Genomic DNA, 114,303 nt, shown 5'->3' with positions numbered 1-114,303 from the left:
CCAACCACAACGAGCCAGCCACAAGATCCTTTCCCCGCCCTGCACTGGCGCCGAAGGCGCCCCCTCCGCTCGATACGCCCGCTCCGCGGCCTACTCGATCAGCATGGCTGAGCCGGTCCGGCGGTCCGCCCTCAGGCGAGCGCGCTCTCGATGGAGGGCCGCAGGTCGGCGGCACGGCGCGCTCCGGGCGCGAGAGCAGCTCGATCGCGTCGCCGACCTCGACGCGCTGATCGCGCCCTCATCGCGATCCTCCAGCGCCTCTCCAGCCGAGGGTCCACCCCGCGGCCTACAGTGACCGAGTGGAATCCGTGCTGCTCTTCGTCCTCGGCGTCGTCATCATCGCCGTGGGCGTCGCCCTGTCGATCGCGCTGCACGAGGTCGGGCACCTCGTTCCGGCGAAGCTCTTCGGGGTCAAGGTCACGCAGTACATGATCGGCTTCGGCCGGACGGTCTTCTCCGTCCGCCGCGGCGAGACGGAGTACGGCGTCAAGGCGCTGCCGCTCGGCGGCTACATCGCGATGATCGGGATGTACCCGCCCAAGCACCCGGGCGACCGCGTCGGCGAGTCGAGCACGGGCTTCTTCAACGGACTGAACGGCAACGAGTCGGCGCCCGACCCCGAGCCCCGCCGCGGCGGCTACGCGACCATGATCGACGAGGCCCGCGCCGCCAGCGCCGAGACCATCGGCGAGGGCGAGGACCATCGCGCCTTCTACCGGCTCGCGGTCTGGAAGCGCGTCATCGTGATGTTCGGCGGCCCGTTCATGAACCTCGTGATCGCCACCGTCCTCTTCGCGGTGCTGCTCTGCGGCATCGGCGTCGCCCAGAACACCTCGACCATCTCCACGGTCTCGCAGTGCGTGGTCCCGGCGAGCGACACCACCACCGAGAGCTGCTCAGCCGACGACCCGCTCGCGCCCGGCGCCGCCGCCGGCATCCTGCCCGGAGACACCATCACGGCGATCGACGGCACGTCGGTCTCCTCCTGGAACGACCTCACCCCGATCATCCGCGCGTCCGCCGGCGTGCCGCTCAGCGTCGCCGTCGAGCGCAACGGGCAGCCCCTCACCCTGACGATCACCCCGGCCGAGAACGAGGTGGCCGTCACCGACGCCGCGGGCAACGCGGTGCTCGACTCCTCCGGCGCGGTCGAGACGCAGACCGTCGGCTTCATCGGCATCTCGCCGACCCAGGCCCTCGTGCAGCAGCCGATCACCGCGGTCCCCGGCACCGTCGGCGAGAACATCAGGAGCGTCGCGGGGGTCATCCTCAACCTGCCGCAGCGCCTCATCGACGTCGCGCAGGCCGCCTTCGGGACCGAGGCCCGTGACGCGAACGGCCCGATCAGCGTCGTCGGCGTCGGCCGCATCGCCGGCGAGATCGCCGCCTCCGACCAGCTGCCCGTCGTCTCCAAGGTGCAGACGATGGTCGGCGTCCTCGCCTCCCTCAACGTCGCGCTCTTCGTCTTCAACCTCGTCCCCCTCCTCCCGATGGACGGCGGCCACATCGCCGGCGCCCTCTGGGAGGGCCTGCGCCGCCGCATCGCCAAGCTCTTCGGCCGCCGCGACCCCGGCCCCGTCGACATCGCCAAGCTCCTCCCGCTCACCTACGCCGTCGTCCTGCTGCTCGGCGGAATGAGCGCGCTGCTGATCTACGCCGACATCGTGAAGCCGATCACGCTGTTCTGAGCTGTCTTGCGAGCCGGTCCCTGCCCGGCTCGTCGCAGTCGGCTTTGCGACGGGTGGTGTTGAGAGGAGCGGGTTGCGGTCGGCTAGCGCGAATCGCTGGCACGCGATTCGCGCGTTCGCCTTGGAGGTGGCGCCGGTCCCTGCCCGGCTCGCCGCGGTCGGCTTTGCGACGGGTGGGGTTGGGAGGAGCGGGTTGCGGTCGGCTAGCGCGAATCGCTGGCACGCGATTCGCGCGTTCGCCTTGGAGGTGGCGCGCCGGTCCCTGCACGGCTCGCCGCGAGAGGTCGGTCTGATCTGCAGGCGAGGGGGCCGGGGGGAGTCGAGGGGACAGGTGTGGACGCGTGGCGGGCGGGGGATCGCCTGCGGATCGGACGTCGGCGGGTCGCTCGCTCGGGGAGGCAGGGCCGGCGCGGGCGGTGGAGATCGGCGGGACCTGGGAACCGGGGGAGCGGCGGCGTCCGGCCGTGCGGCGCGCGTACGATGGGGCTCGTGCCTGCTGTGAATCTGGGTTTGCCCAAGGTCCCCGTGACCCTCGCCCCCCGCCGGAAGACCCGTCAGATCAAGGTCGGGAAGGTGCTGGTCGGCGGCGACGCCCCGGTCAGCGTGCAGTCGATGTGCACGACGCCGACCACGAACATCAACGCGACGCTCCAGCAGATCGCCGAGCTCACCGCCTCCGGCTGCGACATCGTGCGCGTCGCCGTGCCGAGCCGCGACGACGCGGAGGCGCTGCCGATCATCGCGAAGAAGAGCCAGATCCCCGTCATCGCGGACATCCACTTCCAGCCGAACTACGTCTACGCCGCGATCGACGCGGGCTGCGCGGCCGTCCGGGTGAACCCGGGCAACATCCGCAAGTTCGACGACCAGGTCGGCAAGATCGCCGCCGCCGCCAAGGCCGCGGGCGTCTCCATCCGCATCGGCGTCAACGCGGGCTCGCTCGAGCCCAGCCTGCTGCAGAAGTACGGCAAGGCCACCCCCGAGGCGCTCGTCGAGAGCGCCGTCTGGGAGGCGAGCCTCTTCGAGGAGCACGACTTCCACGACTTCAAGATCTCGGTCAAGCACAACGACCCGGTGATCATGGTCCAGGCCTACCGCCAGCTCGCCGAGCGCGGCGACTGGCCGCTGCACCTCGGCGTCACCGAGGCCGGCCCCGAGTTCCAGGGCACGATCAAGTCGGCGACGGCGTTCGGCATCCTGCTCGGCGAGGGCATCGGCGACACCATCCGCGTCTCGCTCTCCGCGCCGCCCGCGCAGGAGGTCAAGGTCGGCCTGCAGATCCTGCAGTCGCTCAACCTCCGCGAGCGGAAGCTCGAGATCGTCTCCTGCCCGAGCTGCGGCCGTGCGCAGGTCGACGTCTACACGCTCGCGAACGACGTGACCGCCGGCCTCGAGGGCATGAGCGTCCCGCTCCGCGTGGCCGTCATGGGCTGCGTCGTCAACGGACCGGGCGAGGCCCGGGAGGCCGACCTCGGCGTCGCCTCCGGCAACGGCAAGGGCCAGATCTTCGTCAAGGGCGAGGTCATCAAGACCGTCCCCGAGTCCGAGATCGTCAAGACGCTCATCGAGGAGGCCAACCGCCTGGCCGCCGAGATGCCCGCCGACGACACCTCGACCGGCTCCCCGGTGGTCGTCGTCTCGAAGTGACCGCGGGCGGTGGACCGGCACCCGCCCGGTCCGCCGCCACCCCGGACCGCGCGGGACACCCCGCCGCGGACTCCGGATAGGATCGTCCCTCGTGGTTACCCGTCTCTCGCACCTGTTCGTCCGCACCCTCCGAGAGGATCCGGCCGACGCCGAGGTCGCGAGCCACCGCCTCCTGGTCCGGGCCGGCTACATCCGCCGTCAGGCCCCCGGCGTCTTCGCCTGGCTGCCCCTCGGTCTCAAGGTCAAGCGCCGCATCGAGGCGATCATCCACGCCGAGATGGCGGCCGCCGGCGCGCAGGAGGTCCACTTCCCCGGGCTGCTGCCCCGCGAGCCCTACGAGCTCTCCGGCCGCTGGACCGAGTACGGCGACGGCGTCTTCCGCCTGAAGGACCGCAAGGACGCGGACTACATGCTGGCGCCGACCCACGAGGAGTTCTTCACCCTCCTGGTGAAGGACCTCTACTCGTCCTACAAGGACCTGCCGCTCTCGCTCTACCAGATCCAGGACAAGTACCGCGATGAGGCGCGCCCCCGCGCCGGCCTCCTGCGCGGTCGCGAGTTCACCATGAAGGACGCCTACTCCTTCGACTACACCGACGCCGGTCTCGACGCGAGCTACCAGGTGCAGCGCGACGCGTACGAGCGGATCTTCGCGCGGCTCGGCCTCGAGTACGTGATCGTGCAGGCGGACGCCGGCGCGATGGGCGGATCGCGCAGCGAGGAGTTCCTGCACCCGACTCCGGTCGGCGAGGACACCTTCGTGCGCTCGGCCGGCGGCTACGCGGCCAACGTCGAGGCGTACCGGACCCCCGTGCCCGAGGCGCTGCCCGTGGACGGGCTCGCCGAGGCGCGCGTCTTCGACTCGCCCGGCACCCCGACCATCCAGTCGCTCGTCGACCTCGCCAACGCCCAGGAGCCGCGCGCCGACGGCCGCGCCTGGACCGCCGGCGACACGCTCAAGAACGTCGTCCTCGCGCTCACCGCGCTCGACGGGACCCGCGAGCTCGTCGTCGTCGGGCTGCCCGGCGACCGGGACGTCGACCTCAAGCGTGCCGAGGTCGCCTTCGCCCCCGCCGAGGTCGAGGCCGCGACCGAGGAGGACTTCGCGAAGCACCCCGCGCTGGTCAAGGGCTACATCGGCCCGTGGTCGGCCGAGGGCGCCGTCCTGGGGGAGGAGTCCGCGAGCGGCATCCGCTTCCTGCTCGACCCCCGCGTCGTCGAGGGCACCTCCTGGATCACCGGAGCGAACACCGCCGGGAAGCACGTGCTCGACCTCGTCGCCGGCCGCGACTTCTCCGGCGACGGCGTCGTCGAGGTGGCCGACGTCCGCAGCGGCGACCCCGCTCCCGACGGCTCCGGCCCGATCGAGACCGCCCGCGGCATGGAGATCGGCCACGTCTTCCAGCTCGGCCGCAAGTACGCGGACGTGCTCGGCCTCAAGGTCCTCGACGAGAACGGCAAGCTCGTCACCGTCACCATGGGCTCCTACGGCATCGGCGTGACCCGGATCCTCGCGATCATCGCCGAGAGCAACCACGACGACCGCGGGCTGATCTGGCCCGAGAACGTCGCACCGTTCGACGTGCACGTGATCGCGACCGGCAAGGACCCGGCGGCGCTCGCGCTCGCGGAGTCGGTCGGCGCCTCGCTCGAGGCCGCGGGCCGCGACGTGCTGATCGACGACCGGCCCAAGGTCTCGCCGGGCGTCAAATTCGGCGACGCCGAGCTGATCGGCGTGCCGCTGATCGTCATCGCCGGCCGCAGCGCCGCCGACGGCATCGTCGAGCTCTGGGATCGGCGCACCGGCGAGCGCGAGCAGCTGCCCGCCGCCGAGGCGCTCGCCCGCCTCGGAGCCTGAGCGCCTCCGGTCCCTCCGTCCCGTCCGCCCTCAGCGCGGTCGGTTATGCTCAATGGTCCCGACGCGCGGGCCCGGCTCCTGCCGTGGCGCCGCCGGCGCCGGACCGGTTTTCGACGTGGTCGCGCTGCGCCGCCACGCCCCAAGTGAATAGAGAGAAAGGCCCGCCCATGGACATCGACCTGAGCGTTCTGCGCCTGCTGGAGCGCGAGCGCGAGATCCCCTTCGAGGAGCTCGTGCAGATCATCGAGCAGGCGATCCTCACCGCCTACCTCAAGCACATCGGCCAGGCGGACGACGCCGACAAGGCCACCGCCGTGGACGCCCGCGTGCATCTCGACCGCAAGACCGGGCACGTCAGCGTGTTCGTGCCCGAGATCGACGAGGAGGGCGCCGTCGTCGGCGAGTCCGAGGACTCGCCGCGCGACTTCGGCCGCATCGCGGCCTTCGCCGCCAAGCAGGTCATCAACCAGCGGCTGCGCGACATCGGCGACGAGAAGGTCCTCGGCGAGTTCAAGGGCCGCGAGGGCGACATCGTCGCCGGCGTCATCCAGCAGGGCCCCAACCCGAAGATGATCCACGTCGACCTCGGCTCGATCGAGGCGATCCTCTCGCCCGAGGAGCAGGTGCCCGGCGAGGACTACAGTCACGGCCGCCGCATCCGCGTCTACGTGACGAGCGTCAGCCGCGGCCCGAAGGGCCCGTCGGTCCAGGTCTCGCGGACGCACCCGTCGCTCGTCCGCAAGCTCTTCGCCCTCGAGGTCCCGGAGATCGCCTCCGGCGTCGTCGAGATCGTCTCGCTGGCCCGCGAGGCCGGCCACCGCACCAAGATCGCCGTGCGGGCGACCGAGCCGGGCGTCAACGCCAAGGGCGCCTGCATCGGCGAGCTCGGCCAGCGCGTCCGCGCGGTGACCGCGGAGCTCAACAACGAGAAGATCGACATCGTCGACTACTCCTCCGACCTGCCGACCTTCGTCGCCAGCGCGCTCTCGCCCGCCAAGGTGACCAGCGCCTTCGTGATCGACCAGAGCCTCAAGGCCGTCCGCGCCCTCGTGCCGGACTACCAGCTCTCGCTCGCGATCGGCAAGGAGGGCCAGAACGCCCGACTCGCCGCCAAGCTCACCGGCGCCAAGATCGACATCCAGCCCGATTCGGTGATGGACGGGGAGTGATCCCCGCTGTCGGCGGTGCGGGGAGGCGCTCCCGGGAACGAGGGAGTACAGTGGAACCCGTCAGAACGTGCGTCGGCTGCCGTCTGCGCGCCCCAAGGGCCTCACTTCTGAGGCTCGTCCTCCCCTCGAACGTCCTCGTGGTAGATCCGCGGGGTGTCCGTGCTGGGCGGGGAGCGTGGCTGCACGACGCGTACGACTGCTACGAGCTCGCGGTGAAGCGCCGCGCGTTCAGCAGGGCGTTCCGGACGCGCGAGAGCGTGGACGCGAGCGCCGTGGAGCAGTACGTCACCCGTGACCTGACCGGCTCGGCTCCTCACCCTGAGGAACCGGCCAGGCGAACGATCACACCGCAGAGAGAACAGGCAGAACGGCCCGTGAACTGATCATGAGCAACGACTGATGAGCGGCTCGAAATGAGATCCGTCCGTTTGTGATGGCCTGCCCCGTCTTGGGCGCAGGTCCGAGACAGGAGAGAAGTGGCTAAACCACGCGTGCACGAGATCGCCGCCGAACTCGGCGTCGACAGCAAGGTCGCACTTGCGAAGTTGAAAGAACTGGGCGAGTTCGTCAAGGGACCGTCCTCCAGCATCGAACCCCCCGTCGCCCGCAAGCTCCGCCAGGCCCTCCAGGGCAGCGCGAGCACGGGTGCATCGTCGACCCCGTCGGCGCCCACCGCCGGCACCGCCCGTCCTGGGGCTCCCCGCCCCTCGGGTGCCCGCCCCTCCGCGCCGATGCCCGGCCCGGCCAAGCCGCCCGCTCCGGCGCCGGCTCCGCCGATGTCGGTCGCCGAGCGTCAGGCTGCCGCTCAGGCCGCCCAGGAGGCCGCGGCCGCGGCTCGCGCCCAGGCCGCTGCGAACGCCCCCGCCGCTCCGGCTCCGACCGAGGCCGCCGCTCCGGCGCCCGCGGCCGAGAAGCCCGCCGCAGCGACCCCCGCCGCCTCGCCCGCCACCCCCGGCGGGCCGAAGCCGGCGACCCCGCGTCCGGCCCCGGCGGCAGCCCCGCCGAAGTCCGGCGGCAGCAGCTCCGCTCCCGGCGGCTCCAGCCGTCCCGGTGGCGCCCCGCGTCCGGGGAACAACCCCTTCGCGAGCAACCAGGGCATGGGCCAGCGTCCCGCGACGCCCCCGCGCCCGGGCAACAACCCGTTCGCCAGCTCGCAGGGCATGGGCTCGCGCCCGACGCCCAGCAACATCCCCCGTCCCGCGGCCCCCCGCCCCGGTGCGCCCCGACCCGGCGGACCCGGCATGGGCCAGCGCCCCGCCGGCTTCGGCCAGCGTCCCGGCGGTCCCGGTGGCGGAGCCGGTCGTCCCGGCGGCCCCGGCCGTCCGGCCGGCGGCGGCTTCCAGCGCCCCGGCGGCGCTCCCGGAGCGGGCGGCGGCTTCGCCCCTCGTCCCGGTGGCGGCGGCGGTCGCGGTCGCGGCCCCGGCGGTGGTACCGCTGGTGCCTTCGGTCGCGGTGGCGGCAAGAGCAAGGCCCGCAAGTCGAAGCGCACGAAGCGTCAGGAGTTCGAGCTCAGGGAGGCCCCGTCGCTCGGCGGCGTCAGCGTCCCCCGCGGCGACGGCAAGACGGTCATCCGTCTGCGCCGTGGCGCGTCGATCTCGGACTTCGCCGACAAGATCGAGGCCATGACCGGCGTGCCGGTGCCCCCCGGCAACCTGGTCACCGTCCTCTTCGCCCTCGGCGAGATGGCGACGGCGACCGAGTCGCTCGACGAGGCCACCTTCGAGGTGCTCGGCGGTGAGCTCGGCTTCAAGATCCAGGTCGTCTCGCCCGAGGACGAGGACAAGGAGCTCCTCGAGGGCTTCGGCCTCGACCTCGAGCAGGAGCTCGAGGACGAGACGGACGAGGACCTCCAGATCCGTCCCCCCGTCGTCACCGTCATGGGTCACGTCGACCACGGAAAGACGCGCCTGCTCGACGCGATCCGCAACGCCAACGTCGTCGCCGGCGAGGCGGGCGGCATCACGCAGCACATCGGTGCGTACCAGGTCGTCGCGGAGCACGAGGGCATCGAGCGCCCGATCACCTTCATCGACACCCCGGGTCACGAGGCGTTCACCGCCATGCGAGCCCGCGGTGCCCAGGTCACGGACATCGCGATCCTCGTGGTCGCGGCGGACGACGGCATCATGCCGCAGACCATCGAGGCTCTGAACCACGCCCAGGCGGCCAACGTGCCGATCGTGGTCGCGGTCAACAAGGTGGACAAGCCCGACGCCAACCCGGCCAAGGTGCGCCAGCAGCTGACCGAGTTCGGCCTCGTCGCCGAGGAGTACGGCGGAGACGTCATGTTCGTCGACGTGTCGGCCCGCGCGAACACCGGCATCCAGGACCTCCTGGACGCCGTGCTGCTCACCGCGGACGCCGGTCTCGACCTGCGCGCCAATCCCGACAAGGAGGCCCGCGGAGTCGCGATCGAGGCCAAGCTCGACAAGGGACGCGGTGCCGTCGCGACGGTCCTCATCCAGTCGGGAACGCTGCGCGTCGGCGACGCGATCGTCGCGGGAACGGCCTACGGCCGCGTCCGTGCGATGGCCGACGAGAACGGCGTCGCCGTGCTCGAGGCAGTGCCGTCGCGACCGGTGCAGGTGCAGGGACTCTCGTCCGTGCCCCGCGCCGGCGACACCTTCCTCGTCACCGAGGAGGACCGCACCGCCCGCCAGATCGCCGAGAAGCGCGAAGCCGCTCAGCGCAACGCCCTGCTGGCCAAGGCCCGCAAGCGCATCTCGCTCGAGGACTTCACCCGTGCTCTCGAGGAGGGCAAGGTCGAGTCGCTCAACCTCATCATCAAGGGCGACGTGTCCGGTGCCGTCGAGGCGCTGGAGGAGTCGCTCGTCAAGATCGAGGTCGACGACTCGGTGCAGCTGCGCATCATCCACCGCGGCGTCGGTGCGATCACGGAGTCCGACGTCAACCTCGCGACGATCGACAACGCGATCATCGTGGGCTTCAACGTCCGCCCCGACCCGAAGGCCCGCGAGCGCGCTGCTCGAGAGGGAGTGGACATCCGCTTCTACTCGGTCATCTACAACGCGATCGAAGAGGTCGAGAACTCGCTCACGGGCATGCTCAAGCCCGAGTACGAGGAGGTCCAGTCCGGTGTCGCCGAGATCCGCGAGGTGTTCCGCTCCTCCAAGGTCGGCAACATCGCGGGTGTCATCGTCCGCTCCGGCACGATCACCCGCAACTCGAAGGCGCGCGTCATCCGCGACGGCGTCGTCGTCGGGGACAACCTCGCCATCGAGTCGCTGCGTCGCTTCAAGGACGACGTCACGGAGGTCCGTACGGACTACGAGGCCGGTATCGGTCTCGGCAAGTACAACGACATCCAGATCGGCGACGAGATCGAGACGATCGAGATGAAGGAGAAGCCGCGAGGCTGACCCTGATGCTCACTGGAAGGCCCGGGTCCGCCCGGGCCTTCCGGCGTTCCTGGGGTCCTGGGCTTCCGGCTTTCGGCCGCTGGTCCGACGAGGGATCGGGAGGCCACTCCTGCCCTCGCGCGACTTCCCGCGGGCCTGCGGCCCGCCCGCCAGACCCGAGCCTGTCGCGCGAGGGCAGGAGTGGCCTCCCTCCCTGCGGGAGGATCGACTCGACAGAAGTCGCGGGAGCGGTCCGGTCCTTCGGGGCACGTCGCGTCGGGTACCTGCACCAGCACGTCGGGTGGGGCGCCTGCGCGGGAGGGGGACCGGGAGTACGGACTTCCGCCTGTACGGACGGGAGGTGCGGGTGGGGTGTCTCGTCGCGGCTCCTGGCTCGGGTCTGGCGGGCGCGGCGCAGCCGCGCGGGAAGGAGCCGCGGCGAGGCACCCCACCCGCGCCGGCGCAGCCGCGCTGCAGCCAGCACGAAGACCTGGGGTGAGCTCGCGAGGGCAAGCCCCCAGCAAGACGACCGGCAGGACTGCCGGGGAGTGGTTAGATGGCGAGCCGAACGGTTCGTCGAGAGAGATGAGGACCAGCCATGGCAGATCCGGCACGGGCGAGGAAGCTCGCCGAACGGATTCAGGTGATCGTCGCCAAGCGGCTCGAGCGCGGACTCCGCGACCCCCGACTCGGCTTCGTCACCATCACCGACGTGCAGGTGACCGGTGACCTGCAGCACGCCTCCGTGTTCTACACGGTCTACGGCACCGACGAGGAGCGCGCCGACTCGGCGCTCGCCCTTAAGGCGGCGACCGGCATGCTCCGCACGGAGGTCGGCAAGAACATCACGGCGCGGCTGACGCCGTCGCTCGAGTTCATCCTCGACGCGATCCCGGAGAACGCGAAGCACATCGAGGACCTCCTCGCGACGGCGCGCAACCAGGACACCCAGGTGCAGTCGCTCGCCGCGAAGGCGGACTACGCCGGCGACGCGGACCCCTACGTGAAGCCGCGCGAGGACGAGGACGAGGACTAGGCAGCAGGCCTGAACACCGCGGAGCCCGTGGCGACGTCGACCGATTCCAGGACGACGACGACACGGGCTCCCGGCGTCTGCGGCACCGGGACGTCGACGGTCATCTCCGGGTCGAGCAGCTGGACCTGCGAGCGGGTCCTCGCGGAGGAGACGACGACGCCCTCGAAGGAGGTGCCCTCGCGGCCGCGGAGGATCGCGGCCTCGACGACGGCGGTGGCGGCGCGGGAGGCGGCTCCGGAGCGGCGGTCGCTCGCGGTCATCAGCGCGGGCAGCTCGGGCAGGGCCGTGCGGAGCCAGGCCGGGAGCTCCGCTCCGGTCGAGATCGCGAGGCAGGTGGCCAGGCCGAAGCGGTCGACCAGGCGGCGGAGCGGGGCCGTGACGTGCGCGTACGAGGCGGCGAGGGCGGACTGCTCGGGCTGCTCCGGGGCGGCGCCGTCGAAGGCGGTGTAGCCGGCTCCGCGGAAGAGCGTCGCCGCGGCCGACATGATCGCGAGCTGGGCGGGGTCGGCGGTGTCGAGGCGGCGGAGGTAGGCGCCGTAGAGCTCGTCGGCGCCCCAGGGGACGCCGAGGGCCTCGGTGCGGGCGCGGAAGGCGGCGACGGTGTCCTCATCGGCCGCGGGCATGGTGCGGAGGATGCCGACCCCCGCGTCGAGCATCATCGTCGCGGCCGCCATGCCGGTGAGCAGCGAGACCTGGGCGTTCCAGCCCTCCGAGGGGAGGGGTGCCCGGCGCTCGATCCGGTAGCCGCCGTCGACGGCGACGATCTCCTCCTCGGGGAGGGCGAGGCTCGCTCCGCCGCGCTCGGCCTCGCGGGCGAGGCGCTCGGCGCCGAACCAGGGGAGGAGCGCGATCGAGGGGTGCGGGTCGCCCGCGTCGACGGTGCGCTGGACGCCGGCGTAGTCGAGGCGGGCCGTGCTGCGGACCAGGGCTCGTTCGAGGCGGACCGCCCGCGGCTCGGCGGCGTCGTCGAGCTCGAGGGTCCAGACCAGGGCGCGGCGCTCGAGGTCGGGGAGCAGCGAGGCGGTGCCCTCGGAGAGGACCGGCGGGTGCAGCGGGACGCGGCCGTCGGGGAGGTAGTAGGTCTGGCCGCGGCGGCGGGTCTCTGCGTCGAGGGCGCCGCCGGGGCGGACGACGGCGGGCACGTCGGCGATGGCGTAGCGGAGCACGACTCCGGAGGACCGCCGCTCGAGGTGCACCGCCTGGTCGAGGTCGAGGGAGCCGGGCGGGTCGATCGTGACGAAAGGGACGCCCGTGAGGTCGATCCGGCCTGCGTCGTCGGCCGTGCGGTCGGCCTGCTCGGCCTCGGCGAGGGCGTCGGGCGGGTAGGCGCCCGGCAGGTCGTTCGCGGTGCGGACGGCGGCGAGCGCGCTGTCGAGCTCGGCGTCGGGGCGGGGGAGTCGGAGTCGGCGACCGGTCACGGCGCCACGCTACCCGCCCCGTCCGACACCGGAGCGCCGCTCAGGAGTGGGGGAGCAGGTAGCCGTCCTCCGGCGCGCCTGTGGCCAGGCCGTCGGCGAGGAGGCCGGCGAGGGCGCGGTCGCGCTGCTCGGCGTCCGGCCAGAGGGAGGCGATCTCGGCGGCGGTCACCGGGCCGTGCGCGGCGCGGAGCTCGGCGAGGATCAGGCCGCGCACCTGCCGGTCGGAGCCCTCGTACTTCTTCTGTCGCGCCTTGACCGGGCCGTCGTAGGCCGGGTAGCCGGCGGCCCGCCAGGCGCAGGCGTCCCGGATCGGGCAGGCGTCGCAGCGGGGAGCGCGGGCGGTGCAGACGATCGCGCCGAGCTCCATCGCGCCCGCGTTGAAGGCGGCGGCGTCGGCGAGGTCGTCGGGGAGGAGCGCCTCCATCGCGGCGAGGTCGGCCTTCGCGCGCGGCGGGCCGGGCTCGGCCGCGCCGTCGATCGCGCGGGCGATCACCCGCCGGATGTTGGTGTCGACGACGGGGTGACGGTGGCCGAAGGAGAAGACGGCGATCGCGCGCGCGGTGTAGTCGCCGATGCCGGGGAGGGCGAGGAGCGTGTCGACGTCGTGCGGGACGACGCCGCCGTGCTGCTCGGTGATCGCGACGGCGCAGGCGTGCAGGCGCAGCGCCCGGCGCGGGTAGCCGAGCGACTGCCAGGCGCGCACCGCCTCACCCGGAGGGACGGCCGCCAGATCGGCCGGGGTCGGCCAGCGCTCGAGCCACTCGGCGAGTCGCGGGATCACCCGGACGACCGGCGTCTGCTGGAGCATGAACTCGCTGACGAGGGTGCCCCAGGCGGGGAAGCCCTCGCGGCGCCAGGGCAGGTCGCGGGCGTTCTCGCGGAACCAGTCGACGATCGCGGCGGAGAGTGCGGGCATCGATGCGGCGGGCGTCGATCCGGTGGGCATCAGGTCACCCTAGGCCGTCCCGCGTATCGTGGGCGAATGACCAAGTGGGCTCCGCAGAAGGCCGATGTGCTCGACGCTCTCGCGGCGGAGGTGCTGCACAACTACGGGCACGGCCGCGTGGCGGTCGGGATCGACGGCGACGACCCGGAGGTGTCCGGCGCGTTCGCGCTCGCGCTGGCCGAGGCGATGCGCCGGGCGGGCCGGGACACGGTGGTCGCCCACCTCGCCGACTTCCGCCGTCCCCGGGCCGAGCGGGAGGATCCGTCGATCCCGGAGGCGCAGCGCGCCTACCTCGCGGGCTACGACTACGAGCTGCTGCGCCGGGTGCTGCTCGATCCGTTCAAGCTGGGCGGCAGCACCGGCTTCGTCCTGGCCGGCTACGACGGCGTGCGCGACGAGGCGCGGCAGGCGCGCTGGCGCACCGCCGGCCGCGACGCCGTGCTGCTCGTCGACGGGCCGTTCGCCCTGCGTCCCGAGCTCCGCGGAGCGTGGAGCACGTCGATCCGGCTCGACACCCAGGAACCGCCCGTCGACGAGGCCTACCGGGCGAGCACGGATCCGAAGCGGATCGCGGGGATCCTGGTGGACGTCCGCGACCCGGAGCACCCGCGCCGGCTCTTCGCCGACTCCTGCTGAGTCGTCCCGGTCTCCTCCGCTAGACGGAGGACGCCCGCCGGACCACGTCGTCCGCGGGCAGGAACGTGCCCGAGCGCTCGACCTCGTGCACGAGCTCGACGAGCAGCTGGTTGACCGGCGCCTCGCGCCCGAGGCGGTGCGCCGTGCGGACGACGGCGCCGGCCAGATGGTCGATCTCGCTCGGGACTCCGCGCCGCACGCTCTGCAGCGTGGACCCGGGGTTCGGCACGTCGCCCATCCGGGTCGCCATCCGCCGCGGCAGCAGCTCGACGACCGGCAGCGGCGCGGCCGCGAGCGCGCGGATCCGGGCGGCGGTGAGCCCCTGCAGCGCACCGAAGCGGACGCCGGCGGCCAGGCCGGTCCGCGCCGCCTCCCGCATGGCCCGCGCGAGCAGCCGGCGCAGGCCCGGGTGCGCGATCGTCTCCTGCACGGAGAGCCCGGTGATCGCGGGCAGCGCGTTGACCTCGTTGATCAGCAGCTTCGTCCACTGCGCCCCGAGGAAGTCGTCGGTGGTGGCCGTGGGCACCGCCTCGCCGAGGATCGCGGCGGCCCGGCGGACGTCGTCGTCGGCGGGGCGTCCGGGGACGCCGAGGGTCGTCGTCGCCGGGGCGGTCACCGTGACGCGGCCGGGCTCGAGGTGGCTGGCCGCGAAGAGGGCGAGCGCGCCGACGAGGCGGGCGTCGCGGACCTGGCGGGCGGCGGCGTCGAGGCCGTCGAGCCCGTTCTGGACCACGACGAGGAGCGTGCCGTCGACCGTGCGGCGGTTGGCGCGGAGCGCGTCCTCGGCGTCCTGCGCCTTCGTGCAGAGCACGGCCAGATCGGGAACGAGGTCGAGCGTCTCGCCGCAGCGCACCCAGGCGGTGTGCTCGCCCCAGGCGCCGTCGAGGCGGAGGCCCTGCCGCCGGATCGCCGTGAGGTTCTCGCCCCGGGCGGTCACCTCGACGTCGTGTCCTGCGCGGTCCAGGAGAGCGGCGACGGTGCCGCCGACGGCGCCCGCTCCGAGTACGGCGATCCTCATCCGGACAGCCTAGAACCGCGGCGGGCGGCGGCCGTGCCGGGCGCGGGCTCCGCGGGGCCGACTCCCGAACTGCGCGTGTATCCTCGCACCCGTGCTCGAGACTCCCAGCCCTTCTGCGGCGGCTCCGAACGGGATCCTCCTGCTGGACAAGCCGGGCGGGATCACCAGCCACGACCTCGTCTCGCGGACCCGCCGCCGCGCCGGGACGCGCAAGGTCGGGCACGCCGGGACGCTCGATCCGATGGCGACCGGGCTGATGATCCTGGGCCTGGGGCCCTCGACCCGGCTCCTCACCTACCTGGTCGGCCTCGACAAGGAGTACGAGGCGACGATCCGCCTCGGCGCCGCGACGAGCACCGACGACCGCGAGGGCGAGACGCTCACGACCGCCGAGCCCGGCGCGGTGGCGGCGCTCACCGCCGAGGCGGTCGACGCCGTCGTGGCGACCCTCACCGGCGCGATCGAGCAGATCCCGAGCGCCGTCAGCGCCATCAAGGTGGACGGCCGGCGCGCCTACGCCCGGGTGCGCGACGGCGAGGAGGTCGTGCTTCCGGCGCGTCCCGTCACCGTGAGCGCCTTCGACGTCCTCGAGCGCCGGGAGGCCGACGGCTTCCTCGACCTCGACGTCCGCGTCACCTGCTCCTCCGGCACCTACATCCGCGCGCTCGCGCGCGACCTCGGCGCCGCGCTCGGCGTCGGCGGGCACCTCACCGTGCTCCGCCGCACGGCCGTCGGCCCGTTCCGGGTCGCCGGGGCCGGCGTCATCGACGAGCTCGACGTCCCCGCCGCCCTGCTCACGCCGACCGCTGTCGCGGGCGAGCTGTTCCCACTGCTGCACCTGGACGCAGGCGAGGCGGTCGACCTCGCGAACGGCAAGCGGATCCCGGTGCCCGAGGCGTTCGCGGGGGCCAAGGGCCTGCTCGCCGCCGTCGGTCCGGGGGAGCGCCTGGTCGGCCTCGCCGAGCGCCGCGGCGCCGCGCTGAAGAGCGTCGTCAACTTCCCCACCGAGGAGCTCCGGGTGGCGACGTCGTGATCGATTGGTTCACCACCCTCCAGGTCGGCATCGCTGTCGCGGCGGGCTTGCTCTGCCTGGTGCTCGGGATGATCGGCCGGCGCCCCTCCGACGTCACGGTCGGGGCCACCGCGATCGTCGAGCTGCTGCTGATCGTCCAGCTCGCCGTCGCGATCGTCTCGCCCCTGGTCGGCAACCGGCCCTCGGGCAGCCTGCCCGAGTTCTACATCTACCTGGTCTCGGCGCTGATCCTGCCGCTCGCCGCCGGCTTCTGGGCGCTGATCGAGCGCAGCCGGTGGAGCACGGTCATCCTCGGCGTCGTCTGCCTCGCGATCGCCGTGATGGTCTACCGGATGCACCAGATCTGGTTCTTCCAGGCCGCCTGACGCTCCCGATCCCCGGCCGAGGGGGAGAGGGCGCAGCGAGCGCCTACCATTGACCCTGCGATGTCGAACCAACCCAGCGATGCGCCCGGACGGGCGGCCCAGGACCCAGCTCTGCCACACCCCGATCAGCGACCCGCCCGCTCGGCGCGATCCCGGGGGATCGGCAGCCTCCTCGTCGTCGTCTACGGCATCCTCGCGCTCGCCGCGACGGGCCGCTCGGTCTTCCAGATCATCGACCGCTTCGACGAGGCGCCGCTCGCGTTCTCGCTCTCGGCGCTCTCGGCCGTCGTCTACATCCTCGCGACCATCGCCCTCGTGGCGCCCGGCCGGGTCTGGCAGCGCATCGCCTTCGTGACCATCACCTTCGAGCTGGTCGGCGTGCTCGTCGTCGGCGCGATCAGCGTGCTGGCCCCGCAGCTGCTCGGGCTCTCGAGCGCGGATCCGTTCGGCCGGCAGTCGACGGTCTGGGCGGCGTTCGGCGCGGGCTACCTGCTCATCCCGCTGGTACTTCCGGTGCTCGGGCTCTGGTGGCTGCGGGTGCAGGGCCGGCGCTCCTCCGCGGGAACGGCGGCCTGATGCGCGTCGAGCAGCGCCCCGCCGACCTCACCGGCATCGGCCCGTCCGCCGTCACCATCGGCAAGTTCGACGGCGTGCACACCGGCCACCGGGCCGTGATCGACACCCTGCACGCGCGGGCCCGCGAGCGTGGTCTGGCCGCGGTCGTCGTCACCTTCGACCGGAATCCGCTCAGCGTGATCGCCCCGGAGAAGTGCCCGCCGGCCCTGGTCGGCAACGAGCAGAAGCTCGAGCTGCTGGCCGGGACGGGGATCGACGCGACGCTGCTCCTGGCGTTCGACGAGCGGTTCCGCTCGCTCACGGCCGAGGAGTTCGTGCAGCAGGTGCTCGTCGACGCCCTGGAGGCGCGCGTGGTGCTGGTCGGCTCGGACTTCCGCTTCGGTGCCCACGGCGCCGGCGACGTCGCGATGCTGCGGGCGCTCGGCGAGACCCACGGCTTCGAGGTCGAGCTGATCGACGACGTGCGGCCGGAGCACGGCCGCCGCGTCTCCTCCACCTGGATCCGCGAGCTGCTCGCCGAGGGCGACGTCGAGCACGCGACCTGGCTGCTCGGCCACGAGCCGGTAGTGCGCGGCGTCGTCGTGCACGGCGCCAAGCGCGGCCGCGAGCTCGGCTTCCCGACCGCGAACCTCTCGCCCGAGTCGCAGGGGCTGATCCCCGCCGACGGCGTCTACGCCGGCCGCTTCGTCACCGAGGGCCGCAGCTACCCGGCCGCGATCTCGGTCGGCAGCAACCCGACCTTCGTCGGCGTGCCGCCCAAGCAGGTCGAGGCCTACCTGCTGGACGAGACGATCGACCTCTACGACCGCGTCGTCGACGTGGCCTTCGTCTCGCGCATCCGCGGCCAGGTGGCGTACGAGGGCGTCGAGCCGCTGATCCGGCAGATGAACGACGACGTCGAGAAGGTCCGCACGATCCTCGGCGCGGAGCGACCGGCCGGCTGACGCCTCCGGAGTCCGCGGGGGCGGCTCCGGCGGTCCTAGCAGTGGCCGGAGCGGCGCACCAGCGGGAGAGCGCCCAGGGGCGGCGGCGTACCGTGGCTCGCATGAGCGAATCCTCACCCGCCCCGTCGCGCCCCTCGGACCCGTCGCGCCCGCTGGCGCTCGTCACCGGAGCGACCGGCTACATCGGCGGCCGCCTCACCCCGCGCCTGCTCGAGGCCGGCTACCGGGTCCGCGTGCTGGTCCGCGACCCGCGGAAGCTCGCCGAGGTCCCGTGGGCCGAGGAGGTCGAGGTGGCGCAGGGCGATCTCAGCGACCCGGAGTCGCTGGCGGCCGCGTTCGAGGGCGTCGACGTCCTCTACTACCTCGTGCACTCGATGGGCTCGGGCGCCGACCACGCGCGCTTCGAGCAGGTCGAGAGCCGCGCCGCCATGAACGTCGCCGAGGCCGCGCTCGCGGCCGGCGTCGACCGGATCGTCTACCTCGGCGGCCTGCACCCGGACGTCGAGAAGCTCTCGCCGCACCTGCGCTCGCGGGCCGAGGTGGGCCGCATCCTGATGGCCTCGGGCGTGCCGACGATCGCGCTGCAGGCCGGCGTCATCATCGGCTCCGGCTCCACCTCGTTCGAGATGGTGCGCCACCTCACCGACGTCCTGCCGTACATGCCCGCGCCGCAGTGGGTGCGCAACTTCATCCAGCCGATCGCCGTCCGCGACGTGCTGCACTACCTGCTCGGCGCCGCCGCGCTCGAGGACGCGACGCTGAACCGCACCTTCGACATCGGCGGGCCGGACGTCCTCCGCTACGGCCAGATGATGAACGGCTACGCGGTCGAGGCGGGGCTCGCGCAGCGGCCGATCGCCTCGCTGCCGGTGTTCACGCCGTGGCTCGCCTCGCAGTGGGTCAACCTGGTGACGCCGATCCCGCGCTCGCTCGCGGTGCCGATCATCGCCTCGCTGCAGTACGACTGCGTGGTGCGCGAGGACGACATCCGCGGGCTGATCCCGGACCCCGAGGGCGGGCTGACGCCGTACCGCCGCTCGGTCCGGCTCGCACTGGGCAAGATGCAGGCGGGCGAGATCGAGACCAGCTGGCAGAACGCCGAGGTCGTCGGCGCCCCCAGCGACCCGCTGCCGAGCGACCCGGAGTGGGCCGGCCACACGGTCTACGTCGACCTCAAGGTGCGCCGGACGGACGCCGACCCGGCGAAGCTCTGGCGGGTCATCGAGGGCATCGGCGGCACCAACGGCTGGTACTCGTTCCCGCTGGCCTGGGCGATCCGCGGCTGGATGGACAAGCTCGTCGGGGGAGTGGGCCTGCAGCGCGGGCGCCGCGACTCCGAGCGGCTGCACGCGGGCGACGCCCTGGACTTCTGGCGCGTCGAGGCGATCGAGCGGCCGACGCTGCTCCGCCTGCGCGCGGAGATGAAGGTGCCCGGCGGTGCCTGGCTGGAGATGCGCGCGGAGCCCGGCGAGGACGGCGGATCCGTGTACACCCAGCGCGCCGTCTTCTTCCCGCAGGGTCTCGGCGGGCGGCTCTACTGGTTCGCCGTGCTGCCCTTCCACGGCGTGATCTTCAACGGGATGGCCAACCGCATCACGGCCACCGCGACCGACCTCGCCGACGCCGGCGAGGAGCGCTCCCCTGGTGGGCGCGGGGCGCAGCGGTGACAATGGAGGGGTCCGCGGGCGGCGACGCCGCCTCGGACGCGAACGAGAGGAGCACGATGAGCGAACGATCGGACACGGACGCGGGGCGCGATCTCCAGCTGGGAAAGGTCGCCTTCATCGGCGACAGCATCATCCAGGGCGGGTCCTGGGACGAGTGGTTGACCGCGTCGACGGTCGTCGACGAGGGCATCGGCGGAGCGACCAGCGACGACGTCGTGGAGCGGCTGCCCGGGCTCGTCGAGGGGGCGCCCGACACGGTGGTCCTGCTGGTCGGGACGAACGACCTGGCCTACCACCGCACGACCGAGCACATCGTGCGCAACATCGAGACCATCGTCGCGACCTTCCGCCGCGACCTCCCCGACGTGCGGATCCTGGTGACCTCGATCCTGCCGCGCGCCCGCGAGTTCGGCGCGCAGATCCGCGAGGTCAACCGCCACCTGTGGCAGTTCGCGCCCACGGCGCACGCCGGCTACCTCGACCTGTTTCCGGTGCTCGCCGGCGAGGACGGCGCCCTGCTCGAGCAGTACTCGCCCGACGGCCTGCACCTCAACGAGGCCGGCTACGGCGCCTGGCGCGAGGCCCTCGGCCCGGCCCTCGACTCCGTGCTGCGGATGCCGCCGCGCACCCGGCCGATCACGCTGCCGTACGACGAGTTCGCGCGGCCGAAGACGGCGTAGCGCCTCACCGCCGAGCAGCTCTGCGGAGCCGGAGGGAGCCGTGACCGAGGGGTCCGGCTCCCTTCGTCGTTCCACGGCGCTCGGGAGAGTGCGCGGCGGGGCACGGCTCTTCGGGGATCGATCAGCGGTTCTTGCCCGGGGCATAGGCGGCGACGGCACTGTCGATCGTGCACCCGGCCGGGTGCGCACGAGAGCCGGAGGCGCAGCATGAGCAGCACGATCGAGAACCAGGCACCGGGGACGGCGGAGTGGCCGCCGCCGACGGCGGGGACTGCGGCACCGAGCGCGTCGGAGCCCGCGCAGCCGCGTCAGCCGCTCTGGCGACGGCGCCGCGTCCGCTGGATCGCGCTCGCCGTCCTCGCCGGTCTGCTGCTGCTGGGCGGCGGCTTCGGGATCGGCTACGCCGTCGGGAACTCGGTCGGGTCGTCCGCCGTTGGCGGATTCGACCCGTCGCAGCGGGGCGGGATGCCGGACGGCGGCTTCCCCGGCGGTGGTGGTCCCGGGTCGTTCGGCGGCCAGGGGAGCGGCACCGGGACGGACTCCGGGACCGGGTCGGACACCGGCACCGGTGCCGCGAGCGGGACGGCGAGCTAGGCGAGCACCCGAAGGAAGACCGGACATCTACTCGGGGTGTGCGGGGGCGCGGATGGCGGTATTCCCATTGCATCCCCTCGTTTTATTCACTGCTCGGCCCTCCTGGCCGATGGAGTACGACCTGCGACCCGACGTGATCGAGGTCGAAGGCGTCGCCTACATCGCTGAGGGCAGCCAGCTCGGTTACTTGCGCGAGGGCGTCTCGACCGCGATCGGCTGGCGCGAGTGAGGGTCGTCGGCTACCTGCGGGTCTCGACTGTCGGGCAGGAGTACGGCATCGAGGCTCAGCGCGCAGCGATCGCCGCCACAGCCGAGCAGCGCTGGTGGGACGTCGAATGGATCGAGGACGCTGGCCGGTCCGGGAAGGACATCAACCGGCCTGGCATCACCCGTGCCCTGTCGATCCTCCGAGCCGGCGAGGCCGAGGCTCTCGTCGTGTCGAAGCTCGACCGGCTCAGCCGAAGCCTTGCCGACTTCGCTCGGCTACTCGAGACGGCAGGGAAGCAGGGGTGGGGAGTGGTGGCGATCGACCTCGGCATCGACACCACCACCCCGACCGGCGAGCTGGTCGCGAACATCATGGCCGCTGTCTCCCGCTGGGAACGGCAGATGATCGGCGTCCGCACGAGGGAAGGGCTGGCCGTCGCGAAGGCGAAGGGCAAGCGCCTCGGCTCACCTGTCCTGACGAGCCCTGAGACCGCCGCTCGGATCATCGAGGAGCGCCGAGGCGGCGCAACCCTGGCAGCGATCGCCGAGGGCTTGAACAGGGACTCAGTGCCGCGCGCCGGGGGAGGGGCGAAGTGGTATCCGAGTAGCGTGAGCAAGGTGGCGCGGCGAACAGTGGGTTAGACCATGCACTTAGCTACGGCTTCGTGAAAAAGCTGCCCTGTTGAGGTCGACCCTTCTCGTCGAACCACGTCAGCTCGAAATGGATCCCTCCTTCGATGCCACCAGCTGTGAGGGAGCCGGAGAAGTATCCATCGCTCTCCCCAGATAAGTCGACGAAGTGCGCTCCGTCTTCATGGATGAAGTCGGAGTCGCCGGTGACGTGCACCTCTCGAGCGACGCTTCGCGCGACCATGTTTCGTATCTTGAAGGTTCCGGTCCAATCCTCCGAGATAGTCCATCTGGGCCTCGGAAGGGGAAGTGCCCGCACTTCTCTCTCGAGGTCAGCTCTGGCGCTCGCGAGTTGCTCTTCCAATTCCGCCCGGCCGACCGCGGCTTCCTCTTTGCCCTGTTCATAACCTGCCTTCTGGGCAAGGTCACGCACGTCTTCGATGGCGGCGACGCGCTCCTGAGCCTCGGCCAGCCGCTGTCTGACTGCCGACAGCTCATCGAGGATCTGCTTCCGCTTGGCAGCGCCTTCCGCGACGCCCTGGTCGTAGCCAGCCCGCCCAGCTAGGTCTGAGACTTCCGCTTGTGCTCGGCGGTAAGCGTCATCGATAGCAGCCTGCGCATTGGCCTCTGCAGCTTCGACGTTCCGCCTCCCGGTCTCCAGTGCTTCCTCATACTGCCTCGTCCATGCCCTATCTGCGGCTTCGAGACGGGCGGTCGCTACCTTTTCTGCTCCGGTTCGACCAGCTGTGTGTGCACGTCTGAAGCGTTCAGCATCTCGGACACGTACGCGGGCCCACGTGGTCAAGTACGGAACCGGTATCTTTCGCCACAATTTCGCCACACCAGCCGATACCGGTGCGCGCCAGCGCGGCACCCTCGAGACGACGAACGTGATCAGCGCAAGAGCGGCCGCGACGATGAGGCCACCGACGACGTTCGAGCCGAGCTGCGTCTCGGACCATCGCCAGAAGTCGTCCCAAGTCACGGGCTGAGTGTACCGGCATGGCACACGCACAGACCGGTGGCGCTGTTGCTCGTGTTCCGCCATGCTCGGAAGATGCCTGACCTTCGATTCCGTATCGCGTCCATCACAGCGGCTGCTGGTCAAGAGGCGATCCTGCCGCAAACGGGTGTCACCTGCATCGTCGGAGGCAATAACGCGGGCAAGTCGCGATTGCTTCGCGATATCGTGACGTCAATAAGTGGATCTAGTTCAAACTTTGAAGACGTGGTGACCCTCTCAAATCTTGAGCTCAGCAAGGACACTTTTTCGGAGAGTGAGCTCCGGGCGTGGCTCGAAGGGCGCTTCGGACCCGCTGACGCGAGGGGCGAAATTCCCTCGTGGGGTCCTAGCACGACTAGTCTCAATATCGTTCTGGCGATGGCGGCGATGGGGAATATCACCAATCTCGCAAACTACTTCCTGAGATACGTTGCGGCCTCAGAATCTGTGAGTTTTGCCAGCGGTGAGTATATGCCAATGGGAGGGGATTGGGGGCCCTTCTCTATGATGTATAAAGACGGCTCCATTGTCGAGCAACTATCCGAACTGAGTCAAACATATTTCGGTGATGGTCTGACTTACGACCGAGTGAATCTGAATCCTCGTCTGCGATTTGGTCTTATCGATCACAGTATCGAAGTCCCCCGTATCGATAACCCGACTCGGGAATATAGCGAGGCTGTGCTAGCGCTTCCGCCCCTTGGATCCCAAGGTGACGGAATCAAGGCCTTTGCGGGTATTGCTCTCCGCCTGATAACCGATCCTGCACAGGTGTTTCTTTTTGATGAGCCTGAGACATTTCTTCATCCTGCGCAGGCGCGCGCGCTTGGTGCCTGGATTGCTCGGATCGCACGTGAGCGAGATTTGCAAATCATCCTGTCGACGCACGATAAGGATCTCGTCCTAGGAATCATGGAGGAATCACGCGCGACGGCCGCGTCGTTCGTTCGTATCTCGCGCCCTACTGATGTATCGAGCTTCGCGACGCTTGACGCTACCGAAGTGGAGGAGGCGTGGAGCGATCCGACTCTTCGCTACTCGAACGTGCTTGACGGTTTGTTCCACCAGACGGTGGTGGTCTGCGAGGGGGACGCAGATTGCCGTTTCTTCTCCGCGGCTCTTGACGAGCACGCGGCACGACTTGGACGACGGTACGGAGCTTCCGAGGTGATGTTTATTCCAACAGGGGGGAAGCAGAATCTCCAAAAGCCCGTCAAGGCTCTTCGTAGTCTAGATGTTCAGGTGAAAGTGATTGCGGATTTTGATCTAATACAGGAGCGATCAGAAGTTCGCGCGCTGGTTGAGGCAGTCGGAGCGAACTGGACCGAATCACTGCAGACGAACTTCGGCGTATTTCGTGGCTGGCTCCGACGCAACATCAGCGATTGGGAAATCGTGAAACATGGAGGGGTGTCTACCATCCGCGACGCAGTGGCGACCCGCGCAGCCAACGAGTTCCTCAGTGAGCTAGAGGCGCTTGGGATCCACGTCCTTCGTATCGGAGAGATGGAGGACTTCGACCACACGCTCGATGTGCCAAAGGCGGCACCTTGGGTCTCGGCCGCGATCGAGAATGACGTCCATGCCACGAACCGAGACGTGCAAGATCTCATGACGCGGATGTTCCCCTGGGTTGCGAAGGCGCAGGTCAGCTGACGATTACGACGCGCTGGCCCATCAGCGCATCTCGGTGATCGAGCTTTCGCTCCGCGAACGACTCCACCGTCTCGCCTGAGCGCTGGCGCACGTAGCTGCCCATGCCCTTCGGGAACTCGTGCACCTCGACGCGCTGAATCAGCACGCGTAGGAAGTTCCGGCGGCGCTCCGGGGACCAACTGCGCCAGTCGAGGCCGTCCGCGAGTGCGTCCGTCATGATCGAGGTTCCGAGGAGCGCGTCGATCTGCCTCGTCGTCTCGTCCGTCTCCACGCGCACACGTTCGACATGCTGCGCGTGCTCACGCTCGGACAGCGCGCCGCGGATGAAGAGGTCGTCCGCTCGGCTCTTCTGATCGCGCAGGTCGTCGCGGTGCGCTTCGAGCTGGGCGATCTTCGCGTCGTCGGCAGGGTCCTGCTCTGCGAGTCGCGTGCGCAGGCGCGGGTTCTTCTCGTCGAGCGACTTCATCACCACGTCGAAGACGTACGTCTCCAGATCGTCGTGGCCGATCACCATGCTTCCGCAGGCGCCGTCACCGTTGACGATCTTCGTGCACTTCAGCGCTGGGCGTCCGTGCTGCATCGTCGTGATCAGGCGCTTCCCGCACCGACCGCACACGCTCAGCCCACCTGCCATCGAGTACTTGCTTCCCTTCACGCCGGGGGAGTTGGTGTTCTTTCGCGAAGGGCCGCCGAACAGGGAGGCGAGACGCGCGGAGTTCGTGCAATCGAGGATCGGCTCGCGATGTCTTGGACCTCCCGCTCGTGGAGGAAGAGTGACTGCCCGTCGAACCGTGGCTCGGCTTCGCGCCGCGGCCGGGACGGCGAGCTAGCCGAGCGCCTCGCGGAAGGCGGCGAGGGCGTCGTCCGAGAAGAGCACGAAGCGGACCTCGTCGAGGGTGCCCAGGCCGTCCTCGGCGGCGGCGAGCCGGACGGAGTCGACGGCGATGCGCGCCGCGCTCGCCATCGGCCAGCCGTAGACGCCGGCGGAGATGGCGGGGAACGCGACGGTGCGGGCGCCGAGGGAGCGGGCGACGCGGATCGACTCGGTGTAGGCGGAGGCGAGGACGGCCGAGCGGTCGTCGCTCCGCGAGTAGACGGGGCCGACGGTGTGCACGACCCAGCGGGCGGGCAGGCGGCCGGCGGTGGTCGCGACCGCGGAGCCGGCGGGGAGTCCGTCGCGCAGGTCGCCCGCCCGGAGGCGCCGGCACTCCTCGAGGATCTCGGGGCCGCCCGCGCGGTGGATCGCTCCGTCGACCCCGCCGCCGCCGAGCAGCGACGAATTGGCGGCGTTGACGATCACGTCGACCTGCTCGCGGGTGATGTCGCCGCGGACGGCGGTGAGCGCGGTCACGAGCGGTTGTTCGAGAGTTCGAAGATCTTCACGAGCTCGGTGATAGCGGCCTCGCGCGCGTCGCCGCCCTCGTCGAACATCGCGGTGACGTGGGTGCGCAGGTGGTTCTCGACGATCAGCTTGTTCAGCGAGCCGAGCGACTTCTGGATGGCGAGTGACTGCGTGACGATGTCGACGCAGTAGTCCTCGTTCTCGATGGCCTTCTCGAGGCCGCGCATCTGGCCCGCCAGGATGCGGGCGCGGTGCAGGGAGCGCTTCTTCAGATCCTCGATCACCCGCACAGTTTACGCCGGAGCGCCGATACCCGGCGGGGGTATCCGCCCGCGAGACGACGCACACTGTGATCCGTGAACGCGTCGGCACCCGTTTCGCGTCGTCTCGATCGGGGTGCGGAGGTCGAGTGGACCCGCGCTGGGCTGTGCCGGCCTGTCCGGACCCGATTCGCGTCCGTTCGCTCACGAGCGGGGCCGCGAGCCGTTGAGTCGACGCTCGATGGGGTCTGCGGGCGCACTCGCGCCCCGTACGGGTCGATTCGCACGGAGCGAGGAGGCCGAACGGACAGCTGCTGGGGCCCGAGGGTGGGTCGGGACCCGATCCGGGTCTGTTGGTGACGGCGCGGGGGCGTGGCTCCGCGAGTGGACGCGGACTGGTGCCCGTGCGCGGGCGTGCGCCCGGTCCGGGTCGGTTCGCGCGAGGGGCGGGAGCCGAACGGGCCCGTGCAGGCTTCCACAGCGGAGCGGTCGGGACCGCCCCGTACGATCGACGGGTGAACGCCAAGAAGTCCGGCCCCCCGCGCGGCGGCACGACCGCCCGCTACCCGTCCCGCTCGAGCGCGCGGATGGCGCTGGCGCCGGGGATCCTCGAGGCGATCATCCTGCTCGCGGGGCTCGCGCTGGTCGGCGGCGACGCCTACGACTTCGTGCGCTACCCGGTGGCGATCCTCGCGGCCGTCATCGGCTGGTTCGCCATCCAGGCGAAGGCCTACTACTGGCTGATCGGGCTCGCGCCGATCGTCGTGCTCTGGAACCCGGTCTTCCCGTTCTCGTTCCCGGACGCCGTCTGGTCCTCGCTGCACCTCGCCGCGGTCGGCTTGGTCGTCGCCGCGGGCCTGATCATCCGGGTGCGCGTCGCCGAGTGATCCCGGGACTGCTGAACGCGCCCGGAGGCGCGGGGGTGCGGCCGATCCGGCGCTGAGGAGTAGACTCGACGCGCGCCCGCACGCCGGGGATGCTGCGACCGGGTCTCAGACCCGTTGCTCGGAGCTCCCGACGGCCACCGAGTGCATCGGTGCCCGTCTCGTCCCAGGCGTGACGCGGCCAGTGCAACACACGCAGTGCGGGCAAGACCCGCACAGCACGCAAGACACGCACAGTGCAATGCGACGGTAGAGCGCGGGAACCCCTCCTCCGCCCCCGTCCACGTCGAGGAGGAGCATGGCTCGCAGCGGCCAGCGTCAGTCCGGTCAGTCGCGTCGTACGACGAACGCGAGCCCGGGCACCCGCCCGCGTTCGCGCCCGCGCGGCGTCGACAACTCCGGGATCATCCCGATCCTCGCCCGTCGCGTGCGCGAGGTCGAGGCGAAGGCCCAGACCGGCAAGGTCGGGCCGACCAATCGCACGAAGTTCCTCGTCATCGCCCTGCTGATGCGCGAGGAGCGCAAGCGGGTGAAGAGCGACACCGAGCTGAGCGACTCGCAGCGCGCGGAGGAGATGAAGCGCCTCGACGGCATCGCGACCATCCTCGCGAAGACCGCCGCACGCGACACCAGCCTGATCGCCCTGCTCGAGTCGGAGGCCGGCATCACCGCGGCCGCGCAGAAGCTGCGCCGCGACTGGCTGCTGGAGGCCGGCGCCGAGCTGAGCCCCGACGAGCTGCTGATCGTGACCGAGCCGGAGCCCAAGCCGGAGGTGCCGGTCAACCAGGTCGTGCCGCCGTCGGTGCGCGCCCGCCAGCTCGCCAACCCCTTCCTCCCGCCGGACTTCTCGATCGCCAGCGCGCCCACCCCCGCCCGCCGCCGCCTCGACGACTGGGAGCTGCTCGGTCCGCTCTTCAAGGCGTTCGAGTACGGCGCCGGCGGCCGCGCCGCCAGCATGGAGCTGCCCGAGCCGCCGAAGATCGACCGGGTGACGCCGCGCGGTCGCGACCTGATGCCGCACCAGGCGCGCTTCATCGAGGGCGCGCGCGAGGGGCACCGCAGCTTCCTGCTCGCCGACGAGCCGGGCCTGGGCAAGACGGCGCAGAGCCTCCTCGCCGCGTCCGTCACCGGCTCCTACCCGCTGCTGGCCGTGGTGCCCAACGTCGTGAAGATGAACTGGGCGCGCGAGGTCGAGCGCTGGACGCCGCAGCGCCGCGCCACCGTCATCCACGGCGACGGCGGCACGCTCGACGCGTTCGCCGACGTCGTGATCGTCAACTACGACATCCTCGACCGGCACATCGGCTGGCTCGGCAGCCTCGGCTTCCGCGGCATGGTCGTCGACGAGGCGCACTTCATCAAGAACCTCCGCTCGCAGCGCTCGCAGAGCGTCCTGGCGCTGGCCGCGAAGATCCGCGAGACGACGCCGGGCCACGACCCGCTGATGATCGCCCTCACGGGAACGCCGCTGATCAACGACGTGGACGACTTCCGCGCGATCTGGCGCTTCCTGGGCTGGATCGACGAGACCAAGCCCGGGCCCGAGCTGATGGGCCGGCTCGAGGACACGGGGCTCACCCCCGCCGACACGGCCTTCTACCCGGAGGCGCGCGAGGCGGTCATCGACCTCGGCATCGTCCGGCGGAAGAAGATCGACGTCGCCGCGGACCTGCCCTCGAAGCGGATCGTCGACCTGCCGGTCGAGCTGGACGACGACCTCGGCCGCTCGATCCAGAAGGCGGAGCGCGAGCTCGGCGCCCGGATGCTGCAGCGCTACAAGGCCGTCACCGCGTCGATCACGCACGAGCTCGACGACGACGAGCGCGAGCGCTTCGTCCGCATCGTCGCGCAGAGCGAGCTCGAGGAGTCGAAGTCGGCCAAGACCGGCGAGAACGTCTTCACGATGGTGCGCCGGATCGGCCAGGCCAAGGCGGCGCTCGCCGCCGACTACGCCTCGCAGCTGGCCCGCTCGGTCGGCAAGGTGGTCTTCTTCGCCAAGCACATCGACGTGATGGACCAGGCGGAGGAGACCTTCGAGAAGCGCGATCTCACCTCGGTCTCGATCCGCGGGGACCAGTCGGCGACGTTCCGCCAGTCGCAGATCGACGCCTTCAACGAGGACCCCGACGTCTCGGTCGCGGTCTGCTCGCTCACCGCGGCGGGCGTCGGCGTCAACCTGCAGGCGTCGTCCAACGTCGTCCTGGCCGAGCTGTCCTGGACCTCGGCCGAGCAGACGCAGGCGATCGACCGCGTGCACCGCATCGGCCAGGAGGAGCCGGTCACGGCCTGGCGCATCATCGCAGCGCACACGATCGACGCGAAGATCGCCGAGCTGATCGACGCGAAGGCCGGCCTCGCCGCCCGCGCGCTCGACGGCGCGGACGCCGAGGTCGCCTCGGCCGACACGGTTCAGCTGGACGCGCTCATGCACGTCCTCCGCGAGGCGATCGGCTGAGCGGAGCCGCGAAGAAGTCGCGCTCGAAGAGGCTCGAGCGCAGGAACGCGTCGCCCATGGCGGCGCGTTCCGTGTTCGTGCCGCGGGCGGCGGCCGCCTCGGTGATAGCGATCGCGCGCTCGGTCGCGACGGCGAAGGCAGGATCCGCGTAGGTGACGAGCCAGTCCGCGTAGGGGTGCCCGGGCCGGTTCGCCGCGGCGAGGCGCTCGCCGATGCCCGCGTAGAGCCAGAAGCAGGGCAGCAGCGCGGCGACGATCTCGCCGTAGCTCCCTCTCGTGCCGACCGCGAGCAGGTGGTCGACGTAGCCGCGGGTGACGGGGGACGCCGTCGCCGTCCGCTCGCCGAGGCGGTCGCGGTGCAGCTGCGCCTCCGCCGCCAGAGCCGAGGCCGAGGACTCCGCCCAGAAGACCTGCTCGGCGGTGCTCGGCGCGCGCTGCGCCGCGACCGCGAGGACCCGGGCGTACTCGGTGAGGTAGAGCGCGTCCTGCTCGAGGTACCACTCGAAGTCGTCGCGGGCGAGGGAGCCGTCGCCGAGCGCCGTGACGAACGGCAGCGCGTCGATCTCGGCGCGGAGCTGCTCCGTCGCGGTCCACATCCGCTCGCAGAACGCCGGGGCGCGCAGGCGGTGGAAGTGGTCGATCGGACCGTTGCCGCTGCCCACCCGGAGTGCGTCGGCCCCGCGGAGGGCCCCGTTCAGCCAGTCCTTGGCCTCGATCAGCGCCTGAGTGAGGGTGTCCGGAGTCGTCCCGCCACCGGCGAGGAGCGTCGCCATCGCGGAGGAGAGCGAGCAGCCGGTGCCGTGGGTGTTGCGGGTGGCGACGCGCTCGCCCGGCACCTCGCGCACGCCGCCGTCCGGAGTGACGATCGCGTCCGGCGTCGCCGGGCCGTCGAGGTGCCCGCCCTTCACCAGGACCGCGGTGCCGAGATCCCGGGCCACGGAGCGGGCCTGCTCGAGCGCGGCGGACCAGTCGACGGCCGGCTCCGCTCCGGCGAGCACGGCCAGCTCGGGGAGGTTGGGGGTGACCAGGCCGGCACGGCGGACGAGCGCGCGGACCGCCTCCTCCGCCTCGGGGTCGAGCAGGCGGTGGCCGCTGGTCGCGACCATCACCGGGTCGACGACGACGAGCGGCGGGCGGACGTCGTCCAGCCAGGCGGCGATGATCCCGCCCAGCTCGGCGTTCGCGATCATGCCGATCTTCACGGCGTCGATCTCGACGTCGTCGCTGACCGCGTCGAGCTGCTCGCGGAGGAAGGCGGCGGGCGGCAGGTGGATCGAGTGCACGCCGCGGGTGTTCTGCGCGACGAGCGCGGTGACCACGGCCATCCCGTAGCCGCCGAGCGCGCCGATCGACTTGAGGTCGGCCTGGATGCCGGCACCGCCGGTCGGGTCGGTGCCGGCGATGCTGAGGACCCGGGGGATCGGGCGGGGCTGCGGGAGCGCGGCGCTCATCGGTCCCACTCCGCCCGGAAGGCGCGGGCCGCGGACTCCGGATCGTCGGCCGCGCAGATCGCCGAGACGATCGCGAGACCGGCCGCGCCGGCGCGACGCAGGGCCGCGGCGTCGTCGGACGTGACGCCGCCGATGGCGACGCAGGGGAGCGGCGTCGCGGCGGCGAGGGCGGCGAAGCCGTCGATGCCGAGCGGGACCGGGTGGTCGGGCTTGGTCGCCGTCGCCCGGATCACTCCGACGCCGAGGTAGTCGACGGTGCCGGCGGGCAGGGCGTGCGCGGCGGCGAGGTGGGCCGGGGTGTTCGCCGTCAGCCCGATCACCGCGCCGACGCCGAGGATGCTGCGCGCGGCGAGGACCGGGAGATCGGACTGGCCGACGTGCACGCCGTCGACGCGGGCGCCGGCCAGGCGGGCGGCGAGGACGACGTCGACGCGGTCGTCGACCAGCAGGGTCGTGCGCTCGTCGAGGACGGCGGCGACGGCGCAGGTCAGGGCGACGAGCTCGGCGGCGGTCGCCTCGTGGTCGCGGACCTGGACGACGCGGACGCCGCCGGCGACGGCCGCGGCGACGACGGCCGGGACTCCGCGCGGACCGCAGAGGCGGGTGTCGGTGACGAGCTGGAGCGAGAGGTCGATCATGCGATCAGCGCTCCGCTCTCGACCTCGTCGGCAGTGAGTGCGGCGAGAGCGTCCAGGAGGCCGACCGCGAACGTGCCGGGGCCGGCGGCGGTCTCGGCGGCGCGCTCAGCGGCGAGCCCCCAGACCACGGAGGCGGCGACCGCAGCTCCGAGCGGGTCGGAGCCCGGCACGCCGAGGAAGGCGGCCATCACGGCGCCCAGCGCGCAGCCGCCGCCGGTGACGCGGGTGAGCAGCGGGTGCCCGCCGGTGACGCGGACGACGCGCTCGCCGTCGGTGACGACGTCGACGGCTCCCGAGACGGCGACGACGGCTCCTGAGCGGCGGGCGAGTGCGTTCGCGGCCTCCAGCGCCTCCTCCGGGCCGTCGACGGCGTCGACTCCGCGACCACCCGCGCCGAGGCCGGCGAGGGCGAGGATCTCGGAGGCGTTGCCGCGGATGATCGCGGGTCGCGCCTCGAGCAGCTCCGCCGCGAGCGCGGTGCGCACCGGCAGCGGGCCGACGGCGACCGGGTCGAGCACCCAGGGGGTGCCGGCCGCGCTCGCCGCCGCGACGGCCTCGCGGGCGCCGTCCCGCTGCTCCGCGTGCGGGGTGCCGAGGTTCACCAGCGTCGCGGAGGCGATGCCGGCGAAGACGCCGGCCTCGCCGGGCAGATCGCACATCGCGGGGCTCGCGCCGAGCGCCAGCAGGCTGTTGGCGGTGAAGCCGGTGACCACCGCGTTGGTGATGCACTGGACGAGCGGCGCGGTGCGGCGCAGCTCGCTGAGGTCTCGGGCGACGGCCGCGCCGTCGAGGAGGGTCGGGTGGGCAGGCGTGCGAATGCTCATTCGCGACATCCCTTCGCTAGTACGAACTAGATCAGGTTCGACGGGTCTCATCTCAGCCCTGGTGGGCACCCCGTGTCACTGCCGACGACCCTAGCGGGTCGCTCCGTCACGCCGTGAGGATCCTGCTGTCTCCGCGGTCGCTGACGACGACCTTCAGCCCGGTCGGCAGCCGCTCGCGCATCGCGTCGACGTGGCTGATCAGGCCGATGGTGCGCCCGCCCGAGCGGAGCGCGTCGAGGGTGCCGAGCGCGGTCTCGAGGGTCTCGGCGTCGAGCGAGCCGAAGCCCTCGTCGATGAACATCGTCTCGAGCGAGACGCCGCCGGACTGCATCGTGACCACGTCGGCCAGGCCGAGGGCGAGAGCGAGCGAGGCGAGGAACGTCTCGCCGCCGGAGAGCGACGCGGGCTGCCGGCGGGCGCCGGTGAAGGCGTCGAGCACGTCGATCCCGAGACCGGAGGCGGCGCCGCGGTAGGCGAGCGAGTCGTCGTGCACGAGGGCGTAGCGGCCGCTGGTCATCGCGTTCAGCCGCAGGTTCGCGGCGGCGACGATCTCCTCCAGCCGGCCGGCGAGGGCGAAGGCCTCGAGGTCCATCCGGCGGGTGTTCTGCCCACGGCCGTCGATCGTCTCGGCGAGGGCGCGCAGCTCCTCGTGCCGGCGCAGGCGCTCATCGAGAGTCGCCAGTCGCTCCTCGGCGCGGCCCGCCAGCTCGGCGAGCCGGGCGGCGCGGTGCTCGAGCACCGAGTGCCGCGAGCGGGCCTCGTCGCGGCGGGCGGAGGCGGCGCCAGCGTCCTCCTCCGCGGCGGCGAGATCGACGGGGGCGGTCGGCAGGCCGGCCAGCTCGGGGTCGGCCAGCACCGAGTCGACGGCGCTGCGGCGGCGCTCGTGCTCGGCGACCACGGCCTCGGCGCGGGCGCGCTCGCCCGAGGTGAGGGCGGCGGACTCGGCGTCGTCAGCGCTCGCGAAGCCGCGGTCGGCGATCACCTCGGCGAGCTGGACCTCGGCGGCCTCGGCCGCCTCGCGGCGGGTGGTCGCCACGTCCTCGGCCTCGACGAGCGCCTCGGCCAGGCGGCGCTGCGCGGTGAGGGCCGCGACGCGGTCGGCGATGCTGACGGCGCCGTCGCGGTGGGCGTCGATCCGCTCGCGCAGGAGGCGCAGCGCCTCGGCGGCGAGGGCGGCGTCGGAGCTGAGGCGCTGGTGCTCGGCGCGGGCGGTCTCGAGTGCGGCCGCGAGATCCTCGCTCCGGACACGGAGGTCCGACCGCTCGCGCCGCAGCTCCTCGAGCCGCGTCGCGGCGCTCCGGGACGCGGTGAGCCGCATCTCGGCCTCGGCGCGGGCGGACTGCAGCTCCTCGGCGGTCGTGGCGCCGGCCCGCTCCTCGAGGGCCGCCAGGGCGAGCGCGCCGGCGCTCTCGGCTTCGCGGGCGGCGTCCATCGCGGCGGCGGCGCGGTCGACGGCGGTGCGCGCCTTCTCGATCTCGCCGGTGCCGACGGGCGGCAGCTCGCCGTGCTCGGCGGGGCGCGGGTGCTCGCAGGAGCCGCAGACGGGGCAGGGGTCGCCGGGGACGAGCGCTCCGGCCAGTTCGCCGGCGAAGCCCGCGAAGCGGCGGGCGACCAGCTCGGTGTGCTCAGCGGCACGGACGCCGTGCGCCCGGGCCGCCTCGGCGTGGGCGGAGCGGAGGCGATCGAGCGCGGTCGCGGCGCTCGCGCGCTCGGCGGCGGCGCGGATCCGGCGCTCGAGCGCGGCCAGCTCCTCGGTGCGGGCCGGCAGCGCCGACGCGTCCGGCGCGAGGGCGTCCTCCTCCGCGGAGAGCGCGTCGAGCAGGGCGGGCAGCGCCCGCAGGTCGCGATCGAGCACCGCCAGTGCCGCGGTGGACCGCTCCCGCGCCGTCACGGTGCGCTCGGCGAGGCGGATCGCCTCGGGCAGCGTGCGCTCGTCGGCGAGAGCCTCGGTCAGCGCTCCCAGCGTCGCGGCCAGGCGCTCGGCGGCCCGGGCGGCGGCGGCCCGGTCCGCGGGCTCGTCGAAAGCGGTCGTGAAGGCCACGGCGGCGCTGTCGCGGCTCCGGTCGGCGGCGGTGGCCCTCTCGCCCGCCGAGCGCGCGCCCTTCAGCAGCGGCAGCACACCCTCGGCCCGTCGGGCCCGCTCGATCCGCTCGCGCTCCCGGACGACGAGCGACTCGGCGACCGCGAGCTCCTCGGCCTCGATCAGCGCGCTCCGGCGGCGGTCCTGCGCCCGCTTCACCAGCCGCGTCTCGTCCCGGGCGGTCTCGGCCGCGCGGAACGCGGCGTCGGCCTCCGCCACCTCGTCGCGGGCGAGCGCGAGGGGAGCGTCGAGCCGGGTCACCAGGGCGCGGAACCACTCCGCATCGGGCGGTGTCGGCGCCGGCTCCTCGTCACCGGTGAGCCGGACGGCCTCGTCGGCCAGCGCCGTCACGGCCGCGCGCTCCTCCTCGAGCGCCGTTCCGCTCTCCTGCCGCTGCTCGACGAGCCGCCGGCGCAGCAGGTCGTAGCGCTCCGTCGCGAAGAGGGTGCGCAGCAGCCGCTGGCGGTCGTCGTTCTTCGCGAGCAGGAACTCGTGGAAGCGGTTCTGCGCCAGCAGGATCACCTGGAGGAACTGGTCCTTGGTCAGGCCGACGATCCGGCCGATGTCGGCTCCCGTCTCCCGCGCGCTGGAGGACAGGCCCCGCCACTCGCCGCCGACGTGCTCGAGCAGCGCGACCTTCGCCGCCTGGCGCGTGGTGCCGCCGCCGCGCTTGGCCGGCCGCTCGTACTCCGGCGAGCGGCGCACCCGGTAGAGCCGGCCGGCCGCCTCGAAGTCGAGCTCGGCGAAGGTCTCGTCCTCGGGGGCGCTGTGATCGCTGCGCAGGCGGGAGGCCGTGCCGTCGAAGCGCGGCACCGAGCCGTAGAGGGCGAAGCTGATCGCGTCGAGGATCGTCGACTTGCCGGCGCCGGTGCGCCCGGCGATCAGGTAGATCCCGACGTCCTCCAGGCGGTCGAAGTCGATCTCCTGCTCCGCGCGGAAGGGGCCGAGCCCGGCGAAGGAGAGGCGGCGGATCCTCACCGCAGCGCCTCGGCGTCGACCTGCGCCAGCGCGTCGAGCGCGAGCGCGCGCTCGGTCTCGCTCGCGCCGTGCCCGCCGCGGACGTGCGCGAGGAAGTCGTCGATCACCTCGACGTCGCTGCGCCCGCGGATCCGCTCGGCGTAGCGCCGCTCGTCGACCGCCGCGTGCGGGGGCCGGTGCTCGAGCGTCGCGCAGCCGGGGAACCGGGACTGCAGCCGCGCCATCGCGTCGAGCGGGCGGACCTCGTCGGTCAGCACCGCCGAGACCCAGTCCGGCTCGTACTCGGCGAGCGACGGGTCGCTCAGCAGCTCGTCCAGCCGTCCCTCGATCACGCTGAGCCGCCGCGGCACGGGCAGCGCCGACCAGGACACCTCGCCGAGCCCGTCGGCGCCGAGCTCGACCAGCCAGCCGCCGCGCGGCTTCGAGGCCTCGCCGAAGGAGTAGTGCAGCGGAGCGCCGGAGTAGCGCACGTTCGGCAGCAGGGTCGCGCGCCCGTGGATGTGCCCGAGCGCCGCGTAGTCGGCCGCGGCGAAGTGGTCGACCGAGACGTAGTCGATCCCGCCGGCCGTGATGTCGCGCTCGACCGTGCCGGCCGGGGCGCCGACGGCGAAGCAGTGCGCGAGCACCACCCAGCGCCGCCCGGCCGCCTCGGCGTGCGCGCGGATGCGGCGCATCGCGAAGGCGAGGACGTCCTCGTGCCGGCGCAGCGACTCGTCCGGGTGCCGGTGCCGGTAGAGGGCCGGCTCGAGGTAGGGGATGCCGTAGACGCCGACCTCGAGCCCGCTCCCGTCGCGGAGGACGACCGGCTCGGCGTACGCCTCGGGATCGGTGAGCACGTGCACGCCGGAGCCGCGCAGCAGCCCGGCCTGGAAGCCCAGCCGGGCGGGGGAGTCGTGGTTGCCGCTGGTCAGCACGACCTCGGCGCCGGCCGCGCGGATCGCCTCGAGCGTGCGGGTGAGCAGGGTGTAGTGCTCGGCCGCCGGCACCGCGGAGTCGAAGACGTCGCCGGAGATCAGGACGACGTCGACCACATCGGAGCGCACCGTCTCGACGAGTGCGTCGAGCACGACGCCGAGCGCGGCGACGCTCGAGTGGCCGTGGAAGGTGCGGCCGATGTGCCAGTCGGAGGTGTGCAGGAGCTTCACGACCGTCCTTTCGCGGGGTCTGCGGGTGTGCGGTGGCGCTCCCTGTCGTGCCCCTCCAGGCTACTGAGCGGCTCCGACACCGGACGCCGCCCGAGCCGTCGGCGCCGGACACCTCCCGTTCACCCGCGGGTGCAGAATGGGTCGTCGGTCGATCGAAGGAGGCCCCGCGTGAAGCTGCCCCGAGTGCCCTCGACCCTCCTCGGTCTCGGCTCGCGCACCCGCGCCGCCGCCGAGGACACCAGCCCGATCGAGCGGATCCGCCCCGAGGAGGAGCCGGTCCGCCGGAGCACCGTCGACAACGCGATCTACCAGGACGGCCGGCGCGTCGTCTCGCCGCACAGCATCCCGGAGGCGCTCGCCGCCCTGCAGAAGCTGCCGGACGCGATGGCCTGGATCGGCCTCTACCGTCCGACCGAGGCCGAGCTGGCGGCCCTCGAGGACGAGTTCTCGATGCACCCGCTCGCGATCGAGGACGCGATCAGCGCGCACCAGCGGCCCAAGCTCGAGCGCTACGGCAGCGACATGTTCGTGGTGCTGCGGGCCGCGAGCTACGCGGATCAGCGCGAGGAGGTCGACTTCGGCGAGCTGCACCTCTTCGTGGGGCCGAACTTCGTCGTCACGGTCCGCCACTCCGAGAAGCCCGACCTCTCCCTGGTCCGGCGCCGGATGGAGGCCGACCCCGAGCTGCTGCGCAAGGGCCCGGTGGCGGTCCTCTACGCGATCCTCGACGCGGTCGTCGACCAGTACGCCCCGGTCGTCGCCGGCCTCGAGAACGACATCGACGAGATCGAGGCGCAGGTCTTCGAGGGGGACCCCGCGGTGTCCCGGCGCATCTACGAGCTCTCCCAGGAGGTGCTCGACTTCCAGCGGGCGACCCGTCCGCTGACCGGCATGCTCGGGCGGCTGGTCACCGACTTCGACGTCTTCCGCGAGGACGTCGAGTTGCGCCGCTACCTCCGCGACGTCGCCGACCACGTCGCCGTGGTCGACGAGCGCGTCGAGGGCTTCCGGACGACCCTCCGCGAGATCCTCGCGGTGAACGCCACGCTGGTCGCGCAGCGCCAGAACGAGGACATGAAGAAGCTCGCGGAGGCGGGCAACCAGCAGAACGACGAGGTCAAGCGGATCTCCGCCTGGGCCGCCATCTTCTTCGCGCCGACCATGATCTCCAGCGTCTACGGCATGAACTTCGATGCGATGCCCGAGCTGCACCTCGCCTGGGGCTACCCGGCGGCGCTCGGGCTGATGGTCGCCTCGAGCGTGGTCCTGCACCGGCTGTTCAAGCGCTGGGGCTGGCTCTGAGCCGCGGCCGACGGCCGCGCGCGCTGTCAACACCCTGACGGGTCCGGCCGCCGCGCGTAGCGTCGGTCCGAGCCGCCCTCCGCGGCCCGAGTGCAGGGAGACCCGATGAAGCGAATCGACGTGCCGGCGATCGAGCGGACCTCGCTCTGGCGGCAGGACGCCGCTCCGATCCCGGGCGACGCGTTCGTGCCGGGCGCGCACTACGACGACGTGATCGTGGGAGCCGGCCTCTCGGGGCTGGTGACGGCGCTCCTGCTCCAGCGCGGCGGCCGCCGCGTCCTCGTCCTCGAGGCCCGCGAGGTCGGCGCGGTCGCGACCGGCAGCAGCACGGCGAAGCTCAGCCTCCTGCAGGGGACGCACCTGTCGAAGATCGCGGCCCGCAGCACCCCCGCGGTCACCCGGGCCTACGTCGCCGCCAACCTCGCGGGCTTCACCTGGCTCGTCGACTACCTCCGCGAGGCCGGCGTCCCCGTGCAGCGCCGCACCGCCTACAGCTACGCCCAGACCCCCGACGGCGTGGACGCGGTGCTGCGCGAGCACGAGACGGCCCGCCGCTTCGGCCTGGCCACCCGCCTCGTCGGCTCGCTCGACACGCCCTTCCCGAGCACCGCCGCCGTGGCGCTCGACGACCAGGCCGAGTTCGATCCGATGGCGGTGCTGACGGCGCTCGCCGCCGACTTCCGGGCCGCGGGCGGCGTGCTTGTGCAGGGCGTCCGTGCGCTCGGGCTGCGCGCCTCCGCGCCCGTCCGCGTGCGGACCAGCGCCGGCGAGGTGACCGGCGAGCGGGCCTACCTGCTCACCGGCACCCCGATCCTGGACCGCGGGCTCTACTTCGCCAAGCAGGTCGCCCTGCGCCCCTACGCGGTGGCCTTCCGCGGTGCCGAGACGATCCCGGACGGCATGTACCTCTCCGTCGACGGGCCCTCGCGCTCGATCCGCGACGTGGAGCGGGACGGGGAGCGGCTGCTGCTGATCGGCGGCAACGGCCACGTGGTCGGCCGGAGGGCGCGGACGCAGGAGAGCGTCGACGACCTGATCGCCTGGACCCGCCGCTCCTTCCCCGGTGCCGAGCCGATCGCGCAGTGGAGCGCGCAGGACTACGAGGCGTTCCACCGGGTGCCGTTCGTCGGCTGGCTGCCGCGCGGCCGCGGGCGGATCTTCTTCGCCTCGGGCTACGACAAGTGGGGGATGACCAACGCGGTGCAGGCGGCGCTGACGCTCGTCGGCGACTCGAGGGGCGAGACGCCGCCGTGGGCGAAGGTCCTGCACCGCCGCCCGACGCTGCCCCGGGTGATGGCGGAGGGGGCCGGAGCGCTCGCCGCGGTCGGCGCCTGGTACGCCCGCGGCTACTGGTCGGCCCTGCGCGCGCCGCGCTCGGTGGACGTGGTGCCGGAGGAGGGGCACGGCGCGCTCGCCCGCGACGGCCTGCAGCCCGTGGCCGTCTCGACGGTCGAGGGCCGCCGCTGCGCGGTCTCGGCGGTCTGCCCGCACCTGGGCGGCGTCGTCACCTGGAACGACGCCGAGCGCAGCTGGGACTGCCCCCTGCACGGCTCGCGCTTCGCCGCCGACGGGTCGGTGCTGGAGGGACCCGCGGTCGCGCCGCTCGCGCCGGTGCGCTGACGACCTGCGGCGCTGACGACCTGCGGCGCCGGTCGCCCGGTAGGGTCGGCGCATGGGGGACACACTGCACATCCGACGACCGATCGCGTCTCGACTCGTGGCGACCGCTCTCGGCCTGGCCGTCGCTGCCGTCGCGCTGGCGGGCTGCACGAGCGGGGGCGGCGCTGAGGCGCAGACCCCGGCGCCGACCGTCACGGTGACGGTCGAGCCGACGGCCCGCGGCACCGTCCCGGGCGAGCAGGACACCAGCGTGTCCTACGTCTGCGGCCGCTACAGCTCGCTGCTCAGCATCGGCTGGACCATGCAGTGGTTCCACGACCGCGGCGACGTCTCGGACGAGGCGTACCAGGTGTTCCTCGAGCGGCAGGCCTTCCAGCTCCAGACGGTGCGGATGCAGAACCCGGAGCCGGACGAGACCGGCGTCTCCGCCGCGTCCTCCGGCATCCGGACCTACCTGCAGGACGCCCAGGCGGCCGCCGGCCGATGGACGTACGACCCGTCCTCACCGGAGTGGAGCACCCTGCAGTCCGACCTCGGGGTCGGCTGCGCCGCCGCCGGCTCGACCCTCGCCTCCTACGCCGAGCCCGAGATGGGCGGCTGAGCCGCCGGCCCGAGAGCACCTGCCGATCGAGCAGCCCGCGCTGCGCGCCACCCAAGTTAGTCGAGCAGCCCGCGTTGCGGGCCGCCCCTGTTGATCGAGGCGCCCGCGGAGCGGCCCCCTCATGCTGATCGAGTAGCCCGCGGAGCGGGCGTATCGAGATCCACCATCGCCGGGAGTGCGGGTGATGGTGGGTCTCGATACGCCCCTGCGGGGCTACTCGACCAACATGAGGCGTTTCTGCCAATGATTGGAGCTGCCCGCGGAGCGGGCCCGCATGTGATGGAGCAGTCCGCGGAGCGGGCCCGCATGTCATGGAGCAGTCCGCGGAGCGGCCCCTCATGCTGATCGAGTAGCCCGCGGAGCGGGCGTATCGAGATCCGCTGTCGCCGGGAGTGCGGGTGATGGTGGGTCTCGATACGCCCCTGCGGGGCTACTCGACCAGCATGGGGTGAGGGCGGGCCCCGATACGCCCCTTGCGGAGCTACTCGGCCGAGTCGTCCTCGGAGGGCTCCGCGACCTTCCGGCCGTCGGCGCCGTAGGCGTCGCCGTCCACGTGCAGGTCGGTGTCGCCGGGGATGCTGAAGTCGCTCAGCGGGTCGAGCGGCCCGTCCTCGTGGCTGGCGGAGTCGGGGGCGTCGCTGGTCTCGTCGCGTGCGGTCATACCTGCACCCTACGAGCGTCCGACGAGCCGCTGCACCGCGGTCACCGGGATCGACAGCCACTCGGGGCGGTTGCGCGCCTCGTAGATGGCCTCGTAGATGGCCTTGTCGAGCTCGAAGGCGTCCAGGACGGCGCGGTGCGCGGTGACCGCGTCGCCCGCCTCCTCGGTGTAGCCCTCGAGGAAGGCGCGGCGGCTGGCCAGCGCCCAGGTGGCCCGGGAGTCGCCCGGGGACGCCTGCTCGTGCGCGCCCGCCGCGTAGTCGAAGGAGCGGAGCATCCCGGCCACGTCGCGCAGTGCGATGTCCGGCAGCAGCCGCTCGTGCATCGGCCGCAGCGGCTCGCCCTCGAAGTCCAGCAGGACCCAGCCGCGGCCGGGCACGGCCAGAACCTGGCCGAGGTGGTAGTCGCCGTGGATGCGCTGCAGCCGCGGCCACGGGGCCTGCTCGGCCGCCTGGAAGACCGCGTCGATCGCGTCGGCGTCCTCGGCGATGACGGGCACCTCGGAGGAGGCGATCCGCAGCCGGCGGCGCATGGTCGCGATCATCCGCTGCACGACCTCGGGCGTCGCGTCCTCGGTCGGCATCACCTCGGCGAGGGTGGAGTGCACCTGCGCGGTCGCCAGGCCGAGCTCACGCGCCGGCCCGGTGAAATCGGTGTCGCCGGCGACGGCCTCGAGCGCGACGCGCCAGGCGTCCTCGACGCCCGGCAGGAACTCCTGCGCGAAGGCGAGGTGGCCGAAGGCGCGGCCGGTCGGCTCGCCGCGGTCGTCCCACTCGCCGGTGACGTTGCCGATCACCGGCGGGACGAGCGTGCTGCCCGCCGCGTTCAGCGCCGACTGCACGGTGACGTCCGGGTTCTCGCCGTGGTGCAGCGCACGGAAGACCTTGACGATCACGGGGGTGCCGGCCGAGCCGTCCTCCGCGGTGGTCTGCACGATGATCGAGGTGTTCGACTGCTCGCCGCTGAGGATCCGCGACGACGCGAACGCGCCGATCACGGCGCCGGGCTGGCGGTGTCCCTCGGCGCGGGCGCCGCCCTGGGCGCCCTCCGTGTCGGAGGAGCCGCCGTCGGCGATCAGCTCGAAGAGCGCCCGCGCGAACAGCGGGTCGCGGGGTCCGTCGTAGACGTAGCGGGTGCCGTCGCTCTCGATCAGCGCGTCCTCGAGGCCCGCGACGGGCGCCGAGCGCACCGTCACCGGCACCTGGTACAGCACCGGGCTCGAGCCGGCCCGGTCGATGACGAGGTGCACGACGACGTCGCCGTCACCGCGCTCCAGGCGCCACTCGCCCCGGATCTCCAGCTCGGGGCGGCGCCCCTTGCTCGCGTACCACCGCTGATCGGCGACCCAGGCCGCGGCCCGGTCGATCGACAGTCCTGCGCTCATCTCTGCACTTCCCCTCGGTCGGCACCCCGAACCTTACGCGGCGCGATCGACGCGCCGGTGGGGCTTGCGGCGCGCCCACCCGATCCGGATCCCCGGCTCAGGAGCGGGTCTCCTCCGCCAGCCCGAGCACGTCCAGGATCCAGGCGTACTCGAACGCCACCTCGCGCCAGCGCTCGTAGCGCCCGCTCACGCCGCCGTGCCCGGCCGTCATCTCGATCTTGAGCAGTGCCGGTGCGCCGACCTCGCGCAGCCGGGCGACCCACTTGGCCGGCTCCACGTAGAGCACGCGGGTGTCGTTGAGGCTCGTCGTCGCGAGGATCCGCGGATACCGGACGCCCTCGCGCACGTTCTCGTACGGCGAGTACGACTTCATGTAGGCGTAGACCTCGGGGTCGTGCAGCGGGTCGCCCCACTCGTCCCACTCGATCACGGTCAGCGGCAGCGACGGGTCGAGGATCGAGGTCAGCGCGTCCACGAACGGCACCTGCGCCAGGATCCCGGCGAAGGCCTCCGGGGCGAGGTTCGCGACCGCGCCCATCAGCAGGCCGCCGGCCGAGCCGCCCTGCGCGACGAGGCGCTCGGGCGTGGTGAAGCCGGCCTCGACGAGGTGCCGGGCGGAGTCGACGAAGTCGGTGAAGGTGGTGCGCTTGGCGAGGGTCTTGCCCTCCTCGTACCAGGAGCGCCCCATCTCGCCGCCGCCGCGGACGTGCGCGATGGCGAAGACCACGCCGCGGTCGAGCAGCGAGAGCCGCGCGATCGAGAAGCCCGGGTCGATGCTCGCCTCGTAGGACCCGTAGCCGTAGAGCAGGAGCGGCGCGGGGGCCTCGTCGGGCGCCGCCGCGTCCTTCCGCCAGACCAGCGACAGCGGGATGCGCGTGCCGTCCTCGGCGGTCGCCCACTCGCGGCGCTGCTCGTAGCGGGCGGGGTCGTAGTCGCCGAGCACCGGCTGCTGCTTGAGCACGGTCCGCTCGCCGGTCGCGACGTCGAGGGTGAGCACCGTGGAGGGGGTGACGAACGAGGTGTAGGCGAGCCGCAGCGCGGGCTGCTCCCACTCCGGGTTGCCGGCGAGGCCCGCGTCGTAGAGCGGCTCGTCGAAGACGATCTCGTCCAGGCGCGCGCCGCCGTCCCCGTCGATCAGGAGACCGAGGCGGGTCGCCCCCGCCTCGCGGTAGGAGACGACGACGTGCCGCGCGAAGGCGTCGACGCCCTCGATCCGCCGTCCCGGGGTGTGCGGGACGAGGACGCGGCGCTCGGCCGCCCGCTCCTCGGGGGAGAGCGCGAGGTCGGCCGGCTCCTCGACGATCTCGAAGTCGAGTGCGCCGTCGTTGTGCACGATCAGCAGGCGGTCGCGGCCGTCGACGACGGCGTGGTCCACCTCGTACTCGACGCCCTCGCGTCGCGGCCAGACCGAGCGGAACTCGCCGGTCGGGTCCTCCGCGTCGAGCAGCAGGCACTCGCTGGTGATCTTGCTGCCGATCTCGATGACGAGGAAGCGGCGGCTGCGGGTGAGCCCCACGCCGATCCAGTAGCGCTCGTCGGGCTCGGAGAAGACGACCTCGTCGGCGGTCGACTCGGTGCCGACGGTGTGCCGCCAGATCGTGTCCGGCCGCCAGGACTCGTCGACCGTGGGGTAGAAGACGAAGCGGGCGTCGGCGCCGAAGGTCGCGCCACCGCCGGTGCCCTCGACGACGTCGGGGAGGTCCTCGCCGGTGCTGAGATCGCGGATGCGCAGCGTGTAGCGCTCGTCGCCCTCGACGTCGGTGCCGAAGAGCAGGAAGCGCCCGTCGGCGGAGACGTCGAAGCTGCCGAGCGAGAAGAAGTCGTGGCCCTCGGCCTCGATGTTGCCGTCGAGCACGACCTGCTCGCCCTCGAGCGGCCCGCCCTCGGCGATGGAGGGCGGGGTCCAGTCGTCCGGGCCGGAGATCGGCGCGCGGCAGTGCACGCCGTACTGGCGGCCCTCGTAGGAGCGGGAGAAGTACCACCAGGCGCCCTCGCGGACGGGGACCGAGAGATCGGTCTCCTTCGTGCGCGAGCGGATCTCGTCGAAGAGCCGCTCGCGGAGCGGGGCGAGGGGAGCGAGGAGGGCGTCGGTGTAGGCGTTCTCGGCCTCAAGGTGGGCGATCACCTCGGGCTCCTCCTTCTGCCGCAGCCACTCGTACTGATCGACCACGAGATCGCCGTGGTGACGGCGTTCGAGCGGGACACGGCGGGCGACGGGAGGGACGGGCGCGGTCATCGCTCCAGCCTAGGCCGACCTCGCGCCCCGCCGCGGGCCTGCCGCCGGGACCGCCGTCCGCGTGCGCACAATGGACCATGGCTCAGCATGCGGACCGGACGAAGGCGGAGGCGCCGCGGCGCGTGCAGACCGAGGTGGAGCGGAAGTACGACGTCGATGCGGACACCGCCCTGCCGGAGCTGACCGGCGCGGGCACCGTCGTCACGGCGCTCGCCGAGGAGCCCGTCCGCCTGTCCGCCCAGTACTTCGACACCGCGGACCGCGCCCTCTCCCGCGGGCGGATCACGCTCCGTCGCCGCGAGGGCGGCGAGGACGAGGGCTGGCACGTCAAGCTGCCCGGCTCGGCCGGCCGCACCGAGATCCACGCCCCGCTGACCGCCTCCCGCACCGTGCCGGCCGAGGTCCGGGAGCCGGTGCTCGGCCACGTCGGCCGCGCGCGGCTCGAGCCGCTCGCCACCCTCGAGACCGTCCGCTCGATCACCCGTGTCGCCGACTCCGCCGCCCGCCGCCTCGCCGAGATCGCGGACGACCTGGTCATCGCGCACGACCAGCGCTCCGGCGTCGAGCGGCGCTGGCGGGAGTGGGAGGTCGAGCTCGTCGACGTCCACGGCCCCGAGGGCGAGGCGGTGCTCGACGCGATCGAGGAGCGACTGCTCGCCGCCGGCGCCCGCCCCGCCGAGAGCGCCTCGAAGCTCGCCCGCGCCACCGGCGGTCCGATCGAGGAGACGCACCCGGCACCCGAGGACGGCGGGGAGGCGGCGCTCGCCGCGATCCGCGAGCTCCTCACCGGTCTGCGCGCCGTCGATCCGCGGGTGCGCCTCGAGGCCGACGACGCGCTGCACCGGATGCGCCTGCACACCCGCCGCCTGCGCAGCGTCCTCGCCGCCTCCCGGTCCGTGCTGGAGCGCGAGGCCCTCGATCCGCTGCGCGACGAGCTGCGCTGGCTCGCCGGCGTCCTCGGCGCCGCCCGCGACGAGGAGGTCCTCGCGGCCCGGCTCCGCACCGCCGTCGACGAGGCGGGGGAGGGACTGCCCGCGAAGGCCGTCGCCGGCACCACCCTCTTCGACGCGATCGAGCGCCGGCACGCGATCGCCCTGCAGCGGGTCGCCAAGACCCTGCGCGGCGCCCGCTACCTCGCCCTGCTCGCCGCGCTCGACGCCCTTGTGGCCGACCCGCCGCGGACGGCGAAGGCCGGCGCGAGCGCGAAGAAGCTTGTCCGCCGCTCCCTCGCGAAGGAGGTCTCGCGCGTCGACGCGGCCCGCACGGGCGGAGACGACGTCGAGGCCCGGCACGAGCTGCGCAAGGCCGCGAAGCGCCTGCGCTACGTCGTCGAGGCCTGGAGCGCGGTCGTTCCGGACGCCGTCGGCCCGACACCGCACCGGATCGCCAAGGCGGCGAAGGCCGTCGCCGACGCGCTGGGCGAGGAGCGCGACGCCCTCGCCGCCCGCGACGTGCTCCGCGCGCACGCCCTCGTCGCGGCCCGTCGCGGCGAGCCGGCGTTCGCCCTCGGCGTCGCCTCCGCCCGCGAGGAGAGCCGGGCTCACGAGGCCGCGCGAGCCGGGGACGCGGCGCTGGAGCGGCTGCACTCCCTGTCAAGCTGAGCAGGACGGTCATCCGCACGAAACGGGCGGCGGATAATGTGAACCATGCCTTCCGTCCGTCCTCTGCCGTCAGCCCTCCTGCGTCCGCGCCATTTCGACCGTGACGACGTGGTCGTCCATGCCGGTCTGTTCTCGCTGGTCAACTCGAGTACGACTCCGCAGGCGGCCTGGACCGAGGACCTGATCGCGCTCGGCGAGGTGCTCGACGAGGCGGAGTTCCCCTACCGCCTCATCCGCGGCACGAAGGGCGCGCCCTTCCTCGCGATCGACCGCTCGCTCGGCGCCGAGCTGGCCACGCTGCTCGCCCGCGCCTTCGCCACCGAGCCGTTCTACGTGAAGACCCTCGACAAGCGCGGCACCCCGCCGCTGCTCCTGGCCGAGGGCGCGATCGCCCCCTACCCGCGCGCCGCGGTCTTCTCGCTCTTCCGCCCCCGGGTCTCCTCGAGCGGCTCGCTCCGCTACGGCGCCCGCAGCGGCGTCCGCCTCGAGTTCTGGAAGGTCGGCGAGGAGGAGATCACCACTCCCGCCGAGAACGCGCTGATGCGCAGCAGCCTCCCCGTCGCCGAGGCGATCGACGCGCACGTCGAGGCCTACGGCCGCACCTGGCCGACCTTCGAGGGCATGTTCGAGCCGCTGGTCAGCGACATCCGCTTCGACGTCGACATCGTCTTCTCCTGGGTCGACGGGACGGACCTGGAGTTCCAGCGCGCCCGCGCCGCCCGGATGGCCAGCTACGTCGTGGGCGAGGGCGACGACGCCCCCGCGCGCTTCCGCCAGATCGACGAGCTCAAGTACGCCCTGCGCAGCGTCTACATGTACGCGCCGTGGGTCCGGCACATCTACATCGTCACCGACTCGCCGCGCCCGCGCTGGCTCGACGAGCACCCCGACGTCACCCTGGTCCGCAGCGAGGACCACTTCCGCGACCTCTCGGTGCTGCCCACGCACAACTCGCACGCGGTCGAGAGCCAGCTGCACCGCATCCCTGGCCTGGCCGAGCACTTCCTCTACTCCAACGACGACATGTTCTTCGGCCGCCCCGTCGACCCGTCGATCTTCTTCTCGCCCGGCGGGATCACCAAGTTCATCGAGGCGACCACCCGCATCGGCATGGGCGACTCCAACGCCTCCCGCAGCGGGTTCGAGAACGCGGCGCGCGTCAACCGCCGGCTGCTCCGCGAGCGCTTCGGCGCGATGACGACCCGGCACCTCGAGCACGCCGCCACGCCGCTCCGCAAGAGCGTGATGGCCGAGCTGGAGACCGAGTTCGAGCCGGAGTTCACCGCGACCGCCGCGAGCCGCTTCCGCTCGGCGAGCGACGTCTCCGTCACGAACTCGCTCTACCACTACTACGCGCTGATGACCGGCCGCGCGGTGGTGCAGGAGAACGCCTCGGTGAAGTACGTCGACACGACGATGCACCAGGGTCTCAAGGACATGAAGAAGCTGCTGAAGAACCGCGGCGTCGACTTCTTCTGCCTCAACGACGGCAGCTTCCCCGAGATCTCGGCGGAGGTGCGCACCCGCGCCGTGATCGACTTCCTCGAGGAGTACTACCCGATCCCGGCGCCGTGGGAGCGGGTGGACTGAGCATGGCCTGGGCGATCGGCGGCGGAGTCCTCGGGCTGCTGCTCGGGCTCGCCAGCGCGCTCGTCTTCCCCGGCATCGGGGTCGGCGCGGGCATCGGCGTCGGGATCGCGCTCGGCGCGGCCCTCGCCTTCGCCGGGCACTTGTTCGCCCTCGACCGCAGTCGTCCCAAGCGCTGACGTCCGTTCTGCAGGCGATCCGCGGCTCCGGAGCCTCGGTCCCGCGGACGGGATCGTCTCTCGGCGCGGATCGCCTGCAGACCGGACGCAGTCCTTTAGGCGCTGACGCTCACGGGCTCCACGACGGGCGGGTAGAGCGCCTCGACCTGCTCGAGCGGAGCGGCGGTGGCCGGGGCGATCTCGACGCCGTGCGAGGCGAGGATCCGCTCGGTCTCGTTCGCCGAGACGTAGGACACCTCGGTCGAGGCGCCGATCGGCACCACCGAGTGCAGCACCGTGCCGTCGTAGACGTGGATGAGGTTGAAGGCCTGCGCGGAGTTGCGGGCGCGAGTGCCGCCGACGGGCACGTTGAGGTCCTGCGTGTAGCAGGTGGCCGACGCGACCGAGACGGGGATGCCGGCGAACGTCGCGGTCGAGGAGTAGTGCAGGTGGCCGGCGATGATGCTGCGGACGTCCGAGCCCTCGAGCACCTCCGCGAGCGCGGGCTGGTCGCGGAGCTCGACGAGCACCGAGAGGTCGAGGACGCTCGGCACCGGCGGGTGGTGCAGCGCCAGGATCGTGCCGTGCGGCGCGGGGCTGGAGAGCTCCTCCGCGAGCCAGTCCAGCTGGGCGTCCGAGATCTCGCCGTAGTGCGCGCCCGGGACGGTCGAGTCCAGCGCGATGATGCGCAGTCCGTTCACGTCGTGCACGCGGTCGATCGGCTGCGTGGTGGGCAGCTGGTCGAGCAGCCCGGAGCGGAAGGCACCGCGGTCGTCGTGGTTGCCCATCACCCAGATCACCTCGGCACCGAGTCGGGCGGCGGCCGGCTCGACGACGGCGCGGAGCTTGGCGTACGCCTGCGGCTCGCCCTTGTCCGCCAGATCGCCGGTGATGACCACGGCCTCCGGGCGACCGCCCGAGGCCTCCAGCTCGTCGAACAGGCGGCGGAGCTGGGCCTCGCTGTCGACGTCGGAGCCGTACAGCCCGCCGTCTCCGGCGATGAAGTGGGTGTCGCTGAGGTGAAGGATGAAGTGGTTCGGCCGGGGGTACTCGGCCTGGCGGACAGTCATGATCCTCGGGTTCCACGATCGGTGGGGCCGGCTCGATCGAGTCGGCGTCGGTACGGGATGTCGCATGGTGCTGTACTGCTGGTCCGCGGGCTGGGAACTGCTCCCGCGAGGCTCAGTCCATCATCGCGGGGTGAACGGACGGCCAACGAGGACCGGCGCGTCATCGAACGGTTTTCCCAGATTCGGCGCCGGACAGTGCCTCCGTCCTCAGGAACTGCTCACCGAGTGCGCACTCCCCGCACACCGTTCGCCCACGCCCCGCATCGAGGTCGCAGAGGGAGTCGTCAGAGCTCGAGCAGGAGCCGTGCGTAGAAGGCGATGGCGCGCTCGAACTGGTCGACCTCGACCGACTCGTCGGCACCGTGGATGCCGAGCTGCTGCTGTGGGCTGATCTCGAACGGGATGAAGCGGTAGACGCCGTCGCTGATCGCGTGGAAGTGGCGGGCGTCGCTGCCGCCGGTCTGCACGTAGGGCGCGACGATCGCCTCGGGGAAGACCTCCTGCACCACGCGGCGGAGCACGTCGTACGGGCCGCCGTCGCCGGGCTCGCCGGTGGGGGAGACGGGGGAGGGCTCGTGCGCGACGCGCACCTCGATCTCGACCTCCGGGTCGTCGATCACCGCGCGGATCCGCTCGACGACGTTGGCGACGGTGCCGCCCGGGTTGATCCGCACGTTGGCGACCGCGCTGGCGGTCGACGCGAGGACGTTCGCCCCGGTGCTGCCGCGCAGCTGCGTGATCGCCACGGTCGTCCGCAGCATCGCGGCGGAGCGGTTGGAGTGCGCGGCCAGGGCCGCGATGACGGCGTCCGGGTGCTCGTGCGGCTTCGCGTACCAGACCGCGTGCGCGGCGTCGGCTCGGGGTGCGGCGGCGCGCACCAGCTCGGCGATCGGCTCCGGAAGGGTCGAGGGGAACGGGTTCTCGGTGAGGCGGTGGATCGCCCGCGCGAGTCGCTGCGTGGCGAGCATGCCGGGCAGGGGCGGCGGGGCGGAGGCGTGCCCGCCCGCGTCGCGGCAGGTCAGCTCGAGGTTCATGATGCCGCGCTCGGTGACGCCGATGACGGCGATCGGCGTGGTCACTCCGGGCACGATGCCGCGGCGGACGTTGCCGCCCTCGTCGAGCACGAAGCGGGGGCGCACGCCGCGCGCCCCGAGCAGCGCGACGATCGACGGTGCGCCGTCCCCCGCCGTCTCCTCGTTGTGCGTGGAGACCAGGTAGACGTCGCGGCGAGGACGCTCTCCCCGCAGGACGGCCGCCTCGACGGCCTCGAGCAGGGCGACGAGGGAGCCCTTGTCGTCGAGCGCGCCGCGCCCCACGACCGCGGTGCGGCCGTCCGGGCGGAGGACCGTATCGGCCGCGAACGGCGCGATCGACCAGTCGTCGGGGGTGACGCTGACCACGTCGTAGTGCGCCATCAGGACCGACGGCTCGCCGTCCTCGGTGCCGCGCCAGCGCCAGACCAGGGAGTGACCGGCCACGGTCTCGCGCTCGAGGGCCGTGTGCAGCGCGGGGTAGAACTGCTCGAGCAGCTCCTGGAAGACGCGGAACCGGCTCCAGTCGGTGTCGGACTCGTCGGAGTGCGACACCGTGTCGACCCGCAGCAGGGCCTGGAAGCGCTCGAGCGCGGTCGTCGTCACCGGGCTAGCCTACGACGGCGGTCCCGACCCCCCGGACCCGGCGAGCGGAGGTGCGGCATGGGCGTGCGGCCGCCGACCGATCCGCTGCCCGAGGTCTGCGTGGTCTACGTCCTCCGCGAGTCGCCCCGCGGGACCGAGGTGCTGCTCGGGCGGAAGCTCCGCGGTCTCGGCGAAGGCCGGGTCGTCGCGCCCGGCGGCAAGCTCGAGTCGGGGGAGTCGCCCGCCGACGCGGCCGTCCGCGAGCTGGCGGAGGAGGTCGGCCTGCGCGCAGATCCTCGCGACCTCGAGCCCCGCGGCCCCCTCGACTACTTCTTCCCGCACCGCCCCGCGTGGAGCCAGCGCTCGCACGTCTTCGTCTGCCGCCGCTGGTCGGGCGAGGTGGTCGCCTCGGGCGAGCTCGCCGCAGCCTTCGTCCCACTCGACGAGGTCCCGTACGGCCGGATGTGGGACGACGCGCGCTTCTGGCTCCCCGCGGTGCTGCACTCCGGCGCCGTGGTCGACCGCACGTTCGAGTTCGGCGCCGACCTCGAGCACGTCGTCGATCGGTCCTGATCCCGCCGTCCGGTCGCTTCGGCGCCAGATCTTTGACGCGTTCCCGGTGATTCGTCGATCGTTCTCGGGCGGAGAGGGAGCCCGGCCCCGGGTGAGCCCCGCGCTGAGGAAGAGGTGACGGCGATGAGGACTCGCCTCCTGCGGGGGACGGCGGCTGCGCTGGTCGTGCTGACGACCGTGCTGGGCATCGGTGCGCTCACGACGGCGCCCGCGGCGGCGCTGACATCGGGGACGAAGTCGAACGAGCCCTGGGTGGTGCAGGTCTACGACAAGATCGTGGGAATCCAGACCAACACCTGCACCGGCACGGCGATCGCCGCCGACTGGGTGCTCACCGTGGACCACTGCCCCGTGAGTCACGTCTACTACCGCTACGCCCCGTCGCCGACGGAGGACGAGGTGACGGAAGCGGTTCCGGTGGCGGAGTCGATCTCGCTCGCTCCCGCGGACATGAAGCTCCTCCACCTCTCCCGCCCGCACGCGCTGCCGCACTACCCGCGACTGGTGCCGGGCGGCTACCGGGTCGGCTCGGTCGGCCACCTCTACGGGCTGGGTCCGGACATGTTCCCCACGCAGAGGACCGAGAAGGTCTGGATCAGAAGGGTGGGACGGATGCCGAACGGTCTCATCGGCTTCCACTCGACAGCGACGACGGGCAGCACCGAGCAGATCGGCGAGACCGGCGACTCGGGCGGGCCGCTGATCGTGAACGGGAACCTCGTCGGGGTGTTCTACGGCACGACCCTTCCCGATGAACGGGTGCCGATGATGGGGTACACCGACGTGCGGCCGGCGCTGGAGAAGCTGAAGGAGCTGCAGGGGCACGACCGATCCCCGCGGGAGGCGGCCTCGGACCAGACGGTGGGCATCACGGACGTCTCGGTCGTCCGCGGGTACGTGGAGGCGACGATGAGCGAGGCGCTGGTCCGCTCCGGGAAGCGGGTCGTGGTATGGCTGAACGGCCGCTACGCGGGGGACTACAACGAGGGCAGGGGCTGGTACGCGTGGAAGTACGACGTCCCGGGCGGCACGAAGATCGTCCCCACCACGCCCGTGAAGGACGGCGACCTCGTTCAGGTCGGCGAGCTGGCCTCCGGCGTGGACGTCGCCGCGGCCGACCTGCTCTTCCAGTCGACGCTCACCGGCGTCGACAGCGTCCAGCGGACCGGTGACCGGGTCGCGGTGACGATGAGTCGCGCGCTGGTGAACTCGGGGAAGCGGGTCGTGGTCTGGGTCGACGGCGTCTACCGGGCCGAGGTGCTCGACGACGTCTCGCTGTACGCGTCGAAGACGAACATCGACGGCGCCTCGATCGTCACGCCCGACGGCACCGTTCCGGAGGGCGCACTCGTCCAGATCGGGGTGCTGCCCGCGGGGACCGACCTCGATCAGGCCGAGATCTTCGACGCCCGCGTCCTCTGACGGCGGAGCGCACTCCGACGGGCGGCTAGAGCTCGAGCACGTCGCCCGGCTCGAGGGCGTGGTACTCGCCGCCGCCCTCGCGGGTCGCCCAGCCGAGGCGGTCGTGGCCGAGCTTCTGGCCCGCCTCGGACAGCACCCGCTCGTGCGTCGCGAAGGCGTGCCGCGGCGCGAGCTCGAGGACGAAGTCGATCGACTCCGCGATCTTCATCCAGGGCGCACCGGAGGGGGCCGCCAGCACCTCGACGTCGATGCCGGCGGGGACGGTGAACGAGTCGCCCGCGTAGTAGAACCGGCCGTTCACGAGCACCCCGACGTTGTCGATCACCGGGATGGAGGAGTGGATCACCGCGTGCCGCGAGCCGAAGAAGCGCAGCTCGAAGGGTCCGACCTCGATCACGTCGCCCTCGGCGACCGTCTCGACGCCGAAGCCCTCGGCCGCTGCGGCGACTCCGGCCGGGCCGAGGATCCGCAGCGCCGGGTTCGCGGCGCGCAGCCGCTCCAGCTGCTCCGCCGTCCAGTGATCGGCGTGCTCATGGGTGATCACGACCGCGACGGTGTCGGCCGAGCCCTCGACGGGACGGGTGAAGGAGCCGGGGTCGAGGACGAGCCGCGAGCCCGCCTCCTCGACGAGGACGGTGGCGTGCTCGAGCTTGGTCAGTCGCATGCTCCGAGCCTCTCGCGGGGGGCGACCGCGGTGCAAGACGGCCCCGGAGAGCGCGCCGTCCGCCCGCTCGATTTGCACCGGTGCGGATCCGTGTGCAACACTCTTCGAGTTGCAAAAACGCGGCCCCATCGTTTAGCGGCCTAGGACGTCGCCCTCTCACGGCGGTAACGCGGGTTCAAATCCCGCTGGGGTCACCACGGCAACACGAGCAGAACCCCCGGTCATGGCCGGGGGTTCTTCTCGTTTAACGGCCCGCTCCCCGGGGAGAGACCGTCGGAATCCACTGACCCCCGGAAGGTCCCCATGCAAGAGCTGCCCGTCTGGTTCGTGACCGGCTCGTTCGTCGTCCTGAGCCTGATCCTGGCCGCGGACCTGCTGCTGGTCTACAAGCGCCCGCACGTGCCGAGCCTGAAGGAGTCCGGCCTCTGGGTCGGCTTCTACGTCACGCTCGCGCTGATCTTCGCCCTGGTGATGCTGCTGCTGGGCGGGGGAGAGGTCGCCGGCCAGTTCGTCGCGGGCTGGCTGACCGAGTACAGCCTGTCGATCGACAACCTGTTCGTCTTCGTGATCATCATGGGCCGCTTCGCGGTGCCGACGAAGTACCAGCAGGAAGTGCTGATGGTGGGCATCATCATCGCGCTGATCTTCCGCGGGGTGTTCATCCTGCTGGGCGCGCAGCTGATCGAGAGCTTCAGCTGGATCTTCTACCTCTTCGGCGCCTTCCTCGTCTACACGGCCTGGAACCAGGCGTTCGGCAAGGAGGACGAGAACGAGGGCACCGACAACCTCCTCATCCGTCTGCTGCGCAAGCGCGTGAAGATCTCGGACGAGTTCGACGGGTCGAAGATCCGCACCGTGAAGGACGGGAAGAAGTACTTCACGCCGATGCTGATCGTGTTCCTCGCGATCGGCTCGACCGACCTGCTCTTCGCGCTCGACTCGATCCCGGCGATCTTCGGCATCACCGAGAGCCCGTTCATCGTCTTCACCGCGAACATCTTCGCCCTGATGGGCCTGCGCCAGCTCTACTTCCTGCTCGGCGGCCTGATCGACAAGCTCGAGTACCTCAAGTACGGCATCGCGTTCATCCTCGCCTTCATCGGCGTGAAGCTCGTGCTGCACGCCCTGCACGAGAACGACCTCCCGTTCCTCAACGGCGGCGAGCCGCTGCCGGTCTGGGACATCGACACGATCACCTCGCTCGCCGTCATCGTCGTCAGCATGACCGTCGCCACGGTCGCGAGCCTGATCAAGATGCGCCGCGAGCACTCCCACATCGAGCTGCACGACGGCCACCCGGAGGTCGTCGCCGACGCCGACGGGCAGGACCGCGCCGAGAAGAAGTGAGCCCGGTCCCGTGACTGCGACGACGAGCACGACCAGCATCGATCTGCCCCAGGGCGTCCTGCACCTGACGGTGTCGAGCAGCACCGATGTCGGCGCCGTCCGGCGGGTGAACGAGGACGCCCTCCTGGTCTCGCCGACGCTGGTCGCCGTCGCCGACGGCATGGGCGGGCACGCTCGCGGCGACCTGGCCAGCTCGACCGCCGTCGAGAGCCTGCGGGAGAGCGCGGCCGAGGCGATCGGCCCGGTCTCGGACGTCTTCGCCGTCGTCGAGACGGCCAACGCCGCGGTCCGCGACCTCGACGTCGGCGGCGCCCTCTGCGGGACGACGCTCACCGGCCTCACCCTCGTCCGGCCCGACGACGGCGGACCCGCCTCCTGGGGCCTGTTCAACGTCGGCGACTCGCGGGTCTACCGCTGGGACGGCGCGGGGATCCAGCAGCTGACCGTGGACCACTCGGCGGTGCAGGAGCTGGTCTCGGCCGGCCTGCTCAGCCGCGAGGCGGCGGAGTCGCACCCCGACCGCAACATCGTCACCCGCGCGCTCGGCGCCGACGACGAGGTCGAGACCGACGTCTGGACCCTGCCGATCGTGCCCCGGGCGAGCTACCTGCTCTGCTCCGACGGCCTCACCAAGGAGCTCTCCGACGCGGACATCGCCGAGCTCTTCGCCCGGCGCGACGCCGGTGACCTGCACGGGGTCGATCTCGCCGAGGCGCTCGTGCGCGCCGCGGTCGAGGCGGGCGGCCGGGACAACGTGACGGTCGTCGTCGTGGAGGCCGTGCTCGCCCCCCGACCGGACGCCGAGGCCTGACTCCACGGGTCACACCCCTCGAACAGGTGGCAGCGACTCCGGCTCCGAAATGCAGAGCCGGGCTGTCGATGGGCATACTGGAGGGATGGACACCGTCGAGGCTCTCGATCGCGCGAAGACGCGCTTCGCGGAGGGCGACGTCCGAGGGGCCGTCTCGCTGCTCGAGCGCTGCGTCGAGGCCGACCCCGTTTGGATCGACCCCCGCGTCCTCCTGTCCGAGCTCTACCGGAGGTCCGGCGACCTCATCGAGGCCGGCCGCTGGGGCTACCTGATCGAGAACTGCGCCGCTCCCGAGGAGCGCCGGGCGTTCGAGCGCGCCCTGGTGCGCACCGACGAGGACCCGTTCGAGTTCGCGGAGCGCGCCCTGGTGCGTCCGCTCGAGCTCGCGGCCGAGTCGCCGCACGCCGCGATGATGCTCGCCGAGCTGCCGGCAAGGATCGACGAGGCCGAGCGCTTCGAGCGCGAGTCGCCCGACCCGCTCGACGGCGACTGGTTCGAGCACGAGGCGCTGCCGGTGAAGCGGCGCTCCGGTTTCGTCGGGATGGTCGGCGCCGCGGTCGCCGCGGTCTTCGTCGTCGGCGGCGTGGTGGTCGGCGCGGCGGCGCTGCTCGTGGTCCCCGCGGTGCTCATCGCGATGCTCGTCGCGCCCTGACCGCCGCTCCGGTCCGCCCCGATCCGCTCGGGCCGCGCCTCCCTGCCGCTCGTCGGCGCGGTGCTATCCTCGGTCAATGCTGTTCGGCCGGCTCCTTCTTCTCCGCCGCGACGAGACCTCGATCTGACAGGCCTCTCTCGTCGCGGTGTCTCTCGTGGGCTGACCACCATTCCTGAGGAAGAGAATCCCGCCATGAACGACAGTTCCCCCGATACCGCCGCGCCCTCGGCCGCCGTGACCCCGGCCGCCGGGCGCCCGCGCACCCTGGCCGAGAAGGTCTGGGACGACCACCTCGTCGCCAAGGGCGAGGACGGCACCCCGGACCTGATCTACATCGACCTGCACCTCGTGCACGAGGTCACCAGCCCGCAGGCCTTCGACGGCCTCCGCCAGGCCGGCCGACCCGTCCGCCGCCCCGATCTGACGATCGCGACCGAGGACCACAACACCCCGACCGTCGGCATCGACAAGCCGATCGCCGACCTCACCAGCCGCACCCAGATCGAGACCCTGCGGCGCAACGCCGCCGAGTTCGGCGTCCGCCTGCACTCCCTCGGCGACATCGAGCAGGGCATCGTGCACGTCGTCGGCCCGCAGCTCGGACTGACCATGCCCGGCATCACCGTGGTCTGCGGCGACTCGCACACCTCGACCCACGGCGCGTTCGGCGCGATGGCGTTCGGCATCGGCACCAGCGAGGTCGAGCACGTGATGGCCACGCAGACGCTGCCGCTCAAGCCCTTCAAGACCATGGCGATCACCGTCGAGGGCGAGCTGCGCGAGGGCGTCACGGCGAAGGACATCATCCTCGCCGTGATCGCGAAGATCGGCACCGGCGGCGGTCAGGGCTACGTGCTCGAGTACCGCGGCTCGGCGATCCGCGCGCTCTCGATGGAGGGCCGGATGACGATCTGCAACATGTCGATCGAGGCGGGAGCGCGCGCCGGCATGGTCGCGCCCGACGAGACGACCTTCGCCTATCTCCAGGGCCGCCCGCACGCCCCCGAGGGCCAGGACTGGGACGACGCCGTCGCCTACTGGCGGACCCTCCCGAGCGACGAGGGCGCCGTCTTCGACGCCGAGGTCGTCCTCGACGCGGACGCGCTCGAGCCGTTCGTCACCTGGGGCACGAACCCCGGCCAGGGCGTCTCGCTCTCGCAGGCCGTGCCCGACCCCGACGCGATCGCCGACCCGAACGAGCGCTCCAACGCCCGGCGCGCGCTGGAGTACATGGACCTCGAGGCCGGCACCCCGATGAAGGAGATCCCGGTCGACGCGGTCTTCATGGGCTCCTGCACCAACTCGCGCATCGAGGACCTCCGCGCCTTCGCGTCGATCATCGCCGGCCGCACCAAGGCGCCCGGCGTCCGGGTGATGGTCGTCCCCGGCTCCGCCCGCGTGCGCATCGAGGCCGAGGCCGAGGGCCTGGACAAGGTGATCACCGCGTTCGGCGCCGAGTGGCGCTTCGCCGGCTGCTCGATGTGCCTCGGCATGAACCCGGACCAGCTGGCCCCGGGGGAGCGCTGCGCCTCCACCTCGAACCGCAACTTCGAGGGCCGGCAGGGCAAGGGCGGCCGCACGCACCTGGTGTCGCCGCTGGTCGCCGCCGCGACCGCCGTCCGCGGCACTCTCTCCAGTCCTTCCGACCTGGAGCCCGTCCGCGAGCTGGTGGAGGCCTGATCATGGAGAAGTTCGAGACCGTCACCGGCATCGCCGCGCCGCTGAAGCGCAGCAACGTCGACACCGACCAGATCATCCCCGCCGTCTTCCTCAAGCGGGTCACCAAGACCGGCTTCGAGGACGCGCTCTTCCACGGCTGGCGCCAGGACCCGGAGTTCGTGCTCAACCAGCCGGCCTTCCAGGGTGCGCAGATCCTCGTCGCGGGCCCCGACTTCGGCACCGGCTCCAGCCGCGAGCACGCCGTCTGGGCGCTGCGCGACTTCGGCTTCCGCGTCGTGCTGTCCTCCCGCTTCGGCGACATCTTCCGCGGCAACTCCGGCAAGCAGGGGCTGCTCGCGGCGGCCCTGGCGGAGAGCGACATCGACCGGCTCTGGGAGCTGATCGATGCGACGCCGGGAATAGAAGCGACCGTCGATCTGGTTGGTCGTACGGTCACCGCCGGTGGCGAGACCTTCCCTTTCGAGGTCGACGACTACACTCGTTGGCGCCTGATCGAAGGGCTGGACGACATCGGCCTGACCCTGCGCGACGAAGCGCTCATTTCCGAATTCGAGACCCGTCGCGCGAGCTGGCGGCCCAAGACATTGCCGGTGAAATAGCGTGAACACACTTCTTCAGGACGCCAAGGCGGCGGGAGCACAGGATGCGAAGGCGGCGGGAGCCCGTGTGGGGATGACCACCGAGCGGATCACCATCCACGGCGGGCGGCCGCTGAAGGGCCGGATCGAGCTCAAGGGCGCGAAGAACCTCGTCACCAAGGCGATGGTCGCCGCGCTCCTCGGCGAGACCGCGTCCACCCTGCGCGACGTCCCGGACATCAGCGACGTCCGCGTCGTCAAGGGCCTCCTCGAGGTGCACGGCGTCAAGGTGAAGCAGGGCCCCGAGGTGGGCGAGCTGATCCTCGACCCCTCCAACGTCGAGTCCGCGCACTTCGCCGACATCGACGCCCACGCCGGCTCGAGCCGCATCCCGATCCTCTTCTGCGGACCGCTGCTGCACCGCCTCGGCGAGGCGTTCATCCCCGACCTCGGCGGCTGCCGCATCGGCGACCGCCCGATCGACTACCACCTCGAGGTGCTCCGCAACTTCGGCGCCATCGTCGAGAAGCTGCCCTCCGGCATCCGGATGTCGGCGCCCGAGGGCCTGCACGGCGCCAAGGTGTCGCTGCCCTACCCGAGCGTCGGCGCGACCGAGCAGGTGCTGCTCACCGCGGTCCGCGCGTCGGGCATCACCGAGCTGTCCGGTGCGGCGATCGAGCCGGAGATCATGGATCTCATCAACATCCTGCAGAAGATGGGCGCGATCATCTCGGTCGACACCGACCGCGTGATCCGCATCGAGGGCGTCGACCGCCTGGAGGGCTACACCCACCGCGCGCTCTTCGACCGCAACGAGGCCGCCTCCTGGGCCGCCGCGGCCCTCGCGACCGACGGCGACATCTTCGTCGGCGGCGCTCGCCAGCAGGAGATGACGACCTTCCTCAACGTCTTCCGCAAGGTCGGCGGCGCGTTCGAGATCGCCGAGGACGGCATCCGCTTCTACCACCCCGGCGGCGAGCTCAAGCCGGTCATCATCGAGACCGACGTGCACCCCGGCTTCATGACCGACTGGCAGCAGCCGCTCGTCGTGGCGCTGACCAAGGCCAAGGGCGTGTCGATCGTGCACGAGACCGTCTACGAGCAGCGCTTCGGCTTCGTCGACGCGCTGGTCGAGATGGGCGCGACCATCCAGATCCACCGCGAGTGCCTCGGTGGCCAGGCCTGCCGCTTCGGTCAGCGCAACTTCATGCACTCCGCGGTCATCTCCGGCCCGTCGAAGCTGCACGGCGCCGACATCGTCGTGCCCGACCTGCGCGGCGGCTTCTCGCACCTGATCGCGGCGCTCTCGGCCGAGGGCACCTCCTCGGTCTCGAACGTCGGCATCATCAGCCGCGGCTACGAGAACTTCCTCACCAAGCTCGAGCTGCTCGGCGCCGACTTCTCCCTCGACGCGTAGTCCCGCAGCACCTCCGGCACGCTGGAACGGCTCCGGCTCGCAGAATCCCCCCGATCCTGCGAGCCGGAGCCGTTTCCGCGTGCCGGACGTCCCACCGCCGCTCGTCGGCTCGACCTCCGGCTCGCGGAACCGCGTCCGGCTCGCAGGATCGGCCGGATCCCGCGTGCCGAGTCGGATCCCGCGAGCCGGAGTCGCGTCCCCCGGGTCTCGACACGCCCCTGCGGGGCTGCTCGACCAGCGTCGGCGCGTGCACCGCGCCGCGCGCTGGCGTGGGCGGCGGGGGCGGCGGAGCCGGGATGCGAGGATGGGCGGGTGTCTGAACGAAGCCGCCCGTCCATCTTCTGGCTCCTCGCGGCGTTGGTGATCCCGACGCTCACCGCCTCCGTGGACCTCCGGGTCCGCGACATCGACAAGATCCCGCGCAAGGGCGCGTTCGTGTTCGCGCCGAACCACTACAGCGAGATCGACCCGTTCATCACGGGCTGGGTGCTGTGGCGGGCCGGGCGTGCGCCGCGCTTCCTGGCGAAGGCGTCGCTGTTCACGATCCCCGTCGCCGGAGCGATCCTGCGCGCCTCGGGGCAGATCCCGGTCGAGCGGGCCGGCTCCGTGCGCGGCAGCGAGCCGCTGAAGGCGGCGAAGGAGCTGGTCGACCGGGGCGGCTCCGTCCTGATCTACCCGGAGGGCACGCTCACCCGCGACCCCGAGCTCTGGCCGATGCGCGGCAAGACCGGCGCGGTGCGGATGGCGCTGCAGTACGGACTGCCCGTCGTGCCCGTCGCGCACTGGGGCACCCAGCAGGTCATGGGCCGCTACTCCAAGAAGATCACCCTCTTCCGCCGCAAGCGCGTCGACGTCCTGGTCGGCGATCCCGTCGACCTGTCGGCGTTCCGCGGGCGCAGCCTCGACTCCGCGACCCTCAACGAGGCGTCGACCGTCGTGATGGCCGCGATCACCCGCCTGCTCGAGGAGCTGCGCGGCGAGACGGCACCGGAGAAGCGCTGGAACCCGGCCGAGCACAATCAGAAGGGCACGGGACGCTTTGAGCAGGGGCAGTAGGGCCGAGAAGGCGCCGATCCCCGTGCCGCGCCGTGTCGCCGTCCTCGGCGCCGGCAGCTGGGGGACCACCTTCGCCAAGATCCTCGCCGACGGCGGCTCCGACGTCGTGATGTGGGCGCGGCGGGCCGAGCTCGCCCGCGAGATCACCGAGGCCAAGCGCAACAGCGACTACCTCCCCGGCATCAACCTGCCGCGCAACATCCGGGCGACCCCGCGGATCGAGGAGGCGCTCGAGGGCGCCGACCACGTCTACCTCTCCATCCCGTCGCAGACCCTGCGCGGGAACCTCGAGGCGATCACGCCGTTCCTCACCGAGCGGACCGTCCTCGTCAGCCTGATGAAGGGCGTCGAGAAGGGCACCGGCCAGCGGATGAGTGAGGTGATCTCTCAGGTGCTGCCGATCGATCCGAGCCGGATCGCGGTCGCCTCCGGGCCGAACCTCGCGCTCGAGATCGCGAAGGAGCAGCCGACCGCGGCGGTCATCGCCTCGGAGAGCCTCGTCACCGCGCAGGAGGTCGCGCTCGCCGCGACCAACCGCTACTTCCGCTCCTACGTCAACACCGACGTGATCGGGACCGAATTCGGCGGCGTGCTGAAGAACCTGATCGCCGTCGCGATCGGCATCGTCGACGGCGTCGGCTACGGCGAGAACACCAAGGCGTCGATCATCACCCGCGGCCTCGCCGAGATGACCGACTTCGCCGTCGCGTACGGCGGGCGGCCCGAGACGATGTCCGGGCTGGCCGGCCTCGGCGACCTGATCGCGACGTCGAGCTCGTCGCTCTCCCGCAACAACACGGCCGGGCGCCTGCTCGGCCAGGGCTACAGCTTCGGCGACGTCGTGAAGTCGATGCAGCAGACGGCGGAGGGGCTCTCCTCGGTCGCGCCGATCCTCGAGCTCGCCCGGGCCCGCGGAGTCGACATGCCCATCGTCGAGCAGGTGTCGCAGGTGCTCGCCGGTACGCTCGATCCGAAGGACATCGCGCCGCACCTGACCACGGATTCGGACGAGCCCCAGGGTGAGAGGAACCTCGATGACCAGCAAGCTCGCAGTGGCCGTTCTGTTCGGGGGGCGTTCAAGCGAGCACTCGATCAGCTGCGCAACGGCGGCGGGGGTGCTGCGGGCGATCGATCGTGACCGCTTCGACGTGATCCCCGTCGGGATCACCGCTGACGGCGCGTTCGTGCTCGAGGAGGACCGGCCGGAGAAGTTCGCGCTCGACGCGAGCGCCCTGCCGCGGGTCGAGGACAACGGGACGCGCGTGCGCTGGCCGGAGTCGGCGCTCTCCCGCGAGCTGACCGTCACCGCGGCCGACGGCTCCGTCCGGTCGCTGGGCGACGTGGACGTCGTCCTGCCGATCCTGCACGGCCCATGGGGCGAGGACGGCACGGTCCAGGGGATGCTCGAGCTGGTCGGTCTGCCCTACGTCGGGTCGGGCGTGCTCGCCTCGGCGCTCGGGATGGACAAGCACTTCACCAAGACCGTCTTCCGCGCCGCGGGCATCGCGGTCGCCCCCTGGTACACCGTGACCGAGGCGGAGTGGCGCGATGACCCGAGCGACGCCGCGTCGGCCCTCGACGAGCTCGGCCTGCCCGCCTTCGTCAAGCCGGCCCGGGCCGGATCGAGCGTGGGCGTGAGCCGGGTCGACGAGCGCTCGCAGCTCGACGCCGCGCTCGAGGAGGCGTTCTCGCACGACTCCCGGGTGCTGATCGAGTCCGCGATCGTCGGGCGAGAGGTCGAGATCGGCGTGCTCGGCGCGCGCCGCGGGGAGTCCCCGCGCGCGTCCGTGGCCGGCGAGGTCGTCGTCAGCGGCGGCGGCTTCTACGACTTCGAGGCGAAGTACCTCGGGATGAAGGGCGTCGAGCTGGTCTGCCCGGCCGAGCTCACCGAGGACGAGCTCGCCGAGATGCGGGCCCTCGCGGTCAGCGCCTTCACCGCGATCGGGGCCGAGGGCCTCGCTCGGGTCGACTTCTTCCTCACGGCCGACGGCTTCGTCATCAACGAGATCAACACGATGCCCGGCTTCACGCCGATCTCGATGTTCCCGCGGATGTGGGGCGCGAGCGGCGTCGACTACCCCGACCTGATCAGCGAGCTGCTCGACCTGGCGCTCGAGCGCGTCCCGGCCGCGGTCCGATGACCGCGGCGGGCCTCGGGCTCCGGCTCGAGCCGGGCCCGCGGGCGCCGTTCGAGCAGATCCGCGAGGGGATCACCGCGCAGGTCGCCGCGGGGTCGCTCCTGGTCGGCACGCGGCTTCCTGCGGTGCGGACCCTCGCCGAGGAGCTGGGTGTCGCTCCGGGGACCGTCGCGCGGGCCTACAAGGAGCTCGAGGCCGCGGGGATCGTGGAGACGCGGGGGCGCGCCGGGACGGTCGTGTCCGGTGGCGTCGACTCGGTCGAGCACGAGCTGCAGCTGGCGGCCGGCGCGTACGCGGCGCGGGCCCGGGCGCTCGGAGCGACGCCGGAGCGGGCGCTGCAGGTCGCGGCCGCGGCCCTCCGCGGGCCGGACTGACGGGGCGCTCGCGTTCGATATGCAGGCGACCCGCGGACGTCGACGGGAGCCTGTCCCGCGGAAAGCCTTCTCCGTGGCGCGGAACCTGAGATCGGACGTCCGAGATCAGCCCGCGGGCGTGCTCGGCGGGTCGAGGGTGTCCGTGTCGGAGACGTTCGTGCAGGCGCGCTCCTGCGGCAGGTAGGAGACGGCATTCGCGAGGTCGACGACGGCCGAGGTGCCGGAGGCGCGGCTCTGGTCGACGGTGATCTCGACCGCCGGATCGCGGCCGTAGGTGGTCAGCGTGTAGACGTCGTCGGCGGCCTGCGACTCGTCGATGATCCAGTCGACGCCGCTGACCGAGACGCAGAGCTCGGTGGTGGGGCCGGGGGGAGTGACACCGCAGTGCAGGATGACGGCGGCGGGGGTGCCCCAGGCCGCCGTGCCCTGCGCGTTCGTCTCGCGCTCGGGCAGCTCGGCGACGACGTCGGGCAGGCGCACCGAGACCTCGGCGCAGCCCTCGTTCGTCGCGTCCGCGGCCGGCTGCAGCGCCACGGCGGCCGAGCAGCCGCTCAGGAGCAGGACGGCGGCGGCGGCGAGGGGGGTGCGGAGGAGGCGGGAGGACATCGACGGCAACGCTAGCGTGTGAACCATGGCACCGGATCCGAGCCCCACCCTGGCCGAGCTCAGCGAGGGCGAGGTCCTCGCGCGGATCCTGCCGAGGCTCGGCGGCGGTGCCGAGACGCTCGTCGGGCCGGGCGACGACTCCGCGGTGCTGCGGGCGCCGGACGGCCGCTTCGTCGTGACCACCGACATGATGGTGCACGGCCCGGACTTCCGGCTCGCCTGGTCCTCGCCGTTCGATCTCGGCTGGAAGGCAGCCGCCTCCAACCTCTCCGACGTCGCCGCGATGGGTGCCCGCCCGACCGCGCTGGTGGTCGCCATCGCGGCACCGCAGCGGCTCGGGGTCGACGTGCTCGAGGGGATCGCGGACGGTCTCGCCTCGGGCTGCGCGGCGATGGCCCCCGGCTGCGGCGTGGTCGGCGGCGACCTGTCCGCCTCCGCGACGCTGACCCTGGCGATCACGGCTTTCGGCTCGCTCGACGGCCGGCAGCCGGTGCTGAGGAGCGGCGCGCGCCCGGGCGACGTGATCGCGACCGCCGGGCCGCTCGGCGTCTCCGGGCTCGGCCTCCGGCTGCTGTTCGAGCGTGCCCGGACGGCCGGCGAGCCCGATGCGGCCCTCGCCCGGGCGCTCCGGTCCGAGCATCCGGAGGTGCTCGACGCCCAGCTGCGGCCGACGCCGCCGATCGCGGCCGGCATCGCGGCGGGCGGCGTCGCCACGGCGATGATGGACGTCTCCGACGGCGTCGTCCTCGACGCGCGGCGGATGGCCCGGGCGAGCGGAGTCGTGCTCGATCTCGATCCTGAGGCCGTCGACGCCCACGCCGGCCCGCTGACGGCCGTGGAGGGGATCGACGCGGCACTCGCCCGCGCGCTCGTTCTCGGCGGCGGCGAGGACCACGCGATGCTCGCCTGCTTCCCGCCCGGCACTGCGCTGCCGCCGGGGTTCACCGCCCTGGGCACGGTGCGCGAGGGCGCGCCGGAAGTTCGGCTCGGCGGAGTCGCGCTGGACGAGCGCGGCGGCTGGGACCCCTACCTGGGCTGGGACGGCGCCACGGGCTGATCAGCGGCTCGGCTACTCGGCCGCTCCGGGCGACGCCCACCAGATCGTCGTCTCGCCGTAGTCCTTCCGCCGGTCGCGCTCGAGCCCGGCGGGCCAGCGCGGCTCCGGGCTGCGCGAGCTCCGCTCGACGACCACCACGGAGTGCTCGGCGAGCAGCGGGAGGACACCGGCGAGGTCGGCGGCCAGCTCGTCCTCGGGGAGGTCGTAGGGCGGATCGAGGAAGACCGTGTCGGCGTTGACCGCGGGGGAGCCGTCGAGGAACGAGCGCACGGAGGCGATCACGACCTCGATCCGCGGCTTCGGGCGCTTGTTCGAGGCCGCCGCCGTCGCGATCGCCCGGGCGTTCTCGCCGGCGGTCTTCGCGGCCTTCGGGTCGCGCTCCACCAACAGCACGGAGGCGGCGCCGCGGCTGGCCGATTCGAGGCCGAGCGCACCGGAGCCCGCGTAGAGGTCGATGACCGTCGCGCCGTCGAGGGCGTCGCGCGCCTCGAGCGCCGAGAAGATCGCCTCGCGCACCCGGTCGCTCGTGGGTCGCGTGCCGGCGCGGGGGACCCGCAGGGTGAGCGATCCGGCGAAGCCGGCGATGATCCTGGTCACCGTTCCGAGCATAGGACTCGCGCCGAGGGCTGGGAGCCCCCCGGAAGCCTGAGCCGTTTTCCGGTTCGCACTGCGAGAATCACCAGTTATGACGTCCCTCGATGAGACCCGCTCCGCAGTCGGCACGGCATCGGACCGCGGTGCGGCTCCCGGGTCGGCGATGACCCGGGAGGAGTTCAGCGCCCACTGCGCCGCGATCCTGAAGAACCTGTGCAGCGTGATCGACGGCAAGGACGCCGAGGTCTCGATGGCCCTGACGGTGTTCCTCGCCGGTGGCCACCTGCTGATGGAGGACGTCCCCGGCACCGGCAAGACCGTGCTGGCGAAGTCGCTGGCGGTCTCCGTCGGCGGCACCGTCTCGCGGATCCAGTTCACCCCGGACCTCCTGCCCTCCGACGTCACCGGCGTCTCCGTCTTCAACCAGGCCACCCGCGACTTCGAGTTCAAGCCCGGCCCGGTGTTCGCGAACGTGGTGATCGGCGACGAGATCAACCGCGCCTCGCCCAAGACCCAGTCGGCGCTGCTGGAGTGCATGGAGGAGCGCCAGGTCTCGGTCGACGGCGTGACGCACGTCCTGCCGCGGCCGTTCGCCGTGGTGGCGACGCAGAACCCGGTCGAGATGGAGGGCACCTACAGCCTCCCCGAGGCGCAGCGCGACCGCTTCATGGCGCGGCTCTCGCTCGGCTACCCCGACGAGCGCGCCGAGCTCGAGATGATCCGCACCCGCGACGCCGCGAGCCCGCTGGAGGAGCTGCGCCAGGTCGTCGGCCACGATCAGCTCACCCGGATGATGGACTACGTCCAGTCGATCTACGTCGCCCCGCCGGTGCAGGAGTACGTGGTGGCGATCATGCAGGCGACCCGCATCGATCCCGAGCTGCGCCTCGGCGGCAGCCCGCGCGCGACTCTGCAGCTGATCGCCGCGGCGAAGGCGCTCGCCGCGATCAACGACCGCGACTTCGTCGTCCCGGACGACATCGACGTGCTCGCGGTGCCGGTGCTCGGCCACCGGCTGCTCCCGGCGACCCGGCTCCCCGGCCGCTCCGGCACCGGCGCCTCGCACTCCGTCACCGAGATCGTCCAGCGCATCGTCGCCGCCACCCCCGTCCCGTTCAGCGGCCGTGCCGACTGAGCCGGGCGGTCCCCGCTCCGGCGCACCCCGGTCCCGTGAGCCCCGGCGGCGCGGCGCGGAGCGGCCGGCGCGGCGCATCGGCGCGCTCCCGGCCGTCCGCGGGGTCGCGCTCACCCTGCGCGGTTGGGCCCTGGTCGTTCTCGGCGCGCTCGGGATCGTCGTCGCGCCGATCATCGAGTTCCGCGAGCTGCTCTTCGTCGGGATCGTCCTCCTCGGCCTGCCCGTCGCCGCCGTCCTCGCGCTGCTCGCCGTGACGCCCGTGCTGCAGGTGCAGCGGCGCTTCGCCCCGCAGGTCGTCGCGGTCGGCGACGTGGTCGACGTCGACGTCGTCCTCGACAACCGCGGCGCGGCCCTGCGGGCCGGTGCCCGAGCGGAGGACCGGCTCGACCGGGTCGAGCGCGGTCTCGTCTCCGGCCGCACCGTGGCCCGCGGCGCCTTCACCCTGCCGGCGGTCGCGCAGCGGGGGAGCGGCTCGAGCCGGGTCCGCGCCCGCTACCGCCTCCCCGCGGGGCGGCGCGGCATCCACCGCATCGGTCCGCTGCGGCTCCTCCGCGGCGACCTCTTCGGCCTGGCCGTGCGCGAGACGATCGCGGGTGCGGCGCAGCCCTTCGTGGTCACTCCGCGGGCCGTCCCGCTGCAGAGCGACGTGCTCGACGCCCACGGCGCCGGCGGCTCCAGCCCGGTCGCCCACGCCACCGCCGGGGCCGGGACCGACGACGTGATCCCGCGCGACTACCGCCCCGGCGACGCCATGCGCCGCGTGCACTGGCGGGCGAGCGCCCGCTCGGGCGAGCTCAAGGTCCGCCAGGACGAGCAGAACACCGACCCGCACGCCTGGATCCTGCTGGAGACGCGGGCCGCGCGCATCCTCGACGAGCGCGGCGGCGACGACCGCCTGGAGTGGGCGGTCTCGATGACCGCCTCGCTCGCGGTGCACCTGCTCGAGCGCGGCTTCGAGACGCACCTGATCGAGACCGGCGCGCCCGACCAGCCCGTCCGCTCCGAGGACGAGCGCGAGGCCGCGCACGACGTGCTGCTGCGCCTGGCCGAGCTCGCCCCCGCCGCCGAGTCGGTCGAGGCGGTCGGCCGCATCGCCGCCGAGATGCGCGATGCGGGCGGCAGCCGCCCGGTCTTCGCCGTCCTCTCCCGGCTGCACGAGGAGGACCTCGCCGCACTCGCCTCCCTCGCCGCCCATGCCCGCCCGGCCGTCGCCTTCCTCGTCGGCGGCACGCCCGAGGAGGAGGCCGCGCTGGCCTCCCTCGGCTGGTACCCCGTCCCGGTCACCCCGCGCACCGCCGTCGAGGAGGCGTGGGCCCAGGCCCTCGCGCTCCGGGTGGTCGCGTGAGCCGCCGCGGGCGCGACGCCCGCTCGGGCTCGGTCCTGCTCTCCGTCCTGCTCTGGCTCTCGCTCGTCACCGCGTCCTCCGGCATCGGCCGCCTGCTCGAGGGCATCGGCTGGCTCGTCCAGCTGGCCGTCGCGGTCGGCGTCGTCCTCGCCGTCCCGGCCGCCGCGCGCGCCGTCCGCGCGCACCCGGTCGTCCCGCCGATCCTCGGCACCCTGGCCGCCGTCGGCGTGCTCACCGCGATGTTCGTGCCCGGGCGGGCGCTGCTCTTCCTCGTCCCGACGCCGGGAGCGATCGCCGACGCGCAGACACTCGCCCAGGCCGGCTTCACCTCGATCGCCGAGCAGGGCCTGCCGGCGGTCGCCGACAACGGCATCGCCTTCCTCCTCGTCGGCGGTGTGGTCGTGCTGGCCTGGGCCGCCGACCTCTTCGCCTTCTCGGTGCGGCTGCCCGCGCTCGCCGGTCTCTTCCCCGCCACCCTGCTGGCGGTGCCGGCCGTCATCGACCCGGCCGACGTCTCCTGGCCGAGCCTGCTGCTCACGGCGCTGGTCTATCTCGGGATCCTCGCGGTCAGCGCCCGTCCCGAGCGCCGCGCACCGCGCGGGGGCTCGCTCGGCGCCGCCGTGCCGTCGATCGCGATGGCCGGGGTCGTCGTGATCGCCGCCGGGCTCGTCGCCGGCTCCGCGGGCGGCTTCACCCGCGTCTCCACGCCGTCCGGCGTCTCGGGCACGCTCTTCAACGGCTCCATCGACCCGGTCGTCGCCCTCGGCGCCGACCTCCGCCGCCCCAACCCGGTGACGGTGCTGCGCTATTCGACCGACTCCGACCTGCCGGTCTACCTCCGCGTGCTCACGGTCTCGGACTTCGAGGGCGAGGACTGGGCGCCGAGCGACACCGAGGAGACCGCGGACATCGCCGCTCCTATCGCTCCCGCCGGTCTCGGCGAGGCCGTTCCGCGCGAGACCGAGGAGGTCGACGTCTCGGTCGAGACCCTCCGCAGCCGCTGGCTGCCGGTGCCCTACCCGGTCTCCGAGCTCAGCGGCGTCGGCGACGGCTGGCTGCAGGACGTGCAGGACGGCTCGATCCGCGGCGACGCCACCACCCGCGCGGGCGACGAGTACCAGGTGCAGGCGCTGCGCCTCGAGCCCGATCCCCAGCAGCTCCTCGACGCGCCCGTGCCCACCGGGTTCGAGCGCTACCTCTCGCTCCCGGAGGACGTGCCGGAGATCGTCCGCAGCACGGCGACGGAGGTCACGGCGGACGAGGTCACCGCCTACGACCGGGCCCGCGCGCTGCAGACCTTCTTCCGCTCGTCCGAGTTCCGCTACTCCGAGGACACCCCCGCCGAGGAGGGCTACGACGGCGACGGCGTCGGCGTGCTCGCCTCCTTCCTCGAGGTCCGCGAGGGCTACTGCGTGCACTTCGCCTCGGCGATGGCCGTGATGGCGCGGGAGCTCGGCATCCCCTCCCGGCTCGCCATCGGCTACCAGCCCGGCTCGGTCGTGCCCTCGCCGGGCACCGAGCTGACCAGCTACCGCGTGCAGTCGTCCGACCTGCACGCCTGGCCGGAGCTGTACTTCGAGGGCGTCGGCTGGCTGCCGTTCGAGCCGACGCCGAGCCGCGGTGCCCCGGCCTCGTACACGCTGCCGAGCGCGACGACCTCCGCCCCGTCGACGACTCCCGGGGCCGCAGCGAGTGCCGCGCCCGGCGCGGCGCCCGGCGAGACCGCGACGCCGACTCCCACGGCGTCCACCGCGACGGCGACGCCCGGGGCCCTCGGCGGCTCCACGGCGTCCACCGCCCCGGTCGTCACGCTCTGGTCGCTGCTGGTCCTGCTGCTGCTCGTGCCCTGGCTCCTGCGCGTCGTCCAGCGCGCCGTCCGCCGGCGCCGGGCGGCCGACGGCTCGCTCGAGCCGGCCTGGGCCGAGCTGGTGGCGAGCGCGCGCGACCTCGGTGTCCCGGTCGAGGACGGCGAGTCGCCACGAGCCCAGGAGGCTCTGATCGGCGCCGCCCTCGGCGAGGACGAGGGCGCACGGTCGGCCCTGCGGGAGCTCCGGCAGGGGGTCGAGCGCGTCCGCTACGCGCCGGTGCTCGCGGAGCAGTCCGCGGGCTGGCGCGCGGCGACGACGGTGGTCGCCGGACTGCGCTCCTCCGTCGGCACCGGCCGCCGCCTGAGCGCGGCCGTCGCGCCGCGATCGGTCCTCCCGGGCCTCGCGCGGGTCCGGCGTCCGAGGTCCGACCTATGATCGTCGGGTGATCCCGGACCCCCTCGACGCCTCGCTCGCGCCGCTGATCGGCCCGCGCACGGCCAAGCCGATCGAGAAGGCGTTCGGCTACCGCACGGTCGGCGAGCTCCTCGGCCACTACCCGCGCCGCTACGCCAAGCGCGGCGAGCTGACCGACGTGTCGCGGCTGCCGGTGGGCGAGAACGTGACGATCGTCGCGGAGGTCCGCGAGGTGCGCTCCCGCGAGATGAAGAACCGCCGCGGGGGACTGCTCGAGGTGATCATCTCGGACGGCACCGGCACCCTCTCGCTGACGTTCTTCGGCCAGCCCTGGCGCGCCGCGCAGCTGCGCCGGGGCGTGCGCGGCATCTTCGCCGGAACCGTGTCGATGTTCCGCGAGACGAAGCAGCTCACCCACCCCGACTACCGGCTCTTCGACGACGAGGAGGTCACGGCGCACGGCCCGATCGCGAAGTCGGCGCTCACGAAGGACTGGACCGAGCGGCCGATCCCGATCTACCCCGCGACCAGCACGATCGCGAGCTGGCAGCTGCAGGCCGCGATCGACGTGGTGCTCGACGACCTGAAGTACGTGCAGGACCCGATCCCCGCCGAGGTGCGCGCGAACCGCAAGCTGCTCGACCTCGGCGCCGCGCTCGAGCTGATCCACCGGCCGCAGCGCGAGGGCGAGGAGGCCCCGGCGCGCGACACCCTGCGCTTCCACGAGGCGTTCCTGCTGCAGCTGGCCCTGCTCGAGCGGCGGGCGGCGGCGCGCTCGACCCCGGGCACTCGGCGGGTCGCCGAGGTCGGCGGGCTGCTCGAGCGCTTCGATGCCGCGCTGCCGTTCACGCTGACCGACGACCAGAGGACGGTCGGCCGGGAGATCGCCGGCGACCTCGCGGCCGAGTCGCCGATGTCCCGGCTCGTGCAGGGCGAGGTCGGCTCGGGCAAGACCCTGGTCGCGCTGCGGGCCATGCTCGCGACGGCCGAGAGCGGCGGGCAGTCCGCGCTGCTCGCACCCACCGAGGTCCTCGCCGGTCAGCACCTTCGCTCGATCGTGCGCACCCTCGGGCCCGAGCTGGCGGCGGAGCTCTCGCCGACCCTCCTGACCGGCGGCCTCGGCGCCGCGGCCCGCCGCGCGGCCCTGCTGCGGATCGTCTCCGGCACCGCGAAGATCGTGGTCGGCACGCACGCCCTGCTCGGCGACAAGGTCTCGTTCTACGACCTCGGTCTGGTGGTGATCGACGAGCAGCACCGCTTCGGCGTCGACCAGCGCGACGCGCTGCGGCGGAAGGGGGCGCAGCCGCCGCACGTGCTCGTGCTGACCGCGACGCCCATCCCGCGGACGGTCGCGATGACCGTCTTCGGCGACCTGGACGTCTCGACGATCCGCGAGCTGCCGGCCGGCCGACCGGGCATCACCAGCCACGTGGTGCCGCTGGCCGATCACCCCGCCTGGATCGCCCGGGCCTGGGAGCGGGCCGAGGAGGAGATCCGCAAGGGCCACCAGGTCTACCTCGTCTGCCCGGCGATCGAGCCGGGGGAGGCCGCGGAGGGTCCGCTCGCCGGTGAGGACGAGCCCGCGGCCACCCCGCTGTCGACGGTGTCGGAGACGATCGAGGGCGTCCGCGGGCACGCCCTGCTCGGGAAGCGGCGCTCGGCCGCCCTGCACGGCCGGATGACGGCGGAGGAGAAGGACGCCGTCATGCGGGCCTTCGCGGCCGGCGAGATCGACGTCCTCGTCTCGACGACGGTCATCGAGGTCGGCGTCGACGTGCCGAACGCGTCGATGATGATCGTCCTCGACGCCGAGCGGTTCGGCGTCTCGCAGCTGCACCAGCTGCGCGGCCGGATCGGGCGCGGCGGCGTGCCCGGCGTCTGCCTCTTCGTCACCGCGGCCGAGGCCGGCACGACCGCGCGCGAGCGGGTCGAGACCGTCGCGGCGACCCTCGACGGCTTCGAGCTGGCCGAGGCCGACCTCGAGCTGCGCCGCGAGGGCGACGTGCTGGGCGACTCGCAGTCCGGCGGGCGCTCCTCCCTGCGCCTGCTGCGTGTCGTGCAGGACTCCTGGCTCATCCTCGAGGCGCGGGTGCTGGCCGAGCGGCTGCTCGAGACCGATCCGGTGCTCGCGACGCACGACCGCCTGCGCGCCGCGCTCGAGCGGCGCGTGCAGGAGCGCGACCGCGAATTCCTCGGCAAGAGCTGACCCCCGACGGGGTGGTCGGGGCCCGGCCGGCCCGCCGGGGCGCCCGATACGCTGGGGGCATGGCCCGCATCGCCGTCGTCCCCGGCTCGTTCGACCCCGTCACCCTCGGGCATCTCGACGTCATCGAGCGCGCCGCGCGCCTCGTCGACGAGCTGCACGTCGTCGTCGTGCACAACCCGTCCAAGACCGCGCTGCTGCCGATCGCGCAGCGCGTGGCGCTGATCGAGCAGTCGATCGCCGAGGCCGGCATCGAGGGGTCGATCGTCGTCGCCTCCTGGAGCATGGGACTGCTCGTCGACTACTGCACCGACGTCGGCGCGAGCATCCTGGTGAAGGGCATCCGCTCGCAGGTCGACGTGGCCTACGAGACGCCGATGGCCATCGTGAACCGCAACCTCGCGCACGTCGAGACCGTCTTCCTCCTGCCGGACCCCGCGCACGCCCACGTCTCCTCCTCGCTGGTGCGCCAGGTGTCGGGACTGGGCGGCGACGTCTCGCCCTACGTGCCGCCGGCCGTCGCGGCGTACCTCGCCTCCTGACCGCCCGCTCGCATGGTCCGGGCCCGGGCCGCAAGCGCCCCGGGGGCGTGCGCTCCGCGTCTCCGGCGCCTGGGACAATGGCGGAATGAGTGCGATGCGCGTGGCGGCCTGGGTCCTCGAGGGCATCCCCGAGGTGGTCCCGGGGGACGACCTGCTCGAGCTGATCCTCGCGGCGGTCGCGGCCGCTCCCGAAACCGACCGTCCCGTCGACGGCGACGTCCTCGTGGTGACCAGCAAGGTGGTCTCGAAGGCCGAGGGCCGGGTCGTCGCGGCCGACGACCGCGAGGACGCCATCACCGCCGAGACCGTCCGCGTCGTCGCCACCCGCGCGCACGCGCACGGGGTCACCCGGATCGTGGAGAACCGCCTCGGCATCGTCCAGGCCGCCGCGGGGGTCGACTCCAGCAACGTCGCCGAAGGCACCGTCCTGCTGCTGCCCGAGGATCCGGACGCCTCGGCCCGCGCGCTCTGCGCCGGTCTGCGCGAGCGGCTCGGTGCGCGCGTCGGCGTCGTCGTGAGCGACACGCTCGGACGTGCCTGGCGGGTCGGCCAGACCGACGCCGCGATCGGCGCGGCCGGCCTGCTGGTGATCGACGACCTGCGCGGCGCCGTCGACGCGCTCGGCCGGACGCTCGCGGTGACCATGCCCGCGGTCGCCGACGAGATCGCCGCGCTCGGCGACCTGGTGAAGGGCAAGGCGACCGGGCACCCCGTCGCCGTCGTCCGCGGCCTCGACCGCTTCGTCAGCGGCCTCGATGCACCGGGCGCCCGCACGCTGACCCGCACCGGTCCGGACGACATGTTCCGCGTCGGCGCCGACGAGGCGCACGCGGAGGGCTACGCCGAGGGCCACGCGGCCGGGCTCGCGGCAGCGGCCGGGCGGGTCGCGTCGTGAGCGGCGCCTGGACCGCCGTCGTCGTCTACCGGGGCCGCGGCACCTCCAAGACCCGCCTCGAGCTCGTCGCGCGCTCCGCCCTCGCCGAGGCGTTCCTCCTCGACACCCTGGCCGCGGTCGGCGCGGCGGAGGCCGTGGGCGCCGTCGTCCTCATCACCTCCGACATGTCCGCGGCGGAGCGGGCCGCGCTCGAGCACCCCGGCCTGCACGTCGTCGGCGATCCCGGACAGCTCAATCCCGCCGTCGCCGCTGGCATCGCGGCGGCGCAGGACCACCGCCCCGGCTCGCCGGTGATCGCGCTGACCGCCGACCTGCCCGCGCTCACCGCCGCGGATCTCGACGCCGCGCTCGCCGCCGCCGGCGACACCCCGGCGATGGTCGGCGATCGCGCCGGCAGCGGCACGACCGCGCTGCTCCTGCCCGGCGGGGCCGGCCCGGAGCCGGCCTTCGGTCTCGACTCGCGGGAGAAGCACGTCGCTGCCGGCTACCGCGTGCTCGGCCTGCCCGAGTCCTCGACGCTTCGGCTGGACGTCGACACCGTCGACGACCTGCGCCACGCGGAGTCGGTCGGGGTCGGCGCCTGGACGGCGCGCGAGCTCGCCGACGCGGCCTGAGCGCCCGGGACACGTCAGTCGGCGAGCAGTCCCTGCTCGAGGGCCGAGGTCAGTGCACGGTCCACGGTGAGCGGCTCTCCGTCCACCGAGCGGATCGGCACGGCGCGCCGGGTGCTCGACACCAGCCAGGCCGCGTCGGCGCCGGCCAGCGCCGCGACGGGCAGGTCCCGCCGCGCGGAGGAGAGGCCGCGCCCCTCGCCGATCGCCAGCACTCTCGCCACCGTCGTCCCGTCGAGGATCCCGGCGCCGGCGGCGGGCGTCACGAGCACCCCGTCCGCGAGCAGGACGAGACTCGAGGTCGCGCCCTCGAGCAGGAGGCCGTCGCTCGTGCGCCAGACCACGTCGTCGGCGCCCCGCCGCTTCGCCTCGCGCAGTGCGGCGCGGGTGACGGCGCCGGAGGTTGTCTTGACGCCGCTGAGCAGCCAGGGGGCCTCCTCCTGCACCCCGTGCGGGTAGCCGCGGTCGAGCACGGCGACGGCGGCGCCCCGGTCACGCAGCTCCGAGGAGTCGGTGGTCGGCTCCGCGCGGACCGTCGCCCGCGCCGTCGTGGTGTCCCGGTAGCCCGCGACCAGCCGGATGCTGAGGTCCTCGACCGCGTCGTGCTCGGTGACCGCGAGGGCGATCGCCGCGGACCACACCTCGGCGGACGGGATCTCGAGCCCGACGGCCGCGGAGGAGGCCGCGAGGCGCGCCAGGTGCTCCTCCTGCCCGCGGGCACGGCCGCGGATCACTGCCAGTGTCTCGAAGACGCCGTCGCCGCGCAGATAGCCCGGCTCGTCGACGCGGACGAGGCCGGCCCCGGGATCGCGGAGCAGGGGAGTGCCGGAGTCGTCGATCTCGACGAGGACGGGGGAGGTCATGCCCCCATCCTGGACCGCGGGGCGGCGCGGCGTGCGGCTCAGCGGGCGGTCAGACCGCGCGCCACGTCCTCGGCCGTGAGCAGCTCGCGCGGCGACTCCGCCCGCGCTCCGGCCGCGCCGAGGACGTCGACGGCGGCGAGGGCGTCGAGGTCCAGACCCGTCGGCCCGGCCAGACTCGACACCGCGACCTGGAAGGTCCGGTAGGCGCCGAGCGGGGCGAGGCCCTCGCGGTCCTCGCCGTCGACGATCCGGCGCACCAGCGCGGTCTGGTCGAGCAGGTACGCGGTCGCCGCGAGGGTCGTGCCGTCGGGGCTCCAGGCCGCGATCTTCCAGAACCGCAGCGGGATGCCGATGCTGCGGTAGACCGGGTCGCCCTCGGCCAGCACCGGGCCGGTGAAGACGTCGATCCGGGCGCGGTTCGCCTGCGCGTAAACGAGGACGAGGTCCTCGAGGCCGAGCCACAGCTCCTTGGACTGGTTGAAGCCGCTCGCCTGCGGCGCCGCGTTCGTGTAGCAGAAGCTGTCCACGTTGCCGGCGCGCGCCTCGGCCGGGTCGCCCCAGACGGGGTCGCGGCGGCGGACGAGGTGGCCGCGGTCGAAGTCGTTCCGCGCGTACACCTCCGGCCCGGTCTGCTCGCTCGCTGGCACGCGCTCGTCGAGATGCCAGTCGTCGCCGCGGCCGAGGTCGAGCAGCCGCGCCCCGTCGATGTTCACCGCGGTCGAGAGCGCGAGCCGGCGCTCCGGGTCGAGGAGCACCTCGAAGTGCGTGTACGGCAGCTGCCGCACCACGCGGTCGCCGGAGGGACGGGGCGCCGCCAGCGGGGCGCCGAGGAAGCCGGGATCGAAGCCGCTCACTGGTCGACCTCCGCCGTCGGGGTGACGGTGGGCGTCGCGGTCGGCGGCGGCGTCGGAGTCGCGGTCGGCTCCGCGGTGGGCTCGGCCGTGGCGGTCGGAGCCGTGGTCGCCGTCGGAGCGGGCGCCTGCGTCGCGGGAGCGGGCACCAGGGCGCCGTTGCTCACCAGCAGCGTGATGCTGGAGTAGCGGGCGATCGTCGTCCCGGCGCCCGGGTCGGTGCCGGCGACGGTTCCGGCGGGCGTCGCGGCGTCGACGGTGGCGCCCTCCTCGACGTCGAAGCCGAGGTCCTCGAGGACCTCGGTCGCGTCGTCGACGGACTGCCCGGCGACGTTCGGCACGGCGATCTGCCGGCCGTTCAGCAGCGCGCTGCTCGGCTCGGCGAAGTCGTCTCCGCCGTACTTCTCGTCGGCGGCCGTCATCACCCTGTTCCAGATGTAGTGGCGGATGTTCGATGCGTAGGGCCGCGACTCCAGGTCCGAGTTCGGGAAGCGCACCTCGCGCATCGAGACGTGGCCGTCGATGTTGCCGACCCAGACGACGGTCGCGACGCGAGAGCTCGCGCCGTCGATCCAGGTGGATTCGGCGTTGTCGGTGGTTCCGGTCTTGCCGATGTGCTCGATCCTGTCATCGGGATCCGACTGGGCGGCCGTACCGGACGTGACGACGCGCTGGAGCGCGTAGTTCGCCACGGCGGTCAGCTCGGGCGAGAGTGCCTGGTTGCAGGTCGACGTCGGCGGCTGCACGCCGACTCCGGTCGCATCCGTGATGGAGTCGATCGCGATGGCCGAGCAGGCGGAGCCGTTGTTCGCGAATCCGGCGAAGGCGGTGACCATCGAGATCGGCGAGATCAGGGTGTCGGAGCCGAGGATCGAGGACGGCTTGTAGTCGATCACGCCGCCGTCCGCCGCCTTCACTCCGAAGGCGACCGCCTGGTCGCGGATCGCGCAGAGATCGAGCTGCTGCGCCATGGAGACGAAGACGGTGTTGATCGAGCGCATCGTGCCCTCGAGGACGCTGTAGGTGCCGTTCTCGTTGTCGTCGTTGCCGACGGCGGGATAGGACAGGTCCTCGCCGCCGTTCGGGTCGCAGCTCGCCGTGAAACCGGAGAAGCCGCGCTCGCGGCCGTTCACCGTCTCATAGAGCGTGTGCCCGTTGGCGAGCCACTGCGCGAGGGTGAAGACCTTGTAGGTCGACCCCACCTGGAAGCCGGCGGAACCGCCGTAGGCCGTGTCGGTGTTGAAGTTGATCGCCGAGAAGTTCGCTCCGTTCACGGAGCCGGCGGCGTCGTAGTCCTTGTTCTGCACCATCGCCAGGACGCGGCCCGTGCCCACCTCCATCGAGACGGTCGAGCTGCCGATGTTGACGTCGTTCGTGGGCACCTTCGGCACTGCGGCGTTCGTGGCCGCCGTCGCGACGTCCTGGAGCTCGCGGTCGAGCGTCGTGTAGATCTTGTAGCCGCCGCGCTGGAAGTTGGCGAAGCGGGTGTTCTCGTCGTCGCCGAAGGCGGGGTCGTTCTGGATCACCCGGGTCACGTAGTCGCAGAAGAAGGCGGCGTTGCCGGCCTGCTGGCAGCCCGTGGGCGTCTCCTTGATCGCGGGGACGACCTCCTCGGCCACCGCCGCGTCGTGGTCGGCCTGGGAGATCTTCCCCTCCTCGAGCATCCGGTCCAGGACGTAGTCGCGCCGGACCTTGTTCTCGGGGATGTTCTCCGGTTGGTCGATCCGGAGGCCGTTGGGGTTGTTCACCGTCGCGATCAGGCTGGCGGCCTGGGCGAGCGAGAGCGTCGCCGCGGTGCTGGAGAAGTAGTACTCGGCCGCGGCCTGGATCCCGTAGACCTGCCCGCCGAAGCCGGCGATGTTGAGGTAGCCGAGCAGGATGTCGTCCTTGCTGTACTTCTTCTCGAGGTCGACGGCGAGCTTCATCTCCTTGAGCTTGCGCGCCGGCGTCGTGGCGGTCGCCTCGTCGTAGGCGGCCTGCGAGGCGGCGGCGTCGGTGTCGCTGAGCGCCTCGGCCTTCTGCACGAGGACGTTCTTGACGTACTGCTGCGTGATCGAGGACCCGCCCTGCAGATCGCCGCCGACCACGTTGCTCAGTACCGCGCGGATCGTGCCCTGCAGGTCCACGCCCCCGTGCTCGTAGAAGCGCGGGTCCTCGGTCGAGACGGCCGCGTCCTTCACGAACTGGCTGACCTGGTCGAAGGCCACCTCCTCGCGGTTCTGCGCGTAGAAGGAGGCGAGGAGACCGTCGGTCCCGTCGGCGTTCTTCGCGTAGATCTCGGTCTTCTGCGCCAGCTGGCCCAGCTCGAGGTACTCGGGCACGGTCTCGAAGAGGCCGATCGGGTTGTTGGCGGCGAGCCCGGTGACGGCGAGGGCGGGAGTGACGCCGACGGTGATCAGCAGCCCTCCGGCCAGGCTCGCTCCGACGACACCGAGGACGCGGGCGAGCACGCCGCTGCGGGCGGTTCCTTGCGCAGACATGGCTACGAGAGTAGGCGACGAGTCTGTACCGGCGGTGCCGCGCTGCGCCGCGTCGGCTCGGAGTACGGTGAGCGGATGAGCCGGCAGCAGCGATGAGCACCCCCGCAGACACCGCGACGAGCCGCCCGCGCGCGGTCCTCGTGGTCGCGATCCTCGCCTCCTTCGTGGCGTTCCTCGACGGCACCGTCGTCAACGTGGCACTGCCCGCGATCACCCGCGAGCTCGGCGGCGGGCTCGCCGTGCAGCAGTGGGTGGTCGACGGCTACCTGATCACCCTCGGCGCGCTGATCCTGGTCGCCGGCTCGCTGGCCGACCGGATCGGGCGCGCCCGCAGCATGACGATCGGCCTGATCGGCTTCGGCGTCACCTCGCTGCTCTGCGCGCTCGCGCCGACGGCGGAGGTGCTGATCGTCGCGCGGATGCTCCAGGGCGCCGCCGGGGCGATCCTCGTGCCCAGCTCGCTCGCGCTGATCATCGCGACGGTCCACGGCGCCGCGCAGGCGAAGACCATCGGCGCGTGGACCGCGTGGACGGGCACGGCGACGATCGCGGGCCCGGTGATCGGCGGGCTGCTGGTGGACGCCGGCTCCTGGCGCTACGTCTTCGCCCTCAACCTCCTCCCGATCGCGGTGACGCTGCTGCTGCTGCGCCGGCTCGGCCACGTAGACTCCGGCACCCGGGTGCCGATCGACGGCGTCGGCGCGGTGCTCGGCGTGATCGGCCTCGGCGGGCCGGTGTTCGCGCTGATCGAGCAGGAGCGGCTCGGCTTCGGGAACCCGCTGGTGCTCGTGGCCCTGATCGGCGGTCTGGCCGCCCTGGTCGCCTTCGTGCTCTGGGAGCGGCGGACGCCGAACCCGATGCTGCCGCTCTCGCTGTTCGCCTCGCGCAACTTCACGGTCGGCAACGTCTCGACGGCGTTCGTCTACGGGGCGCTCTCGTTCGGCTTCTTCGCCCTCGGTCTCTACCTGCAGCAGGGACTCGGCTTCTCGGCCACGCTCGCCGGCCTCGCCACGCTGCCGCCGACGATCCTGCTCCTGCTGCTCTCGCAGGTCGCCGGCTCGCTGACGGCGCGGTTCGGGCCGCGGCTCTTCATGGGCGTCGGCCCGCTGGTGGCCGGCGTCGGCTTCCTGCTGCTGGCCGGCGTCCGTCCGCCGGCCGACTACGCCACCCAGCTGCTGCCCGGCATCCTGCTCTTCGGGCTGGGCCTCGCGATCACCGTCGCCCCGCTCACCTCCACCATCCTCGGCGCGGTCGACAGCCGGCACAGCGGAGTCGGCTCCGCCATCAACAACGCGGTCTCGCGGATCGCCGGGCTGGTCGCGATCGCCGCCACCACCCTGATCGTCGGCGACACGCTCGACGCCGAGGGCTTCCGCCGCGCGGCGATCGCGACCGCCGTGCTGCTCTTCCTCGGCGGGCTGGTCTCGCTGCTCGGCATCTGCAACCCGATGCGCGACGCGGAGCCGACGGCCGCGCGCTGACAGGTCGGCCGCCCCGGACGGCTCAGCCGTCGAGCTCCGCGACGTCGTAGCCGAAGATCGCGCCGTCGGCGTCCTCCTCCGCGATGCCGGCGTAGGCGAAGCCGAACGGGTTCTCGCCGTCGACGATCGCGTTGTAGACGCCGTCGAAGGAGAAGCGGCCGGTCACCGGATCGACCGGGGTGAACCGGCCCGCGTCGCGGCGGAGGTCGACGCGCTCGTTCGGGTCCGAGAAGTTCACGAAGGCCTTCGAGGGCATCGGACCGCGCGAGATGGTGACGGTGCCGGTCAGCGGCGGGAACTCGACCCGGTCGCCGACGCGGGTCCCGCGGTACTGGCGGGGGGTGAAGACGATCGTCCCGGTGATCTCCGTGGTCGAGGCCGCGGCGCCGGGGGAGGCGAGTGCGGCTCCGACCACGGGAGCGGCCCAGGCGCCGGCCAGCACGGTGCGGCGGCGGAGGGCGTCGGCGGGGGTGGGGGCGTCGGTCATCGGTGTCTCCTGTCGAAGAGCGCCTCCGGAGGGGCGCCGGCTCTGGCCGGGGATCGCGCGGATGCTGCGGGGCCGTCCTCAGTCTTCGTCGTGCTCCGCGCGGACTCGCCCGCGCCGTGGCGACCGTCTGTGCCCCTTCCGAGGGTGGAAGGCGGCGTGGAAGTGTCCATCAGTCGTCGGACAGGGGTCCCGTGTCGAAAAAGGTTGTCGCTACATGGAATACTCGATCCGTCGATGCGCTTGCATACATCGGACGGGGACGAGCTTCCCGCGCGATTCACACTCTCGAGGAGAAACCATGAGCGACACCACCACCATCCCCGGATACCGCGCCGGCACCTGGGTCATCGACCCCACGCACAGCGAGGTCGGCTTCAGCGTCCGCCACCTGATGATCAGCAAGGTCAAGGGCAAGTTCGAGCGCTTCACCGCCACCTTCACCACCGGCGAGAACCCGCTGGACTCCAAGGTCGAGGCCACCGCCGAGGTCGCCTCCATCAACACCAACGAGCCCAACCGCGACGGACACCTCCGCACCGGCGACTTCTTCGAGGCGGAGAAGTACCCCTCGATCCACTTCGTGTCGACCGCGGTCCGCGCGAACGGCGACGACTTCCTCGTCGACGGCGAGCTCACCATCAAGGACGTCACCAAGCCCGTGACCTTCGAGGTCGAGTTCGGCGGCTTCGGCTCCGACCCCTACGGCAACTACAAGGCCGGTCTGACCGCCAAGGCGACCATCGACCGCACCGACTTCGGTCTCACCTACAACGCCGCCCTCGAGACCGGTGGCGTGCTCATCGGCGAGAAGGTCACCATCACGCTCGACCTCCAGGCCGCGCACCAGGCGTAGTCCGTCCCACCACGACCGAGACCGCCCCTCCCCACCGGGGAGCGGGCGGCCTCCGTCGTTCCAGGCCACCCCTCCGCCACTCCACCCCTCCGCCACCCCGGTACCTCCGGCTCGCGAAACCACCTCCGGCTCGCGATTCCTGCCGGTTCCCGCGTGCCGAGGCGGTCTCCGCGAGCCGAACCTCCGGCTCGTGATTCGCCCTCCGGCTCGCGATTCCGCCCCGTTTCCGCGCGCCGCGACGGTTTCCGCGAGCCGAACCTCTGGCGGGAGAACCTCCGGCTCGTGATTCCGCCCCGTTCCCCGTGCCGAGGCGGTTTCCGCGAGCCGAACCTCCGGCGGGAGGACCTCCGGCTCGTGATCCGGCCTACGGCTCGTAGTTCTGCGGGGTTCCGGCGTGCCGAGACGGTTCTCGCGAGCCGAACCTCCGGCGGGAGGACCTTCGGCACGCGAAATCATCTCCGGCTCGTCGTTCTGCGCGGTTTCCGCGTGCTGAGGACGTTTCCGCGAGCCGAACACGTCAGGCGCGATGAGCTTCGGCTCGTGATTCGAGCTCCGGCTCGTGGTTCTGCGGGGTTTCCGCGTGCCGGGGCGGTTTTCGCGAGCCGAACCTCGGGTGGGAAGCCCTCCGGTTTGCGATTCGACGGTCGGCTCGCGAAATGATCTTCGGCTCGTCGTTCTACGCAGTTTCCGCGTGCCTGGGCGGTTCTCGCGAGCCGGAGCTTGGGCGGCGAGGCCTTCGGCTCGCGATTACGCGTACGGCTCGTGGTCTGGCGGGGTTTCCGAATGCCGAGGACTGTTCGGCGAGCCGGAGGTCCGGTGGGAGGATCTTCGGCTCGTGATTCGACCTCTGGCTCGCGGTTCCTCACGGTTCCCGCGTGCCGAGGTGGATTCTGCGAGCCGGACTTCGCCGTCGAGCAGCTTCGGCTCGCGGAATCAGCTCCGGCTCGTCGTTCTGCGCGGTTTTCGCGTGCCCAGGCAAGTTTCGCGAGCCGAAGCTCGGGCTGCGGGAGTCGCGGCTCGCGATTCCACGTCCGGCTCGTCGTTCCGCACGGTCTCCGCGTGCCGAGGCCGGCTCTGCATGCCCGAGACCCGCGCGTCGGCACGGCCGTGCCGCACCGGGCTAGAGGATGCCGAGCTCGGTCAGCTGCTCGGAGATGCCGGCGCCGTCCGGGGCGTAGACCCACGGGGTGCCGCTCGTCTCCGAGAGGTCGGCCGCCTTCGAGCGACCGCCCGCGAGCACCGCCTCGCCGTTCGAGAGCTGGCGGATCGCGATCGCCGCGACCTTCTCGGGGTGCTCGTGCGCGAAGTCGGAGTAGATCTCCTCGTCGTGCTGCCCGTCGTCGCCGACCAGCAGCCAGCGGACGTCCGGGAACTCCATGGCGAGGCGGCGGAGGTTCTCCTCCTTGTGCTGCTTGCCGCTGCGGAACCAGCGGTCGTGCGTCGGCCCCCAGTCGGTCAGGAGCAGCGCGCCCGCCGGGTAGAGGTGCCGCGACAGGAACCGCGTCAGCGCCGGCGCCACGTTCCAGGCGCCGGTGGAGAGGTAGATGACGGGCGAGCCCTGGTTCTGGCGGGAGAAGCGGTCGAGGAAGACGGCCATCCCCGGCGTGGGCATCCGCGCGTGCTCGTCGAGCACGAAGGTGTTCCAGGCGGCGACGAAGGGCCGGGGGAGCGCCGTGACCATGACCGTGTCGTCGACGTCGGACACGACGCCGATCCTCGCCTCCGGCCGCACGATGAAGACGGGGGCCTCGACCGGCGCGCCGCCCTCGACGGTGAGGGTGATGCGGTGCCAGCCCGGCTCGAGCGTGATCGGGATGTCGGTGTCGATCACGCCGCCGCGGTCCGCGACCATCCGGTGGCTCTGCCCGTCGACCGAGACCGAGACGACCGCGCCGCTGATGTAGAGACTCGTGAAGCTGCGCCAGCCGCGGACGCTCTCCACGGGCTGGACCTCCTCCGCCCCGGGCGGGGTGGGCCGGGTGTAGAGGACGCGCGCGAGCACGCGGAGCTGCTCGGTGGTGCCGTAGCCGGTGTAGGGGATGATCCGCGGCACGTAGCCCTTGCGCGTCACCCGGCGCATGCGCAGCGCGTGGATCCGGTCCTCGATGCGTGCGGCGCGGTGCAGGACCTCGGCCGCCCCGGCGCTCATCGGTTTGCTCTCAGGCGTCAGCGGCATCCGCCCAGTGTGCCAGACGGCCCCGACGGCCGGACGCCCCCGTCCGGCGGGCGCCGCGCTGCGCCGGAGGAGGGACGCCGGTCCGGCTCAGTCCTCGACGGGCTCGATCAGCTCCGGCCCGTTGCTGCCCACCTTGCCGACCGCGGCGCCGACGCGGTGCACGTCGAGCTCCTCGGCCAGCTCGGCCGCGCCGTCGGACGCCGCGCGCAGCAGCGAGCCGTCGCCCGGGGTGAGCGGGTCGAGCCAGTCCTCGATCAGCTCCGGCTGCAGCAGCACGGGCATCCGCTCGTGCACCTCGGCCACCGCGCCCGCGGACGGGCGCGTCAGGATCGTCGCCGACAGCAGCCACGGCGCCCCGGGCTCCGCCGAGCGCCACCACTCGTACAGCCCGGCGAACAGCACGAGTGCCCCGCCGCCCGGGGAGACGAACACGGGGGCCTTCGCGCCGTCGGCGCCGACCCGCCACTCGTACCAGCCGGAGGCCGGCACGATCGCCCGTCGCGCGGCGAAGGACTCGCGGAAGGAGGGCTTCTCGGCGACCGACTCGATCCGCGCGTTGAAGAGCGGCGCACCGGACGGATCCGCGGCCGAGCGGGGCACCAGGCCCCAGCGCGCGCCGGCCAGGCGGCGGCGCGGCGGCTCGCCCTCCTCGACGCCCTTCATCGACTCCGCGACGACGGCGATCCGCTGCGTCGGCGCGATGTTCCAGGACGGGCCCGGAAGATCCGCGCCGGGCTCGTCGATGTCGAAGAGCGCGACCAGGTCGGCGCTGGTCTGCGAGAGGACGAAGCGTCCGCACATGGGTCCTCCTGGGGTGCCGCTGCGCGCCCACCCTACGCGGGGCGAAGAAAGCGAGAGACATTCGGTGATTCGACGCGAACGGCACGTCCGCGTGCGTACGATTGTAGAAACCGATACCGAAGGAGCTTCGCCGTGCCGCTTGGAAACCTCGTCGATCGACCTTTCGGAGAGTCGCCTCAGGTCCGCAACGAGCCCGTCCAGGTCCGCAGCGCGGCCCGGCTGGCCTCCCTCCTCGACGCCGCCGCGGCCGTGGTCGACGAGGTCGGCTTCGACCGCCTGACCACCGCGATGGTGGCCGAGCGCGCGGGCGCCGCGATCGGCACCGTCTACCGCTACTTCCCCGACCGCATCGCCGTGCTCCAGGCGCTGCGCGAGCGCGCGCTCGAGCGCTTCCGCAAGAAGGTCATCACCGACATCCGCGAGAAGCACCCGGCGGACTGGTGGGGCGCCGTCGACTGCGCGGTCGATGCGTTCTGCGACATGCACCGCACCGAGGCCGGCTTCCGCTCGATCCGCTTCGTCGACACGATCCACGCCCCCGAGGTCGCGGGGGAGGCGTTCGAGGCCGGCTTCTTCGCCCGCCGCTTCGCCGAGATCCTCGCCTCCGAGTACGGCCTGCCCGGCGGCGCCCAGCTGTCGTTCCGCCTCGAGGTCGTGATCGAGGTCGCGGACGCGATGCTCACCCGCGCCTTCCTCATCGACCCGGCCGGCGACCAGCGCTTCATCGACGAGGCCCGGGCGCTGCTGCGCAACTACCTCTCGATGCACTACGGGCCGATCGAGCCCTGACCGCGACGGCCGCCGGCGGCCTAGCTCTTTCCACGCTCCGGTGCAACACTGCGCCATCCGGGTTGGCACGCGTCTCCGAATGATGTTTTGCTGATCGCCAGGTTCTGACCGGGACCACGGGACAGGGAAGAGCAGGACCGTGATCGAATTCCGCGGAGTGAGCAAGCAGTATCCGGACGGCACGCGGGCGGTGGACGACTTCTCGCTCGTGCTGCCCTCCCGGCAGACGACCGTCTTCGTCGGCTCGTCCGGCTGCGGCAAGACGACGATCCTGCGGATGATCAACCGCATGATCGAGCCGACCGGCGGCACGATCGAGATCGACGGCGAGGACATCTCGCGGCTCCCCGCCGTGTCGCTGCGCCGCCGCATCGGCTACGTCATGCAGAACTCGGGCCTCCTGCCGCACCGCCGGGTGATCGACAACATCGCGACCGTGCCGCGGCTGAACGGCGTGGCGAAGAAGCCCGCCCACGACCGCGCGCTCGAGCTGATGGACACCGTCGGGCTCGACCGCTCCCTCGCGACCCGGTACCCGAGCCAGCTCTCCGGCGGTCAGCAGCAGCGCGTCGGAGTCGCGCGCGGTCTCGCCGTCGACCCCAACATCCTGCTGATGGACGAGCCGTTCGGCGCCGTCGATCCGCTCGTGCGCGCCGACCTCCAGCGCGAGACGCTCCGCCTGCAGCGCGAGCTCGACAAGACGGTCGTCTTCGTCACCCACGACATCGACGAGGCCTTCCTGCTCGGCGATCAGGTCGTCATCCTCGAGAAGGGCGGCCGGATCGCGCAGAAGGGCTCGCCCGCCGAGATCCTCGCGAACCCCGCCAGCGAGTTCGTCGCCGGCTTCGTCGGAGCCGACCGCGGCAAGCGCTCGCTCTCGATCGAGGAGCGCGACGGCGCCCGGATCGTCGTCGACGGCGACGGACGGCCGACCGGCGTCCTGCGCGCGCAGGACGGCGTCGGCGCGTGAACTGGGTCGTCAACAACACCGATCAGATCGTCGCGAACCTGCTGGCGCACCTCGCGCTCTCGGTCCCGCCGATCCTGCTCAGCTTCGTGATCTCGCTGCCCTTCGGCTGGATCGCCAACCGCTACCGCTGGAGCCGCGGCACGCTGCTCACCGGGCTCGGCGTGCTCTACGCCATCCCGTCGCTGGCCATGTTCATCCTGCTGCCAGCGCTGCTCGGCATCCCGCTGCGCTCCACGGCGAACGTCATCATCGGCCTCACGCTCTACGGCATCGCGCTGATGGTGCGGACCACCTCCGACGCGCTCTCGGCGGTGTCGGAGGACGTCACCCAGTCGGCGACGGCGATGGGCTACTCGGCCTGGGCGCGGTTCTGGAAGGTCGAGTTCCCGCTCGCCGGTCCCGTCCTGCTCTCGGGCCTGCGCGTCGTCACGGTGAGCACGGTCAGTCTCGTGACGGTCGGCGCGGTGCTGGGCATCCAGAGCCTCGGCCTGCTCTTCACGGACGGCTTCCAGCGCGGCATCCAGGGCGAGATCATCACCGGCATCGTGCTCACGATCGTGCTGGCCCTCGTGCTCGACGGACTCCTCGTCCTGCTCGGGCGACTGCTGATGCCGTGGACCACCCTCGACCGGAGCCGCTCCCGCCGCAGGAGCGCCGCGAGCGCGAAGGCGGTGACCGCGTGAACCTCATCGCCCAGGCCTTCGCCTGGATCGGCGACCCGACGCACTGGGAGGGCATCTACGGCGTCCCGACCCGCGTCGCACAGCACCTCGGCATCAGCCTCATCGTGCTGGTGATCGCCGCGGCCATCGCCATCCCGCTCGGCTACCTCATCGGCCACACCGGCAAGGGCAAGGGCATCGCGGTGCCCGTCGCCGGCGGCCTCCGCGCGCTGCCCACCCTGGGCGTGCTGGTGCTCGCGGCGATGAGCCTCGGCCTCGGCCTGGGCGCCCCGCTGATCGCGCTGGTGATCTTGGCGATCCCGTCGATCCTCGCGGGCGCCTACTCCGGGCTCGAGGCGGTCGACCGCCGCACCGTCGACGCCGCGCGCTCCGTCGGCATGACGGAGTGGCAGATCCTGGCGAAGGTCGAGATCCCGCTCGGCCTGCCGCTGCTGATCGGCGGTCTCCGCGTCGCGGCGCTGCAGATCATCGCCACGGCGACGCTCGCCGACTACATCGGCGCCGGCGGTCTCGGCCGCTACATCTTCCAGGGCGTCAAGGCGGGCGACTACCCGCAGATGCTCGCGGGCTCGATCATCGTGATCGTGCTCACGCTGCTCAGCGAGGTGCTGTTCGCGGTCCTCCAGCGGATCGCCGTGCCCCGCGGCGTCGTGCTCGGCCTCGGCCGCGCCAGGACCGAGCGCTCAGGTTTCCGCGCGTCGTCACTCCGACGCCGCGCGGTGGTGGGAATCCCCATCGACGAAGGGAAATAAGAGATGTTCACAGCAACCAAGAAGGGCCGTGTCGTTCTCAGCGCACTCGCGGTCGGCGCCGTGGTGGCGCTGGCAGGGTGCTCGTCCAGCGATCCGCTCGACGAAGGATCGGGAGCGACCGCCGGCGGCGACACCATCGTCATCGGCTCGCAGGACTACTACTCGAACGAGATCATCGCCGAGATCTACGCGCAGGCCCTCGAGGACGGGGGGATGACCGTGCAGCGCGACTTCCGCATCGGTCAGCGCGAGATCTACCTGCCCGAGATCGAGAGCGGCTCGATCGACGTGTTCCCCGAGTACGGCGGCAGCCTCCTGCAGGCGCTGGAGCCGGACACGACCGCGACCACGGCCGACGACGTCTACTCGGCGCTCACCGACGCCCTGCCCGACGGACTTCGCGCGCTCGACGCCGCGGACGCGAGCGACCAGAACTCCTACACGGTCACCCAGGCCTTCGCCGACCAGTGGAACCTGACCGACATCGCCTCGCTGAAGAACGTCACCGACCCGATCGTGCTCGGCGGCAACTCCGAGCTGCAGACCCGTCCCTACGGGCCCGACGCTCTGCAGTCGAAGTACGGCATCGCCACGACGTTCCAGGCGATCGAGGACAGCGGCGGATCGACGACCGTCGACGCGCTGGCCAGCAACCAGATCCAGATGGCGAACATCTACACCGCCGACCCGAACATCGAGTCGAACGACCTGCTGCCCCTCGCCGACCCCGACGGCCTGTTCGTCGCGGACAACGTGGTGCCGATCGTCTCCGACAAGGTCGACGACGACGCCGCCGAGATCATCAACGGGGTCAGCGCGAAGCTGACCGCCGACGACCTCGTCGCGCTGAACTCCGAGAGCGTCAACGAGCAGAAGTCGGCCGCGGCCATCGCGACCGAGTGGCTCACCTCGGCCGGCCTCCTCGGCTGACCCGAACCGCTCAGGCCCGGAGGCGCGTCACTCGTCGAGGTGACGCGCCTCCGCGCGTGAGAGGAGCTTCTTCACGCCGAGGACGACCAGCACGAAGACCACGATCGCTCCGACGAAGAGGTAGCCCGCGTAGTGCAGGCTGTCCGACAGCTCGCGGTAGCCGCCCGCCGCGGCGGCCCCGACGCCGACGTAGGCGAACGACCAGAGGATGCACGCGGGCGTCGTCCAGGCCATGAAGGTCCGGTAGCTCATGCCGCTCATCCCGACGGTGAGCGGGATGAGGGAGTGCAGCACCGGGAGGAAGCGCGAGAGGAAGACGGCGATGCCGCCGCGGCGCGCGAGGTAGCGCTCGGCCCGCAGCCAGTTCTTCTCGCCGAGGCGGCGGCCGAGGCGCGACCCGCGGATGCGCGGTCCGAACCAGCGGCCCAGGTAGAAGCCGACCGACTCGCCGCAGAGCGCGCCGATGATCACGGCGATCGCCAGCGCGACGAACTGCGGGGGAGAGGTCACGCCGGTCGCGCTGACGATCACGATGGTGTCGCCCGGCACGATCAGCCCGGCGAGGATCGTCGTCTCGAAGAAGACGGCGAGGCCTGCCAGCAGGGTCCGCCAGACGGGCGGCACGCTCACGACGAAGGCGAGGATGCCGGTCAGAGCGTCGTTCACGGGCGCGTGCGGTCCTGCATCTCAGCGGACCCGCTTGAGCAGCGACCAGAAGGTCTCGACGATCGAGCCCATGTCGACCCGGTCGTCGAGCAGCCACTGCACCTGCAGTCCGTCGGACAGCGCCGTGATCATCTTGCCGGCCAGCTCCGGATCGATGTCGGCGGCGATGAGCCCCTCGCTCTGGTCCTCGCGGACCCGGGCGGCGAAGACCTCGTTGACGGTCCGGTAGCGCTCGATGAAGAACTCGTGCGCGGGGTGCGACTCGTCGGTCGCGTCGGCGGAGAGCGTCGCGTAGAGGTGGACGAGACCGGGCACCTCGCTGTTGTGCCGGATCAGCCTGACGACCTCCTCGATCGCCTGGTCGCCCTTCTTCTCCAGGTCGTAGACGGCGCGGTCCGTGTCGTCGCGCTTGCGGAGGACCTCGGCGAAGAGCTCCTCCTTCGAGTCGAAGTAGTGCAGCAGCCCCGCCTGCGTCAGGCCGACCTCCTCCGAGATCTCGCGCAGCGAGGCCTTGCGGTACCCCTGCCGCGAGAACACCTCGAGAGCGGTCTGCAGAATCTCCTCGCGCTTCGCGACGCCCTTGGCGTAGCTCCCCTTGCTCGGCATCCCTCGATCGTAGGGGGCGCGGCCGGGCGGGAGCCGCGAGCGTCGCGCGGTGACGGCGCACGATCTCTCACAGCGGACGCGGGACGCCGGGGCGACTGGGAAAGACCTGTGAAGATGCGAGCTCGACAGCGGGAAGCATCGGCGCACGTGGTCGCTCGCCGTCGAGAGGTCCGTCGCCGACCCTCCGACGACCGGGGGTGCTGCTCGACCGGACCCACGGGCGAAGATCTCTCGACGTGGAGACGCTCTGTCTCGACGTCGAGACGTCGCTGACGCGCGGGCCGTCGGCGGGCGGCTCGAACCGCCCCGGAAGGGTGTCGCCAGGGGCCCCGCGGGAGGCGCACATCCGCCCCATTACTGGGATCCGGGGGCATCGCGCCCCTCCGGCCGACCTAGGCTCGGAGCCGTGAACGAACTCCTGGACCCGCTCCTCCTGTCGCGCTGGCAGTTCGGCCTGACGACGATCTACCACTTCCTCTTCGTGCCGCTCACCATCGGCATGGCGCTCACGGTGGCGATCTTCCAGACCTGCTGGGTGCGCACCGGTCGCGTGCACTACCTGCAGCTGACGAAGTTCTTCGGGAAGATCTTCCTGATCAATTTCGCGATGGGCGTGGTCACCGGCATCGTCCAGGAGTTCCAGTTCGGGATGAACTGGAGCGACTACTCCCGCTTCGTCGGAGACGTCTTCGGCGCCCCGCTCGCCTTCGAGGGCCTGCTCGCGTTCTTCCTCGAGGCGACGTTCATCGGCCTCTGGATCTTCGGCTGGGACAAGCTCCCGGCGAAGCTGCACCTCGCGACGATCTGGCTCACCACGCTCGGCACGACGCTCTCGGCCTACTTCATCATCGCCGCGAACGCCTTCATGCAGAACCCGGTCGGCTTCCGGATCAACGAGGCCAAGGGCCGCGCCGAGCTCACCGACATCTGGGCCCTGCTGACCAACAAGGTCGCGCTCGCCGCGTTCCCGCACACGATCTTCGCCTGCTTCATGGTCTCGGCCGCGGTGATCGTCAGCGTCGCCGCCTACCACCTCTCGCGCAACCAGCACCTCGAGACGATGCGCCCCGCACTGAAGTTCGGCGCCTGGATGATGCTGATCAGCGGCGGTCTCACCCTCTTCACCGGCGACTCGCTCGGCCTCGCGATGGTCGACACGCAGCCGATGAAGATGGCGGCCGCGGAGGCGCTGTACAAGACGTCCACCGGTGTCGACGCCTCGTTCTCGATCTTCACCTGGGGCACTCCCGACGGCTCGAGCGAGCTCTTCTCGATCCGCATCCCGTATCTGCTCTCCTTCCTCTCGACGCACACCTTCACCGGCACCGTCGAGGGCATCAACGACCTGCAGGCGCAGTACAGCGCGGTCTACGGCCCGGGCGACTACACGCCGATCATCTGGGTCACCTACTGGTCGTTCCGCTGGATGATGGCGCTCGGCGTCCTCGCCATCGGCGTCGCCGCCGCCGGCCTCTGGTTCACCCGCAAGGGCCGCGAGCCGAAGCAGTGGATGTGGAAGATCGCGATCTGGGCGGCACCGCTGCCGCTGATGGCGATGATCGTCGGCTGGGTCTTCACCGAGATGGGCCGCCAGCCCTGGCTCGTCTTCGGCCTGCTGAAGACCGCGGACGGCGTCTCGCCCGGGGTCAGCGGCCTCGAGGTGCTGATCTCGCTGATCGCCTTCACCGCGATCTACGGCACCCTCGCGGTCGTCGAGTTCCGGTTGATCAAGCGGGCGGCCCAGGCCGGCCCCGACGACGCCCCCGAGATCGACGAGGAGAGCGGTCGCCCGCAGCTCGTCGGCACCGTCTACTGAGAAGGGCACTGCGCACATGGACCTCGGATCGCTCGATCTCGCCACGCTCTGGTTCTGGATCGTCGCCGTCTTCTTCATCGGCTACTTCGTCCTCGACGGCTTCGACTTCGGCGTCGGGATGTCGCTGCCGTTCCTCGGCCGCGACGACACCGACCGCCGCGTCCTGATCAACACGATCGGGCCGGTCTGGGACCTCAACGAGACCTGGGTCATCGTCGCGGGCGCTGCGATGTTCGCCGCCTTCCCCGAGTGGTACGCGACGCTCTTCAGCGGCTTCTACCTGCCGCTGCTGCTGATCCTGCTGGCGCTGATCGCCCGCGGCGTCTCCTTCGAGTACCGGCACCAGCGTCCGGAGGCCGCCTGGAAGAAGCGGTTCGACACGATGATCGTGGTCGGCTCGGCCGTGCCCGCGTTCCTCTGGGGCGTCGCGTTCGCGAACATCGTGCAGGGCGTGCCGCTGGATGCGGACCACAACTACATCGGGACGGTCTTCGATCTGCTGAACCCGTACGCGCTGCTCGGCGGCGCGACGACGCTCCTGCTCTTCTTCACCCACGGCGTCGTCTTCGTCTCGCTGAAGACCGACGGCGAGATCCGCGAGCGGGCGCGCCGACTGGCGACGCGGGCGGGACTGGTGACCATCGCGGTCGCCGCGGTGTTCCTCGGCTGGACGAACCTGGCGCAGGGGAGCGGCCCGTCCTGGCTGCTGTCGATCGCCGCGGCGACCGCCCTGGTGCTCGCCTGGGTCGCCAACGTGCGCGGGAGGGAGGGCCGCGCCTTCGCCCTGCTGGCCGGCACGATCGGCCTCGCGGTGCTCGCGCTGTTCACCACGCTCTTCCCGGCGGTGATGCCCGCCTCGAACGACGTCGCGAACAGCCTGACCATCGAGAACGCCTCGAGCACGCCCTATACCCTGACGGTGATGAGCTGGACGGCGCTGGTCTTCGTCCCGCTCATCGTGGGCTACCAGGCCTGGACCTACTGGATCTTCCGCAAGCGCATCACCCGGAGCCACATCCCGGTCGACGCGCACTGACCGATCGCGACCGTGAAGCCCCTCGACCCCCGACTGCTCCGCTACGCCCGCTCCGCACGAATGTTCCTCGTGCTCGGCGGGGCGCTCGCGCTGGCCCGCACGGCGACCGCGGTCGCGTTCGCGTGGCTGGTGGCGCAGCTCGTCGCCGGGGCGGTCGACGGGCGCTCGGCCGCCGACCTGGCGCCGTCACTCGCGGCGCTGCTGGGGATCGTGGCGGTGCGCGCGCTGCTGGCCTGGGCCGTCGAGGTGAACGCCGCGCGGGGCGGCACCGACGCGAAGGCGCAGCTGCGGTCGGCCGTCCTCGCCTCGCTCGTCGCGCTCGGCCCGTCCGGCCGCACCGGTGGTTCGGGCGGCGTCGTCGCCCTGCTCGGCGGCGGGCTCGACGCGCTCGACGGCTACTTCGCCCGCTACCTGCCGCAGCTGATCGCGACCGCGATCACCACGCCGATCCTGACACTCGTGGTCTTCCTCGCGGATCCGCTCAGCGCGCTCTTCCTCGTGGTGACGCTGCCGCTGATCCCGGTCTTCATGATCCTGATCGGCTGGGCGACGCAGGCGGTGCAGAAGCGGCAGTGGAGCCGCCTGCAGGCGCTGGCCTCGGGCTTCGTCGACACGGTCGGCGGACTGGCCACGCTGAAGATCTTCGGACGGGCGGAGCGGCAGAGCACCCGCATCCGCGCGCTGACCGAGGACTACCGCGTGCACACGATGAAGGTGCTGCGGGTGACCTTCGTCAGCAGCTTCGTCCTCGAGCTGGCCGGCTCGCTCTCGGTCGCGCTCGTCGCGGTGTCGATCGGGCTGCGGCTGGTCGACGGCTCGCTCGGACTCGCGATCGGGCTCTTCGTGCTCGTGCTGGCGCCCGACGTGTTCCTGCCGGTGCGGCAGGTCGGTGCCGAGTTCCATGCGGCGGCGGACGGCGTGCAGGCGGCGGACGAGGCCTTCGCGATCATCGAGGCGGCCTCCGCCGTGCCCGCCCGCTCCGCGGCCCCGGGACGCTCCGGAGCGCTCGAGCTCCGCGCTCTGGGGGTCGACGACGGCGCGGGCCGGGTCCTCGCGCCGGTCGACGCCGTTCTGCCTCCCGGGTCGATCACCGCGCTGACCGGTCCGAGCGGCTCGGGCAAGTCGACGCTGCTCGCCGCTCTCGCCGGCTTCGCCCCGGCGACCGGCGCGATCGTCCTGGGCGGGGCCGCGGTCGACGACGCCACCGGCCGCGACTGGCTCGCCTGGTCGGGGCAGCGGCCCGATCTGCTCCCCGGGACCGTCGGCTCGAACGTGGCGCTCGGCTCGCGCTCGCCCGACCCGGCGCGCATCGACCGGGCGCTCGCGATCGCGGGGGCCGACCTCGACCCCGGCCGGCGGATCGATGCGGACGGCACCGGACTGTCCGGCGGGCAGGCGGCGCGGGTCGCCGTGGCCCGGGCCGTGCACCGCGTCCTCGAGCGCGGCTGCGCCGTACTGGCTCTCGACGAGCCGACCGCCGCGCTCGACGAGGAGTCGGAGCGCGCGCTGCTCGCCGGGCTCCGCTCTCTCGCCGACGAGGGCGTGATCGTGCTCGTCGCCACGCACCGCCCGGCGACCATCGCCGCCGCCGACGCCGTGCTGGCGCTCGCCCCCGCCGAGGCGGTGCTCCGGTGAACCGCACCGAGGTGCTGCGGGCGGCGATGCCGGCGCCGCGGCGCTTCCTCCCCGGACTCTCCTTCGGGCTGCTGTCGTCCGCGTCGGTCGTCGCCCTGCTCGCCTGCTCGGCCTGGCTGATCGTGCGGGCGGCCGAGCAGCCGCCGATCCTCTTCCTCTCGATGGCCGTCGTCGGCGTGCGCGCCTTCGCGCTCTCGCGGGCGTTCTTCCGCTACCTCGAGCGCCTCTCCGGGCACGACGCGGCGTTCCGCGCGCTGGCCGAGCTGCGCGCCGGCGTCTACGACCGGCTGGTCCCCGTGGCGCCGGACGGCCTCGGTCGGGTGCGCCGCGGCGATCTCGTCTCGCGGGTGGTCGCCGACGTCGACGCGCAGCAGGACGTGCCGCTGCGGATCGTGCAGCCGCTGGTCGTCGCCGCCGTGGTCTCCGCCGCCGCGGTGGTGGGCGTCTGGCTCCTGCTGCCCGCGATGGGCGCCGTGCTGCTCGGTCTGCTCGTGCTCGCGTTCGTCGGCGGAGCCCTCGGCTCGGGGCTGGTCTCGGCGCGCGCCGACCGCGAGCTGGCGCCGCTGCGCGGCGAGCTGGCCGAGCGCCTGAACCTGCTGGTCACCCGGCTCGACGTGCTGATCGCCTTCGACGCGGCCGACGACGCGATCGCCGACGTCGCGCAGGCGGAGGCGGCGCTCACCCGGGCCGCTCGCCGGCGCGCGGCGTCGACCGGGCTCGCCGCCGCCGTCCTCGCGCTGTGCTCCGGCGGCGCGGTCTGGGCGGGTCTCGCGCTCGGGATCCCCGCGGTCGGCGAGCTCGGCGGCCCCGCGCTCGGGGTGCTCGCCCTGGTGCCGCTAGCCGTGTTCGAGGTCGCGGCCGCCGCTCCGCTGGCGGTGCAGAGCGCGCGCTCGGCGCTCTCGAGTGCGCAGCGGCTCGCGGACCTCGACGCGCAGGCCGCGTCGCCGGCCCTGGCGACCGACGCCGACGTCGATCCGTCGGCCGCCGTCCCGCTCGGCCGCGACATCGTCCTCCGCGACCTCTCGGTCTCCCGGCCCGGAGCCGCGACGCCGGCGCTCCGCGACGTCTCGCTCGAGCTGCGCGCGGGCGAGCGGATCCTCGTCACCGGTGGCAGCGGCTCGGGCAAGACGACGCTCGCGCACGCGCTCGTCCGCTTCCTCGACCACACGGGCTCCTACCGGATCGGCGGAGTGGAGGCGCGCACGCTGCCCCAGAACGAGCTGCGCCGGCTGGTCGGCCTCGTCGAGCAGCAGCCCTACCTCTTCGACGAGACGATCCGGCAGAACCTGCTCTTCGCCCGGCCCGAGGCCGACGACGCGGTGCTGACCGCCGTCCTCGAGCGGGTGGGCCTCGCCTCCTGGACCGCGGCCCGCGGCGGTCTCGACGCCCGGGTCGGCGAGCGCGGCTCGCTCGTCTCGGGCGGTCAGGCGCAGCGCCTGGCGCTCGCCCGCGCCCTGCTCGCCGACTTCGACGTGCTGGTGCTCGACGAGCCCACCGCCTCGGTCGACGCGCCGGTCGCGGACGCGCTGCTCGCCGACCTGCTGCATGCCGCCTCGGGCCGCACGGTCGTGCTGATCGCGCACCGCGTCCCCGCGTCCCTCGCCGTCGACCGGCGGATCACGATCGCGGACGGCACCGCGGCCAGCGCCTGATCGAAGGACCGAGCCGCCGCAGCGCGGCCGTCAGCGCGTCGCTCGTGCCAGCGCCGACACGCGCGCCAGGCGGTCACCCTCGACGGCCCAGCGGTCGAGAACCGCGTCGGCCCGCGTGCGAGCAGGGCCCGCCAGCGTGGACAGCAGGGGAGCGATCACATCGACGGCCAGGGGATCGCCGAGCTCGTCGACCCGCGAGTCCCGAGCGAAGCCCTCCAACCGGGTGAGATCGGAAGCCCGCAGCAGCGCCACCCGCGACTGCAGCAGGACGACCGCCGCCAGCCGCGTCTCGAAGACGGGCGGAGCCCACAGCTCCGACGACAGCGCGGTCACGTCGTCGTGCTCGAGCCCGCGGAACTTCTTCAGCGCGTCCCTCACGGTCCCGCGCACGGCGCCGACGGAGGCCCCGGTGGAGTCGAGCTTCGCGCCGAGCCGCTCGCGCACGTCCTGCGCCCGCCAGACGTCGCCCTCGTACTCGAGCGCCGTGCGGATGAAGTCGCCGGCGTCGCTCACCCCTCCATCATGCGACGGGCGGGGGAGCAGCGACGAACCGTGCGCCGCTGCGGGCCGCACGCCGGAGGTGGCGGTCCGCCCACGGCAGCGGGCCGCGCCGTCCGGGAACGCCGACGGCCCGGCCCGTGCAGGGGGTGCACGAGCCGGGCCGTCGGGAGGGGCCCGCCGCAGGGCGGGACCCGATCAGAGGGGCAGCGAGGTCACCGCGCTCAGCGGCTCGACCACACCGCCTGGTTGCGTCCGTCGTACTCGACGAGGTTGCCGTCGTCCTGCATGACGAGGCGGAACGGGGCGACCGCGCCGGCGCGGGGCGTGACCGTCCAGGTGCCGATGCCGTCGCCGCGGACGACGGCCATGAAGCCGTCCTCGTAGAGGTTGAACGAGCTGCCCGCGCCGGACGTGCCCGTCGACCAGATCGGACCGGAGCGGACGTAGACCACGAAGTTGCCGTCGCCCTGCATCACGGCGCGGTAGACGCCGTTGGCCGAGCGGAGGAGGCTGCCGGCGGCGAGTCCGTTCTCGGCGTAGAGGCTCGAGCCGGGCAGCTGCGCCTGGCTGGTCCAGAGCACGGTGTCGACCTGGTCGACGATGATCAGCGATCCGGCGTTGTTGATGCCGAGCCGCAGGTCGCTGCCGCGGGTGCCGGAGGACCACTGGACCGAGTTGTCGGGACCGTAGATCACGGCGTTGCCGTCGGTCTGCAGCACGAGGCGGTTGCCGGCGCCGCGGGTGCCGGTGTTCCAGACGACGCCCTGCGGGCCGTAGCCGACGAAGTTGCCGTCGGTCTGCATCACGGCGCGGAAGCGGCCGTCGGCCGAGGTGAGCTGGCGTCCGCCGCGGAGGGTCTCGCCGGTGAAGAGGGTGTCGGTCGCCGGCTCGGCGATCCTCCCGTTCACGCTGCTCGCCCAGGCGGGGGAGCCGTTCTCACGCGAGACGACGAGGTTGCCGTCCTCCTGGATGATCAGGTACGCACCGGGCTCGTCGTTCGTGCCGGTGCTCCAGACGGGCCGGTCGTCGGCGGAGTAGATCACGACGTTGCCGTCGGTCTGCATCGCGAGGTGGTCGCCGCGGCCGGCGGTGCCGGTCGCGAAGACGACGCGGCCGTCGGGCGCGTAGGTGACGGCGTTGCCGTCGGTCTGCATCACGAACTCGTAGGCGGGTCCGGGATCGTCGGAGACGATGCTCTCGCCGCGGGCGAGCTCCTCGCCGCCCTCGAGCGCGTTGTAGTACGCGCCGGCGGCGCGGGACTGCGGGTCGGCGTTCGTCTGAAGCGCAGGAGCCGAGTCGGAGGAGGAGGAGGAGGAGAGCGTCTGCTGCACCGCCTCCTCGGCGAGCGCGGGCGTCGCGGTGAAGAGGAGGGCTCCGGTCGCGACGAGCGCGACGAGCCCGGAGCCGACGAATCGGGAGGGCCCGGCGGAGCGGGAGGAAGAGGGAGGCGTCATCGCAGATCTTTCTCGAGAGGTCGGCATCGCCGAGCGGATCCTCGAATGCTCGCACGCGGGGGCGGGATCGGGCGTGCGCTCGGGACGCCGTGTCCCGGTGGAGCGGGCGTCGGCATCACGGAGGCGCTCGCTCGCTCGTCGCTCGGACTCGGGCCTTCACGACGGCGGCCCGGTTCGTGCGGGATGCGCACGACCGGGCCGTCGGAGCAGGGCCGACCGCCTCGGCGGAGCCCGCTGTCCGCTGCCGTCAGCGGCTGGACCAGACGACGTGGCCCTGACCGTCGTACTCGACGAGGGCGCCGTCGTTCTGCATCACGAACCGGAACGGTCCGACCGCACCGGAGGCGGGACCGTTCGTCCAGAGCACGGTGTCCTTCCAGTCGTAGATCGACGCGACTCCGTTCTCGGCGACGTGCAGCGCGTTGTCGATGCCGGAGGTCCCGCTCTGCCAGACAGTGCCCGTCGAACCGTGGACGACGAGGTCCCCGTTCGACTGCATCACCGCGAGGTACCGACCGTCGTCCGAGCGCAGCACGTCACCGGCCGAGAGGTAGTTCGGTGCGTACAGGACCGACCCCGGCAGCTGGGACTGGCTGTCCCACGCCAGGTCGCCCTCGTCGTCGACGAGCATCAGCACTCCGCTGTCGTCGAGCTGGACGGTGAGAGTGTCGTCGCTGGTGCCGGACGTCCACTTCACCGAGCCGTCGGCGCCGAGGACGACGGCGTCACCGTCGTTCCGCAGGACGAAGCGGTTGCCCGCACCGTGGGTGCCGGTACGCCAGATCACGCCGGAGGGCCCGGAGCCGACGAGGTCTCCGTCGGTCTGCATGACCGCGCGGAACAGCCCGTTCTTCGAGGTGAGCTGGTCGCCCGGCGCGAGGGTGCCGCCGGTGCCGAGGGTGTCGTGCGGCGGTTCGGCGGTCGTCCCGGCGCCGGCGGACCAGGCGGGAGCGCCGCTCGGCGAGGATGCTGCTCCGACGGCGCTCTCGGCGAGGGCGGGTGTCGCGCCGAGGAGCAGGGTTCCCGCCGCGACGAGCGCGACGAGTCCGGAGGCGAGGGAGCGTGGATGTGAGGTGGACGTCATGGCAGTTCCTTACTCGAGAGATCGGCACCGCCGTCGACGAGGCGGCATCGCCGAACGGTCTTCCCTCTCACCGAAGCACTGCTGCTGGACTTCGACGCGTTCCGGCGCGGGGCGCAGGGTCGTTGTCGCGTCGTCCCGCTTCTGCGCTCTGAGGGGGAGTCGCGCAGGGCTGGACCTTGCGCGTGAGAACGCCGATGGCCCGGCGCATGCAGGGTGTGCACGAGCCGGGCCATCGCAGGGGGACGTCAGCGCGTCCGCCGACGCGTCGATCCCGGCGGGGTCAGCGGATGGACCAGATCGCGTGGCCCTGTCCGTCGTACTCGACGAGGTTGCCGTCGCTCTGCATGACCAGGCGGAACGGGCCGTCACCGCCGGCGGCGGGCTTCGCCGTCCAGGTGACGGCGCCGTTGTCGGCCACGACCTGTGCTCTCCCGTTCCGGAAGAACTGGAACGAGCTCTCGACACCGGAGGTGGCGGTCTGCCAGATCGCTCCCGTCGGGCCGTAGACGACGAAGTTGCCGTCACCCTGCATCACGGCACGATAGGCGCCGTCGTCCGAGCGCAGCCGGTTGCCGGTCTGGAGGTCGTTCGGGGCGTACAGGACCGACCCGGGCAGCGCGGACTGGCTGTCCCATACCAGGTCGTCGTCGGCATCGCGGACATCCAGCACGCCGCTGTCCTCGAGCTGGACGGTGAGACCGTCCCCGCTGGTACCGGACGCCCACCTCACCGCGCCGTCGGCCCCGTAGACCACGGCGTTGCCGTCGTCCTGGATGACGAAGCGATTGCCGATGCCGCGAGTGCCGGTGCTCCAGATCGCTCCGGAGGGGCCGTAGCCGACGAGGTTGCCGTCGCGCTGCATGACCGCGTGGAAGAGCCCGTTCTCGGAGGTGAGCTGGTGGCCGTAGGTGAGGGTGCCGCCGGTGGCGAGGGTGTCGGTCGGCGGTTCGGCGATCTTCCCGGCGCTGGCGGACCAGGCCGGAGTGCCGTTCCGGCGGTAGAGGACGAGGTCGCCGTCCTCCCCGAGTACGAGATTCGCGCCCGGTTCGCCGTCCGTTCCGGAGCTCCAGATCGGACGTTCATCGCCCGAGAGGACCACGATGTTCCCGTCCTTCTGCAGCACCAGACGGTTCACCTGAGTCGGGGAGGGGTTACGAGTTCCTGTACGGAACAGGATCCTGCCGTCGTTGGAGCGGAGGACGACGTCACCGTCCTCCTGCATGGCGAAGACGTAGCTTCCGGACGGGTCGGAGAGCACGCTCTGGTCCAGGTCTGGGCTTCCGTCCGGGTTCGTGCCCGACCAGTAGACCGTTTGACCGGCGAGAAGAGCGTTGTAGTAATCGCGGTCGGGGCCACCGGACGGGGTGGGCCACCGTTTGAAGGCCGGCGTGGTCGGACTCCAGTGAGTCGATGCAGACGCGTCAGGGGCGGCCTCCTGGGCCACAGCAGGTGTCGCACCCAGGAGCAGGGCTCCGGCTGCGACGAGTGCGACGATCCCGGAGGCTCGGCGTCGTGGGTGGGTGGTGGATGTCATGGCAGTTCCTTCTCGAGAGATCGGCACCGCCGTTGACGAGGCGGCGTCGCCGAGCGGTCTTCCCTCTCACCGAAGCACTCGCGCTCGGACCCGTCACCCGTTGGCGTTCGGCACGTGCTCTCTGTCGCGCGGTCCGGTTCCCGGCTCTCCGGACGGCGCCGGCGGTCGGCACGCGGTCTCCTCGCATGCTGCTCCGAGGGCACGACGACGGCCCGGCTCGTGCTGAGGGGCACGGGCCGGGCCGTCGAGTGGAGGCGTCACCGCGACTGCGGTCGCCGGACCGCAGGAGCCGTCAGCGGCTGGACCAGACCGCGTGGTGGTGGGCGTCGTACTCGACGAGGTTGCCGTCGCCCTGCATGACGAAGTGGAACGGGGCGGCGCCGGCGGCGGGTGTCGCCGTCCAGGTGACGGCGCCGTTGCCGGCCACGACCTGTGCCGAGCCGTCCTCCGAGAACTCGAACGAGCTCTCGACTCCGGAGGTGGCGGTCTGCCAGATCGCTCCGGTCGGGCCGTAGACGACGAAGTTGCCGTCGGCCTGCATCACGGCGCGGTAGGCGCCGTCGTCGGAGCGGAGGTGGTCGTCGACCTCGAGGGTGTTGGGGGCGTACAGCTGAGCGCCGGGCAGTCCGGACCGGCTCGTCCACAGGACGGCGTCGTCCTCGTCGAGGACGTTCAGGACGCCGCTGTCGTCGAGAGCGATGGAGGTGGCCGGACCCTCGGTGTCGGCCGCCCACACGATCCCCCCGTCCGCGCCGATGATCACGGCGTAGCCGTCGTCGGAGACGAGGAGCTGGTTGTCCGTGCCGACGGTGCCGGTGCTCCAGACGACGCCGTCCGGGCCGTAGCCGACGAGGTTGCCGTCGCGTTGCATGACGGCGCGGAACAGTCCGTTCGGCGAGGTGAGCTGGTGCCCGCGGGAGAGCGCGTCGTCCACGTAGAGGGTGCTGAACGGCGGCTGGGGGATCCTGCGGTTCACGCTGCTCGCCCAGGCCGGCGAGCCGTCTTCCCGGTAGACGACGAGATTGCCGTCCGCCTGGATGATCAGAGACGCGTCCGTCTCGTTGTCCGTCCCGGTGCTCCAGAGCGCTCGGCCGTCGGCGGAGTAGATGACGACGTTGCCGTCCTCCTGCATCACGAGGCGGTTGCCGCGCCCCGAGGTGCCCGTGTCGAAGACGGCGTGACCGACCTCGTCGTAGACGACGGCGTTGCCGTCGTCCTGCATCCGGAAGGTGTAGCCGCCTCCCGACTGGCTCGAGGCGATGGACTGACCGGCGAGGAGCTGCTGGCCGGGATTCAGTGCCTCGGGGGCCGACGCGCGGGCGGCGGAGACGCTCGAGGACGCGGTGCTGAGACCGCCCTGAGCGAGGGCGGGTGTCGCGCTGAAGAGCAGGGCGCCGGTCGCGACCAGCGCGACGAGACCTGAGGCGAGCGGGCGGGGGGTGGTGTGTGCTGTCATCGCAGTTCCTTCTCGAGAGATGGGCGCCGTCGGGGTGAGGGCGGCATCACGAGCGGACTGCTTCGATCCTGGCGCGCGCGGGTGCGGACGACGAGGGATCGGCGCGCGGTGACCGGTCCTTGGCACGCCGTCCGTTCCGGCGCCTCGCGCGCGTCAGGGGAGGGGGCGGCGGAGGGCGTCCAGGCGCCGGCGCCAGGCGTCGAGCCGGCCCGGCACTGCGGCGAGCGCCGGTCCGTCGACCCAGCCCGTGGCCAGGCGGAGGCCGTGCAGGGCGTTCGCCGTCCACACCTCGCGGCCGTCGAGGTCCACCGGCTCAGCCGGCGCCTCGATGACGTCGACGCCCAGCGCTCCCGCGAGCACGGAGACCGTGCGGGCCGTCACGCTCCGGACCCGGCGGCTGCTCGCGGGCGGGACGACCAGCGCGTCGCCGAGCCACCAGAGGACAGCGCTCGAGGCGCCGTCGATCACGGCGCCGTCGGCACCGAGGATCACGGCCTCGTCCGCGCCGGCGGCGAGAGCACGGGAGCGCAGGAGCGCCAGCCGTGCGATGTCGGGTCCCTTGCGCTCCGGGGTGCGGCGCGGATCCACGGGGCTGGTCCAGAGGACGACGGTCCGGCTTCGCGGCGGGGCAGGGCGCAGCCGGAGGCGCAGACCCTCGGCGGTGAGCTCGACGCGGGGGAAGGAGTCGCCGGTGCGGGGGAGCGCCGCGATCGCGGCATCGAGGAACGCCTCGGCGTCGCCGGGGTCTCCGCCGACGGGTCGCCCGGCGTCGCCGACCGCGCCCAGGAACCGCTCCCTGTGCAGCTCGAGACCGCGCACGCGGCCCTCCGACACCAGCCAGGAGTCGGCCGCGAGGAGGACGCCGGCCGGTCCGTCCCCTGCGGGACCGAGCTCCCGCCCGTCCCACTTCCGCACCAGCTCGCCGTCCACGACGGCCTACGCTAGCCCAGTGGCCGCGCTCCCCGAGGTTTCCGCCGCCCAGCGGCAGCTGACCTGGGTCGATCCCGAGCGAGCATACCTCGGTTTGTTCGCCTCGGCGGACGCCTCCTTCTGGCTCGACTCCGGTCGCGACGCCGCCGAGGGCCTCTCCTTCCTCGGTTCCTCGGACGACGTGCTCACGGTCGGGCCCGGCGCGGACGTGTCGGCGGCGCTCGCCGCCGTGGAGACGGAGCGCACCGGCGACCGGGCGCTCGGCCGGTACGGCTGGATCGCCTACGAGGCGGGTGCGCCGTTCGTCGCCCTTCCGCCCGCCTCCGTCGACGCCGACGCTCCGCCCGCGCTCGCGCTGATCCGCGGCGACCCGGTGCTCGAGTTCGACCACGCCCGGCGGACCCTGCACCTCGTCTCCTCCCCGGAGAGGGAGCAGGAGGCGCGGCGGCTGGAGCGAGCGCTGACGGCGCTCGCCGAGACCCCTGCCGACGTCGGCGAGCCGCGTGACGCGGAGCCGTCCGGACCCGCCGAGTGGCGGCACGGTCCCGAGCGGTACCGAGCCCTGATCGCCCACTGCCAGGCCGCGATCCGCGCGGGTGACGCCTATCAGCTCTGCCTCACCAACGAGGTGGTGGTCGAGGGCGCGTTCGACCCGGTCGAGGCGTATCGGCGCCTGCGCCGCTCGAGCCCCAGCCACCACGGCGGACTGATCCGGGTCGGCGGGCTCGCCCTCGTCAGCGCCTCGCCCGAGCGCTTCCTCGACGTCACGGCCGACGGCCGCGTCGCCACGCATCCGATCAAGGGCACCCGGACCCGCAGCACCGACCCCGTCGTCGACGCGGAGCTGCGAGCAGAGCTGCTCGCGAGCGTCAAGGAGCGCGCCGAGAACGTGATGATCGTCGACCTCGTGCGGAACGACCTGGCCCGCATCGCCGCCCCCGCGTCGGTGCAGGTGGACCGCCTCCTCGAGATCGAGACCTACCCGCACGTGCACCAGCTGGTGAGCGAGGTGTCGGCGCAGCTCACGCCCGGTGTCGGACCGGCCGAGCTGCTGGCGGCGACCTTCCCCGCCGGATCGATGACGGGAGCGCCGAAGCGCCGCGCGATCGAGCTCCTGCGCGAGTGGGAGGCCGGGCCGCGCGGTCTCTACGCCGGCGCGTTCGGCCGCCTCGGCGGCGACGGCTCGCTCGATCTCGCGATGACGATCCGCACCCTCGTGCTCGACGGCGTCCGCGCCCGGATCGGCACCGGCGGGGGCATCACCGCTCTCTCCGTCGCGGACGAGGAGGTGGAGGAGACCCGCCTCAAGGCCCGCGCGCTGCTGGCCGCGCTCGGAGTCGACCTGCACGTCACGGCGGAGTCGTCGCCCGGTCGCTAGAGGCCAGTAGGGTTGTTGGTCGGACGCAGGCGCCCTCCGAGCGCGCGCCCACCCCCACCCTCACAGAAGTAGGACACACCTGTGGCAGAAGAGACCTCCCAGCAAACCGGCCCGACCGACGAGGAGCGCTACGACTTCCGCGCGCTCCAGGAGAAGTGGCTCCCGATCTGGGAGGAGACCCGGCCGTTCGCGACCGGCGACTCCACCGACAAGCGCCCGCGCAAGTACGTGCTCGACATGTTCCCGTACCCCTCCGGCGACCTGCACATGGGCCACGCGGAGGCGTACGCGCTGGGCGACGTCATCGCCCGCTACTGGCGCCAGCAGGGCTTCAACGTGCTGCACCCGATCGGCTGGGACAGCTTCGGCCTGCCCGCCGAGAACGCGGCGATCAAGCGCGGCCTCAACCCGGTCACCTGGACCTACGACAACATCGATCAGCAGAAGCGCTCGATGAAGCGCTACGCCGCGTCCTTCGACTGGGACCGCGTGCTGCACACCTCCGACCCCGAGTACTACAAGTGGAACCAGTGGCTGTTCCTCAAGATGTACGAGAAGGGCCTCGCGTACCGCAAGGACAGCTGGGTGAACTGGGACCCGGTGGACCAGACCGTCCTCGCGAACGAGCAGGTCCTCGCCGACGGCACCTCGGAGCGCTCCGGCGCCGTCGTCGTGAAGAAGAAGCTCACCCAGTGGTACTTCAAGATCACCGACTACGCCGACCGCCTGCTCGACGACCTCAACCAGCTCGAGGGCTCCTGGCCGTCGAAGGTCATCGCCATGCAGCGCAACTGGATCGGCCGCTCGATCGGCGCCGACGTCGAGTTCGAGATCGAGGGCCGCGAGGAGCGGATCACCGTCTTCACGACGCGCCCCGACACCCTCTTCGGCGCGACCTTCATGGTCGTCGCGCCCGACTCCGACCTGGCCGCCGAGCTGGTCGAGGGCGCCGAGCCCGAGCTGCAGACCGCGTTCAAGAGCTACCTGGAGAAGGTGCAGAAGTCGAGCGAGATCGAGCGCCTCACCGTCGACCGCCCGAAGACCGGCGTGTTCCTCGGCCGCTACGCGATCAACCCCGTCAACGGCGAGCGCCTGCCGATCTGGTCGGCCGACTACGTGCTGTCCGACTACGGTCACGGCGCGGTCATGGCCGTGCCCGCGCACGACCAGCGCGACCTCGACTTCGCCCGTGCCTTCGACCTGCCCGTGCGGGTCGTCGTCGACACCACCGCGTCGGTCACCGGCGCGATCCCGGTCATCCCGAAGGACCCGGAGGAGCTTGCCGCGCTCGAGAAGGAGTACTCGCTCGACCCGGCCACCACCGGCGAGGCGCTGACCGGCGACGGCCGCCTGATCAATTCCGGACCCCTCGACGGACTGTCGAAGCGCACCGCCATCGAGCGCGTGATCAAGCTGCTCGAGGAGCGCGGCCGCGGCCGCTCGGCGAAGAACTACCGCCTGCGCGACTGGCTGATCTCGCGCCAGCGCTACTGGGGCACGCCGATCCCGATCATCCACGGCGAGAACGGCGAGCTGATCCCGGTCCCCGAGGATCAGCTGCCCGTGCGCCTGCCCTCGACCGACGGCCTGGACCTGCAGCCGAAGGGCTCGTCTCCGCTGGGCGCAGCCGAGGACTGGGTGAACGTCGCCAACCCGAACGACGGCAGCCCCGCGCGCCGCGACCCGGACACGATGGACACCTTCGTCGACTCCTCGTGGTACTTCCTCCGCTTCCTCTCGCCGAAGGACGACACCCAGGCGTTCGACCCGAAGCTCGCCGAGAAGTGGGCGCCCGTCGACCAGTACGTCGGCGGCGTCACCCACGCGATCCTGCACCTGCTCTACGCGCGCTTCATCACCAAGGTGCTCTTCGACCTGGGCTACGTCTCCTTCACCGAGCCGTTCACCGCGCTGCTCAACCAGGGCATGGTGCAGATGGACGGCGCCGCGATGTCGAAGTCGAAGGGGAACATCGTCCGCCTGTCGGACCAGCTGGACGAGTTCGGCGTCGACGCCGTGCGCCTGACGATGGCGTTCGCCGGCCCGCCCGAAGACGACATCGACTGGGCCGACGTCTCGCCGTCGGGCAGCGCGAAGTTCCTCGCCCGCGCCTGGCGCCTGGCGAAGGACGTCACAACCAAGCCCGACGTGGAGTGGAAGAACGGCGACGCGGCGCTGCGCCGGCAGACGCACCGCTTCCTCGCCGAGTCGCCCTCGCTGATCGAGGCGTTCAAGTTCAACGTCGTCGTCGCGCGCCTGATGGAGCTGGTCAACGCGACCCGCAAGGTCATCGACTCCGGTGCCGGCGCGGGCGACCCCGCCGTCCGCGAGGCGACCGAGGTCGTCGCGATGGCGCTCAACCTGTTCGCGCCGTACACGGCCGAGGACATGTGGAACCGTCTCGGCTACGAGGGCTCGGTCGCGCACGCGCTCTGGCGCAAGGCCGACCCGACGCTCCTGGTCGAGGAGAAGGTCACCGCGATCCTCCAGGTCGACGGCAAGGTCCGCGACCGCATCGAGGTCTCGCCGAAGATCTCCTCCGACGAGCTCGAGCAGAAGGCGCGCGCGGCCACCGGTGTCGCGCGGGCGCTGCAGGGCCGCGAGGTCGTCACGGCCGTGGTCCGGGCGCCGCGCCTGGTGAACCTGGTGACGAAGCCGGCCTAGGTCGTCTCGCCCACCTGGTGTTCTCGAAGGGGCCCCTCCACTGCGGAGGGGCCCCTTCGGCGTTCCCGACCCGACTCGCTGTCCCGGGCGGTGAGGCCTGCCGTGATCCGCAAGGTGCCTGAGCTGACGACGCCAGGACGTCGAGCCGACCGTCGCCCGACGTCAGGCCAGGGTGCACCGTCTCCATACGTGTAAGAGTGCTGTCTCTCGTGTCTTCCCGGCATTGATGCTCATCGACGTTGATGCCGTCTCGTTCCTCCTCTGACCCCGGGAGTGCTCATGCAGGCCTTCTACCTCTCCTTGCGGCGCATCATCGCCTCGCTCCTGATCGCGATGATCCTGTTCGACGCGGCGTTCACCGCACTCCGTGCTCTCGACATGGCGGCGATCGTCGTGGCGGCGTACGCGATCGTCGCCGCCGCGCTGCTCGCCTCGGTCGCAGTGCGGCGGACGCAGCACCTCGGAGTCGATCTGTCGGCGTTCATCGTCGCAGCGCTCGCGATCAGCGTCTCCTGGGGAGCCGCCCCGGTTTCGCTCGGGGCCCTGACTCACCTGCCGGCGCTGGTCGCCGCCGTCGCCTTCGCCACGATGGCGCTGATGCTGCGCACCGATGCGGCGGCGGGGACGAAGAACCGTCGTTGACCCTGCTGCCGTGGGAGCGGAGGGGACTCCGACGCGTTGAATCAGGCGGGCGGCACCGAGCCGTTGCGGATGTGCTGGTAGACGACCGAGGTGCGGACGTCGGCGACCTCGCGGCGCTCGGTGAGGCGGTCGATGACGAAGGCGTAGAGGTCGTCGTTGTCGCGGACGGCGACGTGGATGATGAAGTCCTCGTTGCCGGCGGTGACGAAGACGCCGAGGGTCTGCTCGAGGCCGCTGACCCAGTCGCGGAACGACTCGATCACCTCGCGGGACGGCGGCCGGATCCGGACGGCGATCAGCGCCTGGACGCCGCGGCCGATCGCGGCGAGGTCGACGTCGAGGGTCGTGCCGCGGATGACGCCGCGGGTTCTCAGGCGCCGCATGCGGTCGAGCGAGGTGGTGGGGGAGACGCCGACCGCGGTGGCGACGTCGCGGTTGGACATCCGCGCATCCGACTGGAGGAGGCGGAGGATGGCGATGTCGAGCGCGTCGAGGACCACTCCATCGCGGTTCTGCTGGTCGTTCATACGGCCATCCTGCGGGATGCTCGCGCATCCGCCTATCGTGAGCGCGGCCGGTCGGGAGGATCGACCAGAGGAGGGACGACGATGAGCACTGCATTCGCGGGCTACAGCGAGGACGAGATCGACACCGCGGCGCCGACCCGCTCCGCCCGTCTGAAGTGGGTGGTCGTGGTCGACGAGACACTGCCCATCGGGCGCGCGGTGAACGCCGCCGTCTGCGTCGCCGCGGCTACCGGTGCGCAGGTGCCCGGGCTGCTCGGTCCTGCGGCGCAGGACGCCTCGGGCTCGGAGCACCCGGGGCTGCCGTGGGCGGGCTGCACCGTGCTCGCGGCCGACGCGGCGACGCTGCGGACGATCCGGGCGAAGGCGGAGGCGCACGAGGGGACGTTCGTCGCCGACATGCCCGCCGCCGCGCAGGACACGCGCGTGTACGACGAGTACCGGGAGGTGCTCAGGGCGACCGGGCCCGAGCTCGTCGAGTACCTGGCGGTCGGTCTGATCGGGCCGAGGAACCGCGTGGACAAGATCGTCGGGCGGCTGCGACTGCTCTGAGCGGTCGGGTCGGGCATCCTCCACAGGACGGGATGTCGAGCTTCGTCCACTGATCCGCAGGCGTCGCTGATCGCCCGAACCGGGCCGCTTTAGCGTCGTCGGATGCAGCAGACGAGCCAGGCCGACGACCCCGCGGGGCTGCTGCGCCGTCCGCGGCGAGCGCGCTCGCGCTGGCGGATCGGAGTCGGTGCGGCGATGGTGCTGGTGATCGCGGCGGCGGTCGTCGCAGTGCTCCTCGCCGGCACGCGGGCGAGCGGCCGGACGGAGGTGCTCGCGCCGGCCGGTGCTGTCACTGCTGCGGCGGGTCCGTCCGGAGCGCCCTCCTCCACGGAAGGGAACGCGACGCCCGCGGCGAGCAGCAGCCCCGGTGAGGTGCTCTACGTGCACGTCGCCGGAGCGGTCGCCGCGCCCGGCCTGTATCTGCTCGATTCCGGTGCGCGGGTGGCCGATGCGCTCGCGGCGGCGGGTGGTTTCACGGAGCCGGCCGAGCGGGCCGCCGTGAACCTCGCGCGCCGGCTCGTGGACGGCGAGCAGATCCTCGTCCCGGAGCGGGGTGCGGCGGTCGCACCGGGCGGCACGGCTCCGGCCGCCGGAGGTGCTGCCGGCGCGGGCGGGATCGTCCGCTTGAGCACGGCCACGGCCGCACAGCTCGAGGAGCTTCCCGAGATCGGGCCCGCGACGGCGGCGAAGATCGTCGCCTACCGCGAGGAGCACGGGCCGTTCACCTCCGTGGACCAGCTGCTGGAGGTGCCCGGCGTCGGCGAGAAGACGCTCGAGGCCTTCCGCGAGCAGGTGGCACCGTGATCCGCGCTCAGGACCTGCGGCTGCTGCCGCTCGCACTCTCGGCCTGGGCGGCGGCCGCGGCGACCGGGCTGCTGCCGGTCACCGCCGTTCTCGGGGGCGGCGTGCTGCTCTGCACGGTCGCGTGGTCCGTGTGCTTCGTCGCCGTTCTGGCTCTCGGCGTGCTCCGTCGGCGGCGCGTGGCCGTCGTCCTGGCCGGGATCGCGGTGGCGCTCGGGGGAGCGGCGCTGGCCGTCACCTCCGTCGTCGTCACGACTCCCGAGCGGCATCCGCCGGAGCTGCGGGCGGCCGCGGAGTCCCGAGCGGCTCAGGCCGTGCTCGTCCGCGTCGAGACGTCCGCGCGGCCGCTCGTCACCGGTGGGGTGTGGTTCGACGGCACCGCACTGCAGCTGGAGGATCAGCCGATGTCCGCGCCGGTGCGGGTGTTCCTGGCCGAGCCCGGAGGGCGGCTGCCGGTCGGCTCCGAGGTGGTGCTGCGGGCTCGGGCCGAGGAGCCTGGCGTCGTCGGCGAGAGCACGCTCCTGGCGGCGAGCGCCGTGCTCGAGCGGCGCCCGCCCGTGGGGGTGTCGGCGGTCGCGGAGGTGCTGCGCTCGGGCTTCCTCGCCCGGACCGCGGTGCTCGGGGGCGACGTGGCGGGCCTGCTGCCGGGCCTCGCGACCGGGGACACCTCCGCCCTCCCGTCCGATCTGGAGGACGACATGCGGACCGCCTCGCTCACCCACCTCACCGCGGTGTCCGGAGCGAACTGCGCGGTCGTGGTCGCGGCCGGCTGGCTCGTCGCCGCGCTGCTCGGCGCCGGCCGTCGGCTCCGCACCGTCTCGGCTCTGGCGGTCCTCGCGGCGTTCGTCGTGCTGGTCACTCCGGAGCCGAGCGTCGTCCGCGCGGCCGTGATGGCGAGCGTCGTGCTGCTCGCGCGTCTGGGACGCCGGTCGGGTGCGGCGGTCCCGGCGCTGCTGGCGAGTGTCGTCCTGCTGATGCTCGTCGATCCCGCGATCGCGGGGCGGCTCGGCTTCGTGCTGTCCGTGTTGGCGACGGGCGGGCTGCTGCTCGCGGCGGAGCCGATCGCGGACCGGCTGGGCGACGTGCTGCCGCGTCCACTCGCGCTGGTGGTCGCGGTCCCGCTGGCGGCCCAGCTGGCCTGCCAGCCCGCGGTCCTGCTGATCGACCCGTCGATCCCGGTCTACGGGGTGCTGGCGAACCTGCTCGCCGAGCCGGCGGCCCCGGTGGCCACCGGACTCGGACTGATCGGCTGCCTCTTGGCGCCGTGGTGGCCGGGCGGCGCCGACGTCGCGATCCGTCTCGCGGCCGTGCCTGCCTGGTGGATCGCCTCGATCGCGCGCGCCGTCGCCACCTGGCCGTCGCCGCGGATCGCCTGGCTGCCCGGGCTCGGCGGGATGCTGGCGCTCACGGTCCTGACGGTGCTCGCCCTGGTGCTGGTCACCCGCTCGCGTCGGCTCGCGCGGGTGCGACAGGTCGCGGCGACCGTGCTCGCGGGGGCGCTGGTCGTCGGGGGAGTGTCGAGCGTGGCGACGCCGCTGCTGCGCTCCGGAGCGGTCCCGTCGGACTGGCGGGTGGCGATGTGCGACATCGGGCAGGGCGACGCGGTGCTGGTCCGCGGCGATGCCGGGGTGGTCCTCGTCGACACCGGACCGCTGCCGGAGCGGCTCGACGCGTGCCTCGACCTGCTCGGCATCGACCGCCTCGCGCTGCTGCTGCTCACCCACTACGACCTCGACCACGTCGGCGGCCTGGCGGCCGTCGTCGGGCGCGTCGACGAGGCGCTCGTCGGCCCGGTGGCGGACGAGGGCGACACCCGCGATCGCGCCGACCTCGTGTCCGGCGGGGCAGCGGTGCAGGAGGCGGCGCGCGGCGACAGCGGCTCGGTCGGCTCGCTGCGCTGGCGGGTCGTCTGGCCGGACCGGGGGACCACCCTCCGCGGCAACGAGGCGAGCGTGACCCTGCGAATCGACATCGCCGCGGACGAGACCGGCGGCCCGCTCTCGCTGGCGATGCTCGGCGACCTCGGCGCCGAGGAGCAGGGGCGGCTCGCGCGTCTGAATCCGGGCCGCGTCGACGTCGTCAAGGTGGCGCACCACGGCTCGGCCGACCAGTCGCCGGCCCTCTACGACGCCCTCGGCGCCCGCATCGGGCTCGTCTCGGTCGGCGCGGACAACACCTACGGCCATCCGACGCCGTCGCTGCTCGCGCTGCTGGCCGAGCGCGGGACCCGCGCCCTGCGGACGGACCTGGAGGGGACGGTGCTGCTCTCCTCCCGACCGGAGGGGGTCGTCGTCTGGACGAGTGGAGCCGCCGCCCCGGTGGCCGCTTCGAACGAGCAGGGAGGAGGAATCACGCCCGTGCTCGGCCGAGGGTCGCCGGTCGCCGGGGAGGACGGTGCTGCCGGAACCCGATCCGCGGGTGTCTTGCGACGGAGTGCACAGCCTGGCGCCGCGGGTCGGTCCCGGACGTCGCCGACTGCTTGGATACGGGCTCGACGTGGCGTGACGAGGAGAAGGAGCCGGCGTGACTCGGAAGGAACGACCGGAACTCCGGGATCAACCGGGCGTCTCGATCCCTCTGGTCGTGTTCGCCCACCTGGCAGTCCTGATGTTCCTGGCCGCGGTGCCGCACCAGCCGCCGTGGTGGATCGTCCTCTCCGCGGTCGCGCTGGTCGGAACGGGGATCGGTGCCTTCTCCGACTCCCGCAGGTATCGGCGGAAGTTCCTCGAGAGGCAGCGACGGCGCGGTCCGTCCTGACGGCGCGACCCCTCCTCGCTTCTCCAGCGGGTGTCCACGGACTCGTAGAATCGAGGGTCACGGAAGGACGACGGCATGGCAGGAAGAGCCCCGGCGCGCGGCAAGGCGGCCCCCTCGAAGGCGGCGATCCCGCAGCTCGCGTGGAACCAGACGCGACCCGCTCCGATCGTGCTGATCACCGGACCCGAGCAGTTCCTCGCCGACCGGGCACTGCGGTTCCTCCGCGAGTTCCTGCGCGCCGAGGACCCGAGTCTCGAGGTCAACGACATCGACGCCGGCGGCTACGCGCCGGGGGAGCTGCTGACGCTGGCGAGCCCGTCGCTGTTCGACGAGCCTCGACTGCTGCGCGTCTCCAACGTCGAGAAGTGCTCGGACGCGTTCCTCGTCGAGATGATCGAGTACCTCGCCCAGCCCGCGGACGGCGCGACGGTCGTGCTGCGGCACGGCGGTGGCAACCGCGGCAAGAAGCTCCTCGACGCGATCCGCTCGGGCACCGGCGGCGGCATCGAGATCGTCTGCGCCGAGCTCAAGCGGGAGAGCGACAAGGTCGACTTCGCGATCGCGGAGTTCCGCACCGCCGGGCGCACGGCGACCACCGGTGCGGTGCGGGCGCTGGTGTCGGCGTTCTCCGACGACCTGGACGAGCTCGCCTCGGCCTGCCAGCAGCTCGTCTCCGACGTGACCGGAGACATCACCGAGGCGACGGTCGCGAAGTACTACGGCGGTCGGGTCGAGACCACCGCGTTCACGGTCGCCGATGCGGCGATCGCCGGGCGGCACGGTGAGGCGCTCCTGGGGCTCCGGCACGCGCTGGCATCGGGTGCGGATCCGGTGCCGATCGTCGCGGCGTTCGCGAGCAAGCTGCGCACGATGGCGAAGGTCGCCGGGTCCCGCGAGGGGTCCGGTCAGATCGCCTCGCGGCTGGGACTCGCGCCGTGGCAGGTGGACCGCGCCCGGCGTGATCTGGCGGGCTGGACCGGCGACGGCCTGGGAACGGCGATCCTGACCGTCGCGGAGGCCGACGCGAACGTCAAGGGCGCGACCCGGGACCCGGTCTTCGCGCTGGAGCGCATGGTGTCGGTCATCTCGGCGCGCGGGGTCTGACGCTCAGCACTTCTCCGGCCGGTGGCGGTGAGTCTCGATACGCCCCTGCGGGGCTACTCGACCAGCATGCACGTGCCGGGCCCGCCAGGCCGAGCTCCTCGGGGAGCGTGCGGGTGTGGAGTGTTACCCCGGGCAGAGCTCCTCGACCAGCATGCACGTGCCCGACCCGCCACCCGGGGGCTCCTCCGACCAGCACGCGTCTACCGGGCCCGCCGCGCAGAACCATGCTGATCGAGTAGCCCGCGGAGCGGGCGTATCGAGATCCGACCCGTCAGCACCCCGGTCTCAGGGGACGTAGGTCTGCCGGTTCTCCGGGTCGAAGTGGAAGACGGCTCCGCCGAAGAGCAGCTGCGCGACGCCGAGCCCGAGCACCGACGCGACGATCACCGCAGTGCTGGCGAAGACGAGTGCCGAGCCCGGGTAGGCCCTGTGCGCGAGGACGAGGAGCACTATCAGCCCGACGACGTGCGCGACGGCGACCGGTACTCCTCCGACGGACTCCCCGAAGCCCGCCATCGTCGTCCCCGCGGCGAGGGCCTTGCCCTGCTCCGACTGCGCCTCGGCCATCGCGAAGCCGAACCAGCACCAGGAGAAGAGCGCGGCGGGGACGCCGAGGCAGGCCACGGTCCAGAAGCCGATCCGCGCCCGGTGTCCGGAGGTCCGCTGCCGGACGGGAGAGGTCGTGGCGTCGAGCGGTGCGGTCACCGTCAGCCCGCCTCGATCAGCCGGGTGAGTCGATCCGCGGCGGAGGAGATCGTCGAGACGGCGACGAGCGTGACGACGGAGGCGACGCCCCAGAACCAGGTGCGGCCGGGAGCGTGCGCGCGACGGCGGTCGAAGGCGAGCCACCAGGCCGAGACGACGGAGACGAGCGCGGCGATCACCGAGCCGAGGGCCATCCTGACCCAGTCCGCAGCCTCGGGCTCCGTCCAGGAGTTCGTGCCGACCACGATCGCGGTCGGCACGACGATCATGCCGAGCAGTCCGAGGAGGATCGCCCTGTCCTGGCTCAGCGGTTTCGCCGTCTCCGTGCTGGTCATGATCCCCCGATCGTGCGCGGGCAGCTCCCTGCGGGAGTCGTCCGTCACGGCGACGCTACCGGACGCCCTTGCGGTGGTGGGTCTCGATGCGCCCCTGCGGGGCTACTCGACCAGCATGTGGTCGCCCGCGGGGCCACTCGACCAGCATGTGGTCGCCTGTGGGGCGACTCGACCAGCATGAGGTCGTGCGGGCTCGTGCTGCGCGGTGTCCTGGCGAGCCGACGCCGGTGGTGCTGGAGCCGCGGCCCCGCAGGCGAACAGGCGATTCGCGTGCCAGCGAATCGTCGTAGCCGGATCGCGACCCGCTCCTCCCAGCGCGACACCTCGGGAAGCCGACCGCGCGACGGACGACGAGGAACGAGGAGTCCGTCGACGGCGAGCGGAAACGAGGAAGGGCCCGGCCAGAGGCCGG

At 72.4% G+C, this 114,303-nt stretch carries 100 protein-coding genes, 1 tRNA gene, 1 pseudogene and 1 riboswitch; of the genes and pseudogenes, 65 read left to right on the top strand and 37 right to left on the bottom strand.

Translation table 11 applies throughout. From position 1 onward, the window contains the following. The first annotated feature begins 299 nt into the window (after positions 1 to 299). The 7 genes from MT351_RS07990 (at position 300) to rbfA (ending at position 10,757) form a co-directional block, all read left to right on the top strand. Positions 300 to 1,688 carry an RIP metalloprotease gene (locus MT351_RS07990; RefSeq protein ID WP_243581834.1) on the top strand — a complete coding sequence of 463 codons (1,389 nt, stop codon included), beginning with the start codon at positions 300 to 302 and terminating at the stop codon, positions 1,686 to 1,688. 489 nt (positions 1,689 to 2,177) lie between these two features. After that, entirely contained in the window at positions 2,178 to 3,335 is a 1,158-nt protein-coding gene (gene ispG, locus MT351_RS07985) for a flavodoxin-dependent (E)-4-hydroxy-3-methylbut-2-enyl-diphosphate synthase (RefSeq protein ID WP_123445529.1), read from the top strand. A gap of 91 nt (positions 3,336 to 3,426) precedes the next feature. Then, on the top strand, positions 3,427 to 5,193 hold the full coding sequence (locus tag MT351_RS07980) for a proline--tRNA ligase (RefSeq protein WP_123735377.1): 1,767 nt from the start codon (positions 3,427 to 3,429) through the stop codon (positions 5,191 to 5,193). A 167-nt stretch (positions 5,194 to 5,360) separates the two neighbouring features. Continuing rightward, the gene (gene nusA, locus MT351_RS07975) at positions 5,361 to 6,362 is read left to right on the top strand and encodes a transcription termination factor NusA (protein WP_123445531.1); all 1,002 of its coding nucleotides are present in this window, start codon (positions 5,361 to 5,363) and stop codon (positions 6,360 to 6,362) included. Then, entirely contained in the window at positions 6,359 to 6,745 is a 387-nt protein-coding gene (locus MT351_RS07970) for a YlxR family protein (RefSeq protein ID WP_308197497.1), read from the top strand. Before nusA ends, MT351_RS07970 begins: the two co-directional genes overlap by 4 nt. Before the next feature lie 93 nt (positions 6,746 to 6,838). After that, positions 6,839 to 9,742: a translation initiation factor IF-2 gene (infB, locus tag MT351_RS07965; protein ID WP_123445533.1), complete on the top strand. Its 2,904-nt coding sequence runs from the start codon at positions 6,839 to 6,841 to the stop codon at positions 9,740 to 9,742. Between the two features lie 577 nt (positions 9,743 to 10,319). Then, complete coding sequence (gene rbfA / locus MT351_RS07960) at positions 10,320 to 10,757, top strand: 30S ribosome-binding factor RbfA (protein ID WP_123445535.1); 438 nt, start codon at positions 10,320 to 10,322, stop codon at positions 10,755 to 10,757. Here the strand turns inward: rbfA and MT351_RS07955 are convergent. Beyond that, positions 10,754 to 12,175: a ribonuclease catalytic domain-containing protein gene (locus tag MT351_RS07955; RefSeq protein WP_243581833.1), complete on the bottom strand. Its 1,422-nt coding sequence runs from the start codon at positions 12,173 to 12,175 to the stop codon at positions 10,754 to 10,756. The genes rbfA and MT351_RS07955 overlap by 4 nt on opposite strands. Before the next feature lie 40 nt (positions 12,176 to 12,215). Then, positions 12,216 to 13,091, bottom strand: a complete 876-nt coding sequence (locus MT351_RS07950; RefSeq protein WP_243581851.1) for an A/G-specific adenine glycosylase — start codon at positions 13,089 to 13,091, stop codon at positions 12,216 to 12,218. 66 nt (positions 13,092 to 13,157) lie between these two features. Here MT351_RS07950 and MT351_RS07945 point away from each other — a divergent pair, with 66 nt between their 5' ends. Next, a complete protein-coding gene (locus tag MT351_RS07945) occupies positions 13,158 to 13,757 on the top strand; it encodes a hypothetical protein (protein ID WP_123445537.1) in 600 nt (199 codons plus the stop codon). A gap of 19 nt (positions 13,758 to 13,776) precedes the next feature. On the opposite strand, the gene MT351_RS07940 is transcribed toward MT351_RS07945, so the two are convergent. After that, positions 13,777 to 14,775, bottom strand: coding sequence for a ketopantoate reductase family protein (locus tag MT351_RS07940; protein WP_243581832.1), 999 nt, complete (start codon positions 14,773 to 14,775; stop codon positions 13,777 to 13,779). A 91-nt stretch (positions 14,776 to 14,866) separates the two neighbouring features. Here MT351_RS07940 and truB point away from each other — a divergent pair, with 91 nt between their 5' ends. The 8 genes from truB to MT351_RS07900 all read left to right on the top strand — a co-directional run bounded on the left by truB (position 14,867) and on the right by MT351_RS07900 (position 21,483). Continuing rightward, positions 14,867 to 15,808, top strand: a complete 942-nt coding sequence (gene truB / locus MT351_RS07935; protein WP_243581831.1) for a tRNA pseudouridine(55) synthase TruB — start codon at positions 14,867 to 14,869, stop codon at positions 15,806 to 15,808. Next, complete coding sequence (locus MT351_RS07930) at positions 15,805 to 16,173, top strand: hypothetical protein (RefSeq protein ID WP_123735382.1); 369 nt, start codon at positions 15,805 to 15,807, stop codon at positions 16,171 to 16,173. The genes truB and MT351_RS07930 overlap by 4 nt, the downstream gene beginning before the upstream one ends. A 60-nt stretch (positions 16,174 to 16,233) precedes the next feature. Then, positions 16,234 to 16,749: a hypothetical protein gene (locus tag MT351_RS07925; RefSeq protein WP_243581830.1), complete on the top strand. Its 516-nt coding sequence runs from the start codon at positions 16,234 to 16,236 to the stop codon at positions 16,747 to 16,749. Then, positions 16,749 to 17,693, top strand: a complete 945-nt coding sequence (locus MT351_RS07920; protein ID WP_133961693.1) for a bifunctional riboflavin kinase/FAD synthetase — start codon at positions 16,749 to 16,751, stop codon at positions 17,691 to 17,693. Before MT351_RS07925 ends, MT351_RS07920 begins: the two co-directional genes overlap by 1 nt. A 101-nt stretch (positions 17,694 to 17,794) precedes the next feature. Next, positions 17,795 to 19,360 (top strand): SDR family oxidoreductase, encoded by a 1,566-nt coding sequence (locus MT351_RS07915; RefSeq protein WP_243581829.1) that lies wholly within the window; start codon positions 17,795 to 17,797, stop codon positions 19,358 to 19,360. A 56-nt stretch (positions 19,361 to 19,416) separates the two neighbouring features. Next, on the top strand, positions 19,417 to 20,040 hold the full coding sequence (locus MT351_RS07910) for a GDSL-type esterase/lipase family protein (RefSeq protein WP_243581828.1): 624 nt from the start codon (positions 19,417 to 19,419) through the stop codon (positions 20,038 to 20,040). A 207-nt stretch (positions 20,041 to 20,247) separates the two neighbouring features. Next, positions 20,248 to 20,634 (top strand): hypothetical protein, encoded by a 387-nt coding sequence (locus MT351_RS07905; protein ID WP_123735384.1) that lies wholly within the window; start codon positions 20,248 to 20,250, stop codon positions 20,632 to 20,634. Between the two features lie 225 nt (positions 20,635 to 20,859). Continuing rightward, entirely contained in the window at positions 20,860 to 21,483 is a 624-nt protein-coding gene (locus tag MT351_RS07900) for a recombinase family protein (RefSeq protein ID WP_207901625.1), read from the top strand. 13 nt (positions 21,484 to 21,496) lie between these two features. On the opposite strand, the gene MT351_RS07895 is transcribed toward MT351_RS07900, so the two are convergent. Continuing rightward, positions 21,497 to 22,456, bottom strand: a complete 960-nt coding sequence (locus tag MT351_RS07895) for a hypothetical protein (protein ID WP_132435726.1) — start codon at positions 22,454 to 22,456, stop codon at positions 21,497 to 21,499. Positions 22,457 to 22,492: 36 nt separating this feature from the next. On the opposite strand from MT351_RS07895, the gene MT351_RS07890 reads away from it, so the two are divergent. Further along, complete coding sequence (locus tag MT351_RS07890; RefSeq protein ID WP_243581827.1) at positions 22,493 to 24,130, top strand: AAA family ATPase; 1,638 nt, start codon at positions 22,493 to 22,495, stop codon at positions 24,128 to 24,130. Here the strand turns inward: MT351_RS07890 and MT351_RS07885 are convergent. The 3 genes from MT351_RS07885 to MT351_RS07875 all read right to left on the bottom strand — a co-directional run bounded on the left by MT351_RS07885 (position 24,123) and on the right by MT351_RS07875 (position 25,756). Continuing rightward, complete coding sequence (locus tag MT351_RS07885; RefSeq protein ID WP_243581826.1) at positions 24,123 to 24,785, bottom strand: zinc ribbon domain-containing protein; 663 nt, start codon at positions 24,783 to 24,785, stop codon at positions 24,123 to 24,125. The two genes, MT351_RS07890 and MT351_RS07885, sit on opposite strands and share 8 nt — an antisense overlap. A 171-nt stretch (positions 24,786 to 24,956) precedes the next feature. Then, positions 24,957 to 25,481 carry an O-acetyl-ADP-ribose deacetylase gene (locus MT351_RS07880; RefSeq protein ID WP_123735389.1) on the bottom strand — a complete coding sequence of 175 codons (525 nt, stop codon included), beginning with the start codon at positions 25,479 to 25,481 and terminating at the stop codon, positions 24,957 to 24,959. Continuing rightward, positions 25,478 to 25,756 (bottom strand): metal-sensitive transcriptional regulator, encoded by a 279-nt coding sequence (locus MT351_RS07875; RefSeq protein ID WP_132435723.1) that lies wholly within the window; start codon positions 25,754 to 25,756, stop codon positions 25,478 to 25,480. Before MT351_RS07875 ends, MT351_RS07880 begins: the two co-directional genes overlap by 4 nt. 491 nt (positions 25,757 to 26,247) lie before the next feature. Here MT351_RS07875 and MT351_RS07870 point away from each other — a divergent pair, with 491 nt between their 5' ends. After that, positions 26,248 to 26,619: a DUF6804 family protein gene (locus MT351_RS07870; RefSeq protein ID WP_243581825.1), complete on the top strand. Its 372-nt coding sequence runs from the start codon at positions 26,248 to 26,250 to the stop codon at positions 26,617 to 26,619. Between the two features lie 295 nt (positions 26,620 to 26,914). After that, on the top strand, positions 26,915 to 29,071 hold the full coding sequence (locus MT351_RS07865; protein WP_243581824.1) for a DEAD/DEAH box helicase: 2,157 nt from the start codon (positions 26,915 to 26,917) through the stop codon (positions 29,069 to 29,071). Here MT351_RS07865 and thiD read toward each other — a convergent pair. The 5 genes from thiD to MT351_RS07840 all read right to left on the bottom strand — a co-directional run bounded on the left by thiD (position 29,040) and on the right by MT351_RS07840 (position 36,186). After that, complete coding sequence (thiD, locus tag MT351_RS07860) at positions 29,040 to 30,521, bottom strand: bifunctional hydroxymethylpyrimidine kinase/phosphomethylpyrimidine kinase (RefSeq protein WP_243581823.1); 1,482 nt, start codon at positions 30,519 to 30,521, stop codon at positions 29,040 to 29,042. The two genes, MT351_RS07865 and thiD, sit on opposite strands and share 32 nt — an antisense overlap. Then, complete coding sequence (thiE, locus tag MT351_RS07855; protein ID WP_243581822.1) at positions 30,518 to 31,159, bottom strand: thiamine phosphate synthase; 642 nt, start codon at positions 31,157 to 31,159, stop codon at positions 30,518 to 30,520. The genes thiD and thiE overlap by 4 nt, the downstream gene beginning before the upstream one ends. Next, positions 31,156 to 31,983: a hydroxyethylthiazole kinase gene (gene thiM, locus MT351_RS07850; protein ID WP_243581821.1), complete on the bottom strand. Its 828-nt coding sequence runs from the start codon at positions 31,981 to 31,983 to the stop codon at positions 31,156 to 31,158. The genes thiE and thiM overlap by 4 nt, the downstream gene beginning before the upstream one ends. Continuing rightward, a riboswitch (TPP riboswitch) is annotated at positions 31,975 to 32,066 on the bottom strand. It overlaps the preceding gene by 9 nt. 23 nt (positions 32,067 to 32,089) lie before the next feature. Then, positions 32,090 to 35,041, bottom strand: a complete 2,952-nt coding sequence (locus tag MT351_RS20265; RefSeq protein ID WP_243581820.1) for an AAA family ATPase — start codon at positions 35,039 to 35,041, stop codon at positions 32,090 to 32,092. Next, the gene (locus MT351_RS07840; protein WP_243581819.1) at positions 35,038 to 36,186 is read right to left on the bottom strand and encodes an exonuclease SbcCD subunit D; all 1,149 of its coding nucleotides are present in this window, start codon (positions 36,184 to 36,186) and stop codon (positions 35,038 to 35,040) included. Before MT351_RS07840 ends, MT351_RS20265 begins: the two co-directional genes overlap by 4 nt. Before the next feature lie 168 nt (positions 36,187 to 36,354). Here MT351_RS07840 and MT351_RS07835 point away from each other — a divergent pair, with 168 nt between their 5' ends. The 3 genes from MT351_RS07835 (at position 36,355) to MT351_RS07825 (ending at position 39,709) form a co-directional block, all read left to right on the top strand. Beyond that, positions 36,355 to 37,488 carry a magnesium and cobalt transport protein CorA gene (locus tag MT351_RS07835; RefSeq protein ID WP_123702982.1) on the top strand — a complete coding sequence of 378 codons (1,134 nt, stop codon included), beginning with the start codon at positions 36,355 to 36,357 and terminating at the stop codon, positions 37,486 to 37,488. A gap of 105 nt (positions 37,489 to 37,593) precedes the next feature. Then, a complete protein-coding gene (locus tag MT351_RS07830; protein ID WP_243581818.1) occupies positions 37,594 to 39,108 on the top strand; it encodes an FAD-dependent oxidoreductase in 1,515 nt (504 codons plus the stop codon). A 52-nt stretch (positions 39,109 to 39,160) separates the two neighbouring features. Next, on the top strand, positions 39,161 to 39,709 hold the full coding sequence (locus MT351_RS07825) for a hypothetical protein (protein ID WP_132435711.1): 549 nt from the start codon (positions 39,161 to 39,163) through the stop codon (positions 39,707 to 39,709). 481 nt (positions 39,710 to 40,190) lie between these two features. On the opposite strand, the gene MT351_RS07820 is transcribed toward MT351_RS07825, so the two are convergent. The 3 genes from MT351_RS07820 to MT351_RS07810 all read right to left on the bottom strand — a co-directional run bounded on the left by MT351_RS07820 (position 40,191) and on the right by MT351_RS07810 (position 43,989). Continuing rightward, the gene (locus MT351_RS07820; RefSeq protein ID WP_243581817.1) at positions 40,191 to 40,370 is read right to left on the bottom strand and encodes a hypothetical protein; all 180 of its coding nucleotides are present in this window, start codon (positions 40,368 to 40,370) and stop codon (positions 40,191 to 40,193) included. 9 nt (positions 40,371 to 40,379) lie between these two features. Then, positions 40,380 to 41,753 (bottom strand): phosphotransferase, encoded by a 1,374-nt coding sequence (locus MT351_RS07815; protein ID WP_243581816.1) that lies wholly within the window; start codon positions 41,751 to 41,753, stop codon positions 40,380 to 40,382. Between the two features lie 97 nt (positions 41,754 to 41,850). After that, the gene (locus MT351_RS07810; protein WP_243581815.1) at positions 41,851 to 43,989 is read right to left on the bottom strand and encodes a S9 family peptidase; all 2,139 of its coding nucleotides are present in this window, start codon (positions 43,987 to 43,989) and stop codon (positions 41,851 to 41,853) included. 77 nt (positions 43,990 to 44,066) lie between these two features. On the opposite strand from MT351_RS07810, the gene MT351_RS07805 reads away from it, so the two are divergent. The 3 genes from MT351_RS07805 to MT351_RS07795 all read left to right on the top strand — a co-directional run bounded on the left by MT351_RS07805 (position 44,067) and on the right by MT351_RS07795 (position 47,356). Beyond that, positions 44,067 to 45,590, top strand: coding sequence for a CYTH and CHAD domain-containing protein (locus MT351_RS07805; protein WP_243581814.1), 1,524 nt, complete (start codon positions 44,067 to 44,069; stop codon positions 45,588 to 45,590). Positions 45,591 to 45,698: 108 nt separating this feature from the next. Continuing rightward, on the top strand, positions 45,699 to 47,180 hold the full coding sequence (locus tag MT351_RS07800; RefSeq protein ID WP_243581813.1) for a stealth family protein: 1,482 nt from the start codon (positions 45,699 to 45,701) through the stop codon (positions 47,178 to 47,180). Positions 47,181 to 47,182: 2 nt separating this feature from the next. After that, the gene (locus tag MT351_RS07795; RefSeq protein ID WP_165909224.1) at positions 47,183 to 47,356 is read left to right on the top strand and encodes a hypothetical protein; all 174 of its coding nucleotides are present in this window, start codon (positions 47,183 to 47,185) and stop codon (positions 47,354 to 47,356) included. Between the two features lie 95 nt (positions 47,357 to 47,451). On the opposite strand, the gene MT351_RS07790 is transcribed toward MT351_RS07795, so the two are convergent. Continuing rightward, positions 47,452 to 48,405, bottom strand: a complete 954-nt coding sequence (locus MT351_RS07790; protein WP_123735400.1) for a phosphodiesterase — start codon at positions 48,403 to 48,405, stop codon at positions 47,452 to 47,454. Between the two features lie 284 nt (positions 48,406 to 48,689). Beyond that, positions 48,690 to 50,042, bottom strand: a complete 1,353-nt coding sequence (locus MT351_RS07785; protein WP_243581812.1) for a M20/M25/M40 family metallo-hydrolase — start codon at positions 50,040 to 50,042, stop codon at positions 48,690 to 48,692. 57 nt (positions 50,043 to 50,099) lie between these two features. On the opposite strand from MT351_RS07785, the gene MT351_RS07780 reads away from it, so the two are divergent. Next, positions 50,100 to 50,594 (top strand): 8-oxo-dGTP diphosphatase, encoded by a 495-nt coding sequence (locus MT351_RS07780; RefSeq protein WP_243581811.1) that lies wholly within the window; start codon positions 50,100 to 50,102, stop codon positions 50,592 to 50,594. 123 nt (positions 50,595 to 50,717) lie between these two features. Further along, the gene (locus tag MT351_RS07775; protein ID WP_243581810.1) at positions 50,718 to 52,016 is read left to right on the top strand and encodes a trypsin-like serine protease; all 1,299 of its coding nucleotides are present in this window, start codon (positions 50,718 to 50,720) and stop codon (positions 52,014 to 52,016) included. A 25-nt stretch (positions 52,017 to 52,041) separates the two neighbouring features. Here MT351_RS07775 and MT351_RS07770 read toward each other — a convergent pair whose 3' ends face one another. After that, complete coding sequence (locus MT351_RS07770; RefSeq protein WP_243581809.1) at positions 52,042 to 52,680, bottom strand: MBL fold metallo-hydrolase; 639 nt, start codon at positions 52,678 to 52,680, stop codon at positions 52,042 to 52,044. Positions 52,681 to 52,801: 121 nt separating this feature from the next. On the opposite strand from MT351_RS07770, the gene MT351_RS07765 reads away from it, so the two are divergent. From MT351_RS07765 to MT351_RS07715, 11 genes are all read left to right on the top strand, one after another. Further along, a tRNA-Glu gene (locus MT351_RS07765) sits at positions 52,802 to 52,877 on the top strand. 106 nt (positions 52,878 to 52,983) lie between these two features. After that, entirely contained in the window at positions 52,984 to 54,027 is a 1,044-nt protein-coding gene (locus MT351_RS07760; RefSeq protein WP_243581808.1) for a TerC family protein, read from the top strand. Between the two features lie 10 nt (positions 54,028 to 54,037). Continuing rightward, complete coding sequence (locus MT351_RS07755; protein ID WP_243581807.1) at positions 54,038 to 54,838, top strand: PP2C family serine/threonine-protein phosphatase; 801 nt, start codon at positions 54,038 to 54,040, stop codon at positions 54,836 to 54,838. Positions 54,839 to 54,923: 85 nt separating this feature from the next. Continuing rightward, positions 54,924 to 55,490 carry a DUF6584 family protein gene (locus MT351_RS07750; protein WP_243581806.1) on the top strand — a complete coding sequence of 189 codons (567 nt, stop codon included), beginning with the start codon at positions 54,924 to 54,926 and terminating at the stop codon, positions 55,488 to 55,490. A gap of 192 nt (positions 55,491 to 55,682) precedes the next feature. Then, positions 55,683 to 57,170 (top strand): 3-isopropylmalate dehydratase large subunit, encoded by a 1,488-nt coding sequence (leuC, locus tag MT351_RS07745; RefSeq protein WP_243581805.1) that lies wholly within the window; start codon positions 55,683 to 55,685, stop codon positions 57,168 to 57,170. Positions 57,171 to 57,172: 2 nt separating this feature from the next. Further along, a complete protein-coding gene (leuD, locus tag MT351_RS07740; protein ID WP_123445564.1) occupies positions 57,173 to 57,769 on the top strand; it encodes a 3-isopropylmalate dehydratase small subunit in 597 nt (198 codons plus the stop codon). Positions 57,770 to 57,842: 73 nt separating this feature from the next. After that, complete coding sequence (gene murA, locus MT351_RS07735) at positions 57,843 to 59,165, top strand: UDP-N-acetylglucosamine 1-carboxyvinyltransferase (RefSeq protein WP_164874434.1); 1,323 nt, start codon at positions 57,843 to 57,845, stop codon at positions 59,163 to 59,165. Positions 59,166 to 59,477: 312 nt separating this feature from the next. Next, a complete protein-coding gene (locus tag MT351_RS07730; RefSeq protein ID WP_243581804.1) occupies positions 59,478 to 60,221 on the top strand; it encodes a 1-acyl-sn-glycerol-3-phosphate acyltransferase in 744 nt (247 codons plus the stop codon). Positions 60,222 to 60,243: 22 nt separating this feature from the next. Next, on the top strand, positions 60,244 to 61,359 hold the full coding sequence (locus tag MT351_RS07725; RefSeq protein ID WP_173286025.1) for an NAD(P)H-dependent glycerol-3-phosphate dehydrogenase: 1,116 nt from the start codon (positions 60,244 to 60,246) through the stop codon (positions 61,357 to 61,359). Next, complete coding sequence (locus MT351_RS07720) at positions 61,256 to 62,362, top strand: D-alanine--D-alanine ligase family protein (RefSeq protein WP_123735408.1); 1,107 nt, start codon at positions 61,256 to 61,258, stop codon at positions 62,360 to 62,362. Before MT351_RS07725 ends, MT351_RS07720 begins: the two co-directional genes overlap by 104 nt. Beyond that, entirely contained in the window at positions 62,359 to 62,733 is a 375-nt protein-coding gene (locus tag MT351_RS07715) for a GntR family transcriptional regulator (protein ID WP_123735409.1), read from the top strand. The genes MT351_RS07720 and MT351_RS07715 overlap by 4 nt, the downstream gene beginning before the upstream one ends. 105 nt (positions 62,734 to 62,838) lie before the next feature. On the opposite strand, the gene MT351_RS07710 is transcribed toward MT351_RS07715, so the two are convergent. Next, the gene (locus MT351_RS07710) at positions 62,839 to 63,339 is read right to left on the bottom strand and encodes a DUF3515 domain-containing protein (RefSeq protein ID WP_243581803.1); all 501 of its coding nucleotides are present in this window, start codon (positions 63,337 to 63,339) and stop codon (positions 62,839 to 62,841) included. A 25-nt stretch (positions 63,340 to 63,364) separates the two neighbouring features. Between MT351_RS07710 and thiL the strand changes: the two genes are divergently transcribed. Continuing rightward, entirely contained in the window at positions 63,365 to 64,396 is a 1,032-nt protein-coding gene (gene thiL / locus MT351_RS07705) for a thiamine-phosphate kinase (protein WP_243581802.1), read from the top strand. A 12-nt stretch (positions 64,397 to 64,408) separates the two neighbouring features. Here thiL and MT351_RS07700 read toward each other — a convergent pair whose 3' ends face one another. Further along, positions 64,409 to 64,993 (bottom strand): RsmD family RNA methyltransferase, encoded by a 585-nt coding sequence (locus MT351_RS07700; RefSeq protein WP_243581801.1) that lies wholly within the window; start codon positions 64,991 to 64,993, stop codon positions 64,409 to 64,411. Positions 64,994 to 65,081: 88 nt separating this feature from the next. On the opposite strand from MT351_RS07700, the gene MT351_RS07695 reads away from it, so the two are divergent. The 7 genes from MT351_RS07695 to cofC all read left to right on the top strand — a co-directional run bounded on the left by MT351_RS07695 (position 65,082) and on the right by cofC (position 73,946). Next, positions 65,082 to 66,125 carry a MoxR family ATPase gene (locus MT351_RS07695; protein ID WP_123735412.1) on the top strand — a complete coding sequence of 348 codons (1,044 nt, stop codon included), beginning with the start codon at positions 65,082 to 65,084 and terminating at the stop codon, positions 66,123 to 66,125. After that, positions 66,115 to 67,470: a DUF58 domain-containing protein gene (locus MT351_RS20260; protein WP_132438356.1), complete on the top strand. Its 1,356-nt coding sequence runs from the start codon at positions 66,115 to 66,117 to the stop codon at positions 67,468 to 67,470. Before MT351_RS07695 ends, MT351_RS20260 begins: the two co-directional genes overlap by 11 nt. Beyond that, positions 67,467 to 69,713 (top strand): DUF3488 and transglutaminase-like domain-containing protein, encoded by a 2,247-nt coding sequence (locus tag MT351_RS07685; protein ID WP_132438355.1) that lies wholly within the window; start codon positions 67,467 to 67,469, stop codon positions 69,711 to 69,713. The genes MT351_RS20260 and MT351_RS07685 overlap by 4 nt, the downstream gene beginning before the upstream one ends. Before the next feature lie 7 nt (positions 69,714 to 69,720). Beyond that, on the top strand, positions 69,721 to 71,898 hold the full coding sequence (locus MT351_RS07680; protein ID WP_243581800.1) for an ATP-dependent DNA helicase RecG: 2,178 nt from the start codon (positions 69,721 to 69,723) through the stop codon (positions 71,896 to 71,898). 59 nt (positions 71,899 to 71,957) lie between these two features. Further along, positions 71,958 to 72,437 carry a pantetheine-phosphate adenylyltransferase gene (coaD, locus tag MT351_RS07675; protein WP_123445577.1) on the top strand — a complete coding sequence of 160 codons (480 nt, stop codon included), beginning with the start codon at positions 71,958 to 71,960 and terminating at the stop codon, positions 72,435 to 72,437. Between the two features lie 94 nt (positions 72,438 to 72,531). Next, a complete protein-coding gene (gene cofE, locus MT351_RS07670) occupies positions 72,532 to 73,332 on the top strand; it encodes a coenzyme F420-0:L-glutamate ligase (RefSeq protein WP_123735415.1) in 801 nt (266 codons plus the stop codon). After that, positions 73,329 to 73,946: a 2-phospho-L-lactate guanylyltransferase gene (gene cofC / locus MT351_RS07665; RefSeq protein ID WP_132438354.1), complete on the top strand. Its 618-nt coding sequence runs from the start codon at positions 73,329 to 73,331 to the stop codon at positions 73,944 to 73,946. The genes cofE and cofC overlap by 4 nt, the downstream gene beginning before the upstream one ends. 14 nt (positions 73,947 to 73,960) lie before the next feature. Here the strand turns inward: cofC and MT351_RS07660 are convergent, their stop codons facing one another. Genes MT351_RS07660 through MT351_RS07650 form a run of 3 tightly spaced genes read right to left on the bottom strand, consistent with a single transcriptional unit; the run spans position 73,961 to position 78,137 of the window. Next, positions 73,961 to 74,806 (bottom strand): aminotransferase class IV, encoded by an 846-nt coding sequence (locus MT351_RS07660; protein WP_132438353.1) that lies wholly within the window; start codon positions 74,804 to 74,806, stop codon positions 73,961 to 73,963. Between the two features lie 38 nt (positions 74,807 to 74,844). Continuing rightward, positions 74,845 to 75,660 carry a DNA/RNA non-specific endonuclease gene (locus MT351_RS07655; RefSeq protein WP_132438352.1) on the bottom strand — a complete coding sequence of 272 codons (816 nt, stop codon included), beginning with the start codon at positions 75,658 to 75,660 and terminating at the stop codon, positions 74,845 to 74,847. Then, positions 75,657 to 78,137 (bottom strand): transglycosylase domain-containing protein, encoded by a 2,481-nt coding sequence (locus tag MT351_RS07650; protein ID WP_279398114.1) that lies wholly within the window; start codon positions 78,135 to 78,137, stop codon positions 75,657 to 75,659. The genes MT351_RS07655 and MT351_RS07650 overlap by 4 nt, the downstream gene beginning before the upstream one ends. A 92-nt stretch (positions 78,138 to 78,229) precedes the next feature. On the opposite strand from MT351_RS07650, the gene MT351_RS07645 reads away from it, so the two are divergent. Then, entirely contained in the window at positions 78,230 to 79,618 is a 1,389-nt protein-coding gene (locus MT351_RS07645; RefSeq protein ID WP_132438350.1) for a DHA2 family efflux MFS transporter permease subunit, read from the top strand. A gap of 22 nt (positions 79,619 to 79,640) precedes the next feature. Here MT351_RS07645 and MT351_RS07640 read toward each other — a convergent pair whose 3' ends face one another. Beyond that, a complete protein-coding gene (locus MT351_RS07640; RefSeq protein WP_123445584.1) occupies positions 79,641 to 80,105 on the bottom strand; it encodes a hypothetical protein in 465 nt (154 codons plus the stop codon). Positions 80,106 to 80,403: 298 nt separating this feature from the next. Between MT351_RS07640 and MT351_RS07635 the strand changes: the two genes are divergently transcribed. After that, the gene (locus MT351_RS07635; protein ID WP_123445585.1) at positions 80,404 to 80,958 is read left to right on the top strand and encodes a YceI family protein; all 555 of its coding nucleotides are present in this window, start codon (positions 80,404 to 80,406) and stop codon (positions 80,956 to 80,958) included. A gap of 1,120 nt (positions 80,959 to 82,078) precedes the next feature. Here MT351_RS07635 and MT351_RS07630 read toward each other — a convergent pair. Together MT351_RS07630 and MT351_RS07625 are read right to left on the bottom strand one after the other, a co-directional pair. Further along, a complete protein-coding gene (locus MT351_RS07630) occupies positions 82,079 to 83,134 on the bottom strand; it encodes an App1 family protein (RefSeq protein WP_123735421.1) in 1,056 nt (351 codons plus the stop codon). Between the two features lie 87 nt (positions 83,135 to 83,221). Further along, a complete protein-coding gene (locus MT351_RS07625) occupies positions 83,222 to 83,935 on the bottom strand; it encodes an SOS response-associated peptidase (protein ID WP_132438349.1) in 714 nt (237 codons plus the stop codon). A gap of 132 nt (positions 83,936 to 84,067) precedes the next feature. Here MT351_RS07625 and MT351_RS07620 point away from each other — a divergent pair, with 132 nt between their 5' ends. From MT351_RS07620 to MT351_RS07600, 5 genes are all read left to right on the top strand, one after another. After that, positions 84,068 to 84,724, top strand: a complete 657-nt coding sequence (locus MT351_RS07620; RefSeq protein ID WP_132438348.1) for a TetR family transcriptional regulator — start codon at positions 84,068 to 84,070, stop codon at positions 84,722 to 84,724. Between the two features lie 139 nt (positions 84,725 to 84,863). Beyond that, positions 84,864 to 85,694, top strand: coding sequence for an ABC transporter ATP-binding protein (locus tag MT351_RS07615; RefSeq protein ID WP_123445589.1), 831 nt, complete (start codon positions 84,864 to 84,866; stop codon positions 85,692 to 85,694). Beyond that, positions 85,691 to 86,377 carry an ABC transporter permease gene (locus tag MT351_RS07610; RefSeq protein ID WP_132438347.1) on the top strand — a complete coding sequence of 229 codons (687 nt, stop codon included), beginning with the start codon at positions 85,691 to 85,693 and terminating at the stop codon, positions 86,375 to 86,377. The genes MT351_RS07615 and MT351_RS07610 overlap by 4 nt, the downstream gene beginning before the upstream one ends. After that, entirely contained in the window at positions 86,374 to 87,129 is a 756-nt protein-coding gene (locus tag MT351_RS07605; RefSeq protein WP_132438346.1) for an ABC transporter permease, read from the top strand. Before MT351_RS07610 ends, MT351_RS07605 begins: the two co-directional genes overlap by 4 nt. Before the next feature lie 3 nt (positions 87,130 to 87,132). After that, a complete protein-coding gene (locus MT351_RS07600; protein WP_132438345.1) occupies positions 87,133 to 88,059 on the top strand; it encodes an ABC transporter substrate-binding protein in 927 nt (308 codons plus the stop codon). A gap of 27 nt (positions 88,060 to 88,086) precedes the next feature. Here the strand turns inward: MT351_RS07600 and MT351_RS07595 are convergent, their stop codons facing one another. Together MT351_RS07595 and MT351_RS07590 are read right to left on the bottom strand one after the other, a co-directional pair. Further along, on the bottom strand, positions 88,087 to 88,725 hold the full coding sequence (locus tag MT351_RS07595; protein ID WP_132438344.1) for a DedA family protein: 639 nt from the start codon (positions 88,723 to 88,725) through the stop codon (positions 88,087 to 88,089). A gap of 21 nt (positions 88,726 to 88,746) precedes the next feature. Further along, positions 88,747 to 89,331 (bottom strand): TetR/AcrR family transcriptional regulator, encoded by a 585-nt coding sequence (locus MT351_RS07590; protein WP_123732086.1) that lies wholly within the window; start codon positions 89,329 to 89,331, stop codon positions 88,747 to 88,749. A 406-nt stretch (positions 89,332 to 89,737) separates the two neighbouring features. On the opposite strand from MT351_RS07590, the gene MT351_RS07585 reads away from it, so the two are divergent. From MT351_RS07585 to cydC, 4 genes are read left to right on the top strand one after another with little or no spacing between them, the layout of a single operon-like run. Beyond that, a complete protein-coding gene (locus MT351_RS07585; protein ID WP_123735428.1) occupies positions 89,738 to 91,147 on the top strand; it encodes a cytochrome ubiquinol oxidase subunit I in 1,410 nt (469 codons plus the stop codon). A 16-nt stretch (positions 91,148 to 91,163) separates the two neighbouring features. Then, complete coding sequence (gene cydB / locus MT351_RS07580) at positions 91,164 to 92,183, top strand: cytochrome d ubiquinol oxidase subunit II (RefSeq protein ID WP_123703059.1); 1,020 nt, start codon at positions 91,164 to 91,166, stop codon at positions 92,181 to 92,183. A gap of 12 nt (positions 92,184 to 92,195) precedes the next feature. Continuing rightward, positions 92,196 to 93,818 (top strand): thiol reductant ABC exporter subunit CydD, encoded by a 1,623-nt coding sequence (cydD, locus tag MT351_RS07575; protein ID WP_132438342.1) that lies wholly within the window; start codon positions 92,196 to 92,198, stop codon positions 93,816 to 93,818. After that, positions 93,815 to 95,470, top strand: a complete 1,656-nt coding sequence (cydC, locus tag MT351_RS07570) for a thiol reductant ABC exporter subunit CydC (protein ID WP_279389015.1) — start codon at positions 93,815 to 93,817, stop codon at positions 95,468 to 95,470. The genes cydD and cydC overlap by 4 nt, the downstream gene beginning before the upstream one ends. Before the next feature lie 30 nt (positions 95,471 to 95,500). On the opposite strand, the gene MT351_RS07565 is transcribed toward cydC, so the two are convergent. The 6 genes from MT351_RS07565 to MT351_RS20255 form a co-directional block, all read right to left on the bottom strand. After that, on the bottom strand, positions 95,501 to 95,983 hold the full coding sequence (locus MT351_RS07565) for a DNA alkylation repair protein (RefSeq protein WP_243581798.1): 483 nt from the start codon (positions 95,981 to 95,983) through the stop codon (positions 95,501 to 95,503). Between the two features lie 209 nt (positions 95,984 to 96,192). Further along, positions 96,193 to 97,425 (bottom strand): hypothetical protein, encoded by a 1,233-nt coding sequence (locus tag MT351_RS07560; RefSeq protein WP_165909223.1) that lies wholly within the window; start codon positions 97,423 to 97,425, stop codon positions 96,193 to 96,195. 247 nt (positions 97,426 to 97,672) lie between these two features. After that, positions 97,673 to 98,509: a hypothetical protein gene (locus tag MT351_RS07555; RefSeq protein ID WP_243581797.1), complete on the bottom strand. Its 837-nt coding sequence runs from the start codon at positions 98,507 to 98,509 to the stop codon at positions 97,673 to 97,675. Positions 98,510 to 98,789: 280 nt separating this feature from the next. After that, entirely contained in the window at positions 98,790 to 99,767 is a 978-nt protein-coding gene (locus MT351_RS07550; protein ID WP_243581796.1) for a hypothetical protein, read from the bottom strand. Positions 99,768 to 100,335: 568 nt separating this feature from the next. Next, positions 100,336 to 101,499, bottom strand: coding sequence for a hypothetical protein (locus tag MT351_RS07545; RefSeq protein ID WP_243581795.1), 1,164 nt, complete (start codon positions 101,497 to 101,499; stop codon positions 100,336 to 100,338). Positions 101,500 to 101,652: 153 nt separating this feature from the next. Beyond that, positions 101,653 to 102,429 carry an aminotransferase class IV gene (locus MT351_RS20255; RefSeq protein ID WP_243581794.1) on the bottom strand — a complete coding sequence of 259 codons (777 nt, stop codon included), beginning with the start codon at positions 102,427 to 102,429 and terminating at the stop codon, positions 101,653 to 101,655. A gap of 19 nt (positions 102,430 to 102,448) precedes the next feature. Between MT351_RS20255 and MT351_RS07535 the strand changes: the two genes are divergently transcribed. The 3 genes from MT351_RS07535 (at position 102,449) to MT351_RS07525 (ending at position 107,113) form a co-directional block, all read left to right on the top strand. Next, positions 102,449 to 103,807: an anthranilate synthase component I family protein gene (locus tag MT351_RS07535; protein ID WP_243581793.1), complete on the top strand. Its 1,359-nt coding sequence runs from the start codon at positions 102,449 to 102,451 to the stop codon at positions 103,805 to 103,807. A gap of 81 nt (positions 103,808 to 103,888) precedes the next feature. After that, positions 103,889 to 106,471 (top strand): leucine--tRNA ligase, encoded by a 2,583-nt coding sequence (gene leuS, locus MT351_RS07530; protein ID WP_243581792.1) that lies wholly within the window; start codon positions 103,889 to 103,891, stop codon positions 106,469 to 106,471. A 279-nt stretch (positions 106,472 to 106,750) separates the two neighbouring features. Further along, positions 106,751 to 107,113: a hypothetical protein gene (locus MT351_RS07525; RefSeq protein ID WP_243581790.1), complete on the top strand. Its 363-nt coding sequence runs from the start codon at positions 106,751 to 106,753 to the stop codon at positions 107,111 to 107,113. 41 nt (positions 107,114 to 107,154) lie between these two features. Here MT351_RS07525 and MT351_RS07520 read toward each other — a convergent pair whose 3' ends face one another. Continuing rightward, entirely contained in the window at positions 107,155 to 107,640 is a 486-nt protein-coding gene (locus tag MT351_RS07520) for an Lrp/AsnC family transcriptional regulator (protein WP_243581788.1), read from the bottom strand. A gap of 81 nt (positions 107,641 to 107,721) precedes the next feature. Between MT351_RS07520 and MT351_RS07515 the strand changes: the two genes are divergently transcribed. From MT351_RS07515 to holA, 5 genes and pseudogenes are all read left to right on the top strand, one after another. Then, positions 107,722 to 108,189, top strand: a complete 468-nt coding sequence (locus MT351_RS07515; RefSeq protein ID WP_243581786.1) for a DUF2000 domain-containing protein — start codon at positions 107,722 to 107,724, stop codon at positions 108,187 to 108,189. A gap of 102 nt (positions 108,190 to 108,291) precedes the next feature. After that, the gene (locus MT351_RS07510) at positions 108,292 to 108,993 is read left to right on the top strand and encodes a ComEA family DNA-binding protein (protein ID WP_243581784.1); all 702 of its coding nucleotides are present in this window, start codon (positions 108,292 to 108,294) and stop codon (positions 108,991 to 108,993) included. A 401-nt stretch (positions 108,994 to 109,394) separates the two neighbouring features. Beyond that, positions 109,395 to 110,759: pseudogene (locus tag MT351_RS20415) on the top strand (ComEC/Rec2 family competence protein); the annotation flags it as partial. Positions 110,760 to 111,573: 814 nt separating this feature from the next. After that, positions 111,574 to 111,747, top strand: a complete 174-nt coding sequence (locus tag MT351_RS07500) for a hypothetical protein (protein ID WP_243581780.1) — start codon at positions 111,574 to 111,576, stop codon at positions 111,745 to 111,747. A 75-nt stretch (positions 111,748 to 111,822) separates the two neighbouring features. Then, complete coding sequence (gene holA, locus MT351_RS07495) at positions 111,823 to 112,851, top strand: DNA polymerase III subunit delta (protein ID WP_123735445.1); 1,029 nt, start codon at positions 111,823 to 111,825, stop codon at positions 112,849 to 112,851. Positions 112,852 to 113,136: 285 nt separating this feature from the next. On the opposite strand, the gene MT351_RS07490 is transcribed toward holA, so the two are convergent. Together MT351_RS07490 and MT351_RS07485 are read right to left on the bottom strand one after the other, a co-directional pair. Next, on the bottom strand, positions 113,137 to 113,556 hold the full coding sequence (locus MT351_RS07490) for a hypothetical protein (RefSeq protein WP_243581779.1): 420 nt from the start codon (positions 113,554 to 113,556) through the stop codon (positions 113,137 to 113,139). 2 nt (positions 113,557 to 113,558) lie between these two features. Further along, entirely contained in the window at positions 113,559 to 113,891 is a 333-nt protein-coding gene (locus MT351_RS07485; RefSeq protein WP_243581777.1) for a hypothetical protein, read from the bottom strand. Positions 113,892 to 114,303: the final 412 nt, after the last annotated feature.

It is taken from the genome of Rathayibacter sp. VKM Ac-2926 (assembly GCF_022815565.1).
Classification (GTDB): Bacteria; Actinomycetota; Actinomycetes; order Actinomycetales; family Microbacteriaceae; genus Rathayibacter; species Rathayibacter festucae.
Note: the sequence above shows the minus strand (reverse complement) of the source record. Positions and strands in the feature narration are given on the sequence as shown.

Coding starts and splice junctions, on each gene's coding strand:
- MT351_RS07560 (WP_165909223.1), bottom strand. CDS start 97,425: ATGACGCCTCCCTCTTCCTCCCGCTCCGCCGGGCCCTCCCGATTCGTC.
- MT351_RS07515 (WP_243581786.1), top strand. CDS start 107,722: ATGAGCACTGCATTCGCGGGCTACAGCGAGGACGAGATCGACACCGCG.
- MT351_RS07715 (WP_123735409.1), top strand. CDS start 62,359: ATGACCGCGGCGGGCCTCGGGCTCCGGCTCGAGCCGGGCCCGCGGGCG.
- MT351_RS07920 (WP_133961693.1), top strand. CDS start 16,749: ATGCGCGTCGAGCAGCGCCCCGCCGACCTCACCGGCATCGGCCCGTCC.
- murA (WP_164874434.1), top strand. CDS start 57,843: ATGACCACCGAGCGGATCACCATCCACGGCGGGCGGCCGCTGAAGGGC.
- MT351_RS07825 (WP_132435711.1), top strand. CDS start 39,161: ATGGGGGACACACTGCACATCCGACGACCGATCGCGTCTCGACTCGTG.
- MT351_RS07805 (WP_243581814.1), top strand. CDS start 44,067: ATGGCTCAGCATGCGGACCGGACGAAGGCGGAGGCGCCGCGGCGCGTG.
- MT351_RS07695 (WP_123735412.1), top strand. CDS start 65,082: ATGACGTCCCTCGATGAGACCCGCTCCGCAGTCGGCACGGCATCGGAC.
- coaD (WP_123445577.1), top strand. CDS start 71,958: ATGGCCCGCATCGCCGTCGTCCCCGGCTCGTTCGACCCCGTCACCCTC.
- MT351_RS07810 (WP_243581815.1), bottom strand. CDS start 43,989: ATGACCGCGCCCGTCCCTCCCGTCGCCCGCCGTGTCCCGCTCGAACGC.
- thiE (WP_243581822.1), bottom strand. CDS start 31,159: ATGATCGACCTCTCGCTCCAGCTCGTCACCGACACCCGCCTCTGCGGT.
- MT351_RS07650 (WP_279398114.1), bottom strand. CDS start 78,137: ATGTCTGCGCAAGGAACCGCCCGCAGCGGCGTGCTCGCCCGCGTCCTC.
- cydB (WP_123703059.1), top strand. CDS start 91,164: ATGGACCTCGGATCGCTCGATCTCGCCACGCTCTGGTTCTGGATCGTC.
- MT351_RS07600 (WP_132438345.1), top strand. CDS start 87,133: ATGTTCACAGCAACCAAGAAGGGCCGTGTCGTTCTCAGCGCACTCGCG.
- MT351_RS07830 (WP_243581818.1), top strand. CDS start 37,594: ATGAAGCGAATCGACGTGCCGGCGATCGAGCGGACCTCGCTCTGGCGG.
- thiM (WP_243581821.1), bottom strand. CDS start 31,983: ATGAGCATTCGCACGCCTGCCCACCCGACCCTCCTCGACGGCGCGGCC.
- MT351_RS07775 (WP_243581810.1), top strand. CDS start 50,718: ATGAGGACTCGCCTCCTGCGGGGGACGGCGGCTGCGCTGGTCGTGCTG.
- MT351_RS07555 (WP_243581797.1), bottom strand. CDS start 98,509: ATGACGTCCACCTCACATCCACGCTCCCTCGCCTCCGGACTCGTCGCG.
- MT351_RS07750 (WP_243581806.1), top strand. CDS start 54,924: ATGGACACCGTCGAGGCTCTCGATCGCGCGAAGACGCGCTTCGCGGAG.
- nusA (WP_123445531.1), top strand. CDS start 5,361: ATGGACATCGACCTGAGCGTTCTGCGCCTGCTGGAGCGCGAGCGCGAG.
- MT351_RS07485 (WP_243581777.1), bottom strand. CDS start 113,891: ATGACCAGCACGGAGACGGCGAAACCGCTGAGCCAGGACAGGGCGATC.
- MT351_RS07660 (WP_132438353.1), bottom strand. CDS start 74,806: ATGACCTCCCCCGTCCTCGTCGAGATCGACGACTCCGGCACTCCCCTG.
- MT351_RS07525 (WP_243581790.1), top strand. CDS start 106,751: ATGCAGGCCTTCTACCTCTCCTTGCGGCGCATCATCGCCTCGCTCCTG.
- holA (WP_123735445.1), top strand. CDS start 111,823: ATGGCAGGAAGAGCCCCGGCGCGCGGCAAGGCGGCCCCCTCGAAGGCG.
- MT351_RS07625 (WP_132438349.1), bottom strand. CDS start 83,935: ATGTGCGGACGCTTCGTCCTCTCGCAGACCAGCGCCGACCTGGTCGCG.
- MT351_RS07910 (WP_243581828.1), top strand. CDS start 19,417: ATGAGCGAACGATCGGACACGGACGCGGGGCGCGATCTCCAGCTGGGA.
- MT351_RS07815 (WP_243581816.1), bottom strand. CDS start 41,753: ATGAGCGCAGGACTGTCGATCGACCGGGCCGCGGCCTGGGTCGCCGAT.
- MT351_RS07950 (WP_243581851.1), bottom strand. CDS start 13,091: ATGCCCGCACTCTCCGCCGCGATCGTCGACTGGTTCCGCGAGAACGCC.
- MT351_RS07760 (WP_243581808.1), top strand. CDS start 52,984: ATGCAAGAGCTGCCCGTCTGGTTCGTGACCGGCTCGTTCGTCGTCCTG.
- MT351_RS07720 (WP_123735408.1), top strand. CDS start 61,256: ATGACCAGCAAGCTCGCAGTGGCCGTTCTGTTCGGGGGGCGTTCAAGC.
- MT351_RS07510 (WP_243581784.1), top strand. CDS start 108,292: ATGCAGCAGACGAGCCAGGCCGACGACCCCGCGGGGCTGCTGCGCCGT.
- MT351_RS07645 (WP_132438350.1), top strand. CDS start 78,230: ATGAGCACCCCCGCAGACACCGCGACGAGCCGCCCGCGCGCGGTCCTC.
- MT351_RS07545 (WP_243581795.1), bottom strand. CDS start 101,499: ATGACAGCACACACCACCCCCCGCCCGCTCGCCTCAGGTCTCGTCGCG.
- cofE (WP_123735415.1), top strand. CDS start 72,532: ATGCGCGTGGCGGCCTGGGTCCTCGAGGGCATCCCCGAGGTGGTCCCG.
- leuD (WP_123445564.1), top strand. CDS start 57,173: ATGGAGAAGTTCGAGACCGTCACCGGCATCGCCGCGCCGCTGAAGCGC.
- MT351_RS07770 (WP_243581809.1), bottom strand. CDS start 52,680: ATGCGACTGACCAAGCTCGAGCACGCCACCGTCCTCGTCGAGGAGGCG.
- MT351_RS07635 (WP_123445585.1), top strand. CDS start 80,404: ATGAGCGACACCACCACCATCCCCGGATACCGCGCCGGCACCTGGGTC.
- MT351_RS07640 (WP_123445584.1), bottom strand. CDS start 80,105: ATGACCGACGCCCCCACCCCCGCCGACGCCCTCCGCCGCCGCACCGTG.
- MT351_RS07945 (WP_123445537.1), top strand. CDS start 13,158: ATGACCAAGTGGGCTCCGCAGAAGGCCGATGTGCTCGACGCTCTCGCG.
- leuC (WP_243581805.1), top strand. CDS start 55,683: ATGAACGACAGTTCCCCCGATACCGCCGCGCCCTCGGCCGCCGTGACC.
- MT351_RS07630 (WP_123735421.1), bottom strand. CDS start 83,134: ATGCCGCTGACGCCTGAGAGCAAACCGATGAGCGCCGGGGCGGCCGAG.
- MT351_RS07790 (WP_123735400.1), bottom strand. CDS start 48,405: ATGACTGTCCGCCAGGCCGAGTACCCCCGGCCGAACCACTTCATCCTT.
- MT351_RS07905 (WP_123735384.1), top strand. CDS start 20,248: ATGAGCAGCACGATCGAGAACCAGGCACCGGGGACGGCGGAGTGGCCG.
- MT351_RS07710 (WP_243581803.1), bottom strand. CDS start 63,339: ATGTCCTCCCGCCTCCTCCGCACCCCCCTCGCCGCCGCCGCCGTCCTG.
- thiD (WP_243581823.1), bottom strand. CDS start 30,521: ATGAGCGCCGCGCTCCCGCAGCCCCGCCCGATCCCCCGGGTCCTCAGC.
- MT351_RS07820 (WP_243581817.1), bottom strand. CDS start 40,370: ATGACCGCACGCGACGAGACCAGCGACGCCCCCGACTCCGCCAGCCAC.
- MT351_RS07865 (WP_243581824.1), top strand. CDS start 26,915: ATGGCTCGCAGCGGCCAGCGTCAGTCCGGTCAGTCGCGTCGTACGACG.
- MT351_RS07520 (WP_243581788.1), bottom strand. CDS start 107,640: ATGAACGACCAGCAGAACCGCGATGGAGTGGTCCTCGACGCGCTCGAC.
- MT351_RS07925 (WP_243581830.1), top strand. CDS start 16,234: ATGTCGAACCAACCCAGCGATGCGCCCGGACGGGCGGCCCAGGACCCA.
- MT351_RS07590 (WP_123732086.1), bottom strand. CDS start 89,331: ATGCCGAGCAAGGGGAGCTACGCCAAGGGCGTCGCGAAGCGCGAGGAG.
- MT351_RS07915 (WP_243581829.1), top strand. CDS start 17,795: ATGAGCGAATCCTCACCCGCCCCGTCGCGCCCCTCGGACCCGTCGCGC.
- MT351_RS07795 (WP_165909224.1), top strand. CDS start 47,183: ATGGCCTGGGCGATCGGCGGCGGAGTCCTCGGGCTGCTGCTCGGGCTC.
- rbfA (WP_123445535.1), top strand. CDS start 10,320: ATGGCAGATCCGGCACGGGCGAGGAAGCTCGCCGAACGGATTCAGGTG.
- MT351_RS07940 (WP_243581832.1), bottom strand. CDS start 14,775: ATGAGGATCGCCGTACTCGGAGCGGGCGCCGTCGGCGGCACCGTCGCC.
- MT351_RS07780 (WP_243581811.1), top strand. CDS start 50,100: ATGGGCGTGCGGCCGCCGACCGATCCGCTGCCCGAGGTCTGCGTGGTC.
- thiL (WP_243581802.1), top strand. CDS start 63,365: ATGGCACCGGATCCGAGCCCCACCCTGGCCGAGCTCAGCGAGGGCGAG.